General features: G+C 68.0%; 94 protein-coding genes, 2 rRNA genes, 1 other RNA gene and 1 riboswitch (1 of these 98 cut by a window edge). Of the genes, 39 read left to right on the forward strand and 58 right to left on the reverse strand.

The window, feature by feature from the left end; all coding sequences use genetic code 11:
• Nucleotides 1-68: 68 nt before the first annotated feature.
• The 5 genes from QLQ15_RS00780 (at nt 69) to QLQ15_RS00800 (ending at nt 4914) form a co-directional block, all read left to right on the forward strand.
• Nucleotides 69-908, forward strand: a complete 840-nt coding sequence (locus QLQ15_RS00780) for a CheR family methyltransferase (RefSeq protein WP_283210965.1) — start codon at nt 69-71, stop codon at nt 906-908.
• On the forward strand, nt 905-1507 hold the full coding sequence (gene cheD / locus QLQ15_RS00785) for a chemoreceptor glutamine deamidase CheD (protein WP_283210966.1): 603 nt from the start codon (nt 905-907) through the stop codon (nt 1505-1507). The genes QLQ15_RS00780 and cheD overlap by 4 nt, the downstream gene beginning before the upstream one ends.
• Nucleotides 1507-2574: a protein-glutamate methylesterase/protein-glutamine glutaminase gene (locus QLQ15_RS00790; protein ID WP_283210967.1), complete on the forward strand. Its 1068-nt coding sequence runs from the start codon at nt 1507-1509 to the stop codon at nt 2572-2574. Before cheD ends, QLQ15_RS00790 begins: the two co-directional genes overlap by 1 nt.
• A 179-nt stretch (nt 2575-2753) precedes the next feature.
• On the forward strand, nt 2754-3926 hold the full coding sequence (locus QLQ15_RS00795) for a methyl-accepting chemotaxis protein (protein ID WP_283213896.1): 1173 nt from the start codon (nt 2754-2756) through the stop codon (nt 3924-3926).
• Between the two features lie 91 nt (nt 3927-4017).
• Entirely contained in the window at nt 4018-4914 is an 897-nt protein-coding gene (locus QLQ15_RS00800; protein ID WP_283210968.1) for a sensor histidine kinase, read from the forward strand.
• A 120-nt stretch (nt 4915-5034) separates the two neighbouring features.
• On the opposite strand, the gene QLQ15_RS00805 is transcribed toward QLQ15_RS00800, so the two are convergent.
• From QLQ15_RS00805 to QLQ15_RS00820, 4 genes are all read right to left on the reverse strand, one after another.
• Complete coding sequence (locus tag QLQ15_RS00805; RefSeq protein ID WP_283210969.1) at nt 5035-5943, reverse strand: TrmH family RNA methyltransferase; 909 nt, start codon at nt 5941-5943, stop codon at nt 5035-5037.
• A complete protein-coding gene (locus QLQ15_RS00810; protein ID WP_283210970.1) occupies nt 5933-6502 on the reverse strand; it encodes a GNAT family N-acetyltransferase in 570 nt (189 codons plus the stop codon). The genes QLQ15_RS00805 and QLQ15_RS00810 overlap by 11 nt, the downstream gene beginning before the upstream one ends.
• A 103-nt stretch (nt 6503-6605) precedes the next feature.
• Entirely contained in the window at nt 6606-9731 is a 3126-nt protein-coding gene (locus tag QLQ15_RS00815; RefSeq protein ID WP_283210971.1) for an efflux RND transporter permease subunit, read from the reverse strand.
• A gap of 4 nt (nt 9732-9735) precedes the next feature.
• Entirely contained in the window at nt 9736-10851 is a 1116-nt protein-coding gene (locus QLQ15_RS00820) for an efflux RND transporter periplasmic adaptor subunit (RefSeq protein WP_283210972.1), read from the reverse strand.
• Nucleotides 10852-11126: 275 nt separating this feature from the next.
• Between QLQ15_RS00820 and cysK the strand changes: the two genes are divergently transcribed.
• Genes cysK through QLQ15_RS00835 form a run of 3 tightly spaced genes read left to right on the forward strand, consistent with a single transcriptional unit; the run spans nt 11127 to nt 13015 of the window.
• A complete protein-coding gene (gene cysK, locus QLQ15_RS00825) occupies nt 11127-12083 on the forward strand; it encodes a cysteine synthase A (protein ID WP_283210973.1) in 957 nt (318 codons plus the stop codon).
• Between the two features lie 28 nt (nt 12084-12111).
• On the forward strand, nt 12112-12630 hold the full coding sequence (locus QLQ15_RS00830) for an O-acetyl-ADP-ribose deacetylase (RefSeq protein WP_283210974.1): 519 nt from the start codon (nt 12112-12114) through the stop codon (nt 12628-12630).
• A 58-nt stretch (nt 12631-12688) separates the two neighbouring features.
• Nucleotides 12689-13015 (forward strand): hypothetical protein, encoded by a 327-nt coding sequence (locus QLQ15_RS00835; RefSeq protein WP_283210975.1) that lies wholly within the window; start codon nt 12689-12691, stop codon nt 13013-13015.
• 564 nt (nt 13016-13579) lie between these two features.
• On the opposite strand, the gene QLQ15_RS00840 is transcribed toward QLQ15_RS00835, so the two are convergent.
• The 13 genes from QLQ15_RS00840 to QLQ15_RS00900 all read right to left on the reverse strand — a co-directional run bounded on the left by QLQ15_RS00840 (nt 13580) and on the right by QLQ15_RS00900 (nt 28338).
• Entirely contained in the window at nt 13580-14176 is a 597-nt protein-coding gene (locus QLQ15_RS00840; RefSeq protein ID WP_283210976.1) for a cytochrome c3 family protein, read from the reverse strand.
• A complete protein-coding gene (locus QLQ15_RS00845) occupies nt 14176-14796 on the reverse strand; it encodes a nitrate reductase cytochrome c-type subunit (RefSeq protein WP_283210977.1) in 621 nt (206 codons plus the stop codon). Before QLQ15_RS00845 ends, QLQ15_RS00840 begins: the two co-directional genes overlap by 1 nt.
• 10 nt (nt 14797-14806) lie before the next feature.
• Entirely contained in the window at nt 14807-17299 is a 2493-nt protein-coding gene (napA, locus tag QLQ15_RS00850; protein ID WP_283210978.1) for a periplasmic nitrate reductase subunit alpha, read from the reverse strand.
• Entirely contained in the window at nt 17296-17598 is a 303-nt protein-coding gene (locus QLQ15_RS00855) for a chaperone NapD (protein ID WP_283210979.1), read from the reverse strand. Before QLQ15_RS00855 ends, napA begins: the two co-directional genes overlap by 4 nt.
• Nucleotides 17595-18098, reverse strand: coding sequence for a ferredoxin-type protein NapF (gene napF / locus QLQ15_RS00860; protein ID WP_283210980.1), 504 nt, complete (start codon nt 18096-18098; stop codon nt 17595-17597). The genes QLQ15_RS00855 and napF overlap by 4 nt, the downstream gene beginning before the upstream one ends.
• A 3-nt stretch (nt 18099-18101) precedes the next feature.
• On the reverse strand, nt 18102-18263 hold the full coding sequence (gene napE / locus QLQ15_RS00865; RefSeq protein WP_283210981.1) for a periplasmic nitrate reductase, NapE protein: 162 nt from the start codon (nt 18261-18263) through the stop codon (nt 18102-18104).
• A gap of 306 nt (nt 18264-18569) precedes the next feature.
• Nucleotides 18570-19580: a class I fructose-bisphosphate aldolase gene (locus tag QLQ15_RS00870; protein ID WP_283210982.1), complete on the reverse strand. Its 1011-nt coding sequence runs from the start codon at nt 19578-19580 to the stop codon at nt 18570-18572.
• Between the two features lie 138 nt (nt 19581-19718).
• The gene (locus QLQ15_RS00875) at nt 19719-20228 is read right to left on the reverse strand and encodes a hypothetical protein (protein ID WP_283210983.1); all 510 of its coding nucleotides are present in this window, start codon (nt 20226-20228) and stop codon (nt 19719-19721) included.
• Nucleotides 20229-20299: 71 nt separating this feature from the next.
• Nucleotides 20300-21763: a pyruvate kinase gene (gene pyk / locus QLQ15_RS00880; RefSeq protein ID WP_283210984.1), complete on the reverse strand. Its 1464-nt coding sequence runs from the start codon at nt 21761-21763 to the stop codon at nt 20300-20302.
• 197 nt (nt 21764-21960) lie between these two features.
• Nucleotides 21961-24222 carry a tetratricopeptide repeat protein gene (locus QLQ15_RS00885; RefSeq protein WP_283210985.1) on the reverse strand — a complete coding sequence of 754 codons (2262 nt, stop codon included), beginning with the start codon at nt 24220-24222 and terminating at the stop codon, nt 21961-21963.
• Nucleotides 24219-26255: a DUF3857 domain-containing transglutaminase family protein gene (locus QLQ15_RS00890; protein WP_283210986.1), complete on the reverse strand. Its 2037-nt coding sequence runs from the start codon at nt 26253-26255 to the stop codon at nt 24219-24221. The genes QLQ15_RS00885 and QLQ15_RS00890 overlap by 4 nt, the downstream gene beginning before the upstream one ends.
• Before the next feature lie 93 nt (nt 26256-26348).
• Nucleotides 26349-26987, reverse strand: coding sequence for an HAD hydrolase-like protein (locus QLQ15_RS00895; protein ID WP_283210987.1), 639 nt, complete (start codon nt 26985-26987; stop codon nt 26349-26351).
• Between the two features lie 175 nt (nt 26988-27162).
• The gene (locus QLQ15_RS00900; RefSeq protein ID WP_283210988.1) at nt 27163-28338 is read right to left on the reverse strand and encodes a phosphoglycerate kinase; all 1176 of its coding nucleotides are present in this window, start codon (nt 28336-28338) and stop codon (nt 27163-27165) included.
• 197 nt (nt 28339-28535) lie between these two features.
• Nucleotides 28536-28753: riboswitch (cobalamin riboswitch) on the forward strand.
• Between the two features lie 298 nt (nt 28754-29051).
• Between QLQ15_RS00900 and QLQ15_RS00905 the strand changes: the two genes are divergently transcribed.
• Nucleotides 29052-31415, forward strand: coding sequence for a ribonucleoside-diphosphate reductase subunit alpha (locus tag QLQ15_RS00905; RefSeq protein ID WP_283213897.1), 2364 nt, complete (start codon nt 29052-29054; stop codon nt 31413-31415).
• Nucleotides 31416-31560: 145 nt separating this feature from the next.
• On the forward strand, nt 31561-32571 hold the full coding sequence (locus QLQ15_RS00910; RefSeq protein ID WP_283210989.1) for a ribonucleotide-diphosphate reductase subunit beta: 1011 nt from the start codon (nt 31561-31563) through the stop codon (nt 32569-32571).
• A 45-nt stretch (nt 32572-32616) separates the two neighbouring features.
• Here the strand turns inward: QLQ15_RS00910 and QLQ15_RS00915 are convergent, their stop codons facing one another.
• From QLQ15_RS00915 to gap, 4 genes are all read right to left on the reverse strand, one after another.
• Nucleotides 32617-33966: a DUF3999 domain-containing protein gene (locus tag QLQ15_RS00915; protein ID WP_283210990.1), complete on the reverse strand. Its 1350-nt coding sequence runs from the start codon at nt 33964-33966 to the stop codon at nt 32617-32619.
• Nucleotides 33963-36692, reverse strand: a complete 2730-nt coding sequence (locus QLQ15_RS00920; protein WP_283210991.1) for a DUF2339 domain-containing protein — start codon at nt 36690-36692, stop codon at nt 33963-33965. The genes QLQ15_RS00915 and QLQ15_RS00920 overlap by 4 nt, the downstream gene beginning before the upstream one ends.
• A 157-nt stretch (nt 36693-36849) precedes the next feature.
• Complete coding sequence (locus QLQ15_RS00925; RefSeq protein WP_283210992.1) at nt 36850-37269, reverse strand: group III truncated hemoglobin; 420 nt, start codon at nt 37267-37269, stop codon at nt 36850-36852.
• A gap of 123 nt (nt 37270-37392) precedes the next feature.
• Complete coding sequence (gap, locus tag QLQ15_RS00930; protein WP_283210993.1) at nt 37393-38394, reverse strand: type I glyceraldehyde-3-phosphate dehydrogenase; 1002 nt, start codon at nt 38392-38394, stop codon at nt 37393-37395.
• Between the two features lie 183 nt (nt 38395-38577).
• Here gap and QLQ15_RS00935 point away from each other — a divergent pair, with 183 nt between their 5' ends.
• Nucleotides 38578-39201: an OmpW/AlkL family protein gene (locus tag QLQ15_RS00935; protein WP_283210994.1), complete on the forward strand. Its 624-nt coding sequence runs from the start codon at nt 38578-38580 to the stop codon at nt 39199-39201.
• Between the two features lie 71 nt (nt 39202-39272).
• Nucleotides 39273-40073 (forward strand): S1/P1 nuclease, encoded by an 801-nt coding sequence (locus tag QLQ15_RS00940; RefSeq protein ID WP_283210995.1) that lies wholly within the window; start codon nt 39273-39275, stop codon nt 40071-40073.
• Here the strand turns inward: QLQ15_RS00940 and QLQ15_RS00945 are convergent, their stop codons facing one another.
• Nucleotides 40074-40619, reverse strand: a complete 546-nt coding sequence (locus tag QLQ15_RS00945; RefSeq protein ID WP_283210996.1) for a protein tyrosine phosphatase family protein — start codon at nt 40617-40619, stop codon at nt 40074-40076. It abuts the gene before it with no gap.
• A complete protein-coding gene (locus tag QLQ15_RS00950) occupies nt 40616-40903 on the reverse strand; it encodes an ArsR/SmtB family transcription factor (RefSeq protein ID WP_283210997.1) in 288 nt (95 codons plus the stop codon). The genes QLQ15_RS00945 and QLQ15_RS00950 overlap by 4 nt, the downstream gene beginning before the upstream one ends.
• 148 nt (nt 40904-41051) lie before the next feature.
• Here QLQ15_RS00950 and QLQ15_RS00955 point away from each other — a divergent pair, with 148 nt between their 5' ends.
• The 8 genes from QLQ15_RS00955 to QLQ15_RS00990 are packed head-to-tail and all read left to right on the forward strand — an operon-like array spanning nt 41052 to nt 47302.
• A complete protein-coding gene (locus tag QLQ15_RS00955; RefSeq protein WP_283210998.1) occupies nt 41052-41918 on the forward strand; it encodes an MBL fold metallo-hydrolase in 867 nt (288 codons plus the stop codon).
• Between the two features lie 5 nt (nt 41919-41923).
• Complete coding sequence (locus QLQ15_RS00960; RefSeq protein ID WP_283210999.1) at nt 41924-42349, forward strand: YeeE/YedE family protein; 426 nt, start codon at nt 41924-41926, stop codon at nt 42347-42349.
• Nucleotides 42346-42765, forward strand: a complete 420-nt coding sequence (locus tag QLQ15_RS00965; protein WP_283211000.1) for a YeeE/YedE family protein — start codon at nt 42346-42348, stop codon at nt 42763-42765. The genes QLQ15_RS00960 and QLQ15_RS00965 overlap by 4 nt, the downstream gene beginning before the upstream one ends.
• Nucleotides 42762-43217: a hypothetical protein gene (locus QLQ15_RS00970; RefSeq protein ID WP_283211001.1), complete on the forward strand. Its 456-nt coding sequence runs from the start codon at nt 42762-42764 to the stop codon at nt 43215-43217. Before QLQ15_RS00965 ends, QLQ15_RS00970 begins: the two co-directional genes overlap by 4 nt.
• Nucleotides 43214-43999, forward strand: coding sequence for a molybdate ABC transporter substrate-binding protein (modA, locus tag QLQ15_RS00975; RefSeq protein ID WP_283211002.1), 786 nt, complete (start codon nt 43214-43216; stop codon nt 43997-43999). Before QLQ15_RS00970 ends, modA begins: the two co-directional genes overlap by 4 nt.
• 4 nt (nt 44000-44003) lie before the next feature.
• Nucleotides 44004-44696, forward strand: coding sequence for a molybdate ABC transporter permease subunit (gene modB / locus QLQ15_RS00980; RefSeq protein WP_283211003.1), 693 nt, complete (start codon nt 44004-44006; stop codon nt 44694-44696).
• Nucleotides 44693-45340, forward strand: a complete 648-nt coding sequence (locus QLQ15_RS00985; protein WP_283211004.1) for an ATP-binding cassette domain-containing protein — start codon at nt 44693-44695, stop codon at nt 45338-45340. Before modB ends, QLQ15_RS00985 begins: the two co-directional genes overlap by 4 nt.
• A 24-nt stretch (nt 45341-45364) precedes the next feature.
• A complete protein-coding gene (locus tag QLQ15_RS00990; RefSeq protein WP_283211005.1) occupies nt 45365-47302 on the forward strand; it encodes an acetyl-CoA hydrolase/transferase C-terminal domain-containing protein in 1938 nt (645 codons plus the stop codon).
• On the opposite strand, the gene QLQ15_RS00995 is transcribed toward QLQ15_RS00990, so the two are convergent.
• The 15 genes from QLQ15_RS00995 to QLQ15_RS01065 all read right to left on the reverse strand — a co-directional run bounded on the left by QLQ15_RS00995 (nt 47274) and on the right by QLQ15_RS01065 (nt 65438).
• A complete protein-coding gene (locus tag QLQ15_RS00995; protein ID WP_283211006.1) occupies nt 47274-47996 on the reverse strand; it encodes a GAP family protein in 723 nt (240 codons plus the stop codon). The genes QLQ15_RS00990 and QLQ15_RS00995 overlap by 29 nt on opposite strands.
• A gap of 103 nt (nt 47997-48099) precedes the next feature.
• On the reverse strand, nt 48100-50085 hold the full coding sequence (gene tkt / locus QLQ15_RS01000; RefSeq protein ID WP_283211007.1) for a transketolase: 1986 nt from the start codon (nt 50083-50085) through the stop codon (nt 48100-48102).
• Nucleotides 50086-50302: 217 nt separating this feature from the next.
• Nucleotides 50303-51619, reverse strand: a complete 1317-nt coding sequence (locus QLQ15_RS01005; protein WP_283211008.1) for a dicarboxylate/amino acid:cation symporter — start codon at nt 51617-51619, stop codon at nt 50303-50305.
• A 166-nt stretch (nt 51620-51785) separates the two neighbouring features.
• Nucleotides 51786-53141: a dicarboxylate/amino acid:cation symporter gene (locus tag QLQ15_RS01010; protein WP_283211009.1), complete on the reverse strand. Its 1356-nt coding sequence runs from the start codon at nt 53139-53141 to the stop codon at nt 51786-51788.
• 50 nt (nt 53142-53191) lie between these two features.
• The gene (locus tag QLQ15_RS01015) at nt 53192-54892 is read right to left on the reverse strand and encodes a BatD family protein (RefSeq protein ID WP_283211010.1); all 1701 of its coding nucleotides are present in this window, start codon (nt 54890-54892) and stop codon (nt 53192-53194) included.
• 5 nt (nt 54893-54897) lie between these two features.
• Nucleotides 54898-56610, reverse strand: coding sequence for a VWA domain-containing protein (locus QLQ15_RS01020; protein ID WP_283211011.1), 1713 nt, complete (start codon nt 56608-56610; stop codon nt 54898-54900).
• Nucleotides 56607-57617: a vWA domain-containing protein gene (locus tag QLQ15_RS01025; RefSeq protein ID WP_283213898.1), complete on the reverse strand. Its 1011-nt coding sequence runs from the start codon at nt 57615-57617 to the stop codon at nt 56607-56609. The genes QLQ15_RS01020 and QLQ15_RS01025 overlap by 4 nt, the downstream gene beginning before the upstream one ends.
• A gap of 8 nt (nt 57618-57625) precedes the next feature.
• On the reverse strand, nt 57626-58120 hold the full coding sequence (locus tag QLQ15_RS01030; protein WP_283211012.1) for a DUF4381 domain-containing protein: 495 nt from the start codon (nt 58118-58120) through the stop codon (nt 57626-57628).
• A complete protein-coding gene (locus QLQ15_RS01035) occupies nt 58120-59067 on the reverse strand; it encodes a DUF58 domain-containing protein (protein WP_283211013.1) in 948 nt (315 codons plus the stop codon). The genes QLQ15_RS01030 and QLQ15_RS01035 overlap by 1 nt, the downstream gene beginning before the upstream one ends.
• 34 nt (nt 59068-59101) lie before the next feature.
• On the reverse strand, nt 59102-60094 hold the full coding sequence (locus tag QLQ15_RS01040; RefSeq protein WP_283211014.1) for an AAA family ATPase: 993 nt from the start codon (nt 60092-60094) through the stop codon (nt 59102-59104).
• Nucleotides 60095-60410: 316 nt separating this feature from the next.
• Nucleotides 60411-62351, reverse strand: a complete 1941-nt coding sequence (locus QLQ15_RS01045; protein WP_283211015.1) for a type IV pilus secretin PilQ — start codon at nt 62349-62351, stop codon at nt 60411-60413.
• Between the two features lie 19 nt (nt 62352-62370).
• Entirely contained in the window at nt 62371-62922 is a 552-nt protein-coding gene (locus QLQ15_RS01050; protein ID WP_283211016.1) for a pilus assembly protein PilP, read from the reverse strand.
• 1 nt (nt 62923) lies between these two features.
• Nucleotides 62924-63592, reverse strand: coding sequence for a type IV pilus inner membrane component PilO (locus tag QLQ15_RS01055; RefSeq protein WP_283211017.1), 669 nt, complete (start codon nt 63590-63592; stop codon nt 62924-62926).
• Nucleotides 63589-64380: a PilN domain-containing protein gene (locus QLQ15_RS01060; RefSeq protein WP_283211018.1), complete on the reverse strand. Its 792-nt coding sequence runs from the start codon at nt 64378-64380 to the stop codon at nt 63589-63591. Before QLQ15_RS01060 ends, QLQ15_RS01055 begins: the two co-directional genes overlap by 4 nt.
• Nucleotides 64380-65438: a pilus assembly protein PilM gene (locus tag QLQ15_RS01065; RefSeq protein ID WP_283211019.1), complete on the reverse strand. Its 1059-nt coding sequence runs from the start codon at nt 65436-65438 to the stop codon at nt 64380-64382. The genes QLQ15_RS01060 and QLQ15_RS01065 overlap by 1 nt, the downstream gene beginning before the upstream one ends.
• 245 nt (nt 65439-65683) lie before the next feature.
• Here QLQ15_RS01065 and QLQ15_RS01070 point away from each other — a divergent pair, with 245 nt between their 5' ends.
• Complete coding sequence (locus QLQ15_RS01070) at nt 65684-68173, forward strand: penicillin-binding protein 1A (protein ID WP_283211020.1); 2490 nt, start codon at nt 65684-65686, stop codon at nt 68171-68173.
• A gap of 216 nt (nt 68174-68389) precedes the next feature.
• Nucleotides 68390-69055, forward strand: coding sequence for a hypothetical protein (locus tag QLQ15_RS01075; RefSeq protein ID WP_283211021.1), 666 nt, complete (start codon nt 68390-68392; stop codon nt 69053-69055).
• A 7-nt stretch (nt 69056-69062) separates the two neighbouring features.
• Here the strand turns inward: QLQ15_RS01075 and QLQ15_RS01080 are convergent, their stop codons facing one another.
• The 11 genes from QLQ15_RS01080 to QLQ15_RS01130 form a co-directional block, all read right to left on the reverse strand.
• Nucleotides 69063-69662 (reverse strand): hypothetical protein, encoded by a 600-nt coding sequence (locus QLQ15_RS01080; RefSeq protein WP_283211022.1) that lies wholly within the window; start codon nt 69660-69662, stop codon nt 69063-69065.
• A gap of 5 nt (nt 69663-69667) precedes the next feature.
• On the reverse strand, nt 69668-70972 hold the full coding sequence (locus QLQ15_RS01085) for a citrate synthase (protein WP_283211023.1): 1305 nt from the start codon (nt 70970-70972) through the stop codon (nt 69668-69670).
• A gap of 401 nt (nt 70973-71373) precedes the next feature.
• Nucleotides 71374-71619 carry a type B 50S ribosomal protein L31 gene (locus QLQ15_RS01090; RefSeq protein ID WP_283213899.1) on the reverse strand — a complete coding sequence of 82 codons (246 nt, stop codon included), beginning with the start codon at nt 71617-71619 and terminating at the stop codon, nt 71374-71376.
• A gap of 81 nt (nt 71620-71700) precedes the next feature.
• Nucleotides 71701-72633: a nucleoside hydrolase gene (locus tag QLQ15_RS01095; protein ID WP_283211024.1), complete on the reverse strand. Its 933-nt coding sequence runs from the start codon at nt 72631-72633 to the stop codon at nt 71701-71703.
• Between the two features lie 7 nt (nt 72634-72640).
• On the reverse strand, nt 72641-73396 hold the full coding sequence (locus QLQ15_RS01100) for a copper homeostasis protein CutC (RefSeq protein WP_283211025.1): 756 nt from the start codon (nt 73394-73396) through the stop codon (nt 72641-72643).
• Nucleotides 73393-74400 (reverse strand): glycosylasparaginase, encoded by a 1008-nt coding sequence (locus tag QLQ15_RS01105; protein WP_283211026.1) that lies wholly within the window; start codon nt 74398-74400, stop codon nt 73393-73395. The genes QLQ15_RS01100 and QLQ15_RS01105 overlap by 4 nt, the downstream gene beginning before the upstream one ends.
• 22 nt (nt 74401-74422) lie before the next feature.
• Entirely contained in the window at nt 74423-75442 is a 1020-nt protein-coding gene (locus QLQ15_RS01110) for a glucokinase (protein WP_283211027.1), read from the reverse strand.
• An 82-nt stretch (nt 75443-75524) separates the two neighbouring features.
• The gene (gene recG / locus QLQ15_RS01115; RefSeq protein ID WP_283211028.1) at nt 75525-77660 is read right to left on the reverse strand and encodes an ATP-dependent DNA helicase RecG; all 2136 of its coding nucleotides are present in this window, start codon (nt 77658-77660) and stop codon (nt 75525-75527) included.
• A gap of 81 nt (nt 77661-77741) precedes the next feature.
• Nucleotides 77742-80162 (reverse strand): TonB-dependent receptor, encoded by a 2421-nt coding sequence (locus QLQ15_RS01120; protein ID WP_283211029.1) that lies wholly within the window; start codon nt 80160-80162, stop codon nt 77742-77744.
• Between the two features lie 71 nt (nt 80163-80233).
• Nucleotides 80234-81394: an SO2930 family diheme c-type cytochrome gene (locus tag QLQ15_RS01125; protein WP_283211030.1), complete on the reverse strand. Its 1161-nt coding sequence runs from the start codon at nt 81392-81394 to the stop codon at nt 80234-80236.
• The gene (locus tag QLQ15_RS01130) at nt 81391-82644 is read right to left on the reverse strand and encodes a parallel beta-helix domain-containing protein (protein WP_283211031.1); all 1254 of its coding nucleotides are present in this window, start codon (nt 82642-82644) and stop codon (nt 81391-81393) included. Before QLQ15_RS01130 ends, QLQ15_RS01125 begins: the two co-directional genes overlap by 4 nt.
• A 173-nt stretch (nt 82645-82817) precedes the next feature.
• Between QLQ15_RS01130 and QLQ15_RS01135 the strand changes: the two genes are divergently transcribed.
• Nucleotides 82818-83867, forward strand: coding sequence for an AraC family transcriptional regulator (locus QLQ15_RS01135; protein WP_283211032.1), 1050 nt, complete (start codon nt 82818-82820; stop codon nt 83865-83867).
• Between the two features lie 40 nt (nt 83868-83907).
• Nucleotides 83908-84654: a hypothetical protein gene (locus QLQ15_RS01140; RefSeq protein ID WP_283211033.1), complete on the forward strand. Its 747-nt coding sequence runs from the start codon at nt 83908-83910 to the stop codon at nt 84652-84654.
• A gap of 86 nt (nt 84655-84740) precedes the next feature.
• Here the strand turns inward: QLQ15_RS01140 and QLQ15_RS01145 are convergent, their stop codons facing one another.
• The 5 genes from QLQ15_RS01145 to QLQ15_RS01165 all read right to left on the reverse strand — a co-directional run bounded on the left by QLQ15_RS01145 (nt 84741) and on the right by QLQ15_RS01165 (nt 89534).
• A complete protein-coding gene (locus QLQ15_RS01145; RefSeq protein ID WP_283211034.1) occupies nt 84741-85124 on the reverse strand; it encodes a RidA family protein in 384 nt (127 codons plus the stop codon).
• Between the two features lie 91 nt (nt 85125-85215).
• A complete protein-coding gene (locus QLQ15_RS01150; RefSeq protein WP_283211035.1) occupies nt 85216-87399 on the reverse strand; it encodes a RelA/SpoT family protein in 2184 nt (727 codons plus the stop codon).
• 191 nt (nt 87400-87590) lie between these two features.
• Nucleotides 87591-87890 carry a DNA-directed RNA polymerase subunit omega gene (rpoZ, locus tag QLQ15_RS01155; protein ID WP_283211036.1) on the reverse strand — a complete coding sequence of 100 codons (300 nt, stop codon included), beginning with the start codon at nt 87888-87890 and terminating at the stop codon, nt 87591-87593.
• Between the two features lie 154 nt (nt 87891-88044).
• Nucleotides 88045-88671, reverse strand: a complete 627-nt coding sequence (gene gmk / locus QLQ15_RS01160) for a guanylate kinase (protein WP_283211037.1) — start codon at nt 88669-88671, stop codon at nt 88045-88047.
• A 2-nt stretch (nt 88672-88673) separates the two neighbouring features.
• Nucleotides 88674-89534, reverse strand: coding sequence for a YicC/YloC family endoribonuclease (locus QLQ15_RS01165; RefSeq protein ID WP_283211038.1), 861 nt, complete (start codon nt 89532-89534; stop codon nt 88674-88676).
• Nucleotides 89535-89603: 69 nt separating this feature from the next.
• Here QLQ15_RS01165 and rph point away from each other — a divergent pair, with 69 nt between their 5' ends.
• The 8 genes from rph to pepQ all read left to right on the forward strand — a co-directional run bounded on the left by rph (nt 89604) and on the right by pepQ (nt 97103).
• Entirely contained in the window at nt 89604-90368 is a 765-nt protein-coding gene (gene rph / locus QLQ15_RS01170) for a ribonuclease PH (RefSeq protein ID WP_283211039.1), read from the forward strand.
• A 4-nt stretch (nt 90369-90372) separates the two neighbouring features.
• The gene (locus QLQ15_RS01175; protein WP_283211040.1) at nt 90373-90762 is read left to right on the forward strand and encodes a VOC family protein; all 390 of its coding nucleotides are present in this window, start codon (nt 90373-90375) and stop codon (nt 90760-90762) included.
• 8 nt (nt 90763-90770) lie between these two features.
• Complete coding sequence (gene rdgB / locus QLQ15_RS01180; RefSeq protein ID WP_283213900.1) at nt 90771-91367, forward strand: RdgB/HAM1 family non-canonical purine NTP pyrophosphatase; 597 nt, start codon at nt 90771-90773, stop codon at nt 91365-91367.
• Between the two features lie 5 nt (nt 91368-91372).
• Nucleotides 91373-91675: an antibiotic biosynthesis monooxygenase family protein gene (locus tag QLQ15_RS01185; RefSeq protein ID WP_283211041.1), complete on the forward strand. Its 303-nt coding sequence runs from the start codon at nt 91373-91375 to the stop codon at nt 91673-91675.
• A 20-nt stretch (nt 91676-91695) separates the two neighbouring features.
• Complete coding sequence (gene hemW / locus QLQ15_RS01190; protein ID WP_432277761.1) at nt 91696-92913, forward strand: radical SAM family heme chaperone HemW; 1218 nt, start codon at nt 91696-91698, stop codon at nt 92911-92913.
• Nucleotides 92914-93105: 192 nt separating this feature from the next.
• Complete coding sequence (locus QLQ15_RS01195; RefSeq protein ID WP_283211043.1) at nt 93106-95358, forward strand: DUF1631 domain-containing protein; 2253 nt, start codon at nt 93106-93108, stop codon at nt 95356-95358.
• Nucleotides 95355-95705, forward strand: coding sequence for a PilZ domain-containing protein (locus QLQ15_RS01200; protein WP_283211044.1), 351 nt, complete (start codon nt 95355-95357; stop codon nt 95703-95705). Before QLQ15_RS01195 ends, QLQ15_RS01200 begins: the two co-directional genes overlap by 4 nt.
• A 75-nt stretch (nt 95706-95780) precedes the next feature.
• Nucleotides 95781-97103, forward strand: coding sequence for a Xaa-Pro dipeptidase (gene pepQ / locus QLQ15_RS01205; protein WP_283211045.1), 1323 nt, complete (start codon nt 95781-95783; stop codon nt 97101-97103).
• 102 nt (nt 97104-97205) lie between these two features.
• Here pepQ and QLQ15_RS01210 read toward each other — a convergent pair whose 3' ends face one another.
• Complete coding sequence (locus tag QLQ15_RS01210) at nt 97206-98531, reverse strand: aminopeptidase P N-terminal domain-containing protein (RefSeq protein WP_283211046.1); 1326 nt, start codon at nt 98529-98531, stop codon at nt 97206-97208.
• A 137-nt stretch (nt 98532-98668) separates the two neighbouring features.
• Nucleotides 98669-99208 (reverse strand): UPF0149 family protein, encoded by a 540-nt coding sequence (locus QLQ15_RS01215; protein ID WP_283213901.1) that lies wholly within the window; start codon nt 99206-99208, stop codon nt 98669-98671.
• A gap of 129 nt (nt 99209-99337) precedes the next feature.
• Here QLQ15_RS01215 and QLQ15_RS01220 point away from each other — a divergent pair, with 129 nt between their 5' ends.
• From QLQ15_RS01220 to rpiA, 7 genes are all read left to right on the forward strand, one after another.
• Nucleotides 99338-103903, forward strand: a complete 4566-nt coding sequence (locus QLQ15_RS01220; protein ID WP_283211047.1) for an EAL domain-containing protein — start codon at nt 99338-99340, stop codon at nt 103901-103903.
• Nucleotides 103904-103980: 77 nt separating this feature from the next.
• Nucleotides 103981-104202, forward strand: coding sequence for a TIGR02449 family protein (locus QLQ15_RS01225; RefSeq protein WP_283211048.1), 222 nt, complete (start codon nt 103981-103983; stop codon nt 104200-104202).
• Nucleotides 104203-104209: 7 nt separating this feature from the next.
• Entirely contained in the window at nt 104210-104515 is a 306-nt protein-coding gene (locus tag QLQ15_RS01230) for a cell division protein ZapA (protein ID WP_283211049.1), read from the forward strand.
• Between the two features lie 135 nt (nt 104516-104650).
• Nucleotides 104651-104837: non-coding RNA, 6S RNA (gene ssrS / locus QLQ15_RS01235), on the forward strand.
• Between the two features lie 131 nt (nt 104838-104968).
• On the forward strand, nt 104969-105559 hold the full coding sequence (locus tag QLQ15_RS01240) for a 5-formyltetrahydrofolate cyclo-ligase (RefSeq protein ID WP_283211050.1): 591 nt from the start codon (nt 104969-104971) through the stop codon (nt 105557-105559).
• A complete protein-coding gene (locus tag QLQ15_RS01245; protein ID WP_283211051.1) occupies nt 105556-106026 on the forward strand; it encodes an EVE domain-containing protein in 471 nt (156 codons plus the stop codon). Before QLQ15_RS01240 ends, QLQ15_RS01245 begins: the two co-directional genes overlap by 4 nt.
• 40 nt (nt 106027-106066) lie before the next feature.
• Entirely contained in the window at nt 106067-106729 is a 663-nt protein-coding gene (gene rpiA, locus QLQ15_RS01250) for a ribose-5-phosphate isomerase RpiA (RefSeq protein WP_283211052.1), read from the forward strand.
• A 384-nt stretch (nt 106730-107113) separates the two neighbouring features.
• Here the strand turns inward: rpiA and rrf are convergent.
• Both rrf and QLQ15_RS01260 read right to left on the reverse strand, forming a co-directional pair.
• Nucleotides 107114-107228 (reverse strand): 5S ribosomal RNA (rrf, locus tag QLQ15_RS01255).
• A 108-nt stretch (nt 107229-107336) separates the two neighbouring features.
• Nucleotides 107337-107848: ribosomal RNA gene (locus tag QLQ15_RS01260) — 23S ribosomal RNA — on the reverse strand (it continues 2353 nt past the right edge of the window).

Here is a 107848-nt window from a genome sequence, read left to right on the forward strand (position 1 = left end):
TCCGCCCTCCGGGCACCTTCTCCCGCGGGGAGAAGGGATACCCCCTCTTGCCGGAACGAGCCTCTCCCATGCGTCCCCAGCGCAGCCAAGACGACCGCGAGTTCACCTTCGACGAACGCGACTTCCGCCGCGTCTGCCGGATGATCCGCGAGCATGCCGGCATCCACCTGCATCCCCACAAGCGCGACATGGTCTACAGCCGGTTGGCGCGGCGCGTGCGGGCACTGGGCATGGACGACTTCGGCGCGTACCTGGATTACGTCGAGGCCGAACCCGACGCCGAAGTGCAGAGCTTCGTCAACGCGCTCACCACCAACCTCACCTCGTTCTTCCGCGAATCGCACCACTTCGACGCGCTTCTCGCGCACCTGCGCGGCCGACCGAGCGCGACGATCTGGTGCAACGCCGCGTCCACGGGTGAAGAGCCGTACACACTGGCCATCACCGCGTGCGAGGCCTACGGCACGATGACGCCGCCGGTGCGCATCCTGGCGACCGACATCGACACCAACGTGCTGCAGACCGCCGCGCGCGGCGTGTATCCGGTGGAACGCATCAACACGCTGTCGCTGCAGCGTCGGCGGCAGTTCTTCCAGCGCGGCAATGGCGACAACGACGGACTGTGCCGCGTGAAGCCCGAGCTGCGGGCGCTGATCGAGTTCCGCCCGCTCAACCTGCTGGCCGACAGCTACGGCCTGCGTGGCGGCTTCGACGCGGTGTTCTGCCGCAACGTGATGATCTATTTCGACAAGGCCACGCAGTACCAGGTGCTGCAGCGCGTCGCGCCGCTGATCGCCAGCGACGGCCTTCTCTTCGCCGGACACTCGGAAAGCTTCGGTCACGCCCATGACCTGATCACTCCCTGCGGCCGAACCATTTATCGCCCCGCCGCCGGACTTCGCCGATGACCGCCCTTTCTCCCGCCGCCCGCGTCCCGGTCGAACCCGGCAGCTACTACGACCCGGTCCTGCAGACCGAGGCGATCAAGCTGCTGCCGGCCGACTACCGCGTCACCGACAAGCCGGTCGCGCTGGTCACGCTGCTGGGTTCGTGCGTGGCCGCATGCCTGTACGACCCCATGCTGGCGGTGGGCGGCATGAACCACTTCATGCTGCCCGGTGGCGACGCGGACTCGGTGTCCTCGCGTTATGGCGCGCACGCGATGGAACTGCTGATCAACGACCTGCTCAAGCGCGGTGCGCGACGCGCACGGCTGCAGGCCAAGGTGTTCGGCGGCGGCAACGTGCTCAGCGGGTTCTACAGCGACCCGATCGGAACGCGCAACGCCGGCTTCGTGCTGGAGTACCTGACCGCCGAGCGCATCCCCGTGATCGCGCAGGACCTGGGCGACATCCACCCGCGCAAGGTCTGCTTCTTCGCGCAGACCGGGCGAACGCTGGTCAAGCGCCTGCCGTCGGCGCGCAACGACGTGATCGTCGACGCCGAGCGCGCCTACTACGGCCGCCTGGCACGCGAGCCGGCCAGCGGCAGCGTGGAACTGTTCTGATGAACGCACGGCGCAATTGCACCAAGGTGCCCATCAAGGTGCTCGTGGTCGACGACTCGGCACTGGTCCGGCAGTTGATGACGCAGCTGCTGGAGGAAGATCCCGGGATCGAGGTGGTCGGCGCCGCCGCCGATCCGTACATCGCACGCGAGAAGATCAAGCAACTCAATCCCGACGTGCTGACGCTGGACGTCGAGATGCCACGCATGGACGGGCTGACCTTCCTGCGCAACCTGATGCGCCTGCGCCCGATGCCGGTGGTGATGGTCTCCACGCTCACCGAGCGCGGTGCGCAGGTCACGCTGGACGCGCTGTCGCTGGGTGCGGTGGACTTCATCGCCAAGCCCAAGCTGGACGTCGCGCGCGGCCTGACCGAGTACGCCGGGTTGCTGATCGAGAAGGTCAAGCAGGCCGCGAAGGCGCGCGTGGTCGCGCCCGCGCCGGAACGCAACGGCGAGGTGGCCGCGCACGCGCCGGCCGTGGCCTACCGCACCACGCACCGTCTGCTGGCCATCGGCGCGTCCACCGGCGGCACCGAAGCCATCCGCGAAGTGCTGACACAGATGCCGGCCGATGCACCGGCGACGGTCATCGCGCAACACATCCCGGGCGCGTTCAGCGCGCCATTCGCCGAACGCCTCAACCGGCACAGCCGCATGACCGTGCTGCACGTGGAGCGCGACCAGGAACTGCTGCCGGGCCACGCCTACGTGGCCCCTGGCGGCCGCCACCTGCGCGTGTTCCGCAGCGGCGCACGCTGGCACTGCCGCCTGGGCGACGACGATCCCGTGCGCCGCCATCGCCCCAGCGTGGACGCGCTGTTCGAATCGGTGGCCGAGCACGTCGGCGGCAACGCCAGCGCGGCGCTGCTGACCGGCATGGGCGACGACGGTGCGCGCGGCCTGCTCGCGTTGCGCAAGGCCGGCGCCGCCACCCTGGTCCAGGACGAAGCGAGCAGCGTCGTCTGGGGCATGCCGGGCGCGGCAGTCGCTCTGGGCGCTGCGCAGGAAACCGTGCCGCTGGCACATGTCGCACAACGCCTGCTGGCGGGCACCGCACACGACTGAAGCATTCCCATTCACGCCGCAGGAACTCCGGACGCGTCACGCGTACGGATCCGCGCGTCGCGAAAAACGCGAGCGACATCACACGCGTTCACGACAACCCGTTTTTTTCCTGCATTTCCGCACTAAAGCAGCCGCCGCGACGGCCGTTATCAAGGTTGCCCCATTCGGTGAGATCGATGATGGATTCCCGTGTACTGATTCGCCTTGCAGCGCCCGTGGCGCTGACTACCCTCCTGATCGCCGCCGAAGCGGCAGGCTGGCCCGATGCCGTGCGATGGGGCGCACTGGTGGCCATGACGCTGGCGTGGCTGGGCTTCGCCTGGACCATGCAGCGCCCCAGCCACAACGACGCGGCGATGCTGCGCGAGCAGACCCGCCTGCTGGACGACCTGCGCACCTTCGTCAATTCCGAAGTGCAGGGATCGCGCGGCGAGATCGACCGCACCCGTACCCTCATCCGCGAGTCGGTCGCCAAGCTCGGCGTGAGCTTCGAAGCGGTCAACCGCAAGTCGCGCGAACAGAGCGAAGTGGTGACGCGCCTGATCGACCGCACCGATGGCGACCACGGTGGCGTCGACGTCTCGCGCTTCGCGCTGCAGGCCAGCCAACAGATGGAGCAGCTGGTCGAGGCGCTGGAAGCCGTCAGCGGCCAGAGCACCAACACGGTGACCCACATCGACGCGATGGCCGAGCACCTGGACGGCATCTTCGCGCTGCTGGAAGACGTGAAGTCCATCGCCGACCAGACCAACCTGCTGGCGCTCAACGCAGCGATCGAAGCGGCGCGTGCCGGCGAGGCGGGCCGCGGCTTCGCGGTCGTCGCCGACGAAGTGCGCAACCTGTCCGAGCGCTCGACCGCATTCAACGAGCAGATCCGCAAGCTTGCGCACAGCTCCAAGGATTCCATCGCCCGCGTCCGCGACACGGTCAGCACGATGGCGTCGCGCGACATGGACCGCTCCCGCGGTGCGCGCGTCGAAGCCGCCGCGATGCTGGAGCGCGTGGACGGCATCAACCGCGGCCTGGGCAATGGCATGCGCGAGATCGCCGACTGCGGCCGCGCGATCGACGGCTCCGTCGCCGAAGCGGTGCGTTCGCTGCAGTTCGAGGACATCGCCACCCAGGCCCTGGGCGCGGCGAACACGCACCTGGAACGCCTGAGCGCCATCAACCGCGAGGCCACCACCCTGCACCAGCTGCTGCACCGCGCCGATCGCGCCGACGCCGAGGTCCGCCAGGCCCTGAGCCAGCTCGGCCACCGCATCGCGCAGATGCGCAGCGAGTGGGAGCGCCCGCCGCACAAGGCAGTGATGCAGCAGTCGATGGATGCTGGTAGCGTCGAGCTCTTCTGAACCACACCGCGACGGGATGAACACGATCCCTCCATCGCCTCCGATGGGGCCTTCCGGGCCCCTGCCGGACCCCGCCCACGGGCGCGCAGGCTTGCGCGCCCGTTTGCGTGGGCGCAGCGGTTTCCTGCTGTGCGTTGCGATGGCCGCGCTGGCCATGGCCTGGATGGTACTGGTGGCACCGGGCCTGGCGCTGGAACTGCGCCGCTGGTTCGGCGATGCCGCGCACTGGATCGCCAATGCGCTGTCGCTGCCCATCGTCGCGGTGATGCTGTTCCTGATGCTGCGCCGCACCTGCTCGGATGCGCGCGAGGAGGAGCTCGCCATGCACCTGCAGCGCCAACAGCAGGACCTGCACGCGCTGGCCGGTCATCTCATCGAGGTGCAGGAGAAGGAGCGCCGTACCCTCTCGCGCGAACTGCACGACGACATCGGCCAGGCCATCTCGGCCATCAAGATGTCCGCCACTTCACTGGACGGCGAGGACGATGCGGGACGGCGGGAGATCGTGGAGGAGATCGTCGGCATCTCCGACCAGACCATCGCCAAGCTGCGCGACATCTCCATCCTGCTGCGTCCGCCGCAACTGGATGCGCTGGGCCTGGTCGCGGCCCTGCGCTGGCAGTGCGAACGCCTGTTCCGCGGCGGTCAGCCCGCGCTGGAACTGGACCTCGCACCGCTGCCGGAACGCCCCGATCCTGCGGTCGAGCTGGCGACATTCCGAATCGCGCAGGAAGCGCTCACCAATGTGCTGCGCCATTCGGGCGCCAGCCACGTCACCGTGATGCTGGCGCCGCGCGGCGACCAACTGCTGCTCACGGTCATCGACGACGGCCGGGGCTTCGATCCGGCGAGGTCCAGCGGCCTGGGGCTGATCACCATGCGCGAGCGCGCGCAGCAGATCGGCGGCACGTTCGACATCGAAACCGTGCCCGGTGCGGGCACGTGCGTGCGCGCGTGTTTGCCGTTGCGGGCACCGACCGCCCCCTAGCGCGCCAATCGCACATGCTTGCGGCGGGTCACACGATCCGCCGAGCGTGATGCACGCAGTGTTGGGTCCCCGCCGTTGCGGGGATGACATCTTCTCGCGGGGGCCCGTATTCCTTCCGCTTCAGCGCTTCGCGCGCCATGCCGACAACAACACCGCGGCCGCGGAAGCCACGTTGAGACTTTCCACCGCACCGGTGCCGGGAATGGACAGGCGCAGGTCACAGGCCTGGGCGAGTTCGCGGTCCATGCCCTCGCCTTCGGCGCCGAGCACATAGATCGTCCGCTGCGGCACGGCGGCCGTGAACAGGTCGCTGCCGCCCTTCACCACGGTCGCGGCGAGCGTGAATCCGGCGCTGCGCAGCTGCGCGATGGCGTTGTCGCTGCGCCCCAGGCGCACCAGCGGCACGGCCTCGGCACCGCCTTCGGCCACGCGCGCGGCCGCACCGGACAGCGCCAGCGTGGAATGCTTGGGCAACAGGATCGCCGACACGCCGAAATGCGCGGCCGAGCGCAGGATCGCGCCGAAGTTGTGCGGGTTGCCCACGCCGTCCAGCCAGATCGCGCATTGCGGCCCGGCCGGAAGATCGCGCAGCCAGGTGGATACCGACTCGGGCTCTTCGCGCAACACATCGGCCACGACGCCCTCGTGGTGGCTGCTGGCGGCCAGCTTGTGGAGGTCCAGTTCGTCGACCACGCGATAGCCGACGCGATTGGCCACGCACCATTTCAGCAGCGGCTGCAGCGCGGGAATGCGCGCCTCGGCCAGGTAGAGCTTGCGGATCGCCTGCGGGCGGCGATGGAACACGGCGTTGACGGCATTCAGGCCATACAGCCGCAGTTCCGCGCTGCGGCGCTCGCGCAACGCGTGCGCGGCCTCGTCGTGCTCGTCTTCGGCGTGCACATGCTGGACGCTCGCGGTGCGCTCGGCGAATCGTTCCTTGCGGCCGCGAACCTCGGCGCGACCCCAGGGCTGCGCATCGCCGGGCGGACGCGGGCCGCGCGGCGGACGGTTGGGCGGGTCATGACGCATCGGACAGGCTCCTTCTCACTTTGGCGAACAGACGCAGATCGCGCGGTTCGCCGGACTTCACGACGGCGCAGCGGAGCACGCCTTCTTCTTGAAAACCGTTCTTCAGCAGCACGCGGGCGGAGGCTTCGTTGAAATCCAGCACCGTCGCCTGCAGGCGGAACAGCGCGCGCTCGGCCATCAGCCACGGCACGTACCGCGCCACGACGCGCGTCATCAGGCCACGGCCCCATAGCGCCTGGCCCAGCCAGTAGCCCATTTCCGCCGAGTGCACGCGCTCGTCCTCGCCCGGACGCGCACCGATGCCGCCGCACGCCTCGCCATCCACCTCGATGGCGAATACCGGATCGCGCAGGTCGACGATCTCGCCCGCCAGGAAGCGTTCGCCGGACTCGCGTGTGTACGGATGCGGGAAGCGATCGCTCAGGCCACGCACGACGCGCGCATCGTTGGCGTGGCGCACGAGCGAATCCAGATCGTCCGGACGCCACGACCGCAGCACGAAGCCGTCGCCGCCAAGGCGGACGTCGGTGGATTCGCGGGCGGGAAGATGAACGGCCATGCGCACAAGGGTACCCGTGCAGAGCATGTGAAGTCCGAATGCGGCGTTCAGGTGGCCCCGCCGCGGAGCGCCCGCCCCTTCCCGGAGCGGGCGCGATGTGGGTTTACGCGTGTCCGCCCACCGACGGCGTTTCCGCCTCCAGCTTTTCCAGCTCCTGCGTGACCGCTTCGGGCGAACGCGTGTACTTGGCCAGCAGCACGTAGAACGCCGGCACGACGAACAGCGAGAGCAGCGTGGAGAACGACACGCCGAAGATCACCACGATGCCGATGGTCGCGCGGCTGGCCGAACCCGGGCCGCCGGCCAGCACCAGCGGGATCGCACCCACCACGGTGGCGATGGAGGTCATCAGGATCGGGCGCAGGCGAACCGTCGATGCCTCGACGATGGCCTGGTGGATGCTGCGGCCTTCATCGCGCAGCTGGTTGGCGAACTCCACGATCAGGATGCCGTTCTTCGCGGCCAGGCCCACCAGCATCACGATGCCGATCTGACTGAACAGATTGAGCGTACCGCCGGTGAGGGCCAGGCCGATCAGCGCGCCGAGCACGCCCAGCGGCACCGTCAGCATGATCACGAACGGGTGGATGAAGCTTTCGAACTGCGCGGCGAGCACCAGGTACACCACCAGCAGCGCCAGCGTGAAGGTCATCAGCACCGCACCGCCGGCCTTCATGTATTCGCGCGACTCGCCCTTCCAGTCGATCTGCGCGTGCTCCGGCAGCTCCGTGCGCACCGCCTCGTCCAGCCACTTGATCGCATCGCCCAGGCGGTAACCCGGCGCGATGCCGGCGCTGATGGTGATGGCGCGCAGGCGGTTGAAGCGGTTGAGGCTGCCGGGTTCGGCGAGTTCGCGCAGTGTCACCAGATTGGACAACGGCACCAGCGCCCCGTCGCGCGCGCGCACCTGGATCGCGGCCAGGTCGGCCGGCGAAGCGCGCAGTTCACGGTCGGACTGCACGATGACGTCGTATTCCTCGCCGTTCTGCACGAACGTCGTGACGCGGCGGCTGCCCATCATGGTTTCCAGCGCGTGGCCGATGTCGGTCACCGGCACGCCCAGGTCGGCGGCGCGCTGGCGGTCGATCTCCACGCGCATCTGCGGCCGCGTTTCCTTGTAGTCCGAATCGACCGAGAAGAAGCCCGGGTTCTGCTCCATCTTCGCGATGAGCTTGTCGCGCCACTGCGCCAGCTCCGCGTATTCCGGGCCGCCCAGCACGATGTTGATCGGCTGGCCGCGCGTGCGCACCAGGCCGCCACTGACCTGCGGCATCGCGCGCACGCCGGGCAGGCTGCCCAGTTCGGCACGCAGGTCGTCGGCCACCTGCGCGGTGCTCACGTCGCGATCCTTCCAGTCCTGCAGGAACACGGCGATGCGGCCGGTGTGCATTTCCTCGCTTGCGCCGAAACCGCCCGGCACGCGCGGGTTGTAGCGCTGGATCACCTGGCCCTTGCCGGTATGCGAGGCAACGATCTTCTCGACCTGCTGCACCTGGTTGACGGTGTAGTCAAAACCGGCGCCTTCCGGGCCCTGGATGGTGATCTGGAACGAGCCGCGGTCTTCCGGCGGCGCCAGCTCCGACGGCACCACCTTGAACAGCACGAAGCTCAGCGCGATGGCGGCGAGCATCAGCGCACCGAACCACCACGGGTGTTCGACGCTGGTATCGAGGAAGCGCTTGTAGCGCTTGCCCAGCGCGTCCAGGCGTGCGTTCACCCAGCGGTTGACGACGTTGGACTTCTCCTCGCTGTGCGGGCGCACCAGCTTGGAGGACATCATCGGCGTCAGCGTCAGCGCGACGAAGGCGGAGATCGCCACCGCACCGGCAAGCGCAACGGACAACTCGCGGAACAGACGGCCGGTGTTGCCTTCCATGAAGCCCACCGGCAGGAACACGGCCACCAGCACCGCGGTGGTCGCGATCACCGCGAAGGCGACCTGCTTGGTGCCGCGCTTGGCCGCGACCAGGCGCGGCTCGCCCAGGTCGGTACGGCGCTGGATGTTCTCCAGCACGACGATGGCGTCGTCCACCACCAGGCCGATGCACAGCACCAGCGCCAGCAGCGTGAGCAGGTTGATCGAGAAGCCGAACAGGTACAGCGGGATGAAGGCGGCGATAAGGCACACCGGCACCGTCACGGCAGGGATCAGCGCGGCGCGGAAGCTGCCCAGGAACAGCCAGATCACGATCAGCACCAGCACGATCGCTTCGATCAGCGTGTGGTACACGCGCTCCACCGCCGATTCGATGAACACGGTGGTGTCGAAGGCGACGAAGATCTTGGTGCCTTCCGGCAGCGTCTTCTGCACCTTCTCGGCTTCTTCACGAACGGCGCGCGCCACGTCCAGGCTGTTGGCGGTGGACGTCTTGACGATGCCCAGGCCGATGTTGGGCTCACCGTTACTGCGGTAGTAGGCACGGCGTTCGGCCGAAGCCAGCTCGATCCTCGACACGTCACCCAGGCGCACGACGTAACCGTCGGGCCCCTTGCCCAGCGGGATCTGCGCGAAATCCTCCGGCTTCTGGTAGCTGCGTGCCACGCGCAGGGTGAAATCGCGCGCGTTGGATTCGATGCGGCCGGCCGGAAGTTCGACGTTCTCGCGGCTCAGCGCCGCCTCGACTTCGTTGACGGTGATGCCGCGCGCGGCCAGCGCATCGCGGTCCAGCCAGATGCGCATCGCGTAGCGCTGCTGGCCGCCGATGCGCACCTGCGCCACGCCGTCCACCGACGACAGGCGGTCGACGACATAGCGTTCGGCGTAGTCGGACAGCTGCAGCGTGTCCATGCGCGTGGAACTCATGTTGAGCCACACGATCGGGTCCGCGTCGGCTTCAACCTTTTCCACCTGCGGCGGGTCGGCTTCTTCCGGCAGACGGTTGGTGACGCGGCTGACCGCATCGCGCACGTCGTTGGCCGCGGCCTCGATCTCGCGCGACAGGGTGAACTCGATGCTGATCGACGCGCGTCCGTTGACGCTGCGCGATTCGATGGTCTCGATACCCTCGATGCCCGCCAGCGCGTCTTCCAGGATCTGGGTGATGCGCGTCTCCACCACGGCCGCGGAAGCGCCCGGGTAGTTCACGTCGACCGACACGATCGGCGGGTCGATCGCTGGCAGTTCGCGCAGCGTGAGGCGCGAGAACGCCATCACGCCCAGCACGATGATGAGCAGGCTCATCACCGTGGCGAACACGGGGCGGCGGATGGAGAGATCGGAAAGGTTCATCGCATCAACCCTGCTTGGGCTCGGCGTCCACCTTCGCCGCCGCCGGCCGGTCGCCGGCTGCGTCGACGATGCGGCTGCCCACGCGCAGCTTGCCGGTGCCGTCCACCACGATGCGGTCGTTCTCGTTCAGGCCCTGCGTGATTTCCGCCAGCCCGTCGCGACGGCCACCGACCTTCACGTCCACGCGCTCGACCGACTGGTCCGGCTTGACGCGGTACACGAACGAATCCGTGCCGACCTGCACGATGGAGATTTCCGGCACCAGCAGCGCAAGGCGCTGCGGACGCGACAGCGTCACCTGCATCAGCATGCCGGGACGCAGCAGGCGTTCGGGGTTGGCGAAGTCGCCGCGCACCACGACCGAACGCGTGGCTTCGTCGATGCGCGCATCCACGGTGCTCACCTGGCCCTCGAACGTGCGGCCCGGATACGCGGTGCTGGTACCGGCGACCTTCTGGCCGACGCCGAGCGTGGCGAGCATCGCTTCGGGCACCGGGAAATCGACGTACACGCGCGCGGTGTCGTCCAGCGTGGCGATGGCCGTGCCCGGCGTCACCAGCGCACCCGGACTGACCTGGCGGATGCCCAGCACGCCGCCGAACGGCGCGCGGATCACGCGGTCGCCGATGTCGGCGCGCATCTGCGCGACGCGCGCGCGTGCGGCGTCGCGGATCGCCATCTGCGTGTCCAGCGACGAACGCGCGATGAGCTGCTGGTCGGCGAGTTCCTGCTGGCGCTTGTACAGCCGCTCGGCTTCGTTGGCGGTGGCCTGCGCCTGTTCGAACGCGGCCTGCTGCTGGCGGCCGGTCAGCGTGATCAGCGGTGCACCGGCCTTGACGACGTCGCCGCTGTCGAAATGCACGTCCTGCACGGTCTCGCTGACCTTCGCGGTGACCGTGATCGATTCGCGCGCCTTGACATTGCCCAGCGCGAGCACGGTGTCGCTCCACGGCTGCATGCGCACCTGCTGCGTGGTCACCGGGATGGGTCGATCGCCGCCGCCGCGCTGCTCCGCGCCGTTGCTGCCACATGCGGTAACGGCGAGGACGAGGACCAGCGAGGTGGTGGCGCGGAACGCGGCCCAGGCCACGCTGGTCCTGGATCTGGAACTGAATTGCATGCGGCTCTCTACAGTGGACGGCGGCTGCCCAAACTTGCCGATTCTAGCGGTGGAGTACCAACGCCTGCGTGGGCCATTGGTTGACAGCTCATTGCGCACACCGGCGGCCGAGGGGGCCCGGATGGCCGCTCCGGTGCCCGGAAAACGTGACTTGAATCCCGACTGTGGCACTCTCCGGTGACGGTCTCGTGCATGCCCGCGACCGCCGCCGCGCCCTTCGCAACGGCCCGGCCGACCTCCTGCCCCGGCCCCACCCTTCGCCCAGGAGTTTCCCCATGATTCACGAGAGCATCCTCGACACCATCGGCCGCACCCCAGTGGTGCGGCTGCACCGCCTCGGCCCGTCCCACGTGACGCTGTACGCCAAGGTCGAAGCCTTCAATCCCGGCGGCTCGGTCAAGGACCGGTTGGCCCTGGCCATCGTCCTGGACGCCGAGGAACGCGGCCTGCTGAAGCCGGGAGACACGGTGGTGGAAGCCACCTCCGGAAACACCGGCGTGGCCCTGGCGATGGTCTGCGCCGCGCGCGGTTACAAGTTCGTGGCGGTGATGAGCGATTCGTTCTCGATGGAGCGCCGCAAGCTGATGCGCGCCTACGGGGCCAAGCTGATCCTCACGCCCGCTGCCGAACGCGGCAGCGGCATGGTCCGTCGCGCCGAGGCGCTGGCCAAGCAACACGGCTGGTTCCTGGCCCGCCAGTTCACCAACCCGGCCAACCCGGCCTATCACCGGCAGACCACGGCGGCCGAGATCCTGCGCGACTTCGCCGGGCGCCGGCTCGATCACTTCGTGACCGGCTGGGGCACCGGCGGCACCCTGACCGGCGTGGGCGAAGTGTTGAAGGTGGCGCGCCCGGACGTGCGCGTGACCACGTGCGAACCCGCGGGCGCGGCGTTGCTGTCGGGCAAGGAATGGCAGCCGCACAAGATCCAGGGCTGGACGCCGGACTTCGTGCCGGAAGTGCTCAATCGCGACGTGGCCGACGCCATCCTGCCCATCGACGACGTGCTGGCGCGCGACACCGCACGGCGGCTGGCGACGGAGGAAGGCATCTTCGTCGGCATCTCCGCCGGCGCCACAGCCGCGGCGGCGCTGGAAGTCGCGCGCAATGCCGAGGAAGGCGCGGTCATCCTGACCATGCTGCCCGACACCGGCGAGCGTTACCTCAGCACGTTCCTCTTCGAGGGCGTGAACGAGGGGTCCGACGACGAGTGGCTGGCCGGCCTGTCCTGACCGGCGACTTCACGCACGGACAATCCGCATGCGTATCGAGGTGTTCGAAGGCGACATCACCGCGCTCGACGTGGACGCCATCGTCAACGCCGCCAATCCGGCACTGGCCGGCGGTGGCGGCGTCGATGGGGCGATCCACCGCGCCGCCGGTCCCGGGCTGTCGGAGGAATGCAGCGTCATCGCGATGGTGAGTCCGCACGTGCGCTGCCCCACCGGCGAAGCGCGGATCACGGGCGGCCATCGACTGAAGGCGCGGCACATCATCCACACCGTCGGGCCGGTCTGGCACGGCGGCCGCGACGGCGAGCCGGAGCGGTTGGCCGAGTGTTACCGCAACAGCCTTCGACTCGCCGTCGACCATGGCGTTGCGTCGATCGCGTTTCCGGCGATCAGCTGCGGGGTGTACGGCTATCCACCGGAAAAGGCGGTATCGACGGCCGTGGCCGAAGTGCGCGCGTGGGGGGATGTCCACGACGCTCCGGCGCAGGTGATATTCGCGTGTTTCGGAGAGTCGATGGCGGCACTGTACCGACAGGCCCTGCGTTGACCGTACGCGAACGGCCCCACTGCAAGACTGCGTGCTCCCCGCCTGCTGGAGCCTTCGCATGAAGCCAACATCCCTCTCCGTTTCCCTGCTGGCCGCGATGCTCGTTGCGGCGCCGGCGGCGAACGCCGCGATTCCGCTGCTCAACGCCGAATGCCCCGGCGGATTGTCCGTGCACGCCGACGAAGGCGGACCGGTCTATGTCAACGGCAAGGAAGCCAAGCTCAAGCGGTTCAACGACAACTACTTCGAGGCCAAGGACGCCAAGACCGGCGTGACGGTTTCCATCTCGCGTACGCCGGACGGGAGCACGTCGGTGTCGTATACGGGACCGGGGAAGAAGAACGGGGTGTGCGAGGTGAAGGACGATACGGTCGGGAAGGATTGACGTTGTGTTTTGGCCCCTCTCCCACCGGGAGAGGGTTGGGGGCCGGGGCATGGGATGCGTTGCGGATCGATGCTTGCTTCAGCGTGCAGGCAACGGCGACAACGACGTCCACGGATCCCCTTCGCGGGGATGACGGCCGGAAGCAGAACTGCCTGCTTAGCCCCTCTCCCGCCGGGAGAGGGGTTGGGGTGAGGGCCGGGGCATGCGACGCGTTGCAGATCGTCGATGCCTGCTTCGGCGTGCAAAGCGACGGCAACAACAACGCCCACGGATCTCCGCCTTCGCGGGGATGGCGGTCGCGGCATTGCCGCGCGCGAAGCACTGACTTCATTGGCGTTGCCGTTGCCATCCCTGGCGTCACGCGACGGGCTTCGGGTCGCCCGGCCCGGCCATCCATGGCCGGGCGTTCGGCAGGCCACGCGGCAGTGCCGCGCGAGGCACCGACTTCGTAGGCGTTGCTGTCGCCATCCCTGGCGTCACGCGACGGGCTTCGGGTCGCCCGGCCCGGCCATCCATGGCCGGGCGTTCGGCAGGCCACGCGGCAGTGCCGCGTAGCGGCCTGCCTCACCCCTGCGGCACTCCCGCCATGTCGGGGAGCTGGTGCGCGATGCCCTTGTGGCAGTCGATGCAGGTCTTCTCGCGCGTGTGCAGCCAACGCTTGTGGATCTGTGCGGCGCGCGAACTCTGGCGGGTGAGGTCCATCGACTGGTAGTCGTGGCAGTTGCGGCATTCCAGCGAATCGTTGGCCTTCAGACGCGCCCATTCGTGCATCGCCAGTTCCAGCCGCTTGTCGATGAACTTCTCGCGCGTGTTCACCGTGCCGAAGATCTTGCCCCACACTTCCTTCGACGCCTGCATCTTGCGCGCGATCTTGTCGGTCCACTGGTGCGGCACATGGCAATCAGGGCACGTCGCGCGCACGCCGGAACGGTTGCTGTAGTGGATCGTCTGCTTCAACTCCTGGAACACGTTGTCGTGCATCTCATGGCAGCTGGTGCAGAACTTCTCCGTGTTGGTCGCTTCCAGCGCGGTGTTGAAACCGCCCCAGAACAGGATGCCCGCGACGAAGCCGGCGGCGACAAGAAAGCCCAGGCTGTAGTGCACGCTCGGCCTGCGCAGCGTGCGCCAGTAGGGTTCGAGCCACTCCCACAGGCGGCGCATCACTGCACTTTCCCCGAGGCTTCGGCGGTGGCAGTGCCGGCTTCGGCAGCCGCCATGACTTCGTCGATGGTCTGGAAGTGGTTGCCCACCAGCAAACGCGCGTCGGTCTGCACCACGTGGCACTGGTTACAGAAGTAGCGGCGCGGCGAGATCGCGGCCAGGAACTGGTCGTCACGGTCCATGTAGTGCGTGACGCTCACCGGCGGCGCCTGGAACTTCTCGGCATTGGCGCGCGCGTGGCAGAGCATGCAGCGGTTGCTGTTCTTGTCGACCTGATACCCATCGATGGCGTGCGGAATCGTCGGCGGCTGCATCGGGTACGCGCGTTCGCGCCGGCGATCGGCGTTCTCCACGCGTGCCAGCGGCATCGGTGCGGCCTCCTGGTCGACGGGAATGCCGCGACGCAGCGCGTCGATCTGCTGCATGTCGGTCCGACCGAGCGCGGAGCCTGCCGCGGGCGCGTGTGCGGCCTGCGTCGCAGCGCGCGCCGCCCGTTCCTCGTCATGGCGTGCGGTGGTGCGTCCGGCCAGCCAGCCGGCCACGAACACCAGCACGATCACCGCCAGAACGAGTCCCCCGGCGAACCACAGCAGGCGATTGCGCGTGAATGCGTTGCTCATGGCGAGGCTCCTATGCGCTCAGGACCTTGACCGCGCACTTCTTGTAATCGGTCTGTTTGGAGATCGGATCGGTCGCATCCAGCGTGACCTTGTTGATCAGCTGTCCGGCGTCGAACCACGGCACGAACACCACGCCCGGCGGCATGCGGTTGCGTCCGCGCGTCTCCACGCGCGTGCGCATCTCGCCGCGCCGCGAAATCACGCGCACATCATCGCCACGCTTGAGGCCGCGCGCTCGCGCATCGTCCGGGTTCATGAAGATCATCGCCGTGGGGAAGCTGCGGAACAGCTCCGGCACCCGCATCGTCATCGAGCCCGAATGCCAGTGTTCCAGCACGCGGCCGGTCACCAGCCACAGGTCGAACTCCTTGTCCGGCGATTCCGCGGGCGGCTCGTAAGGCAGCGCCCAGATCACCGCGCGTCCGTCCGGATTTCCGTAGAACTGGAAGCCGGTACCGGGCTTCACGTAGGGATCGGAACCCTCGCGGTAACGCCAGCGCGTCTCGCGTCCGTTGACCACCGGCCAGCGCAGGCCGCGCGCGCGGTGGTAGTCGTCGAACGGCGCCAGGTCGTGGCCGTGTCCGCGACCGAACACCGCGTACTCCTCGAACAGGCCCTTCTGCACGTAGAAGTTGAAGTGGGTGGATTCGTCGTTGGCGTAGCCGGGCTCGATGTCCGACACCGGGAAGCGGTCGACGTTGCCGTTGCGGTACAGCACGTCGAACAGCGTCTTGCCCTTGAACTGCGGGTTGGCCGCCAGGATCTCCGCCGGCCAGCATTCGTCGGTGGTGAAGCGCTTGGAGAATTCCATCAGCTGCCACAGGTCCGATCGCGCCTGCGCCGGCGCGTTCACCAGCTGATGCCAGAACTGCGTGCGTCGCTCGGCGTTGCCGTACGCGCCTTCCTTCTCCACCCACATCGCCGTGGGCAGGATCAGGTCCGCGGCCTGCGCGGTGACGGTGGGATACGCATCGGAGACGACGATGAAGTTCTTCGGATTGCGATAGCCCGGCCAGGTCTCCTCGTAGAGATTGGCCGCCGCCTGCATGTTGTTGTTGACCTGCACCCAGTAGGCGTTGAGCTTGCCGTCCTTGAGCATGCGGTTCTGCTCGACGGCGTGGTAACCGGGCTTGGCCTTGATGATGCCGTGCGGGATCTTCCAGATCTCCTCGGCGTGCTTGCGGTGCTCGGGATTGGCCACCAGCATGTCGGCCGGCAGGCGGTGGCTGAAGGTACCCACCTCGCGCGCGGTGCCACACGCCGACGGCTGGCCCGTCAGCGAGAACGGGCTGTTGCCGGGTGTGGAGATCTTCCCCGTCAGCAGGTGGATGTTGTAGATCATGTTGTTGCACCACACGCCGCGCGTGTGCTGGTTGAAGCCCATCGTCCAGGTGGACATCACCTTGACCTTCGGGTCGGCGTACAACTCGGCCAGCTTCTCCAGCCAGCCGCGCTCCACGCCGGTCATCTCCACGGTCTTTTCGAGCGTGTACGGTGCGACGAACGCGGCGAAGTCGTCGAAGCTGATCACCTCACCGCCGCCCGGGTCCTTGGCGTTCTTCGCCTTCACCTCCAGCGGATTGTCCGGGCGCAGGCCGTAGCCGATGTCCTGGTTTCCGCGCTTGAAACTGGTGTGCTTGTCGACGAAATCGCGGTTGACCTTGCCGCTCTTGATGATGTGGTTGGCGATGTAGTTGAGCATCACAAGGTCGGTGTGCGGCTTGAACACGATCGGGATGTCGGCCAGCTCGAAGCTGCGATGCTCGAACGTCGACAACACCGCCACCTTCACGTGCGGATGCGACAGGCGCCGGTCGGTGATGCGCGTCCACAGGATGGGATGCATCTCGGCCATGTTGGAGCCCCACAGCACGAACGCATCGGCGGCCTCGATGTCGTCGTAGACGCCCATGGGCTCGTCCATGCCGAAGGTGCGCATGAAGCCCATCACGGCCGATGCCATGCAATGGCGCGCATTCGGATCGATGTGGTTGCTGCGGAACCCGGCCTTCATCAGCTTGTTGGCCGCGTAGCCCTCGAAGATCGTCCACTGTCCGGAGCCGAACATGCCGATGCCGTCGCCACCCTTTTCCTTGAGCACGCGCTTGAACTGCTCGGTCATCACGTCGAAGGCTTCGTCCCAGCTCACCGGAGTGAAGTCGCCGTCCTTGGCGTACACGCCGTTCTTCTTGCGCAACAGCGGTGTCGTCAGGCGGTCGTCGCCGTACATGATCTTCGACAGGAAATAGCCCTTGACGCAGTTGATGCCACGGTTGACCTCGGCATGCACGTCGCCGTGCGTGGCAACGACGCGACCGTTCTTCACCGCCACGTTGACGCCACAGCCGGTGCCGCAGAAGCGGCACGGCGCCTTGTCCCACTTCAGCGCGGTCAGGTCGCCCTCGGTGATGATGTTGGCCGCATCGCCCGGCATCGACATGCCGGCCGCCGCCGCCGCCGTGGCGACGGCAGTGTTGCGGATGAACTCGCGACGGGTGGTCATGGCGAGGCTCCTGTGTCGGAAACGGTCGGAAGCGGTGCGTCGAGCGCTTCGCGCGGCTCGGCGTGGTGGTAGACAAGGGCGACGTTGAGCACGCCAGGCAGCGCGCGAAGTGTGTCGATGCGATCGAGCACGGCGTACTGGTCGGTGCACTCGCACAGCACCACGCTGCGGAACTCGCCGGACAGCGCCAGCTCCAGGTCGGGCGACTGGTCGATGTGAGCAGCCAGCGCGCCGGCCGCTTCCGCGCGGTGCTGGACCACGAAGCTGGCGATGTGCACTTCATCGGCGACGGAATTCATGCGGGCTCCGTGGCGTGCGCCTTCAGGGAAATGGCATCGACCGGACACAGGCCCACGCAGGCGCCACAGCCGGTGCAGCGCGCGGCATCGATCGACGGCACAGGCACGCGCGAGGTCAACGGAAACGCGATGGCATGTTCGGGGCAGCCGTCGCGACAGCTCGAACACACCACGCCCCGGCGCGGCAGGCAGGTGTCGCCGGCAACGGCGATGGTGTCGAAGGCATCGGTCACGCGTGTCCGGTCGAGCGCGCGCGGCGCGCAGGCGTCCACGCAATCACCGCAGAAGGTGCATTCGCCCAGATGCGGATCGAACACCGCGTATCCACCCGCTCCGCGCACGAGCACGCGCTCGGGGCAGCGCTCCACACAGGCGCCACAGGCGGTGCAGGCATCGAGGAAGGCGGATTCGTCCAGCGCCCACGGCGGGCGCAGCGGCGGCGTGGCCGCACGGCGCCCGAGCAACAGCGCACGACGGGATGGATCGGGCGCGGCGGACACGGCTCAGTGACCCGTCGGTGGACCGGCGAACATCTGCCAGATCCAGACCAGGAAGCCATACCCGGCCACGATCATGACCGTCAGCAGTGGAAACACCACCGCCGTCAGAAGCAGGAACGCGACGCGTTCCCGACGTTTTGCGGAAAGCTCGTGTGGCGATTCCATGGACTGCTCCACAGCTGCACGAGGACCGGGCGTACGCTGGCGATAGTACGCCGTCTACCGCGACGACGCGACGTGAAGACCATTCAGTCGCTTCACGGCGGCTTGTCCGGGCAGAGGGGATAGTGCGCGCAAGGGAATCCCATGCGTTGCGCCACCGTGCTTCTGTTGTCGTGCGACCCGATGCCGTGAAGGTGACGGTCTCGCCTTCGTCGGTGATCGCGGGCACGCCCGTATGCGGTGCCCGCATACGCACAGAAAAGAAAAGCCGGCGCGGGGCCGGCTTTTCTTCGTACGGTGCAACGTGGCTTACGCAGCCTGCTTCCACTGGCCCAGTGCGGCCAGGCCGTTGTCGCGGGCGCGCTCGTACACGGTCTGCTGGGCCTTGGCGAAGTTGTTCACCAGATCCTGCGACCACAGCTTCAGCGCGGCGGCCTGCATGGCGCGGCCGTAGGAGAACGACAGCGGCCACGGGTTCGGGCCCATCTGGTTCATCGCGTTGAGGTGCGCCGTGGCGGCCTCGTCCGACTGGCCACCCGACAGGAACACGATGCCCGGCAGCGTGGCCGGCACGGTCGACTTCAGGCACTGCAGCGTGGACGCGGCGACGTCCTCGTAAGACACATCTTCGCCGCTGGTGGTGCCCGGCACGACCATCGAGGCCTTCAGGATGGTGCCTTCCAGCAGCACGTTGTGCTCGTACAACGACGCGAACAGCGAACGCAGCGTGACTTCGGTGACTTCAAAGCAGGTCTCGATGTCGTGGCTGCCGTCCATGATCACTTCCGGCTCGACCATCGGCACCAGGCCCTGTTCCTGGCACAGCGCGGCATAACGGGCCAGCGCGTGGGTGTTGGCGTCGATGCAGGTGCCCGACGGGATGTCGTCGCCGATGTTGATCACAGCGCGCCACTTGGCGAAGCGGGCGCCGAGCTTGTAGTACTCCTCCAGGCGCGCGCGCAGACCGTCCAGGCCTTCGGTCACCACCTCGCCCGGGAAACCGGCCAGGTTGTGCGTGCCCTTGTCGACCTTGATGCCCGGAATCATGCCGTTGTCGCTCATGTACTTGGCGAACGGCACGCCATCGCTGGTGGACTGGCGGATGGTCTCGTCAAACAGGATGGCGCCGGAGATGTAGTCGCTCAGCTTCGGCGTGGTGAGCAGCAGCTCGCGGTAGCGGCGACGGTTTTCTTCGGTGTTCTCGATGCCGACGCCGGCGAAACGCTTGGCGCAGGTCGCGCCCGACTCGTCGATGGCGATGATGCCCTTGCCGGGGGCCACCATGGCCAGGGCGGTTTCGGCAAGCTGTTCGATGCTCATGGGTCGTCCTGCGGGAGCGGTGGGAAGCCTCGCATTATAGCCGCTGCGGTCCGGCTACGGCCGGTCTACGCAACCTGAAATCAACAACTTGCAGACCACACACCCCGAAATTCAATACCAGTTGGGATGTATGCGGTTTCACTCCGTTGGCCGGACCGCCGCCTGCTCGACGCCGTAGCGCATGCGGTGGATCCATCGCGACAGGCCCTGGCCGCGCAGGACCAGCACCGCGCCGAGGATCAGTTGCACACCGATGGACGCGATATCCGCCCACGTGTCGGGGATCGAATCGAGTTCTGGGCCGAATCGCAGCAGGATCATCCAGCGTGTGAACCGGTAGACGGAGAAGACCACGCCTTCGAAGAAGAGCCAGGCGCCAATGGCCGAAAGCAGGATGCCGAGCCAGGTTGTCGGCGCCAGGTCGCTCTCGAACGTCATGTCCTGCGGACGCACCAGAGCCAGCTTGGCCAGCTTGTCGGCGAACAGCCACAGCGCAGTGATGGCGAGTATCCCGAGAGCGGCCGCGGCAAGGAACCACCCCGGCCCGAAGCCAGTTTGCGGTTCCATGCTCCGATACCCGACGACCGAGCCCGGCAGCGCGATCGCGACTTTCGCCAGCGACCACACCGCAATCGCGCGGATGATCATGCACAACAGGCTGTACGCATTCGTCCTTGTCATCCGCGCCTCCCCAGGCGTCGTGGTCCGTGCGACGAAGCTTACAGTTCTCCCAGCCCCTCGGCAGTGCCGCCCTCGCCCACCTGCAGCAGGCGCAGCGTATTGGTGGCGCCCAGCTGCTCCATGTGGTCGCCGCTGGTGAACATCACGCGGTCGCCGACGCTCAGCAGGTCCTGGCCGAACAGCTCCTTCACCGCCTTGCGAGCGGCATCGCGCGAGGTCAGGCCGCGGCTGTCGAAGTTGTAGGCCACCACGTCGCGCATCAGGCCCATGCGGCGACGCGCGCCGTCGTGGCGCGACAGCGCATAGATCGGCACCTGCGAACGGAAACGTGACAGGAAGCGCGCGGTGCCGCCCGACTCGGTCATGGCGATGATGCCGCGCACGCCGATGTGCTCGGACAGGAACATCGCCGCCATGGCGATGGCCTGGTCGGCGCGTTCGAGGTTGCGCGGCGCGGCTTCGAAATCGGTGTCGTGGTTGAACTGGCGTTCGGCACCCAGGCAGATGCGCGCCATCGCTTCCACCGCGCGGACCGGATAACGGCCGGCCGCGGATTCCTGCGAGAGCATCACCGCGTCGGTGCCGTCGATGACGGCGTTGGCCACGTCCAGCACTTCCGCGCGTGTCGGGATCGGGCTGTCGACCATCGACTGCAGCATCTGCGTGGCGGTAATGACGACCTTGTTGCGCTCCAGCGCCTCGCGGATGATCTTCTTCTGCAGGCCCGGCAGTTCGGCATCGCCGATCTCCACGCCCAGGTCGCCGCGCGCCACCATCACCACGTCGCTGGCGTCGACGATCTCCGAGAGATTCTCGATCGCCTCGGCGCGTTCCACCTTCGCCACCAGCGCGGCATCGCTGCCGTTCTCGCGGGCGATGCGGCGCGCTTCGTTCATGTCGGCGGCATTGCGGCAGAACGACACGGCGATGAAGTCCGCGCCCAGTTCCGCAGCGACCTTGATCAGTTCCTTGTCGCGCTCGGTCAGCGCGCCCAGCGAGAGACCGCCGCCGAGCTTGTTCAGGCCCTTGCGATCCGACAGCGCGCCGTCGTTGAGCACGGTGGTGATGATGCGTTCGCCGTCCACAGCGCCCACGCGCAGCTGCAGCAGGCCGTCGTCGAGCAGCAGCACATCGCCCGGACGCACGTCATTGGGCAGGCCGAGGTAGCTCACGCCAACCTCGCGCAGGTTGCCCGGGGGCGCATCGATGCTGGCGACGAGGTCGAAGCGGTCGCCGGTCTTGAGCAGCACGCGGCCTTCGGCGAACCGCTCGATGCGGATCTTCGGGCCGGGCAGGTCGGCCAGGATGCCGACCTCCACGCCGACACGCTGCGCGGCCTCGCGCACCGCTTCGGCGCGCGCGACCTGCGAGGACGGATCGCCGTGGGAGAAGTTGAGCCGGACGACATCGACGCCGGCGGTGAGCAGTGCATCCAGTACGCCCGGCGGATCGGTGGCCGGGCCGAGGGTGGCGAGAATCTTGGTGCGGCGTCTGGTCGTCATGTGATGCGAAGTCCAAAGAACCCGCCGACGCTAGCACAGCTGCCTGTCATTTCGGATTGAACGCATCCGCAAGCCCGCCATACCGCGGCGCATCGCACGAAGTGGTCTGAAATCACCCGCCCGAAAGCAGACCATTGCCTGTCCCGAGGCCACGCACGCGGGCGCAAGGACGCCGCGCGTGCGCGAACGTCGCGTGATCAGGGCACTGCCGCTTCGTCCTCCGGACTGACGTAGACGCGTCCGGACCGGTAAAGCGCCAGCCGGTCGCGGAAGCCGTCCGCCATGGCCTTGAAGCGCGCGCCATCCGCGCGTGCGAGCACATCCAGGCGCTCCACGGCCTTCGCTTGCAGGTCGGCCGCCTGCTGGTAACGCCCCACGGCCGCGTGGCAGGCGGCCAGTGTGTCCTGCTCCGGCAGGTCGAGCCCGGCGGGGTCGCCCATCTTCTCGGCCGCGGCCATGCCACGCGCGGCGTCGCGTGCATCCGGATAGGGCGAGGTGCACCACGCCCAGGCCAGCTCGTTGTACGCCCCGTCGTGGCCGGCCTCGATGCTCTGGTTCCACAACGCTATGGCCCTGGCGCGCGCCTCGGGCGTGCGCTTGCCGTGGTACAGCCAACTGCCATACGCGATGTAGGCGCGCTCTTCCTTGGCGTCCAGGGCGCGCTGGATCCACTGCTGCCCCCTGGCCTCATCGACCTTGCCGAAGTCGCCGCGGAAATAGCCCATCGCGAGCTGGGTCTGCGACAGCGCATCGCCGCGCTCCGCGTCGCCCAGCAGCCACTTCTGCGCCTGCGCCGGATTCTTTGCCATGCCCACGCCATCCACGGCCAGGGCCGCCAGTTCACGACGCGCGCGCGCGGAATCGTGGTAGTTCGCGAGCACCTCATAGAGGCCCACGGCATCCTTGGGTGTGCCGATGTCGGGCTTGTCCAGCAGGTACATGCCCGCCAGGTCGAAGGCCGCCTCGATGTCGGCGATCTGCGTCGCCGCAAAGAGCCAGGTGGCCGCCGAGGTCCAACGGCCGGCCCTGCGATCGTTTGACGACACGTGCCGCATCGCCCAGGGCTCTCCGCCGTGCGCGGATTCGAGGATGAGCCGCTCGCCACGCGCAGGATCGCGATCCGCTGCATCGCCATTGAGCAGGTCGTAGCCCAGCAGCGCTTGCGCGCGTGGCGCGCCCGCCGCGGCCGCCTTCTCGAGCCAGCGGCGGCGCTCGTCAGCCTGCTGACGCTGCCCGAAGTACTGCGCCAGCACCGAGAAACCAGCACCGTTCCCATTCTCGGCAGGGTCCGCGAGGAAGGCGATGTCCGAGGCCGACAGTTCCGCCTTCCGGTCGTCCACCTTGCGATACAGCGCCAGGCGGCGGGGCACTCGGCTGCCGCGCTCCTGCATGCGATCCAGACGCGTCTGCAGTGCGGCCGGATACGGCCCGTCGTCCAGCAGATCCCAGGTCATCGCGTAGTGCCCGGCTGCCCCTGGCCACCACTGGTCGGCGCGATCGAGGAGCTTCATCGCGGCCACTTCGTCACGCTCCAGCCCGATGCCGCGCGCGTACGCGAGTGCGAGGAGCACGGTGGGGATCGCCTCCTCCTTCTCCGCGCCTGACAACAGCGGCTCCACCAGATCGTCCGCGCAACCCTTGAAGGGCGATTTGTCACAGACGAGCAGCCAGGCCGACAGCGACACGACGCCGCCCTGTTGCGCCGCGGGCTTGAACGCCGCCACCTTCGCGCGCGGGTCAGCCGCCTCGTGTGCTTTGCGTGCGGCCATCAGGTCGACATCGGACGTGTCGCCCGCCTCCGCCCACGACTTCACCATGGTGATGGAGTAGGAGTGGCGCAGGGCGACGTTGCCGAAGACTTCGTTGTCGCGGTCGAGCGTGTAGATCGTATCGATGGCATCGAACGCGTAGTGGCGCTCGGTCTTCGTTTCCGGATCCCAGGCCGCGGCCACGAACGGCAGATAACGCCTGGGCCACAGCTCGGTGTAATAGAAATAGCTGGTCTGCAGACCGCTGGTCACCAGCAGTGCGACCGCGTCGGCCGGGGCCAGGATGCGGATCGGGTGGCTGACGGCCGGATCGCCCGATGATTCCAGAGCGTGGCGCGACAGCGCGGCCAGCGCCGCGAGTTCGCGGTCGGCGCCCGCATCGTCGCCCAATGCCTGCGCGCACAGGAACGCGACACGCCGGATCGCGATGCTGATCGGCGCATCCTGCACGGCCGTTGCCAGCGCGCCCTGCTGGCTCGCGCACCGCTGCGCATCGACCTTGATGGCGTCGTACCCTACCTCGTCGAGCACGTTGAAGGCGTCGAATCCTTTCTTCAGGTCGCCCTTCGCCAGGAACTGCTGCCAGGCCTTGTCCGCATCGAACTTCGGCGGCGCGGCCGCGAAGGCCGGGGTACCGAACAGCAGCGCGGCGAATGCGATCGTTAGCCGGCGGTGGAAACGTGCGCTCATGGCGTGGAGCCCTCGTCGATGACCCCACGCAGCAGCGCCTTCAGCCGCGCTTCGCGGTCATCGCGCTGCAGCTGCGTGGGAACCTGGAACCTCAGCTTGGCCGACAGGCTGTCGCGCACCTTGCGCATCTGCTGCACGTGCGCACTCACCTGCTCGGCGGTGAGTTCCGGCTGCAGCACCTTCATGTCGTAGACCACGTCCACCCTGGCGCCGTCGACCCGTACGCCGCGCCGGTAGTCGAAGCCGGGCGAGGCGAACCGTTCGTCCTCGTTGCCGAACACCGGTCGCCACTGTGGCGGCAGTGCGACCTGGATCCGGTGCGAATACTGCTTCGGTTCGCCCAGGTACAGCGGTCCGGTGCGTTCGACCGTTGTCGGCAGGCTGGTCGCGCGCGACAGGCTTTCCGCCATGACCTCCAGCGCCCGCCCCCCGCCCTCGCTCTCGAAGGGCGCAAGCAGGCGGTAGCTCTCGAGCATGGTCAGGCGATTGCTGTCCAGGTCATCCTGCACCCTCGGCGGCTGCTGCACCTCGACCTCGCCGAAACGCTGGCGGTAGAAGTCGGCGTAGCGGCGCGCGACGTCTTCCAGGCGCTCCCGAGCCATCATGCGGCGCGAGTAGTTCGCGCTGTCGCCTTCGTACAGCGTGCGCACTTCCAGCAACGCCGCGCGACCGTCGGCAGCGGGGCGATAGAGCTCCTCCACCGTCACGCTGTTGTGGGCATTGCGCGGCCGCGCGATCGGCTGCAGCGCGGTGATGCCGGCCGCGATGGGCAAGGCATGGCCGTAGGCGCTCTGGTCGCTTTCGGACGGATTGCCGCCTTCGGAGGTCAGCGTCGGGTCCACCCATACCGTCGCGTTGTCCACGCTCGCGCGAACGATCACGTGATCGAACAGCGAGGCCGCCGGCAGGTACTGTGCGACGGCCTGACCGCGATCCGCCGACACGAGCGCCGGCTCGGCACGGATGCCCATGCGTGCCAGCACCGTCGATAGCAGATAGGCCTTGTCCTTGCAGTCGCCGTAGCGTCGCGTCCAGGTTTCCGCCGGCGGCGTCGGACGGTGCGTGTTGTCGCCCATCTCCACGCCGAAGTAGCGTACCTGCTCCTGCACGGCGCGCAGCGCCGCCTTGAGCCGTTGCTCGTCGCTGCCGAGCTTGTGCCAGCGCGCGATCTGCGCCTCCAGGTCCGGCGGCAGCGCATCGACCTTCGGGTACAGCGGCAGCGCCCACGCCACCACGTCCGCCCAGCTGCGCCTGGCAGCTGCCTGCACGTGCGGATACGACCGGTACCAGCGCGGGTAGTCGCTCTCGTCGACATAGGCCGGCACGGCGTGGACCCGTGCAGTCGCCTCGACGCGGTCGGCGAAGGAGCGCACCTGCGGTTGCGGGGCCTTGCCCTCGCTGTGCACCGCCACGTCGGTGCCCGCATCGAAGATCGAACGGAAACGCATGTCCAGGGTCGGACTGCGCCAGCCCATTGGCATCGCCGTTGCGGTGTTGCCGGCGAGTACCGGATTGGTGCCGGTGATCGTGTAGCTGACCCTCACCACGTCGTCCACGCGCACGTCGTCGAGCACGATCAGTGCGGTGACCTGTCCGTCGGCGAGGTCCTGCTCGAAGTCGGTCTCGCGGCGCGCCAGCGAAATCCGCTCGGGCGCCAGCCGCGACAGCCAGCGACCACCGCGGCGCAACTCCACGCGATGGATCTTCAACTGCTGGTATTCCGGATTGAAGGAGATCTGGTATCGACCGGCCTCGCCCAGCAGCGTCGCGGACTTGGGCTCGAAGACGTAGTCGACGTAGTACGCGTCCTGGCCGCGGCGGTTGTCGATCTGGAGGTCGTACAGCCAGAAGCGCCACGGCGCGTCGCTGGCACCGGGCGCGGCCGGATCCCATTGCGCGGCGATCTCGGTGCGCTCGACGAAGGCCGGTTCGCCCCCTACCGAAAAACGATACTCGCCGCGCACGTGCTGCGTATCGGCGGCCCACGCTCCACCAGCCAGCGCGAGCGCCAGCAACCCCCACCAAACCCGCATGCGGATCCCCTCGTTGTCCCGCCGCCGATACTAAGGATTCAGGGAGCGCGACCACAACCGGCGGGGAGTGCCTCCGCGCCCGCCGGCGCCGCGTCAGGCCGCCAGCAGCGCGGCCAGTTCGCGCGGCGACGACGCCAGGTGCAACGCGCCGGCCTCGCGCAGTTCGGTTTCGCCGCCGAAGCCCCAGAGCACGCCGACGTTGCGCATGCCGTGGTGACGCGCGCCTTCGATGTCCATGCGGCGATCGCCGATCATCCAGCACGCGTCCGCCACCAGGTCGAAGCGTCGCAGCGCCTCGGCGATGAGCTGGTCCTTGTGGCTGATGCGTCCGTCCAGCGTGGCGCCGATCACGTCCACGAAGCAGTGGCCGAACGGGAGGTGGTCGACGATCTTGCGCGCGTGCGGCTCGTTCTTCGCGGTGACCACCGCCAGCCGATGCCCGGCGGCGTGCAGCGATTCGATGGTCTCGCCGATTCCGGCGTAGACCTCGTGTTCCGCCCAGCCGTGCGTCTCGAAGCGATCGCGGTAGTGCAGCACCGCTTCCTCCACGCGCGCATCGTCGTTGAGCAGCGGACCGAAGCTGGTGCGCAGCGCGGGGCCGATCCAGCGGCGCAGTTCCTCCTGCGGCGGCACGGGCAGGCCCATCTGCACCAGGGCATGTTCGACACAACGCGTGATGCCGACCGCCGAATCGATCAGCGTGCCGTCCATGTCGAAGAAGAGCGTGGTCATGCGTGTGTTTCCTCAGTGCCTGATCTTCCTTCTCCCCTCGCGGGAGAAGGTGGCGCGAAGCGCCGGAAGAGGGGGCGCCGCGCAGCGGCGTTCGGCGGCCCTGCCCCTCTCCCTGGCCGCCTTTGGCGGCCTGTCCCTCTCCCGCAAGGGGAGAGGGGGAACAGCGTGACGATCGTTACGCCGCCCGCGCCTTCAGCGCCGCCACCGCCGGCAGTTCCTTGCCTTCCAGGAATTCCAGGAACGCGCCGCCGCCGGTGGAGATGTAGGACACGTCGCGCTCGATGCCGTACTTGTCGACCGCTGCCAGCGTGTCGCCGCCACCGGCGATGGAGAACGCGCGGCTCGCGGCGATCGCGCGCGCCAGCGTTTCCGTGCCCTTGCCGAACGCGTCGAATTCGAACACGCCGACCGGGCCGTTCCACACCACGGTGCCGGCGGCCTTGATCAGCTCCGCATAGCGCGCGGCGGTCTGCGGGCCGATGTCGAGGATCATGTCGTCCGCGCCGACGGCATCGACGGCCTTGACCGTGGCCGGTGCATCGGCGGCGAAGGCCGGTGCGACGACCACGTCCGTCGGAACGGGGATGTCCGCGCCGCGCCCTTTCGCGTCGGCCATGATCTTCTTCGCCGTATCGATCAGGTCGTTCTCGACCAGCGACTTGCCCACGCCATGCCCCATCGCGGCGATGAAGGTGTTGGCGATGCCGCCGCCGACGATCAGCTGGTCGACCTTGCTCACCAGCGACGACAGCAGCTCCAGCTTCGTCGACACCTTCGAGCCGGCGACGATGGCCAGCAGCGGGCGTGCCGGGTTGTCCAGCGCCTTGCCCAGCGCGTCGAGTTCGGCCATCAACAGCGGGCCGCCAGCGGCAACCTTCGCGAAACGGATGGCGCCGTGCGTGGAGGCCTGCGCGCGGTGCGCGGTGCCGAAGGCATCCATGACGTACACGTCGCACAGCGCGGCGTACTTCTTCGACAGGGCCTCATCGTCCTTGCCCTCGCCGACGTTCATGCGGCAGTTCTCCAGCAGGACCAGCTGACCGGGCTTCACGTCGACGCCATCGACCCAGTCCTTCACCAGCGGCACCTCGATGCCGAGCAGTTCCGACAGACGCTTCGCCACGGGCGCGAGCGAATCCTCCTGCGTCCAGGTGCCTTCCTTCGGACGACCCAGGTGCGAGGTGACCATCACCGCCGCGCCCTTCTCCAGCGCCAGCTTCATGGTCGGCAGGGCCGCGGTGATGCGCTGTTCGGAGGTGATGCGGCCATCGTCGATGGGCACGTTGAGATCTTCGCGGATCAACACGCGCTTGCCTTGGAGATCGAGATCGGACATGCGGACGATGGACATGGATGCTTCCTCTGCTGGCCCTTCGGCGGAAGGGTCGGTGGGGTGATCGGGAGGTGTGGCGACCGGTCCTGCTGCGGTGTCACCGGCGGTCGCCGAGACGGCCATTGTCCTCCGCGCATCCCGCCCGGGCAAATCGCGCCCACATTCCGGATCTGCGGTTATCCACAACATTTTGCGTTGACTGATGCGCGCACCCCCACTATGTTGTGCCCGTCGGTGCCGACTCCTCGCGGGTCGGATTAAAAGGGAAGCCGGTACGGACGAAGGTCCAACTCCGGCGCTGCCCCGCAGCGGTATGGGAAACGAAGGTGGTCATGGCACTGGGCGCACAGCCTGGGAAGCGGCCACCGGTAGGCGACGCGATCCAACGCGTCTCGTCCCGAGCCCGAAGACCTGCCGACAGCCGCGCGTTGCACACCGCGCGGTGACCGGCCACGGAGTCTTCGGAGGGAAGACGGTCGGTGTCGCAGGCGATGGCACTGCCGTCGCCACGCCGTCTCGGTCTGCGCGACACCCCGTTTCCATGCTGATGACTCCCGCGCCCGCGTCGTCCTTCGAGGGAGAGGACGGCCAGCCGTGCGCCCACGCACCGGAGTCCTGCCATGAATGCCATCACCGAAGCGTCCGCCGTCGCGGCGCCCGTCGCCGCACCGAACCGCGACGCGGAACCGTCGCCCGGCTTCGCGCTGACGCCGCCCGCCGCCAACCTCACCATGACGGTGACCAAGCGCAGCGGCCGCCGCGAACCGGTGGACCTGAACAAGATCGTGCGCGCGGTGACGCGCAACGGCGAAGGCCTGTTCGCGGTCGATCCCATGCGCGTGGCCACGCGCACCATCTCCGGCCTGTACGACGGCGCGAGCACGCGCGAGCTGGATGAGCTGTCCATCCGCACCGCCGCCCTGCTCACCGCCGAGGAACCCGAATACGGTCGCCTTGCAGCGCGCCTGCTGGCCGGCGTGATCGAGAAGGAAGTGGCGGGCATCGAGATCCATGCGTTCTCGCAGTCGGTGCAGCGCGGCCACGAACTGGGCCTGATCAACGACCGCCTGCTGACGTTTGTGCAGGCCAACGCGCGCAAGCTCAACGATGCGATCGACGCCTCGCTCAACCTGCGTTTCGACTACTTCGGCCTGCGCACGCTGTACGACCGCTACCTGCTGCGCCACCCGACCGCGCGCACCGTGATCGAGACCCCGCAACAGTTCTTCCTGCGCATCGCCTGTGCGCTGAGCGAGGACGTGGGCGAGGCGCTCGCGCTGTACCGGCGCATGGCGCAGCTGGACTACATTCCGTCCTCGCCGACGCTGTTCAACTCCGGCACCACGCACGAGCAGCTGTCGAGCTGCTTCCTGCTCGACTCGCCCGAGGATTCGCTGGAGAGCATCTACAAGCGCTACATGGACGTGGCCAAGCTGAGCAAGTTCAGCGGCGGCATCGGCCTGTCGTACACGCGCATCCGCTCGCGCGGCTCGCTGATCCGTTCCACCAACGGCCTGAGCAACGGCATCGTGCCGTGGCTGAAGACGCTGGATGCGTCCGTCGCGGCGGTCAACCAGGGCGGCAAGCGCAAGGGCGCGGCCTGCGTGTACCTGGAGCCGTGGCATGCGGACGTCGAGGAATTCCTCGAACTGCGCGACAACACCGGCGACGAAGCGCGCCGCACGCACAACCTCAACCTGGCCAACTGGATCCCCGACGAGTTCATGCGCCGCGTCGAGGCCGACGGCGAGTGGTCGCTGTTCGACCCGGCGAAAGTGCCGCAGCTGACCGACCTGTGGGGCGAGGCGTTCGAGCGCGCGTACCACGCCGCCGAAGCCGCAGGCCTTGCCGTGAAGAAGGTCAAGGCGCGCGACCTCTACGCGCGGATGATGCGCACGCTGGCACAGACCGGCAACGGCTGGATGAACTTCAAGGACAAGTCCAACCGCGCCTGCAACCAGACCCTGCGCGATGGCAACGTCGTGCACCTGTCGAACCTGTGCACGGAAATCCTGGAGGTCACGTCGCAGGACGAGACCGCAGTGTGCAACCTGGGCTCGATCAATCTTTCGCACCACGTCGAACTGTTCGAGGAAGGCACCGTCCACGGCGAGTCCGGACGCTTCGATTTCGACAAGCTCGCCGACACCGTGCGACTGGCGGTGCGTCAGCTCGACCGCGTGATCGATCTCAACTTCTATCCGATCGAAACCGCACGTCGCGCCAACCTCAAGTGGCGCCCGGTCGGCCTGGGCGTGATGGGCCTGCAGGACGTGTTCTTCAAGCTGCGCCTGCCGTTCGATTCCGACGCTGCGCGGGCGTTGTCGAAGCGGATCGCCGAAGCGGTGTATTTCCATGCGTTGTCGGCATCGAACGAGCTGGCGATGGAGCGCGGACGGCACCCCTCGTTCGCCGACACGCGCGCCGCGCAGGGCGAACTGCAGTTCGAAGCCTGGGGCGTGGCGCCGGAAGATGCCGAACGCTGGGACGGCTTGCGGGCACGCATCGCCGAGCACGGCCTGCGCAACTCTCTGCTCATCGCCATCGCGCCGACGGCGACCATCGCCTCCATCGCCGGCTGCTACGAATGCATCGAGCCGCAGGTGTCGAACCTGTTCAAGCGCGAGACGCTGTCGGGCGACTTCCTGGTCGTCAACAAGTACCTCGTCGAGGAACTCAAGGCACTGGGCCTGTGGACGCCGGAGCTGCGCGACCGCATCAAGATGGCGGAAGGGTCCATCCAGGGCATCGAGGCGATTCCCGAATCGCTGCGCGCCGTGTACCGCACCGCGTGGGAACTGCCGATGCGCTCGCTGATCGACATGGCCGCCGAGCGCGGCGCGTTCATCGACCAGAGCCAGTCGCTCAACCTGTTCATCGAAAGCCCGAACATCGGCCAGCTCTCGTCGATGTACATGTACGCGTGGAAGAAGGGCCTGAAGACCACGTATTACCTGCGCTCGCGCCCGGCCACGAAGATCGCCAAGGCCACGGTGAGCGGCGCGACCGCGCAGGCACCGAAGCCCGAGTACACGCCGACGGAAGCCGTTGCGTGCTCGCTGGAGAACCCCGAGGCCTGCGAGGCCTGCCAGTAACCCCGTTGCTCCCTCTTCCCTCGCGGAAGGGGGACAGGCGCAAAGCGCCAGGGTGAGGGGCGGTTCTCCCTCCCCTGAAGCCCTCCTCTCCTGGCGCTGCGCGCCTCCTCTCCCGGAAGGGAGAGGGCCATCCGAAGGATCCGACATGACCCCGCCCCGCCTGCTCGACCCAGGCTTCGACCTCACCCTGCGGCCGATGCGCTATCCGCAGTTCTACGAGATGTACCGCGACGCCATCCGCAACACGTGGACCGTCGAAGAGGTCGACTTCTCGCTCGACGTCAACGACCTCAAGCACAAGCTCGGGCCGGCGGAGCGCCACCTGATCGAACGCCTGGTCGCGTTCTTCGCCACCGGCGACAGCATCGTCGCCAACAATCTGGTGCTGAATCTGTACCAGCACATCAACGCGCCCGAGGCGCGCATGTACCTGTCGCGCCAGCTGTACGAGGAAGCGCTGCACGTGCAGTTCTACCTCACCCTGCTGGACACCTACCTGCCCGACCCGGTCGCGCGGGCGAAGGCGTTCGACGCGGTGGAGAACATCCCGTCGATCCGCGCCAAGGCGGAGTTCTGCTTCAAGTGGATCGATTCCATCCAGGGGCTGTCGCGCATCGAAACCACCGCGCAGCGCCGCCAGTTCCTGCTCAACCTGATCTGCTTCGCCTGCTGCATCGAAGGCCTGTTCTTCTTCGCCGCGTTCGCCTACGTGTACTACCTGCGCTCGCGCGGGCTGCTGCACGGGCTGGCCTCGGGCACCAACTGGGTGTTCCGCGACGAGAGCTGCCACATGGCGTTCGCCTTCGAAGTCATCCACACGGCGCGCAGCGAGGAGCCCGAGCTGTTCGATGACGAACTGAAGGCGCAGGTCGTGCGCATGCTCGAGGAAGCGGTGGAGTGCGAGATGCAGTTCGCGCAGGACGTGCTGTCGGGCGGCGTCGCGGGATTGTCGCCGAAGGACATGCGCCAGTACCTGCAGTACTGCGCGGACCAGCGACTGACCCAGTTGGGAATGCCGAAGCATTTCGGCGCCACCAACCCGTTCGCCTTCATGGACCTGCAGGACGTGCAGGAAGTGACCAACTTCTTCGAGCGTCGTGTGTCGGCCTACCAGGTGGGCGTGGAAGGCGAAGTGGCGTTCGACGCGGCGTTCTGACGTGCCATTGCCGCGCCGCGCCGTACGCGGCGCGGCACGAGGACCTCACGCGGCGGGACGGCGCAGCAGGCTCAGCGCGAAGCCGGCCACCACCACAGCGCCCAGCACCAGCACGCCCCACAGCAACCAGGTCTTCCAGTCGCGCGGCGTCGGTGCGGGCGTGAGCGCAACCTGGCCGGCGCGCTCGACGGAAGCGCCCAGCGTCGCGATCGCCGGCTGCCACAGCGCGCCGCGCTGTGCGCGCATGGCCTCGATCATGCCCACCAGTTCCGCGTCGGTGCGGCTGGTGCGCGCACTGCCCGCGACCAGCGCGAACGGCCCTGCACCCTGCGCGACGAACACCAGCGCTTCCGGGCGATAGCCCAGGCGCAACTGCGGCGCGTCGGCGTGGTTCGCGCTGCCCAGGGGCGTCAAACGCCACAGGCGCTCGCGATGAACGCCATACAGCGGTTGCGGCGGCGATGCATCGCTGCTTCCTTCCTGCTCGAGTCGGAACGCCATCCACGACGCGGCGGCATCGCGCCACGGTGCGGAGGCATCGTCGCGCACCTGCAAACGCCACTGCCCCGTGCTGTTCCCCGGTAGCGCGACATCGGCCTGCGCCATCGGAAAGCGGCCGTCCAGTTCGAATTCGTAATGCACCGAGGCGTCGGCATCCTGCACGCGCTTTCCGCGAAGCACGCGCCACTGCCACTGCGGTGTTGCCGCGGTCGCCTGCAGTTCGGCGACGACGCCACTCACCTGCAGCGCCTTCGCGTTCGCATCCAGTGGCGCCACGCGCAGATAGCGCGCCTTCGTTCCGTCGATGTCGATGCGATCGCGCAGGATGCGCTGGCCGGCGTTGGAGAGTTCGACCAGGTGCGCACCGTCTGCCACGGTGCGCCAGTCGCGCAGGTCGTCCGAAGCACTGACGCGAACGGGAAGGTCGAATGCCGCCTGCCCGCTGGCCCAGCGCACGCGCAGCGCCTGGATCGGCACCGTCACGTTGCTGGCATCCAGCAGGAAGCCGTTACCCGCCACGGAACCACCGCCGCCGGTACGCCATTCCACACGACGCAGGCTGCCGTCGGTGGCGATCTCGCTGATCGAGGCGATGTTGCGCCCGTCGCGATCGCCGGATGGCAGCGGGAACCAGGGGAGCTCGAGGAACGTCGCGGCCTGCGGGCCGGGCGTGTCGGGTCCGAACAGCGCGGCCGGCACCGGATTGCCCTGTGCGTCGACGACGTCCACGTCGGCCAGCGCGCGCGAGCGCGCCTGCCGGTACACGGCCTCGTCCAGTTCGACGCGATACGCACCGGCGTTGACCGCGCCCAGCTGCAGCGGCCATTGCCGCGCGTATTCGCCACCGGCGTGGGCGGCGAGCGGAAACATCACGAGCAGCAGCAGTGTTCTCATGCAGGTTCGCCTTCCACGGCAGGTTCGTCGGACTCGTCGCGACGCGGCGGCACCGGCGCAAGGTAGCCCACCACGGTGCACAGCAGTCCATAGGCAATGAACGACGCGATGCCGAGCACGTTGCCCAGATTGCTGCGATCCACCAGCAGCAGCTTGGCCAGCACCACGCCCATCAGCACCGCACCGGCGAGCCACAGGCCGCGTTGGCCGCGACGCGAGCCCAGCACCCAGCCCAGCACGCCCAGGACGCTCCACGTCACGCTCAGGCTGGTTTGTGCCAGGCCGGTGGACAACAGGTGGCCGTCCCACGGCACCTGGCCCCAGTGATGCACGGTGCGCAACACGCTGGCCGTCAGCAGCGCGAAACCGGCCAGCGCGATGCCGAGCGAGCGCTTGCGTTCCAGGCCTTCGGGTGCGTGTTGCGACCACAACCAGCAGGCCAGCAGCACCAGCACCGCCAGTTGCGCCAGCTCCAGCGGATTCAACAGCGGAATCCACGGCAACGGCGCGCCGCCATCGGCCATGAAGAGCGCCCCGACCCAACCCGCTGCGAGCACGCCGAACGCGGTGAACAGCAATGCCGGGCGGAAGCCATCGAAGCGCTCTCCCAGTGGCATCGACAACCACGGCCACCGGAACAGCCCCAGCGCCGCAAGCGCGCACCACGGCAACGCAAGGCCAAGCATGCGCCAGCCTCCGGCCAGGTCGAAATACACACCCAGCCACTGCAGCAGCAACGACAATGCCAGTGGCCACACGAGCAGCCATGCGAACTGTGCGTATCCAGCGAGCGAGTGCTCGCTGCGGCGCAGGCACACCAGGCTGCGCACGCCCAGCACCGCATACACGAGCCACGTCCAGGCGGCGCGACCGCCGAAGGGCTGCCCATGAGCGCTGTCCAGCATCAACGCGATCGGACCGGCCGCGACCAGCGCGGCCAGCGTCGTCGCCGCCAGCGCGGTCGCGGGGCGGCGGCGCTGCACTTCGGCTGCCAGCCATCCGGTCACGGCGATGACCACGAACAGCACGTCGACGCGGTACTGCGGATCGACGAAGCGCCCGATCTCGTGGACCGCATTGCCCATCCACCACGCCAGACCCCAGAGGTAGAACGGCAGCGCCACGGCAGACGAGTCCTCCGAACTGCGGCGGAAATTCCACGCGCTGGCGAAACCGGCCAGTGCGATCAGCAACGCGCTCATGAACACCGCGTTGGCGATGGCGATGTCGTCAGCGGCATCCGTACCGTTGAAGAAGGCCACCGCCGCCAGCACCTGCAGCAACGCGCCACTGAACTGCGGGAAGCGGCGGTTCTGGCGCAGGCCCAGCCACACCAGTGCGGCGCCTTCGAGCGCGAACACGCTGGCCGTCGCCCGCGCCGACAGCGCCAGCGGGACTGCGAGGGTCGCGAAGCCCAGGGCCAGCAGCGCATAGTGCGGCGACAGTGCAGCGAAGCTCTCGCGCCGGCGCAGTGCCCAGGCCATCACGGCGTAGATCGCTGCCAGTCCCAGCGCGTTGAACGCGAGCGGCAGGCGATCGCCCGCCAGCAATCCGGCCTGCAGCGAGAACGCCACCAGCGGCGTGCCGAACACCAGGCAACCTTCGACGATGCCGCGACGGCTGATGGGCTGGTGCCGCGCCTGCAGCAATGGAATGACCAGGTACAGCGCGAAGAACAGCAACAGGAAGGGTTCGGTGGTGTCGAACTTCTCGGGGCGGTAGTCGAACACGCCCCACAGCGTGCCGATGCCGAAGGTGAAGGCGAAGCCCAGCAGGTTCAGGATGCGCCACGACTTCCACCACGCCACGCCCGCGATGGCGACGTTGAGCACGGCGTAATACGAGAACAGCGCGACATGGTTGCCGCTGCCCGTGGACAGCCAGATCGGTGCGAGGAAGCCGGCCAGCAGCGCGAAGACGGCCAATGCCTTCGCATCCTGCAACACCGCCAGCATGCCCGCGCCGGCGATCAGCAACACGCTCAACGCGAAGGCGGGCCCGGCCTCGAGCAGTCCGTACTGTTTGAACGCGGCGAACACGGTCAACAGCAGCACGCCGATGGCGCCGCCCTGCAGGCTGAGTGCGAAGCTGCGATGGCTTTCGCGCTTGCGCCAGGCGAAGACCAGTGCGGCCAGTGCGGCACCGGCGATGCCGGCAAGCCGCAGCTCGATCGGCATGCGCATCCAGCCCTGGTCGCTGGCGTACTTCAGCAGTGACGCGACGCCGGCGAACAGCACCAGTACGCCGATCTTCACCGGCACGTTGCCGGTCATGAACCAGCGCTTCACCGCGCGCAGGCCCAGCGTGATGGGGTCGGGTCGCGCGGGCGCTGCCGGCCTGCGCGGTTCCGGAATGCGTGGCGTGGAGGCCGGATACTGACGGTGATCGAACCAGGGCTCCCGGTCGGACGTCGTCGTCGATGGCTCGGGCGGTCGCGTGACCGGCGGGAGTGGCGGCGGTACGTCGCGCACGACCTGCGGCGGCGTGGCAGGCATGCGCACGGGTGCGGGCGCCTGCGAAGGCTGCGCCGTTTGCGGAGGCATGGGCCGCTCGCGCGGTGCGAGGGTTTCTTCGCGCAGCGATGGCGCTGCGTTGTGCAAGGCGTCGAGCTGATCTTCGAGTGCGGCGACCCGCGCCTTCAACCCGCTCAGCGACACCAGCGCAACGATCAGCAGGATCGGCACCAGCAGTACCGCCAGCGCCACCAGCACAAATAGCCCTTCCATGCGGTTTCCCCTCGCCGGGTCGCCGCCGGTTGGCGGTCCATCATCCCGGCTCCCTCCGGACCGCAGCCTCGACGAAACACCCGCGCTTTGCAATATCGGACGTCTTGGACAAATCGACGCCAGACATTGGACGCAGGACTGCGCCGGTTCCGCGGTGTCAGACGGTCGGCAGGCCGAGCGGTCGCGTTCCCGTCTTGTCCATCAGGCCCAGGCCGTAGCGCAGGCTGTAGCCGATCCGGTCGGCGTAGCCGCACACGCGCTCGACGTGTTCGGCGGGCAGCACCTCGCGCGCGGTCTCGCGCCACAGCGCCAGCCAACGGTCGAAGTGTTCGGCACGGATCGGATGCGGCCGATGCGCCGACATCGGATTGCCCCGATAACTACGCGTGCCCAGCGCAACCGAGGACCAGAACTCCGTGAGCATGCGTTTGTGCTCGGGCCAGTCATCGATGGCCGCGTTGAACACGGGGCCAAGCTCCGGCTCCACGCGCACCTTCTCGTAGAAGCGGTCGACCAGGGTCGCCAGGTGCGCCTGGGTGAGCGTGTCGTCCGAAGGGGTGTCGTGCGTGTCGTTCATGGTGCAGGAATGCGGCCGCAAGCCATCAAAAGCAAGGGCCGGTGATGTGCCGGCGAGGCGACTCTCAAAAGCAGAGGGCCGGCGATACGCCGGCCCTTGCTGGATCACACGGTGCGTCGCAGGTTACTTCGCGACGACCTTGACCATTTCGAGGCACTTGTTGGAGTAGCCCCACTCGTTGTCGTACCAGCTGACCAGCTTCACGAACGTGCCGTCGAGCGCGATGCCGGCTTCGGCGTCGAAGATCGAGGTACGCGCGTCGCCGCGGAAATCGGTCGCCACGACCTTGTCTTCGGTGTAGCCCAGGATGCCCTTCAGCGCGCCTTCCGACTGCGCCTTCATCTCCGCGCAGATCTCGGCGTAGGTGGCGGACTTCTCGAGTTCGACGGTCAGGTCGACGACCGACACGTCGGACGTCGGCACGCGGAACGACATGCCGGTGAGCTTCTTGTTGAGTTCCGGAATCACCACGCCCACGGCCTTCGCGGCACCGGTGCTGGACGGAATGATGTTCTCCAGGATGCCGCGGCCGCCGCGCCAGTCCTTGTTGGACGGGCCATCGACGGTCTTCTGCGTGGCGGTGGCGGCGTGCACCGTGGTCATCAGGCCGCGCTTGATGCCCCACTTGTCGTTCAGCACCTTGGCCAGCGGCGCCAGGCAGTTGGTGGTGCACGAGGCGTTGGAGATGATCGCCTCGCCGTTGTACTTGGCGTGGTTCACGCCGTACACGAACATCGGCGTGTCGTCCTTCGACGGCGCCGACTGGATGACCTTCTTCGCGCCCGCGTCGAGGTGCTTCTGGCAGGTTTCCTTGGTCAGGAACAGGCCGGTGGATTCGATGACGACGTCGGCGCCGACTTCGTCCCACTTCAGGTTGGCCGGATCACGTTCCTGCGTCAGGCGGATCTTCTTGCCGTTGATGATCAGCGTGTTGCCTTCGACCTTCACATCGCCCTTGAAGCGGCCGTGGACCGAGTCGTAGCTCAGCATGTAAGCCAGGTAGTCCGGCTCCAGAAGGTCGTTGATGGCGACGATCTCGATCTCGCCAGCGAAGTTCTGCACGGCCGAACGCAGCACGTTGCGCCCGATGCGGCCGAAGCCGTTGATACCAACCTTGATGGTCATGACTTGCAAGCTCCTGCGGCCGCGCCCGGCGCGGCGGGTGGACGGGAAGAACCCGGGGGAGCGCCATTCTATCAGGGGCCGGCGGCCACACCTCACCACGCTGGCCGACGTGAATTGACCATGATCAAGGCAACGGCATGTCGCGACGCCGAGACTGAAGCCCTTCCCAACAGAGGCTTCACCATGCAAAAGACCCTGCTGACCGGCGCCCTCGCGCTTGCCCTGGGCGCCGTTGCCGCGCCCGCCTTCGCCCAGTCCGCCGGCGACTGGACGCTGGGCGTGGGCATCCATTCGGTCGACCCCAAGTCCGACAACGGCAAGCTGGCCGACGGCGCGCTGAAGGTGGACGTCGACTCCGACGTCAAGCCGACCCTCACCTTCGAGTACTTCGTGCGCGACAACCTGGGCGTCGAAGTGATCGCCGCGTGGCCGTTCGAGCACGACATCGCCATCGATGGCCTGGGCACCGTGGGCAGCACCAAGCAGCTGCCGCCGACCGTGTCGCTGCAGTACCACTTCAACAGCAAGGGCAAGGTCTCGCCGTTCATCGGCGCGGGCGTCAACTACACCGCGTTCTTCAGCGAAGACACCCGCGGTGCGCTGGAAGGCACCAGGCTGAAGCTGGACGATTCCTGGGGCCTGGCTGCCCACGCCGGCATCGATTTCGCCGTCAGCGACAAGAGCGCCATCCGCGTCGACGCACGCTGGATCGACATCGACACCGACGTCTCGCTGGAAGGCGTGGACCTGGGTACCGTCAACATCGACCCGATCGTGTACGGCGCCGCCTACGTCATGAAGTTCTGAGCCGTCCCGGCCGTGCGAACGGGCACGGCCGGACATTCTGGGGACGGGTCGTGTCGGCTAGCATTGCCGGCATGACCCGTTTCCTTTGCGCCCTGCTGATCGCCCTCCTCGTCCTGCCCGCGGACGCCCTGGCCTGGGGCCGCCTCGGCCACCGTCTGGTCGCCGCACTGGCCTGGGATGACCTCACGCCCACCGCGCGTGCACAGATCGCCAAACTGCTGGAAGGCGAAGCCGATCCGACGCTTCCCGGCATCGCCAGCTGGGCCGACGAACTGCGCGAGCACGACCCGGACCTGGGCAAGCGCACCAGCAAGTGGCACTACGTGAACATCGCCGAGGACGACTGCCACTACGAGCAGGTCAAGCACTGCGCCAACGGCGACTGCGTGGTCGAGGCGATCCGTACGCAGACCGCGATACTCGCCGACAAGACCCGCACCAAGGCCGAACGCCTGCAGGCGCTGAAGTTCGTCGTGCACTTCATCGGCGACGTGCACCAGCCGCTGCATGCCGGTTACGCACACGACAAGGGCGGCAACGACGTGCAGGTGAACCTGGACGGCCGCGGCACCAACCTGCACTCGCTGTGGGACAGCGGCATGATCAACGCCGCCGGACTCGAGGAAGCGCAGTGGCTGCAACGCCTGCGTGCGATGCCGCTGGCCGTGGCGATGGCGCGCGATCCGCTGCCGCCGGCGTCGGTGGCATGGGCCGAGGATTCGTGCCGCATCGCAGTGCGCCCCGGCCTGTATCCGCCGAAGGCCGTGATCGGCGACGACTACGTGCAGACGTGGCGCCCGATCGCCGAGATCCAGCTGCGCCGCGGCGGCGCACAGCTCGCCGCCACGCTCAACGCCGCGCTGGCGCGCTGATCACTTCGCCGGCGGCAGGCCCAGCAGTTCGCGCACGCGCGGCTCGGCGCCGGTAAGACCGGCGTCCTTGCCGAACTGCAATGCGTCGTCCGCGTCCGCGCCGTTGCGCGCGGCGTCCAGGGCAAGCAGCGCGCCGACGCGATTGCCCGACGCGCAATGCACCAGCACCGAGCCCTTCGCCTGCGCGATGGCCTGGGACAGCGCGTGCGCATTCGCCGGGGTGAGGTCGGCCGCACCGGCGATCGGAATCGACACGTACGCCATGCCGGCCGCCGCCACTTCGCCGGCTTCATCGCGCCCGGCCATTTCCGCTTCGGGACGAAGGTTGATGACGGTGCCCACGCCCTGCGCGGCCAGCGCGGTCCACGCCGCAGCATCGGGCTGCCCGCCGGTGAGCAGGTGTTCGCGCGGCTGGCGCAGGTTCGGGAGGGTGTCGTGCGTGGACATGGGAACGTTCGATGGCGCCGGCGGCGCGGCGGACAGTGAAGGAACGAAGGACGCCAGCGCGAGCGTCGTCGCCAAGGCGATGGAAGCAGCGTGCTTCATGAGTCGTCTCCGCAATAGATCGCATGCAGCGTGGCCATGACCGCTTGCGCGGGCCCCGGCACCAGCGAATAGAACACCTGCTGGCCTTCGCGCCGCGTCTGCACCAGGCCGGCTTCGCGAAGCACGCCCAGGTGCTGGGACAACGCCGACTGCGACAGTGCGATGCGCGACAGCAGCGCGCCCACACCGAGCTCGCCTTCCACGAGGTGGCACAGCACCAGCAGGCGCTGTTCGTTGCCCAGGCTGCGCAACAGCGCGGCGGCCTCGCCGGCATGCTGCTGCATGCGGGCCAGGTCGGGGGCGGATTTGAGCGGGCGGCTGGAAGGGGGCAAGGTGTCCGGGCGGATCCGGTCCGGGATGGGTCGCCGCCATTTTATTCGACATTTCTAAATTAGCAATGCCTAATATAGACGACCGTTTGCGGAGGCTGCGATGCACCCCGACGTCCATCCCTTCTTCCACGCCGACAGCAACACGTGGAGCTACGTCGTGCGCGACCCGGCCGGCGACGCCGCGGCTGTCGTCGACCCCGTACTCGATTTCGACGCAAAGTCGGCGCGCACATCCACGCATTCGGCCCAGGCGCTGCTCGACTTCGTGCGCGAACGCGGCCTGCGCGTGGAGTGGATCATCGAAACCCACGCACACGCCGACCACCTCAGCGCCGGGCATTGGCTGAAGTCGCACTGGCCGCAGGCCATGCTGGCCATCGGCGAGGGCATCCGCGACGTGCAGAAGGCGTTCGTGCCGATCTTCAACCTGGGCGAGCACTTCCCCACCGACGGCTCGCAGTTCGACCGCCTCTTCGCCGATGGAGACGCCTTTCGCGTCGGTGCATTGGACGCGCACGTCATCGCCGTCCCCGGACATACCAGCGACAGCTGCGCGTATGTCATCGGCGATGCACTGTTCACCGGCGACTCGCTGTTCATGCCCGACGGCGGCACCGCGCGCTGCGATTTCCCGGGCGGAAGCGCACGCGTGCTGTTCCGTTCGATCCATCGGCTGTTCGCACTGCTGCCCGACGACACCCGCGTGTTCGTCTGCCACGACTACGGTCCGAACGGGCGCCCGATGGCCTGCGAAACCACGCTGGGCGCGCAGAAGCGCGACAACATCCACGTGCACGAGGGCGTGGGCGAGGACGAGTACGTCGCGTTGCGCGAAGCGCGCGATGCGACCCTCGCGATGCCCGCGCTGATGCTGCCGGCGGTGCAGACCAACATCCGCGCCGGCGCACTGCCTCCACCCGAGGACAACGGCGTGCGCTATCTCAAGATCCCCGTCGACAGGCTCTGACCGCCATGCCCACTGCTTTCACTCCTCTGTCCGCGCTGATCGGCGGCGCGCTGATCGGCCTGGGCGCCGCGTGGCTGCTGGCCACGATCGGCCGCATCGCCGGCGTCAGCGGCATCGTCAACCGCGCCATCGATGCACGCGAGGAGCGCGGCTGGCGATGGGCGTTCCTGCTCGCGATGATCGCGGCCGCGGGCCTGTGGTTCGCGTTCACCGGTGCGCAGGCACGCACGGGATTCCCGTGGATCGCGCTTGTCGCCGCGGGCCTGCTGGTGGGTGCGGGCACGCGCGTGGGCAACGGCTGCACCAGCGGACACGGCATCTGCGGTCTGGCACGCCTGTCGCGCCGTTCGCTGTGGGCGGTGCTGGTGTTCGTGGGTGTCGCGATGCTGACCGTGTACACGGTGCGCCACGTGTTCGGAGGTCTCGCATGAACCGCATCGTCCAAGGCGCCATCGCCGGCACGCTGTTCGGTTTCGGACTGGCGATCTCGGGCATGACCAACCCGGACAAGGTGCTGAACTTCCTGGATGTCGCCGGCACCTGGGACCCATCACTCGCGCTGGTGATGGGTGCCGCGCTCGCGGTGTCCGTGCCGGGGTTTGCGTTACTGCGACGGCGCGGGTGCACGCTGGACGGCGGTGCCCTGCCCTCACCGCCCTCGAGCGCGGTGGACCGCAGATTGCTGCTGGGCAGCGCGTTGTTCGGCGTAGGTTGGGGACTGGCGGGATATTGCCCGGGCCCGGCCATCGCCAGTCTCGCGCATGGGCTGTCCGAAGCGGTTGTGCTGGTCGCCGCGATGCTGGCAGGCTCGCAACTGGTTCGCTTCATCGACAAGGATCGCCCGTGAGTCCTCACGCACCTGCGCTGCTGCTTCTGCTGGCTTTCGTCACGCCCGCGGCGGCGACCGACGTACCGCTCGATCCGGCCCTGATCGCGACGCTACCCACGGTGCGCGCGGGCGGAAGCGTGCACGGCAAGGCGCTGGATTGCGAAGGCGTCACGCTCGCCTCGCTGCTGCAGGCGGCGAAGGCGATGCCGACCGAACCGCTGCGCGGTGCGCAACTGGCGAGCGCGGTGCTCGTCACCGCGCGCGATGGTTACCGCGTGGTGTTCTCACTGGCGGAGCTGGACCCTTCACTGGGTGCACGCAACGTCGTGCTGACCAACCGCTGCAATGGCGCGCCGCTGGAGGCGGAGGATGGTCCATGGCGCCTCATCGTCTCCGGCGAGTCGCGGCCGGCACGCTGGCTCCGCCAGATAGAATCGATCCATGTCGTCGACGTGAAGGACGCCCCATGAACCGTTTCCGTCGCACCCTGCTGCTGGCCGCTTCGTTCGCGTTCGCCCACCTTGCCGTCGCCGCACCGCCCGCGACGTCGGACGAACCGGTCACCGTGTTCGCCGCGGCGAGCATGAAGGAGTCGCTCGACGAAGTCGCGGCCGCCTACCAGGCCAAGACTGGGCAGAGCGTGCGCGTGTCCTACGCGGCCAGCTCCGCGCTGGCGCGCCAGATCGAACAGGGCGCACCGGCCGATCTGTTCGTCTCCGCCGACCTGGACTGGATGGACTACCTGCAGGAGCGCCACCTGCTCGACGACGCCACGCGCCGCAATCTGCTCGGAAACACGCTGGTGCTGATCGCACCGTCGACCAGCAAGGCCCACAGCGTCGCGCTGAAGCCCGGTGTCGATCTGTTGCCGCTGCTTGGCGACGGACGCATCGCACTCGCACTGACCGCCAGCGTGCCCGCCGGCAAGTACGCGAAGGCAGCGTTCACCTCACTCGGTGTGTGGCCGTCGCTGGAGCCGCGCGTGGCCGAGGCCGAGAACGTGCGCGCCGCGCTGATGCTGGTCGCGCGTGGCGAGTCGCCACTGGGCGTGGTGTACGGCAGCGATGCGAAGGCCGAGCCGCGCGTGCGCGTGCTGGCGACGTTCCCCGCCAGCTCGCACCCACCGATCGTCTATCCGGTCGCCCGCCTGAAGGGCAGCCGGCATCCGCAGGCCGATGCGTTCCTTCGCTGGTTGCAGAGCCCGCAGGCCGACGCGATCTTCCGCCATCGCGGTTTCATGCTGGCCGACTGATCGCATGCCGGAATTCAGCGCGGCCGAAATCACCGCGATCCTGCTGAGCCTGAAGGTGGCCTCGGTGGCCGTGCTGTGCAGCCTGCCGTTCGGCATCGCACTGGGCTGGCTGATGGCGCGCGCCTCGTTCCCCGGCAAGCTGCTGCTCGACACGTTGCTGGTGATGCCGCTGGTGCTCCCGCCGGTCGTCACCGGCTACGTGCTGCTGGTGTTGCTCGGCACACAGGGAGCCATCGGTGCGTTCCTGCACGAGCATCTGGGCTTCACCTTCGCGTTCCGCTGGACGGGCGCTGCGCTGGCTAGCGCGATCATGGGTTTCCCGCTGATGGTGCGTGCGATCCGTCTGTCGATCGAAAGCGTCGACCGCCGGCTGGAACACGCCGCCGCCACGCTGGGCGCGAATCCGTGGCGCGTCTTCTACAGCATGACGCTGCCGCTGGCCTGGCCGGGCGTCATCGCCGGTGCGGTGCTCGCCTTCGCCAAGGCGCTGGGCGAGTTCGGCGCCACCATCACCTTCGTATCGAACATTCCGGGCGAAACGCAGACGCTATCGTCGGCCATCTACGGGCTGATGCAGGTGCCCGGCGGCGAAGCAGGCATCTGGCGGCTCACGGCGGTGGCGGTGGCGATCTCGTTCGCCGCGGTGCTCGCCTCGGAATGGCTGGTGCAACGCCAGCGCCGCGGGAGCGAAACATGAGCGGCGATCGTGCCGCGCCGGTCTTCTCCATCGACATCGCGCTGCGTCGCGGCAGCTTCGAGCGCGCCGTGCACATCGAAAGCAGCGCGCGCGTGATCGCGCTGGTGGGCGAATCCGGTGCGGGCAAGACCTCGATCCTGCAGGCCATCGCCGGCCTGGTGCGCCCGCAGCGCGGGCACATCGAGATCGGTGGCCAGCGCCTGTTCGACGCCGCACGCGGCATCGACGTGCCTGCGCACCGGCGCCGCATCGGCTACGTGTTCCAGGACGCGCGACTGTTCCCCCACCTGGACGTGCGCCGCAACCTGCTCTACGGCTACCGCGGCATCGCCCGCGAGCAACCGCGCTTCGCGTTGCCGGCCATCGTCGACCTGCTGGGCATCGGTGCATTGCTGGACCGGCGCACCGCCGGCCTGTCGGGCGGCGAGCTGCAGCGCGTCGCGCTGGGCCGCGCGCTGATGTCGCAACCGCGCATCCTCCTGCTGGACGAGCCGCTGTCCATGCTCGACATGAACCGTCGCGAGGACCTGCTCCCGTACCTGCAGCGCGTGCGCGACGAGATCGCGCTGCCGATGATCTACGTCAGCCACTACCCGGACGAAGTCCGCCGCATCGCCGCCTACGACGTCCATGCCATCGGCTGAGCCGCGAACGCATATGCTTGCGCCATGACCGACCGCCCCGCTCCCGTCCTGCTCGATTCCGTCGACGCCGCCGTCGACCTGCTCCTTTCGCGCCTGCGCGGCCCACTGCGCATCGGCGCACCGCTGGGGCTGGGCAAGCCGCACCGGCTGCTCAATGCGCTGTATGCGCGCGCCGAGGCCGACGCATCGCGCCCCCTGCACCTGTACACCGCGCTGTCGCTCGATCCGCCCGGCGGTGGCAAGGGTCTGGAAGCGCGTTTCGTCAAACCCTTCGTGCAACGTCATTTCGGCGACGACTTCCCGCGCCTGGCGTACGTCCAAGCGCTCAAGCGCAATGCACTGCCGGCGCACATCGAGATCGAGGAGTTCTACCTGCAGTCCGGCGCGATGCTGGGCTCGGCGCCGGTGCAGCGCCGCTATGCCAGCCTGAACTACACGCATGTGGCGCGCGCACTGGCCGATCGCGGGCTCAATGCCATCGTGCAGCGCGTCGCACGCTCACCGGACGGACGTCGACTGTCGTTGTCGTGCAACACCGACCTCACCTTCGACACCGTCGATGCCGTCACCGCGCGCGGCCTGCCGCGACCGCTGCTCATCGCCGAGGTGGATCCGGAGCTGCCGTGGCTCGAAGGCAGCGCCTGTGTCGATTCGGACTGGTTCGACGCGATCGTGACGCCGCCGGGTCCGCACCCGAAGCTGTTCGGCCTTCCACGCCAGCCGGTGAACGATGTCGACTACGCCATCGGCTTCCACGCCAGCACGCTCGTCCTGGACGGCGGCACGTTGCAGATCGGCATCGGTGCGCTGGCCGACGCGCTCTGCCACGCACTGGTGCTGCGCCACACCGACAATGCCGGCTATCGCGCGGTGCTGCGCGCGCTCGGCGTGCCGACCGCCGAGGACCCCGCGCTGGGGCCCTTCGCGCAGGGTCTGTTCGGCTCCAGCGAAATGATCAACGAAGGCTTCCGCCGACTGGTGGAAACCGGCGTGATCCGTCGCCGCGTGGTCGACGATGCCGCCGCGATGCGCCGCATCAACGCCGGCGCCGCCAGTGCGCACGATCTGGCGCTGCTGGAGCAGCAGGGGCAGTTCCTGCATGGCGCGTTCTACCTGGGATCGCCGGACTTCTACGAGTGGCTGCGCAACCTCGCGCCCGACGTACGCCGTGCCATCGGCATGAAGCGCGTGGGCGAGGTCAACGACCTTCTCGGCGATGACGAAGGCCTGCAGCGCCTGCAACGTCGCGACGCGCGCTTCTTCAACACCTGCATGATGGCCACCGCACTGGGCGCGGCGGTGTCGGACGCACTGGAAGACGGGCGCGTGGTGTCTGGCGTGGGCGGGCAATACAACTTCGTGGCGATGTCGCACGCGTTGCCCGATGCACGCTCCGCACTGATGCTGCGTGCCAGCCGCGAGTCCGGCGGAGTGGTCACCTCCAACCTGGTATGGAACTACGGCCATGCCACCATCCCGCGCCACCTGCGCGATGTGTACATCAGCGAGTACGGCATCGCCGACATCCACGGCCGCGCCGACGAAGACTGCGTGATTGCGATGGCGGGCATCGCCGATGCCCGCTTCCAGCAGGGCCTGCTGGACAGTGCCAAGCGCAATGGCAAGCTGCGCGCGGACTTCTCGCTTCCGGCACGCGCGGCGCGCAACACGCCCGAAGTGCTGAGCAAGGCGCTCGCGCCGTTCCATCGCAATGGCGCACTGCCCGACTACCCGCTCGGCAGCGACTTCACGCCGGTGGAGCAGCGTCTGGTGAAGGCATTGGGATGGCTGAAGGCGAACACCGGCACGCGTGGCGGCAAGCTGCGTACCGTGCTGCAGGCGCTGGGGTCGCATCCGCTCGATGCCGAGGCATTGCAGCGCATGGAGCTGGCATCGCCGCGTGGCATCGGCGAACGCCTGGAAGCGCGGCTGCTCAGCCTTGCGCTGTCGCAGACGAAGTAGCCGCAGGCAACGCCTGCTCCGCCTGCGCACGCTGCCCGAGGTAGCGCGACACCGCATCGCCGGTGAGCGCGAAGCCGGCGATCGCGATCACCCACAGCCCCGCTTCGCGCGCGCCAGCCTGCAGACGCACGCGCCAGTGCACGAAGCGTCCCTGCAGATGGCGGCCGAACGCGGCGTTCAGCGCCACCAGTAGCAGCGGCGGCGCGATGAAGATCAGGTTGTAGATCAACAACAGGGGCAGCCACTGCGATGCCGGCACGGCAGCGGAGGTCATCAGGGCGATCGCCGCGAAGTACGGCAGCGCCGTGGTCAGCTCGACCACGGTGATGGTCATGCCGAGCAGCATCATGCCGAGCAGCCCACCCACCCGGGGTTCGCGCTGGTGGTCGTCGGCCGCGACCTTCGGCTTGGGCGCGAACACGCCGTATGCAAGCAGCGATAGGCCGATGGCGAGCTGCAGCGCCAACACCACCGGATGATCGAGCGAATCGCCGAAGCGCCTTACCACCGCGCCGGCACCGAGCATCAAAGCGATGCCCAGCGACAGATAGGCGACAAGGATGCCGGTGATGTACGACAGCAGGCGCGGCGTGGCGCCGGGTCGCGCCAGCCACCACAGCACGACGACGAGCGCCGACGGATTGATGCTGTCGACCACGGCCAGGCCGAGGACGGGAATGGCGATGCTGTTCATGGCGCAGGCAGTGTAGAGGCTGGCCGCGCATCGCGCCGGCGCCACCCCGAAACGCACGAAGCGGCCGAGGCCGCTTCGTGCAATCGCCAGCAGGGAGCGTGGATCAGAGCGACTTCGCCGCCTCGACCACCTTCTCCACCGTGAAGCCGAAGTGCGGGAACAGCTTCTCGGCCGGCGCGGATGCGCCGAAGTCGTCGATGCCGATCACCGCGCCGTCCAGGCCCACGTACTTGCGCCAGAAATCGGTGATGCCGGCCTCGATGGCCACTCGCTTGCGGCAGGCCTTGGGCAGCACGGATTCGCGGTACTTCGCGTCCTGGCGGTCGAACACGTCGGTCGAGGGCATCGACACCACGCGCACCTTGTCGCCCAGCTGCTCGGCCGCCTGCGTGGCCAGCCCCACTTCCGAACCGGTCGCGATCAGGATGATCTCCGGCGCGCCGACCGAATCCTTCAGCACGTAGCCGCCGCGCTCGATGTCGGCGACCTGCTGCGCGCTGCGCGGCTGGTGGGCGAGGTTCTGGCGCGAGAACACCAGGCAGCTGGGACCGTCGTAGCGCACGATGGCGGCCTTCCAGCACACCGCCGATTCCACCGCGTCGCACGGGCGCCACACGTCGTTGTGCGGGATGTAGCGCAGCGAAGCCAGGTGCTCGATCGGCTGGTGCGTCGGGCCGTCCTCGCCCAGGCCGATGGAGTCGTGCGTGTAGACGTGGATGGCGTGCGCGCCCATCAGTGCGCTCATGCGCACGGCGTTGCGCGCGTAGTCGCTGAACACCAGGAACGTCGCGTCGTACGGGATGAAGCACTCGTGCAGGCCCAGGCCGTTGCTGATCGCGCTCATGCCGAACTCGCGCACGCCGTAGTGCACGTAGTTGGCGTTGGGATCATCGGTGGCCACGGACTTGCTGCCCTTCCACAGGGTCAGGTTGGAATGCGCCAGGTCGGCCGAACCGCCGATCAGTTCCGGCAGCAGCGGCGCGAAGGTCTCGATGGCGTTCTGCGAGGCCTTGCGCGAAGCGATCGTCGGGCCTTCGGCCTGCAGCTTTGCGATGTAGGCATCGGCGGCCTCGACGAAACCGGCCGGCAGTTCACCGCGCGAACGGCGGTTGAGTTCGGCGGCCAGTTCCGGGTGCTGCTTGGCATAGGCGTCGAACAGGCGGTTCCATTCCTTCTCCTGCGCCTGGTGGTCGCGCTTGCGCCAACCGTCGTAGATGGCCTGCGGGATCTCGAACGGCGCCGACTCCCAGCCCAGCGCCTGGCGCGTGGCAGCCACTTCGTCCTTGCCCAGCGGCGCGCCGTGCGAGGATTCCTTGCCTGCCTTGGCCGGCGAACCGAAACCGATGGTGGTGCGGCAGCAGATCAGCGTCGGCTTGTCGGTGGACTTCAGCGCGGTCTCGATGGCGGTCTTGATCTCGACCGCGTCATGGCCGTTGACGCCACGGATCACGTTCCAGCCGTAGGCCTCGAAACGCTTGGGCGTGTCGTCGGTGAACCAGCCGTCGGTGTTGCCGTCGATGGAGATCTTGTTGTCGTCCCAGAACGCGACCAGCTTGTGCAGGCCCCAGGTGCCGGCCAGCGAAGCGGCTTCGTGCGAGATGCCTTCCATCAGGCAGCCGTCGCCCATGAACACCCAGGTGCGGCTGTCGACGACAGCGAACTCCGGCTTGTTGAAGCGCTGCGCCAGCAGCTTCTCGGCCAGCGCCATGCCGACCGAGTTGGCGAAGCCCTGGCCGAGCGGACCGGTGGTGGTCTCGATGCCAGGGGTCATGAAGTTTTCCGGATGGCCCGGCGTCTTCGAGTTGAGCTGGCGGAAGTTCTTCAGCTCCTCGATCGGCAGGTCGTAGCCGGCCAGGTGCAGCAGCGCGTACTGCAGCATCGAGCCGTGGCCGTTGGAGAGCACGAAGCGGTCGCGGTTGAACCAGTCCGGATTGGACGGGTTGTGGCGCAGGTAATCGTTCCAGAGCACTTCGGCGATGTCGGCCATGCCCATCGGCATGCCCGGGTGACCGGAGTTGGCGGCCTGCACCGCGTCGATGGCGAGGAATCGGATGGCGTTGGCGAGGTCGCGGCGGCTGGGCGTCGTCATGGCGTCGAGGGCGGTCTTCGGCTGCGGGGAGGGGGCGCGCGGACGACGGGCATGTGCCGGGCCGGGCGGACGCCCATTGTCCCACCGCGGGCGCGGGATGTCGCCCCGCTTCCAGCCCCTCTCCGTGCGGGCGAGGGATTGAGTGAGGGTCGGGGCATTCAGTCCAACGATGCGACCGGTGCCGGGGTTGGCGTCCTCGCCATGCGCCGCCGAGGGATCAGTCCGATTCCCCTTCCGGCGCCGGCACGTCCTTCTCGCCCTTCGACACCACCGTGGCGAGCATCAGATCGCCGGTGACGTTGAGCGTGGTGCGGCACATGTCGAGGAAGCGGTCCACGCCCAGGATCAGGCCGATACCCTCGGGCGGCACGCCGACCATGCCGCAGATCAGCGCCACCACCGGCAGCGAACCGGCCGGCACGCCCGCGGTGCCGATGCCGCCCAGGATGCAGACGAACATCACCGTGACCTGCTGCGTCAGCGTGAGATCGACGCCGAAGAACTGCGCGAGGAACAGCACCGTCACGCCTTCGAACAAGGCGGTGCCGTTCTGGTTGGCGGTGGCGCCCACCGTCAGCACGAAGCGCGAGACACGGTTGGGCAGACCGAGCTTCTCGTCGGCCACGCGCAGCGCGGTGGGCAGTGTGGCGTTGGACGAGGCCGTGGAGAACGCCATCACCATCGCCTCCTGCACGCCCTTGAAGAACTTGCGGGGCGAGTACCCGGCGGCGAGCTTCAGCACCAGCGAATAGACCACGAACAGGTGGAGCGCCAGCGCCAGCACCACCACGCCCACGTAGGCCCCGAGGCTGCGCAGCAACTCCCAGCCGAACAGCGCGGCGAGGTTGAACATGAAGCAGAACACCGCATACGGCGCCAGGCGGATGACCAGCCCGATCAGCGTCATCGACACATCGAAAAGCCCTTCGATGCCGCGCATCAGGACTTCCGTGCCACGCGTGCGGGTGAGCACCAGGCCGATGCCGAGCATCAGCGCGAAGAACATGACCGCCAGGATGGTGTTCTCGGCCGCGGCCTTGACCACGTTGTCGGGGACGATGGTGAGCAGCATGTCCAGGCCGCGCGGCTGGCTGCGCGTACTGCTGACGATGGCGCTGGCGCGCTCGGAACCCTCAGTAAGCAGTTGCTGCGCGCGCGCCGGGTCGACGCCCGCGCCAGGCTGCAGCCAGTTCACCAGCACCAGGCCGAGCACCACCGCGATGCCGGACACGACCACGGTGTAGGCCAGCGTGCGCCAGCCGATGCGGCCCAGTGCGCGCACATCGCCCATTTCCGCCACGCCCATCACCAGCGCAGAGAACAGCAGCGGGATCACCAGCATGAAGATCAGGCGCAGGAACAACGTGCCCAGGGGCTGGGTCACGTAGGTGGTGAACGTTTTCACCCAGCCCGCATCGGCGCCCGCGCCGTAATGGACGACCAGCCCCAGGACGAGACCGGCCATGAAGCCGATCGCCATCTTCCAGTGCAGGGGCATGCCGGCCTTGCCGGTGCCGTGGTTCGTCTGCGCCATCGTGGCACTCCGCGTACGGAATCCCCGCTGATGATGCAGGACGCAGCGTAGAGAGGGTCTTCATGCGCGCGTGCAGTACGCGCGCGCCACCGTTTTTTCCTGGCGATGGTGATGCAATGCCGTCCCGCGCCGCGTGCGCGGGAACGGCAATGCCGGCGCAGCGCGCTTAGGCGGCGCCCTCGGTCGCCTGCTCGCCTTCCAGCACCACGGCGGCTTCGGCTTCCTCCACCTCGCCCGTGCGATGCGAGACCACCACCGCGGTGGCCAGGTCGCCGGTTACGTTGAGCGCGGTGCGGCACATGTCGAGGAAGCGGTCGACGCCGAGGATGATGCCCACGCCTTCGGCCGGAATGCCGAGCACGGCGCAGATCATCGCGATCACCGGCAGCGAGCCCGCAGGGACGCCGGCCGTGCCGATACCGCCGAGCAGGCACAGACCCAGCACCATCACCTGGTGCGCCAGGGTCAGCTCCACGCCGAAGGCCTGCGCCAGGAACAGCACCGTGATGCCTTCGAACAGCGCCGTGCCGTGGTGGTTGGCCGAGGCGCCCACCGTGAGCACGAAGCGCGAGACCTTGCGCGGCAGCTTCAGGTTCTGCTCGGCCACGCGCAGCGTGACCGGCAGCGTGCCGGTGGACGATGCGGTGGCGAAGGCGGTCAGCAGCGCCTCCTGGCTGCCGCGGAAGAACGCGCGCGGGCTCATGCCGCCGGCGAACTTCACCCACAGCGGCAGCACGATGAACATGTGCACGCCGATGGCCAGCACCACGGTCAGCGCGAACTTGCCCAGCACCAGCAACAGTTCCCAGCCGAACTGCGCGCACAGCGCGAACATCAGGCACGCCACCGCGTACGGCGCGAGCTTGATGATCATGCCGATCAGGCGCATGCAGATCTCGAACAGGCCCTGCACCGCGTTCTTGAACGCCTGCGTGTGCGGGCTGGGCGTCATCACCAGGCCGATGCCGAGCATCAGCGCGAAGAACATCACGCCGAGCTTCTGCTTGTCGTCGACGGCGGCGGCCAGCACGTTCTTCGGGACGATGCCCAGCAGCATCTTCATGAAGTCCAGCTGCTGGCCGGTGGCGGCGATCTCGCCGGCCTTCTGCGCGCCCTGCGCCATGGCCTGGTCGAGCATCCCGCGGTCCAGACCGTGACCCGGGCCGATCAGGTTGACCATCAGCAGGCCGATGGCGACCGCGATCAGGGTGACCACCGCGGTGTAGATCAGCGTGCGCCAGCCCAGCCGGCCGAGGCTGGCGACGTCACCCAGTTCGGCCACGCCCAGCACCAGCGCCGAGAACATCAGCGGCAGCACCAGCATGAAGAGCAGCGCCAGGAACAACTGGCCCACCGGCTGCGCCACGTAGGTGACCGCGCCGAGCACGACGGGCGACCCCGGCGCGACGAAGTGGGCGAACAGGCCCAGCACCGCGCCTGCGATGAAACCGAGCATCACCTTGATGTGGAGGGGCATTCCCTTCGCGGGCATCCTGGCTTCGGGCAGGCTGACGTGGCTCATGCGGTTCTCTCGGCAAAATCAGCCGGCGAGATTACACCAGCCCCAGCGGTTCAGCCTTCCCGGCCCGACCGTGCGCCGGGGTACAGCGGCGGCACGGGCGGTGCGTCCGCCGGGGTGGACTGCCGCCAGCGCGGCCCCTTGGCGAAGGCATGGCGCAGCAACTCGCGCGCGGACACCCCGTCACCACCGCCCCAGCGGGCGCGCTGAAGGGCATCGATGGCCTCGCGCTGGCGCGGATCGTCCAGGCGCGCGCGCAGGGCATCCAGGTCGTGCACGGGCGGGCGCGCCATCGCGCACAGCGCGTCGGCCACGTCGCCGAAGTCGCCCCGGTCGATCAGGCGCTTCAGGTCCGGGTTCGAGGACGGATGCGCCTCGTCACGCGCGGGCCTGGGAGCCGCTGCGGTACGCGCATCGCCGCGGTGCAGCCCCCACACCAGCGTGAACAACCACAGCGCGGCGAACAGCAGCGCGGCGAGGATCCAGATGCGGTTGGCGCCGCCGAAATCGCCCAACGACTGCCCGGGTTGCGCGTTGCCGACGATGGCCGGCGACGCGGACGGACGCACCGCCTGGCCCGGACCCGCTGGGGGTGCGCCGGGGGCCGCGGGCCGCACGGTCCACGACAGCGGGGGCAGATCGGCGGTGCGCGCGCCACCGGCACGCACGTCCCACCAGCTCATGCGCACGCCATCCAGCCGCACCCCACCATCGCGCGAAGGCACCAGCGAGAAGCGCCGCGTGAGCTTCACGCGCGGGCGACCGTCGGTGAAACGCTCATCGGCCTGCACCGGTTCGGCGAACACCTGCACGCCGTCGATCGTCGGCAGTTGCAGCTCCGGCATCTGCGCCGCGGTCGCGCCGTCGGCGACCGCTTCGATCACCACGGTGGAAGCCGCACCCACGCGCAGCTCCTGCGGGGTGGACTGATACCGCAACTGCAGGCTCTGCAGGGGCAGCCACGGCTGCGGCGCGTTCGCCGGCACCGGCTGCACCTGCAGCACGCGCGGAGCAGCGTTGGCTTCCAGCGCCCCGCCGTTGTTGCCCAGCAGGTCATCGAAGAATCCGCCCGCGCCGCGTCCCTCGAAATGCGCAGGCGGAATGGTGAGCGGCCCACTGCGTTCGGGCACCAGCAGATAGCGGCGTTCGACCACGTTGTAACGGCGTCCGCCGACGTCACGCTGGTACTGCGCATCGTCGCCGACGCGCTGCATCGATGCGCCGTCGGGCGCGGCCTGGTCGAGCTGGCCGGAAATCAGGGGCGTGGCCGAATACAGCCGCACCACCCAACCCACGGATTGCTGCACGTAGGGGTCGGGATCGTCGGGCTCGCTTTCGATGAACACTTCTTCGCCCGCACGCGAGGCCGACGGCGCGGCCGAGGGCGCGACGGTCAGCGTGATCGGTTGCGTCTGCAGGCTGCCCACGTACAGCGCCGGCACGGTCAGCACGCCGTCGCGCCGCGGCCGCAGCGCCACCGCGTACAGCGTGCGCATCGTGCTGCGGCCGCCGCTCATCACGAACTCGCGCCGGCTGGTGTGGCCGCTGAGGAAGAAGTCGGTGAGCAGCGGCGCGTAGTCGGGTTCCGCGTTGGAGGCCGAGGTCGTCTCGATGTTGAGCGTCACCGTCTCGCCGGCAGCGATGCGGTCGCGGTCGAGCCAGGTGCGAACCTGCGCCGTGGCGTCCAGGCATACGAAAGCCAGCAGCAGGACCGCGATCCGCGCCCAGGCGTGATGCAGCACAGGTGTCTTCATCGACTTCATTCGTTGTTCCCGCCCTGCGACTGGCGGCGTTCGTGTTCGATACGGAACTTCTCGCGCAGCAGGCCGCCCGGGTCGTCCGGCACGCGACGCAACCAGGCCTCGTTGGCCAGGCGCTGCTCGCGTTGTTCGGGTGTCTCGCGTGCGAGGGCCTGTTCGCGGCGCGCCTGCTCGGGCGATTTCTGCTGCTGTTCCAGCGCGCGCTGCATGCGTTCGCGCTGCGCCGCGTCGGCATCGCGCTGCGCGTTGGAATCCGACGGCTTCGGCGGCGCCTGCGATGGGCTCTCGTGCGGCTTTGCCTGCGACGGCGCCTTCGACGTCTGTTGCTGTTGCGAAGGTGCGTCCTGCGGCTGCTTCGACGCGTTGGAATCCTTCGGCGACTTCGACTGCCCTCCGCCTCCGTCACCCGACGGCGGCTTGCGCTTCATCGCTGCCTGCACCGTGGCCTTGTTGGCGATGGCGTCGGGCATGCCGGGCTGGCGCTTGAGCGCCTCGTCGTACGCGTCGATCGCCTGCGGGTACTGTCCGGCCTTGGCAAGTGCATTGCCGCGGTTGTAATGCGCATCGGCACTGTCGAGCGACTGGTACCGCTGTGTCGCGCCGGCGAAGTCGCCGCGACGGTAGGCCTCGTGGCCTTCTTCCATGCGCGCGTGCTCGGCCTGGTCGACGCGCTGCCACCAGTCGGCGGCATGTGCCTGCGGCCATGCGATGCACAACACCACCACGGCCAGGGCGGCACGGCGGCGGAACGCGAGCAGCGACAACAGCATCAGCGGCGGCAGCAGCCAGTAACCGTCGTCCTGCCACGTGTGGCCACGCGCATCGCGCACCTGCCGGGCGTCGTCGGAAGCGGACGCCGGATCGAGCACGCCGAGCGCGCGCAGGTCGGCATCGCCGGCATCGATGGACGCGTAGTCGCCACCGCCCGCGGATGCCAGCCGCCGCAACGACGCTTCATCCAGTCGCGCCTGGGCGAAACTGCCATCCGCGCGACGGTACGTGGCACCCGCTTCCGCGCCCAGTCCGAGCACGTTGATGCGGTAGCCCTGACGGTTCGCGGCCGCGGCAGCATCGCGCGCGGCGGCATCGGCGTGGTCGGTCATCAGCAGGATCACGCCTCGATCGAAACCGGATTGCCGCAACAATTTCTCCGAGGCCTCGATGGCGCGATCGACGCGCTGTCCGTCCACCGGCATCACGTCCGGCGCCAGCGCATCCAGGAACAGCGCAACGTTGGCCGCGTCCTCGGTGAGGGGAGCCACCGTGAACGCGTCGTCGGCGAACGCCAGCAGCGCGACCTGCCCGCCCATGCGTTCGCGCAGCAGCGTGCTGGTCTTCGCACGCGCCTGCGCCAGTCGCGACGGTGGAAGGTCCGCCGCAAGCGCCGCGCTGGACAGATCGATGGCGATCACCAGCGGCGTGCGCGTCTGCCACAGCGGCTGTTCCACCTGCCGCCAGCTCGGGCCGGCCAGCGCGACCACCGCCAACACGTATGCCAGCGCCGCAACCGCCCACGCGGCGCGCACCCGCGCATCGCCGCGCTCCACCAGCAGATGCGGTAGCAGGTGCGGATCGACCGTGTCGCGCCACACGCTGGCACGACGCCTGCGCACGCGCCACCACATCGCCAGCAACGGCAACGCGAGCAGCGCCCACAGCCAGTGCGGCCTGAGCAGGTGGAAGGCGGACAGGTCGAATGCGCCCAGGTTCATGCGCGCCTCCGCCGGGGCCAGGCGAACGCCAGCAACGCGCAGGCGAACGCACCGGCGAGCGGCCATACGTAGCGTTCGATGCGCGGACGCACGGCCTGTCCCGGCTGTTCGACCGGCTCGAGGCGGTCGATCTCGGCGTAGATGCCCACCAGCTGCGACGTGTCGCGCGCCCGGAAGAAGCGGCCGCCGGTGCTGCGCGCGATGTCGCGCAGCGTGGCCTCATCGATTTCATCGCCCGCACCGGGCATCGGCACGTTGAGGCCGAAAAGCGACAGCGAACCTTCCCCGCCGAAGGCGATGGTGTGGATGCGCACGCCTTCGGCCTTGGCGATCTCGGCGGCCTTCTTCGGTTCGAGCAGGCCTGCGGTGTTGACGCCGTCGGTGAGCAGCACCAGCACCCGCTGTTCGGCCGGCTGCGCGCGAAGGCGTTTGACGGCCAGCGCGATGGTGTCGCCGATGGCCGTTTCCTGTCCGGCCAGACCGATCACGCTGTCTTCCAGTTGCTGCCGTACCGAGGCGAGGTCCTGCGTCAGCGGCGTGAGCGCGTAAGCGCGTCGTCCGAACACGATCAGACCGACGCGATCTCCGCCGCGCCGATCGAGGAAATCCGCGAGCACCGCCTTGGCGGCCGTCAGGCGATCCACCGTGCGGCCACCCAGGTCCATGTCGGGTTCGCGCATGCTGCCGGAGAGGTCGAGCGCGAGCATCAGGTCGCGTCCCACCTGCGGCGGTTGCACGGCATCGCCGAGTTGTTGCGGACGTGCCGCGGCGACGACGAGCAACAGCCAGCCCAGCCACGCGAGCCAGTTCACGCCGCCTCCGAACGCGGTGCGCCCACCGGCCCTGGCGATGCGGTCCAGGCGATCCCCGAACGGCGCGCGCAGCGCAGCCGACGCCGTCTGTCGCACCGGCGGCAATGCCCAGCGCGCGAGCAGGGGCAGCGGCAGCGCAAGCAGCATCCACGGCCACGCAAAGCCGTCGCGCAGGGACAGCAGCGGCGCCAGCATCGAGTCGATCACCAGGCCCCCATCCATTTCAGGAAGCGCTCGCGCGCGAGGCGACGCAGCGCGTCCACCTGAGCGCCATCGACCTCACGGCGGTACGCGCCATCCAGCAGCAGTCGACCGGCCCCTTCGGAGAACGGGCGCGACACCGGCACCACACGCTTGCGCTTGCTTCGTCCGGCAACGCGCGGTGCGTCATCAAGGAACGTCAGCCAGTCCTCACCTTCAAGCCGGTCGGCGAGCGGGTCCTGCCGTCGACTGGCGCGGCGCAGCAACTCGGACATGGCCGCGACCTGCGCCGTGGGCGTCCCGGCGGCATCGAGCTGGCGATCGAACCACTGTGCGATGCGGCGCTTGCGACGGCTTTCGCGCGCGCGCCACGCGACCGTGATCACCAGCGCGGCGATCACCAGCGCCGCCACGAGCCACCAGCCCGGTGCGGGCGGCCACCACGACGGCGCGGGGGGCATGTGGATGTCGCGCAGGACGAGAGCGTCGGTGTTCATCACGCCACCAGCGGCGGGTTGCGCCCGAGCAGCGGCAGCCACGACTCGCTCGCGGCGTCGGTGGACAGCGGCTGTGCCCGCACGCCGCGCGCGGGCAGCTGCGCCAGGGCCAGCTCCACCGGGCGTGCGAATTCATTGCGCCACGCCTGCCGCTGCGTGGCGACCGAGAGATCCACATCGACGCGGTGCGCGTCCGCCTGGAACGGCAGTGCTGCCCGCGGCGGTGAACTCTCCAGCGGATCGGTCAGCAACAGCACGATTACTTCGTGATGGTGCGCCAGCGCCGTCCAGCGCTGGATCGGAATCATGGCGACGCTGCCGGGGTCGGCCAGTACGACCAGGCGCGAGCCGGGACGCAGCAGTCGTTGCGCGTGATCCAGTGCGATGCCCAGGCCGGCGTCTTCCTCCGGCGGCCTCGCATACCAGCGAACCAGCGCATCGAGTACGCGCAGCGCGCCACGTGCGCCCGAGGCCGGGGCGATGGGCGCTTCCCGCGCGCTGCCGCGAAGGGCGGCGATGCGGTCGCCATCGCGCACGGCGGCCCACGCGGCGATCGCGCCAGCTCGCGCGGCCTGGACCGATTTGAAACGCACGCGGGTGCCGAAGTACATCGCCGGCGCAGTGTCGGCGACGATCAGACTCAGCCGTTCGCGTTCTGCCTGGAACAGCTTCGTGTGGGCGCGTCCCGTGCGCGCGGTGAGCCGCCAGTCGATGTGGCGCGCGTCGTCGCCGGCCACGTATTCGCGCGATTCTGCGTACTCCATGCCGCGTCCGCGCAACGGCGACAGCGCGTGACCACTGACGCCATGGCGCCCACGGCGTGCCTGTCCGCGCGCGAGCACCACGGCACGCAGCGCCAGCAGTTCCTCCAGCGAAGGCGTGACGCCGTCGCCCCGGATGCCGTGGGAGCCGGGTGTTCCAGCAGGAATGGGTGGCGGCGTGGACATGCGGAACCAGCGCGTGGGCGGAGGCGACGGTGCCTTACGGCAGCGGCACGCGCTGCAGGAGTTCGGCGACGAGCCGTTCGCCATCCCAGCCTTCGGCCGTCGCCTCATAGCTGGGCAGGATGCGGTGGCGCAGGACGTCCGGCGCTACCGCGCGCACGTCGTCGGGCGTGACGAAGTCGCGGCCCGCCAGCCAGGCGTGCGCGCGGGCGCAACGTTCCAGCGCGATCGAACCGCGCGGGCTCGCGCCCCAGGCGATGCGCCGCGCCAGCGTGGCGTCGTAGCGTGCGGCGTCGCGCGAGGCGAGCACCAGTTCGATCAGATAGCGTTCCACCGCCGGCGCCACGTGCAGCGAGAGAACCGCCTGGCGCGCGGCGAATACATCCTCCATGGGCAGGCGTGCCACCGGCGGCGGCGCGTCGCGCATCTCCTGTCGCGCGCGTTCGCGCGCCAGACGCAGGATTTCCGCCTCGGCGGCGGCCTGCGGGTAGCCGATGCGCACGTACATGAGGAAGCGGTCGAGCTGTGCTTCGGGCAGCGGGAAGGTGCCCTCCTGCTCGATCGGGTTCTGCGTGGCCATCGCCAGGAACAGCTTCGGCAGCGCGTAGGTGGCACGGCCGACCGTGACCTGGCGCTCGCCCATCGCTTCGAGCAACGCCGACTGGACCTTGGCGGGCGCGCGGTTGATCTCGTCGGCCAGCAGGATGGGATGGAAGATCGGACCCGCCTGGAATTCGAAGCGCCCTTCCTGCGGGCGCCAGACCTCGGTGCCGGTGAGGTCGGCCGGAAGCAGGTCAGGGGTGAACTGGACGCGCGCGAAGTCGGCCTCCAGCCGCCCTGCCAGGGCACGGATCGCGCTCGTCTTGGCCAGACCGGGCGCGCCCTCGACCAGCAGATGGCCATCGGCAAGCAGGGCGATCAGCAGGCGGTCGATCAGCGCCGCCTGGCCGACGATCTCGGCCGAGAGCGCCTCACGCAGGCCGCGGAAGGCGTCGTGCAGGCGGGAGAGGTCGTCGCTGCGGGAATCCATGTCGGTCTCGATGGGGGATCGGGTGCAGTTTGACCGAACTGGGCGCCGCAGGTTCAACGCCTTCGTCACCCATTCAGCGGGCCGAAACGGACCACCCCGGAAACGCAAAGAGGGCCCGAAGGCCCTCTCTGGAGTCCGCGCGGACGCGGATTCATTGCGCTTCTACAGGTCACGCGGGAGTGCCGCGTGGCACCGGATTCTGTAGCGATGTCGCAGCCATCCATGGCGCGGCGCTACTGGCTCCGGAGCGCCCGGCCCGACCATCCATGGCCGGTCGTTCGGCAGGCCACGCGGCAGTGCCGCGTAGCGGCCTGCCTCACCCCCGCTGTTCGACCTTCATCACCTTCGGGGTGATCATGATCAGCAGCTCGGCCTTGTCCTTGTTGCGGCCCTTCTTCTTGAACAGGTTGCCCAGGAAGGGGATGTCGCCCAGGAACGGCACCTTCTGGACGTCGCTGCGGTCGCGGAACTCGTACACGCCGCCGACCACGACCGTCTGGCCGTCCTCGACCAGCACCGCGGTGTTGACCTCGCGCTTGGCGATGGTCGGCACCTGGCCGATGGAGGTGTCGACGAAACCTTCGACCTCGTCCTTCTTGACGTTCATGTTCAGGAACACGCGGCCGTCGTGGGTGATGGTCGGGGTGACCTTCAGCTCCAGCAGCACGTCCTTGAACTGCACGTTCGGGATCGGAATCGTGGTGCTGCCCTGCGACGGCGAGATCGTCACGTAGCCCACTTCCTGGCCCTGGCGGATGACCGCCTCGCGCTGGTTGCTGGTGACGATGCGCGGGTTGGAGATCACTTCGCCGCGACCCTCTTCCTGCATCGCCGACAGCTCGATGTCGAGCGCGTAGCCGGCGTTGAGGATCTGCAGCGCCATCGAGCCGGCCGGGTTGACCACCGGCAGGTTGCTCATCGCGCCCTTGGTCAGCTCGTAGGTGGCGTTGCCGGCGGCAGCGGCCTCGACGAACGAACCGCGGGTCGCGTCGTTGTTCTCGATGGTGTCGTTGAAGAAGTACTTGCCGTCCTTCTGGCCGGCGATGCCGAAGCGCGCACCCAGTTCACGGGCGAAGGTGTCCTGGGCGATCACGACGCGGCCCTCGATCAGCACCTGGTCGACCGGACGGTCGATCACGTGGATCAGTTCCTTCATCTGCGTGACCTTCTTCGGAATGTCACTGATCATCAGGGTGTTGGTGCGCTCGTCGGCGACCAGGCGGCCGCGCGGCGAGAGGAAGCCGCCGTCGAGGTTGCTCGAGCCGCCACCGCCGCCACCACCGCCGATGCCCTTGGCCTCGGTCAGCGCCTTATAGATCTGCGCGGCGTTGTGGTAGTTGATCTGCACGTACTCGGTGGCCAGGTCGACGCGGTTGTCGAGCGCGATGCGCGCGTCTTCCTTGTCCTGTTCGTACTTGGCGATCTCGGCCTGCGGGGCGACCCACACGACGTTGCCGCTGCGGCGCTTGTCCAGGCCCTTGGCCTGCAGGACGATGTCCAGCGCCTGGTCCCACGGCACGTTCATCAGGCGCAGGGTGACGTTGCCCGAGATGGTGTCGGCGGCCACGATGTTCAGGCCCGACTCTTCGGCGATCAGCTGCAGGACGGTGCGCACCGGCACGTCCTGGAAGTTGAAGGTCACCGGGCGGCCGCTATAGCCGCGCGAGCCGGCAGCCGCCGGCTTGCCCGTCGTGGACTGGCCCACCGCGCGACCGTTCGCCGCGCCGGTGCGCGGGATGATCTCGACGATGTACTCGCGACCGGTCTGGTAGGCCATCGATTCGAAGTTGCCGGTGGTGTCGAGCACCAGCTGCGTGCCCGCACCGGCCGTGCGTGCGTCGATGCGCTGCACCGGCGTGGCGAAATCGACCACGTTCAGCATCTTGCGCAGGTTGTCGGGCAACTTGGCGTTGCCGACGTTGACCACCACGCTGGAGCCCTGGTTGCGCAGGTCCGGAGAGGCGCCATCGCCGCTGAACTTCACGACCAGGCGGCCGGAGCCGTCACTGCCGCGCTTGAAGTCGATGTTGGAGACCTCGACGGCCCCCGGCAGCTGCTTGGCCGGATCGGCGTTCGGCGTCGGCGCGACGGCAGTCGGCGCGACGGCCGGTGCAGGCGCGGCCGCATGCACGGCGCTGATGGCGGCAAGCGCACCGACCACCAGGCCCACGGACCCGCTGCGCAGCAGCAGGGGGCGACGGTTCGCTTGCGTTCGGATGGTGGCCGGCTTGAGGCAACCCGGTTCAAAAACGGTCATCGTGCTATCCCCCAGAATCCTATTGATCTTCCAACGCGACCGTGGCCGGACGTTCCAGCCATCCACCCGCGCCATCCGGCACCAGTTCCACCAGCTCGATGCGATCTTCGAACACCGCAGTGACGCGGCCATCGCTCTGCCCCAAGTAATTCCCCGGCTGCACGCGGTAGGTCACCTTGTCCGGTGCCATCACCAGTGCAATAACCTTGTCGCCACCGCCCAGCGTGCCGACCATGTCGAGGCTGTCGAGCGGGAACTGCTCCAGCGTCTGCTTGCGGCGTGCGGCGTCCGGTCTCGGACCGTTGCCACCGCCTTCGTCGGTGAATGCCGTGCTGAACGGATCGCGCATCGCGTACGCGTTGTATTCGAACGTCTCGAACTGCTGCATCACCGGCAGCGGATCCAGCGGCGGCGCGGGCCGCGCCTTCACTTCGGCGATCCACTTCTCGAGGTTCGGCGCCTCGCCGGGCGTGCTGGTCACGCCGCGCGAGCAGCCGACCAACCCGAGCGCCAGCGCGATCGCCGCCAGGGCCCGCAGGCGGGCGCCGTCACGGATGGAGATTGCGCGCATCTCAGGTACCCCCCTTCTTGCCGGCCGTGCTGGCCGCTTCCTGCTTGGCGACTTCGTCCTCGTCCAGGTAGCGGTAGGTCTTGACCGTACCGGCCAGCTCGAGCGGGCTGTTGGGCGTGATGCCCTGGCCGTCCTTCGCGCGCGGCTTCAGCGAGATGTCGTGCATGGTCATGATGACCACGCGCGGCAGCGAGGCCACACCGCTGACGAACCCACCGAACTGGTGGTAGCTGCCGATCATGCGCAGCGCGATCGGCTTCTCGGCGTAGAACTCCTTCGGCTGCTCCGGACCCGGCTGGAACAGTTCGTTGGTGATGCCGGTGGCCAGCGCGGTCTGCGAGATGTCGACGATCAGGTCGGGCATCTCGGTCTTGCTCGGCAGCTGGCGCAGCATCTGCTGCAGCTGCTGCTCCATCTGGGCGAGCTGCTGCTTGAGCGGTTCCAGGTTCGCGGCCTTGCCCTGTTCCTTCTCGAACTCGGTGCGCAGTTCCGATTCACGGGACTCCAGGCCTTCCAGCTCGGTGCGCTTGTCGCTGATGAGGAAATACCAGGCGGCCAGCACGATCACGAGCGAGACGAGCGTGCAGAAGACGATCTTCGCCTGCTGCGGCCACAAGCCGATGTTGTTGAAGTCCAGTTCGTTGAGCTTGATCTGCTTCTTCTTGCTCATGACGCCGCTCCCTTGGCCGGCGTGGCATTCGGCGCCGTCGGCGCGGTGGCATCAGTGGCGGCCGGCGCACCCGGAGCCGCTGCCGGCTGCGTGGCGGCGCCTTCCGGCGTGGTACCCGGAGCCGGCGTCGCGGCACCCGCTGCCGGGGCAGCACCCGCGGTGGCGGCGGCGCCGGTGGACTGGGCGATCTGCGCGGCAGGCGTCGGAGCGTCCGGCACGCCGTCGCCGTCCTCGTCCTTCGGCGCGTTCGGGTTGGCCAGCTTGACCTGCAGCTTGAACTGGTACGGCAGGCCCTTGTCCGCGCCCTTGGCCTCGATGATCGACAGGTCAGGGCTGGTCATCCAGCCCGAGCCTTCGAGGTTGCGCATGTAGGTACTGACGCGTGCGTTGGACTGCGCGCGGCCTTCCAGAGTGAGCGTCTCGTTGTCCTGCTTGATCGAGGTCAGCACCGCGCCGTCGGGGATCGTGCGCACCAGCGAATCGAACAGGTGCACCATCTGCGAGCGATTGGCCTGCAGCTTCTCGATCACTTCCTTGCGGGCCAGCAGCTTGGCTTTCTTCGCCTCAAGCAGCTTGATCTCTTCGTTCTTGGCCTTGACCTCGTCGATCTGCTGCTGGACGTACGCGTTGCGTTCGTTCTGCCCGTCGATCTGGCCGCTGTAGTAGCTGGCGATGATGAACGACAGGATCACCGCGCCAAGCGCGAAGCAGCCGAACATCACGGCGAATTCCTTCTGCCGTTGCTTGCGGCGCTCTTCGCGCCACGGGAGGAGGTTGATGCGTGCCATCAGTCGAAGCTCCTCAGGGCGAGGCCGCAGGCGATCATCAGCGCCGGCGCGTCCTGGGCCAGTGCATGCGCCTGCACGCGCGGCCCAAGGGTCATGTGGGCGAGCGGGTTGGCGATGGTGGTCGGCACGCCGAGCTGCTCCTCGACCATCTCGGCGATGCCGGCGATGGAGGCGCAACCGCCGGCGAGGACGATCTGGTCGACGCGGTTGTGCTCGCTGCCGGCGTAGAAGAACTGCAGCAGACGGCTGATCTGCTGGACCATCGCCTCCTTGAAGGGCTCCAGCACCTCGGCTTCGTAGCTTTCCGGCAGACCGCCCTGGCGCTTGGCCAGACCGGCTTCCTCGTAGCTCAGTCCGTAGCGGCGCATCACCTCGTCGGTGAGCTGCTTGCCGCCGAAGACCTGCTCGCGTGCGTACAGGCTGCGGCCCTGGCGCAGGACGTTGAGGGTGGTCATGGTGGCGCCCGAGTCGACCAGGGCGACCAGGCCGTCGCGCGGACCGCCCAGCTGGTCGGCGACCAGCGCGAAGGCGTTCTCCAGCGCGAAGGCTTCCACGTCCATCACCTTCGGGGTGAGGCCGCCGATCTCCAGCGCCGAAGCGCGGACCTCGACGTTCTCCGAACGCGACGCGGCCAGCAGCACCTGCAGCGTGTCCGGGCTGCCGGGCATCGGACCCAGCACTTCGAAGTCGTGGCTGACTTCTTCGATGGGGTACGGCACGTAGTTGACCGCTTCAAGTTCGACCTGCGATTCCAGGTCGTCCTCATCGAGGTCGGCCGGCATCGGGATGACCTTGGTGATCACCGAAGAGCCGGCCACGGCCGCGGCCGCATGCTTGATGCGCGTGCCCGAACGCGCGACTGCGCGCCGGATGGCCTCGCCCACCGCCTCGACCTCGACGATGTTCTTCTCGACGACGGCATTGGGCGGCAGCGGCTCGACCGCGTAATGCTCGACGCGGTAGCGGTTGCCGGCCCGGGAGAGCTGCAACAGCTTTACGGCAGTCGAACTGATGTCCACGCCGACGAGTGCCGGCTGGCTTTTTGTGACGATCCCCACGGTATTCTCCCCTTGTCACAGGCGCTTACGTGCGCTTCGTGTGACCCCGCTTTAAATAACCAAGTTTGCACAGACTGGCAACCGTTTCGTGCGGAATTGCCTTACTGCGTCACTTTCCACCCTCTTACGGCGTGCCTTGACCCACGTCCCGGGACCCGGGCCGCGCGGTCTGGATGGCTTAAAAATCCCCGTCCCCTGCTCCTCTATACTCCACGCCCACTACACCCGCAATCGGAATCTGCTTGATGCCCCGTATACGCCGCCTGCTGCGCTGGGCGCTGTTCGCGCTTGCCGGCCTGGCCCTGCTTGGCGCCATCGCCCTGGGCACCCTGTACTACCTGGTGGCTCCCAAACTCCCCGACGTGGAGACCCTGCGGACCGTCGAGATGCAGGAGCCGATGTACGTCTACGCCAAGGACGGGCGCCTCATGGCGCTGTTCGGCGAGACCCGTCGCTACCCGGTCTCCATCCAGGACGTGCCCGAACGCCTCAAGCAGGCCTTCCTGGCGATCGAGGACGCGCGCTTCTACAAGCACCATGGCGTCGACTTCAAGGGCGTGGCACGCGCGGTTTGGCTCATCGCCACCACCGATGCAAAGCGCGTGCCGGGCGGCTCGACGATCACGCAGCAGGTCGCGCGCCAGTTCTTCCTCAGCAACGAGTACAGCTACACGCGCAAGCTGGCCGAGATGCTGACGGCGATGCGCATGGAGCGCGAGCTGAGCAAGGACGAGATCTTCGAGCTCTACCTCAACAAGAGCTTCTTCGGCAATCGCGCCTATGGCGTGGCGGCCGCGGCGGAATTCTATTACGGCAAGAAGCTCAACGAGCTGGCGCTGGACGAGATGGCGTCGCTGGCCGGCATTCCGAAGTTCCCGTCCAGCGGCAACCCGCTGAGCAATCCGGAACGCGCCAAGTACCGCCGCGACTACATCCTCGATCGCATGGTCGAGCTGCGCTTCATCACCGCCGCCGAAGCCGCGCAGGCCAAGGCCGTGCCGATGCATGCGACGCCGCATGAGCGTCCGGTCGAGGTGTATGCCCCGTACGTGGCCGAAATGGTGCGCCAGGAGATGGTCGCCCGCTTCGGCAATGAAGCCCTGACCCAGGGCTACCACGTCACCACCACCATCGACCCGGTGCTGCAGGCCGCGGCCGACAAGGCGGTCCGCGACGGCCTGGGCGTGTACGACCGCCGCCACGGCTGGCACGGCGCCGAACAGCATTTCGACCTGGCCGCCGACGAGGATGCCACCACCGCGCGTGCGCGCCTGCGCAACATCGTGCCGCAGGCGACCCTGCAGCCGGCGCTGGTGCTGGGCGTGGAAGGCGGCGACGCGCGCGTGGCGCTGGCCGACGGCACCGAAGTCCGCCTGACCGCCGATCGCGGCTTCGCCGGGCGCTCGCCCGGCAGCCTGGTGAAGCGCGGCGACGTGGTGCGTGTCAGCCCGGTCGAGGCGCCGGCGCCCAAGCCCGGCCAGCCGGCGGACCCGGTGGTCTACCGCCTGGACCAGATCCCGCAGGCGCAGGCCGCGCTGGTGTCGCTTGAGCCGTCCAACGGTGCGCTGCGTGCGCTTTCCGGTGGCTTCAGCTTCGCGGGCGCCAAGTTCAACCGCGCCACCCAGGCACGTCGCCAGCCGGGCTCGAGCTTCAAGCCGTTCGTGTACTCGGCGGCGTTCGAGCGCGGCTTCAACCCGGCGTCCGTCGTGCTGGACGCACCGGTCGTATTCAAGGATCGCCGCGGCCATATCTGGCGTCCGCAGAACGACACCGGCAATTTCGCCGGCCCGATGCGCCTGCGCGAGGCGATGGTGCAGTCGCGCAACCTGGTTTCGGTGCGCCTGCTCGACGCCATCGGCGTGGACTACGCACGCAAGTACATCAGCCACTTCGGCTTCGACGAAGCCGAACTCCCGCCCAACCTCTCGATGTCGCTGGGCACCGCCTCGCTGACGCCGATGTCGGTGGCGCGCGGCTTCGCCACGTTCGCCAACGGCGGTTTCCGCATCACGCCCTGGTACATCGATGAAGTGAAGGACCGCGAGGGCGCGGTGGTGTTCAAGGAGAAGCCCGCGGTCGCCTGCCCGCAGTGCGAGAACCCGGGCGGCGTGGGCCGCGTCGTGCAGCAGACGGCCGTCGTGGACGGCTTCAACCTCGGCCCGACCGCCGCGCCGGCGCAGCCCGCGCAGACCGAAGCGCCGAAGGACGAGCCGAAGAAGCCGGAGATCGACACGCGCAACATGGTGCTGGCACCGCGCGCGATCGACAGCCGCATCGCCTACCAGATCGTCTCGATGCTGCGCGACGTGGTGAAGCGCGGCACGGGCACGCCGGCGAAGGTGCTCGAGCGCGACGATATCGGCGGCAAGACCGGTTCGACCAATGACCACCGCGACGCCTGGTTCTCGGGCCTGGGCGGCCCGTACGTGACCACGGTCTGGGTCGGCCGCGACAACTACAAGTCGCTGGGCTACCGCGAGTACGGCGGCAAGGCCGCACTGCCGATCTGGATCGACTACATGCGAGTGGCGCTGAAGGACCAGCCGCTGGCCACCAACGACGTGCCCGAGGGCATGGTGAAGGTGTCGGTCTCGGCCAGTGGCGCGCTGATCCCGGGCGAAGGCGGCGGCATCGTCGAATGGGTCAAGGCCGAAGATCTGGACAAGATGCAGAACTACGTCGACTACGGCCCGGAAGAAGCCGCGCCGACCGAGGAAGAGTTCGACATTTTCTGATCGCGCATGGACACGTGACCGAACGGAACGCCGGGCCCTGCCCGGCGTTTCTTTGTTCGTGCGGACGGTTGGCGTTCATGCTGGACGCCACCTGTCGACACCTCGCACACGCCGCGCACGGTAACGTCCCGGCGCGATAAAACATGTTAGCGTTCGCCTGCCGGTGCCCCGGTCGCGGCGAACCAGCGCCGTGTCGTGCCAGCCGCGGAGGTGACCATGTCGCACGCCCGACAGCACGCTCATCAGCATGCGCAGACGCGCACCCGTGAGCGCCGCCACCGCCTCGCACACGAAGCCGCGCGCCTCATGGCGGAAAGCGGCATCCGCGATTACCACCAGGCCAAGCTCAAGGCCGCCGAACGCCTGGGCATCTTCGACGATGCATCGCTGCCGCGGAATCGGGAAATCGAGGACGCGCTGCGCGAATACCAGCGTCTGTTCCAGCGCGAGAACGTGCCCGCACTGCGACAACGTCGCGAGGCAGCATTGCGCGCGATGGAGTTCTTCCATGCGTTCCAGCCGCGACTGGTCGGGCCGGTGCTCGACGGCACCGCGGACACGCGCAGCCCGGTATCGCTGCAGCTGTTCCACGACGATCCCGACGCTGCACCGCGCTTCCTCGAACAGCATCGCATCCCGGTCGAATCGCGCAGTCGCCGCCTGCGCCTGGACCGCGAACGCATGGCCGACTTCCCGGTGTGGGTGTTCAGCGCGGAAGAGCTGTCGTTCGACCTTACGGTGCTTCCGCTGGACCTGTTGCGCCAGGCGCCGTTGTCGAGCGTCGATGAGAAGCCGATGAAGCGTGCGGGCATCGCGCAGGTGCGGCAACTGCTGGCCGACGAGGAAATCCTGGGTTACGAACGCGGCAGCGAAACGGACTGACGCAGAATCACGCCGCCGTGCGCTGCTGCGCGACACGACGCGCATCGAAGCCGAAAACGTTGAGTTCGATCACCACGAACGCGGTGAGCCAGAGCAGTGCGTCCCAGCTGTCCAGCCAGGCGGCGTGAGGATCCTGTTCGCCGAATCCCATGACCGTCCAGGTCAGCAGGAAGCCGATCAACGCCAGGTACAGCCCGGCGGCCATGAAGCGGCGAACGCGATGCAGGCGCACGGCGGACGCGGGCAATCGCACTTCCAGTTCGAGCAGCGCGATCACGCCCAGCCAGACCGTCTCGTTGGCGAAATCCAGCCACACGCGTTCCAGCGCGTAACCGACCACCGCGACCACGACGGCCACTGCCGCCAGCAGGCGCACGCCATGCAGCACGGGCAGCCAGCGCGCGGGCAACCGCCAGCCGCCGGTTTCCCATTCGAACAGCAACAGCAGGACCAGCCACGCCGCTGTGTCGATGAGCTCGGTGAGCCGCCCGTACAGCGCGTACAGGACGACATCCATCGCCAGCAGGGCGTAGATCAGCCATTTGAAAACGACGAAGCCGCGGCGGTGCCGCGGCTTCGGGGCGTCGTCGGCGCGAACGCCGGACACGTTGCTCAGCGCTTGCCGAATTCGACGTAATCGCGCTGCGGAGAACCGATGTAGATCTGGCGCGGACGGCCGATCTTGTTCTCCGGATCGTTCTGCTGCTCCAGCCAGTGTGCGACCCAGCCCGCGGTGCGGGCGATGGCGAACATGACGGTGAACATCTCCACCGGAATGCCCAGCGCCTTGTAGATGATGCCGGAGTAGAAATCGACGTTCGGGTAGAGCTTGCGCTGCACGAAGTACTCGTCCTTCAGCGCGGCCTCTTCCAGCTTCATCGCCACTTCCAGCAGCGGATCGTTGACGCCCAGCTCGCCCAGCACCTTGTGGGTCATCTCGCGGATGATCTTGGCGCGCGGGTCGAAGTTCTTGTAGACGCGGTGGCCGAAGCCCATCAGGCGGAAGCCCGATTCCTTGTCCTTCGCCTTGGCGACGGCGGAACCGACGTTCTCCGGACGGCCGATCTCTTCCAGCATCTTGAGCACGGCTTCGTTCGCACCGCCATGCGCCGGCCCCCACAACGCGGCGACGCCGGCGGCGACGCTCACGTACGGGTTGGCACCGGTGGAACCGACCAGGCGCACGGTCGAGGTCGACGCGTTCTGCTCGTGATCGGCGTGCAGGATGAAGAGCAGGTCCATCGCCTTGGCGGCGACCGGGCTGAGCTCCAGCGGCTCGCTCGGCACTTCCTTCAGCATGTGCAGGAAGCGCGTGGTGTATTCGAGGTTGTTGCGCGGGTAGCGGATCGGCCAGCCGATGGAATAGCGGTAGCACGCGGCGGCGATCGTCGGCACCTTGGCGATCAGGCGGATCGCGGCCAGGCGGCGCTGTTCCGGATCTTCGAGGTCGAGATCGTTGTGGTAGAAGCTCGCCAGCGAACCGAGCATGCCGGTCAGCATCGCCATCGGATGGGCGTCGTGGCGGAAACCGTACAGGAAGGTGCGGAAGGCCTCGTGCATCATCGTGTGATGCGTGACCTCGTGCTCGAACTTGTCGAACTCGCCCTTGCTGGGCAGTTCGCCGTTCATGAGCAGGTAGGCGACCTCGAGGAAGCTCGAGTGCTGCGCCAGCTGCTCGATCGGGTAACCGCGGTACAGCAGCACGCCGGCATCGCCATCGATGTAGGTCACGGCCGACTTGCAGCTGGCGGTCGCCGTGAAGCCATTGTCGTAGGTGAAAGCGCCGGTTTCCTTCGGCAGCTTGGCGATGTCGATGCACGGCTGGCCGAGCACCGGATGGTGGACCGGCAGGGTCACGGTCTTGTCGCCGGCGGTCAGGGTGACCTGGTCGAAACCGGGTTTGGTCGAATCGGACACGAAAGCACTCCTCAAGTCTGCATGCCGCCACAGACGCGGCACGGAGCGGGGACGGGGGTCACGGTGCAGACGGCACCGCGATCCATGAATTATCGCACAACGTCCCCGAGCACTGACTCGGACTTTGGTGGGATAGGCAGTGCCGCGCGGCCTGCCGAACGCCCTGCCCACGGACGGCGGGGCCGGCACTTCGGAGACGGGCGCACGCCGCCAAGGGCGGCATCCCAAGGGAGCGCGATGCTCGCGTGATCGACCTGGCGAAGACCCGCCTTCATCACGAACACGCAAACGACGACGGCCACCTTCCGGCAGCCGTCGTGGATACAGTGATCACACCCTGCCTCGGCGAACCGGAACGGGTGCAGTGGGTCAGGGCCGCGCCATCAGCGCAGCACCGGACCTCACTTCTGCGCGTAGCGCTTGCGGAACTTGTCGACGCGACCGCTGGTATCCATGATCTTGTGCTTGCCCGTATAGAACGGGTGCGACGCCGAGCTGATGTCGACCTTGATCAGGGGGTACTCGTTGCCGTCTTCCCACTTGATCGTCTCCTTGCTGCCAAGGGTCGAACGGGTGAGGAACTGGAAGTCAGTGGTGACGTCCTGGAAAACGACTTCGCGGTAGTCGGGATGGATGCCGGCCTTCATGGCACTCACCAAATCATTCGGGGAAAGCGCGGCAGTATAGCGGCCGACCCCAGCCCTGTGCAAGCCCGGGCCACGCCTGACTCAGCGGGCCGCCAGGGCCCGCTGGATCAGGCCTTCGAAACGGGCCTGGTCGTAGCGCAACAGGATCCGGAACCGGTCCGGGCGACCGCTTTCACGCCGCCAGTCGACCACGGTCATGCCGCGGGCCGGGCCATGTCCCAGTTCCACTTCCAGCGGCCGTGTTTCTTCCTCGACCACGCCTTCGGGTTCCAGTGCGAACGCCATGCCCAGCGCGTCGGCGGCGAACCAGTGATCGCCGCGGCGATCGGCGGACCATTCGCGGGTCTTCTTCGAGATGCGATCGTAGAAACGGGCGCGCTCGGAATCGGCCGCAAGCCATTCGAGCACGCGCTCGTGCAGCAGGCCGTGCGCGATGGTGGCCTCCCAGTCCGCCAGCTCGACCTGCGGGAAGGCTTCGAACACGATGTGCGCCGCTTCCGGATCGAAGTAGACGTTGAATTCCGCGGCGGGCGTGATGTTGCCGTGCGCGGTGACCGCACCGCCCATCACCACGAAGCGCGCAACGCGCTGCGGCAGCGTCGGATCCAGCTTGAGCGCCAGCGCGACGTTGGTCAGCGGCCCCAACGCGACCAGCAACAGCTTGCCGGCGTGCTCGTGCGAGAGCCGCAGGATGGCCTGCGCCGCATGTTCGGTTTCGACCTGGCGCGACGGCGTGCCGTAATCGATGTCGCCGAAGCCGTTCTCGCCGTGCACGTAGCCGGCGTCCGGCGCCGGGTGCAGCAGCGGGCCGGGGCAGCCGGCGAACACGGGCACGTCGACGCCCGCGACTTCGCACAACTTCAGCGCATTGCGCACGGTGTGACCCAGGCCCACGTTGCCGGCGGCAATGGTCAGCCCGACCACGCGGTGGCGCGTGTCGTTGAAGGCCATGAGCAGTGCGAGCGCGTCGTCCACGCCCGGGTCGGTGTCGATCAGCAGGGGGATGGTATCCATCGACCGATTATGCCGGCCCCACGTGACGGAATTCGAGCGCTTCGCGCAGCGCGCGCACGATCGAGGCATCGCTTTCCAGGCGATCGCCGTCCAGCCCCGGCAGGTCGTGGCGATGGCGCATGCGCGAGACACGCACCGCCTTCGCCGACGCATGCACTTCGCGCACCCCGCTGCGCTGCACGAACGGCGCCACGTTGTCCGGCGTGATGCCTGCCCCCGCCATGATGCCAATGCGCCCCTGCGCGCGCTGCGCCAGCGCGGCGAGCCGGTCGACACCCTCGGGCGCGCTCGCTCGCCCACCGGAGGTGAGCACACGTTCGCAGCCCAGCGCGATCACCGCCTCCAGCGCGTCGTCGAGGTCGTGCGCCACATCGAACGCGCGATGAAAGGTCACCCCCAACGGGCCCGCGGCTTCGATGAGCTCGCGGCAGGTGGTGAGATCGACTGCGCCGTCGGCATCCAGCGCACCGATCACCACGCCGTCGCACCCCAGCCGCGCGCACATGGCGATGTCGCGCAGCATCGTTTCGCGCTCCAGCGTGTCGTAGAGGAAATCGCCCGCGCGAGGACGGATCAGCACGTACAGCGGAATGCGCAGGCGTTCGCGCGCCATCGCCAGCGTGCCGTACGAAGGCGTGCAGCCGCCCTCGCCCAGGTTCTCGCACAACTCGACGCGATCGGCGCCGCCCTCCTGTGACGCCAGCGCGGAGGCGAGCGAATTGGCCGCGATCTCCAGCGTCACGCGGACGTTCGCGGCGATCATGTCTGTTCGGTCTGGTACACCGAGGCCGAGTCGTGCAGGCGATCATGCGGACCCGGCGAGCCATCCTGCATCGCATAGACGAAGCCGCGATGCAGCGCGAAGGCGCCGACTTCACCGGCCTTGTTCATCGCCAGGAAGCACACCTGCAGCGTCTTGCTGGCCTCGGGCCGCTTGCGCACGACGCGGTCGATGGCTTCGCGGCAGGCATCGGCCGGCGAGCGCCCCTGCCGCATCAGTTCGACCACCAGGAAGCTGGCCGCGTTGCGCACCATTTCCTCGCCGACGCCCGACGCGGTGGCCGCACCCACCTCGTTATCCACGTACAGGCCCGCACCGACGATGGGACTGTCGCCGACGCGGCCGTGCAGTTTCCACGCCATGCCGCTCGTGGTGCATGCACCGGCGAGCCGGCCGTTCGCATCGATCGCGAGGATGCCCAGCGTGTCGTGGTTGGTCTTGTCGCCCGGCCGGGCCTGGCGCTCAGCGTTGATCTGCGGCGCGTACCGCGAGGTCTTGAGCCACTCGCGCCACGCCTGGCGCGCCTGGTCGGTGAGCAGTGGTGTCTTCTCGAAGCCCTGCGCCACGGCGAACTGCTGCGCGCCGGCGCCCACCAGCATCACGTGCGGGGTCTTCTCCATCACCGCGCGCGCCACCGAAACCGGATGCGCGATGTCCTCCAGCGCGGCCACCGCACCGCAACGTCCGTCGCCGTCCATGATGCTGGCATCGAGCGTCAGCACGCCGTCGCGGTCCGGGTTGCCGCAGCGACCCACCGTCGGATTGCACAGGTCCGACTCTGCCCAGCGGGCGCCGGCCTCGACCGCGTCGAGCGCGCTGCCGCCACTGCCGAGCACCTTCCACGCCGCGCGGTTCGCGCCCACGCCGAAGTCCCAGGTCGACACCACGCGCGCGCCGTTCGACGCCGAAGCGGCTCGCAGACGCGGTACGGCCGCAGCTCCCGCCGCGAGCAGCGAGGCCTGCAGGAATCGACGTCGATCGGTCATGCGTTGCGCCCCTTGAGGTGCGTCAGTAGCCGGAATGGCGCTCGTAGTACCACGCCGCCGCGCCAACCAGCCCCAGCTGGCCGTGGTCCACCAGCCACACCGGCACGCGGGCGAGCACTTCGCCCAGCACGCCCTTGTTGGTGAAACGGGCGGCGAAATCGCTCTGCAGCAGGAACGGGCGGATCTGCGCGGGAATGCCTCCAGCCAGGTAGACCGCATCGGCACCGAAGGTGAGCGCGAGGTCGCCCGCCAGACTGCCGAGCAGCGCGCAGAACAGGCCCAGCGCTTCTCGCGCCTGTGCGTCGCTGGTCGACTGAGCGGCGGCGGCGATGGCCTCGGGCGTATCGAACACGGGCGCGGCGCCGTCGAGATCGCACAACGCCTGATACGTGTTGACCAGCCCGGGCCCCGACAGCACGCGCTCGTTGTCCACATGCGGCCAACGCCGGAGCAGGCGTTCCATCAACGCAAGCTCGCGCGGCGTACCAACCGCGAGCGATGCGTGCCCGGCCTCGCTGGCCAGCACGCGTCGCGATGCGCCCTGCTGCAGCGTGCGCGGCAGGCACAGCGATGCGCCGAAGCCGGTGCCGGGACCGAGCACCAGCGCCGGACCCTCGCCGGCCTGCAGCGGGCCGCATACGCGCGTCATCGCACCGACGTCGATGTAGGGCATCGCGCAGGCGACCGCTTCGAAATCGTTGAGCAGCGCCAGATAGGCGATGCCCGCTTCGCGCCGCGTGCTTTCCACCGAAACGGCCCACGGCAGGTTGGCGTTGATCAGCGTGTCGCCTTCCAGGCGCCCGGCGATGGCCACGACCGCATGCGTGCGGTCGGCGTCGAAGGCGGCGGCGAAGTCGTCGAGGATGGCCGCCAGACTGGCGTACTCGGCGCAGGCATAGCGGCGATAGTCGAGGACATCCACCTTGCCTCCCGGACGCACCTGGACCAGGCCCAGGCGCGCATGCGTGCCGCCCACGTCGGCGGCGATGAACGGCGGCGAGCCGTGCCGGACGGGAGGGCTTTCGATCGGGGCGGAGATCACGGGGGATGGTGTGGACAGCGACGGCGGGCGTCCATGATGCCCAATTCCGGCGGGCGCCTGCAGCCCGGCGTCGCAGAACGGCTCACGCGGCGGCGAAGCGCACGGCCCCGCCAACCCAGCGCGCGACCACCCGCTCGGCCAGCTCGGGGGCCTGCCCCAGCAGCTGTTCGCCCAGCGCCTGCACCTGCGGCAGCAGGTCCGCATCGCGCCCCAGGTCGGCCACGCGGAACTGCGCCAGGCCGGTCTGGCGGGTGCCCAGCAGCTCGCCCGGCCCGCGCAGCTCCAGGTCCTTCTCGGCGATCACGAAGCCGTCGTTGGTCTCGCGCATGGTTTCCAGGCGCTGGCGCGCCATCTGCGACAGCGGCGTCTGGTAGAGCAGCACGCAGCTGGACGCCGCGCTGCCGCGCCCGACGCGCCCGCGCAACTGGTGCAGCTGGGCCAGGCCCAGGCGCTCGGCGTTCTCGATGATCATCAGCGACGCGTTGGGCACGTCCACGCCGACTTCGATCACCGTCGTCGCCACCAGCAGGCCGATCTCGCCCTGCTTGAACGCGCGCATCGTGGACTGCTTGTCGGAGGCCTTCATGCGCCCGTGCACCAGCCCGACGCGCAACTCCGGCAACCGCTTGCACAGGTCCTCGAACGTGGACTGCGCCGCCTGCGCGACGACTTCGTCGCTGTCGTCGATCAGCGTGCATACCCAGTACGCCTGTCGCCCTTCCGCGCAGGCCTTGCGGATGCGCTCGACCAGCTCCGGGCGACGTTCCGCACTCAACGCAACCGTCTGCACCGGCGTGCGTCCGGGCGGCAGTTCGTCGATGGCGGACACATCCAGATCTGCGTAGGCGGCCATCGCCAGCGTGCGCGGAATGGGCGTGGCGGTCATCACCAGCTGATGCGGGACAATGGCATCACCATTCCCGCTTCCGCCGGTGCCCTTGTCGCGCAGCGCCAGGCGCTGGTGCACGCCGAAGCGGTGCTGTTCGTCGACGATGGCCAGCGCGAGATCGCGGAACGCCACGCCTTCCTGCATCAGCGCGTGCGTGCCGACGACCACCTGCGCTTCGCCTGAGGCCACCTCCTCCAGCACCTTCGCGCGCGCCTTGCCGGTGACCTTGCCCGCCAGCCAGGCCACGCGCACGCCCAGTGGCTCCAGCCAGCCACGCAGGTTGTTGAGGTGCTGTTCGGCCAGCAGTTCGGTCGGCGCCATCAACGCGGCCTGCTTTCCGGCTTCGACCGCCAGCATCGCCGCCATGGCCGCGACCACGGTCTTGCCGCTGCCCACATCGCCCTGGACGAGCCGCAGCATGGGATGCGGCTTGGCCAGGTCGACGCGGATCTGTTCGAACACACGCTGCTGCGCGCCGGTCAGCGCGAACGGCAGACGCTCGCGCAGGCGTTCGGCCAGAACCATCCCTTCGAGCACGGGCGCCGCATGCGCCTGTTGCGCGATGCGCTGACGGCGCAGGCTGAGGTGATGCGCGAGCAGTTCTTCCAGCGCCAGCCGGCGCTGCGCGGGATGGCGTCCGGCCAGCAACGCGGCGACGTCGGCGTCCTGGGCTGGCCGGTGCACGGTCAGCAACGCCTCGCGCAATGAGGGCAGCTCGCCGCCACCGGGCAGGCGGAACGCGGCGCGCAGATCGCGCGGAAGCAGCTCGAGCGCTTCCTCGTCGGGCAGCCGGTCCAGGGCCTGGCCGATCAGGCGTCGCAGCGAAGCCGGGCCCAGGCCTTCGATCGCCGGGTACACCGGATCCAGCGACGATCCCAGCGACGCATCGTCGGCATCGCCGATGACGCGGTAGCTGGGGTGCACGATCTCCAACCCGTGCTGACCGGGCCGCGGCGTACCGTAACAGCGCACGCGCGTGCCCACCTGGAACTGCGCGACCTGCGCGGCGCGGAAGTGGAAGAAACGCAGCACCAGCGTGCCGTGCGAATCGTCGCCGATGGCCACGCGCAGCATCGGTCGGTAACGGAAGCCGCGTTCGACCGCCTCCACGCGGCCTTCCACCTGCGCGGCCACGCCGGGCTGGAGGAGGCCCACGGGCGTGATCGCCGTGCGGTCCTCGTATTGCCGGGGCAGTTGCAGCCACAGGTCCTGCAGCGTCGCCAGGCCGCGCGCCGCCAGCTTCTCGGCCACGCGCGGGCCGACCCCGTGCAGGCTGCTGATCGGTTGCTGCTGGAGATCGACGGATGCCCCGCCCTTGCGAATCGGCATCGCGCAAGGATGACGCGAAAGGACGCAAACAAAAACCCCGGCACGTTCGTGCCGGGGTCGGGAGTCCGACGCAACGATCCGTCAGAAGTTGGCGCTGAGCTCCACGCCGTAGGTGCGCGGCTGGGTCATGCGCGCGCCGACGGTGCCGAGCACGGTCATGCCGTAGGTACCGAAGGTGTTCACGTACTGGTTGTCGAGCAGGTTGTTGCCGTACACCGCAACGCCCCAGTGACCGGCCGCCGACGTCCAGCCGATGCGTGCATCGAGCAGTTCCTGCGCCTCGCCCGCTTCCACCTGGCCGAAGCGGCCGCAACCCAGCACGGACACCGACTCATCGTTCGAGCGGCATCCGCCGACGTAGGCGTAGCGCATCGCCGCGCGGACGTCGCCGGCATCGGCCATGCGCCACACGTAGTTGACGCCGCCCGCGAACGACCACTCCGGCGCACCGGTCGGCTGGCCGCCCAGATCCACGCCCTGCGGGTTGACGTACTTCTTGTACGTCGAATCCAGGTACTCGGCGTTGAAGTCGAAGCCCAGGCCGTCGGTGGCCTGCCAGCGCACGTCGAAGTCCACGCCCCAGGCTTCCTGGTCGGAGGTGTTGACCACGAAACGCGGGATCTCCGTGGTCATGTCCAGGGTGACGGCCTGGCGGTTGTCGTAGGCGTAATAGAACACCGAGGCGTTGTAGGCCAGGCGGTACTCGGGCAGCGAATGCTTGAAGCCCGACTCGAAGTTCCACACGTCCTCGTTCTCGAACTCGCTGCCGATCTGCAGCGCGTTGAAGCCGCCGGCCTTGTAGCCCTTGGCCAGCGAGGCGAAGCCCATCAGGTCATCGGTGAAGTGATAGTCCACGACGAAGCGCGGGCTCCAGTCGTCCCACGACTTCTTGGCGCGGTTGAGCACGCCCTTGTTCATCACGGCCGGCGGATCGATGAAGGCCACGTCGAACACCAGCGACTCCAGCGGCACGCCGATCGCGTCGAGGAAGCCGATCCGATCCAGCAACGCCAGCTGCGCGTCCAGCTCCGGCGCGCTGCGCAGGTCGTTGAACCAGGTGAAGTCCTTCTCGTCGCGCGTGTAACGCAGGCCGAAGGTCAGGTTCAACTTGTCGTTGACGTGCCAGATGGCATCGCCGAACGCGGCGTAGGCCTTGGTGTCCAGCGTGTTGACGAACTTCTCGTTCCACGGAAGGCCGGTGAGGTCCACCGGGATGTCGAACATGTTGGCCACCGCGGTGAGCGGACCGAACAGGCCACCGGGTGCGAGGCCAAGGTTGTTGGCGATGGTGTCGACCGAATCGGTGAGCGCGTTGACCTCACTGGTCTGGTCGGCCTCTTCCTGGAAATAGCTGGCGCCGGCGACCCAGTCGACGCGGTCGGTCGAACCGGTGAACTTGAACTCCTGGTAGAAGTTCGTGTTGCTCTCGGTGTTGGTGGAATCGACGTACAGGTAGCTGCGGTTGGTGCCGTCTTCCTCGACGCGGTTGAGCGAGTCGTAGTCGTGCCACGCAGTGGTGGACGTCAGGCTGCCCCAGCCGAAGTTGTGGTCGACGATGAGCGTGGCGCCGTCGAAGGTGCGCCATTCGGCGTCGGGCGCGTCGGTCATGTACGGCTGGCTGAGCGGATCCAGGAACGAATCCGGATCGGCCGGCGCGGTCGGCAGCGCCGGCAGCGCGGGCACCGGCACCACGCCGACGGTGGCCTGTCCGCGCTGATCCAGGTTCTCGTGGTCCCAGGCGATGTAGGCGCGCGTGTTGTCGCCGAAGCGCGTCTGGAACGCGGCACGCGTGGCCCAGTTGTCCTGGGGCGCCAGGTCTTCGCCGGTCACGGCATCGCGCACCCAGCCGTCGCTGGTGTTGAAGATGCCGTTGAAGCGGAAGGCCGAGTCGTCGCTCACCGCGACGTTGGCCATGCCTTCGAAGTAGGTCTTGTTGTCGTTGCCCAGGCGCAGCTTGCCGCGCGCGGCGTTGCCGCTGGCGTCGGGGCGGTTGGTGATGATCGAGATCGCGCCGGCGGCCGTGTTGCGACCGAACAGCGTGCCCTGCGGCCCCTTCAGCACTTCGATGCGCTGCACGTCGGTGAAGGGCAGCAGCACGCCACCGCCGCGACCGGCATACACGCCGTCCACGTAGACGCCGACGGCCGGATCGGTACCGATGCCGAAGTCGTCGGTCGCGATGCCGCGCAGCTGGAAGCTGGGCTGCGTGGGCTGCAGGCTGTTGATCTGCAGACCGGGAACGAAGCTGTCGATGTCGCCCAGGTTTTCGGCGGCGACGTCGTCGAGCAGTTGCTCGGTGACCACCTGCAGCGCGATCGGAACGTCCTGCAGTTCCTGCTCGCGGCTCTGCGCGGTGACGGTGATGGTGTCCAGCTGGACGGCGGTCTGCGCACCCGTGGCCGGCGTCTGTTGCGCCATGGCCAGCGGCATGGCCGCGGTGAATGCGAGACCGGACAGTGCGCGGCCCAGACTGATGGCGAGCCTGCTCTTGCGTGGCGACATCGGAACTCCCCTCCCAATGGCATTTCTTGTTGTGTTTGGAACCGCGCGGCCCCTGCCCGCGCGGTGCATGCTTACTTTGCGGCGACGCTCTCCTGCGCCGCGACCGCTTCGCTGCTGCAGCTTCCCAGCCACGCGGCGATCCAGTCGCGGATCAGGCTCACGCCTTCCTCATGCACGGTGCTGCGCCCCAGCTCGGGCATCATCGCGCCCGGGTCGAGGCTGTTCATGCGGTACACCAGGATCGAATCCTGAGGGCGTCCCGGCACGATGTCGAACATGTGATCACCCGTGCCCTGCCCCGCCGCCACCGGCGGCTTGCACAGCCCCAGGCGACGCGCGTCATCGGTGCCGGCATCGAGCCACAGGCCCGAGGTATCCGCCGGACCGACCTTGTTATGGCAATGGCCACAGTTGATGTCGAGGTACGCACGCGCGCGATCCTCGACCGAAGCGCTGGCATCGTCGAAGCGCGCGTTGTAGGGCACGTTGTCCTTCGGCAAGCCTTCCAGTCGTCCCAGTGCGACCATCCGCACAAGCTGGTTCTCGCCCGGATGCCACGGATTCTCGCGGTTGAGATGACGCGCCTTCGGTCCGATCGGATGCAGTTCGCGCGTGGTGTTGTTGGTGCCATGGCAGCCGGCGCACTGGTTCTCGTCGGGCACCATGTACGCGAACGACTGCTTCGCGCTGCCGTCCGGCTTCTGCAGCGTGAGCGGGATGGTCTCGCCGGCGCGCGCCAGCGTGGCCTCGGTCTGTTCGGCATTCCACACGTAAGGCAGCGCGACCCAACCGCTTTCGCGTCGCACCAGCAGGCGCGTCTCGATCAGGCGCACCTTCGTCAGGTCCAGGCCGTCCAGCGTCTCGCCCGCGCTCTCGGCCACGCGCACGACGGCGTCGCCGGCGCGCGGGTAGTAGAACGTCTTGCTGATGATGGTGCCCACCGGGAAATCGAGGGCTTCGGTCGCGTCGTACTTCGCCGGCTTGCCCTTCGGCATCCAGATCGTGCGCAGCTTGTGCGCGTAATCGCTGAACAGCGTGGTGTTGAGTGCATACGGCTCCACCTCGTGGTTGAGGTGGAGCCGCTTGCCGTCGGATTCGACGACATGCCAGTCGCTCAGCTTCTCCGGCTGGCCCTGTGCGTGGAACTGCACCGGAGCCTTGCTCCGCATGCAGCCCACCAGGGACATCGCGGCCAGTGCCAGGGCCGCGCCGATCACGAACGAACGCTTCATGCCGCCGGAGCCGCCTTCGCTGCGGTCGCGGCGCTGTCGCCGGGCAACGTCACCACCGGCAGCGGCGCCAGCGTGCAGCGCACCTGGTCGGTGACCACGCTCGGGTTCTTGTACTTGTTCGGGCCGTCGGCGTTGAGCGTCTGTGCCTCGCCGTTGTCGACGCACACCTGCGGGCCGCCATCGCGTTGCGCGTTGACGTAGCCGTCCCACAGCACGTCGGGCAGGCGGCCGCTGAGGCCGAACATCGCCACCTTCAATGCCTTCAGGTCCAGGCCATCGGGCTTGTCGCCACCGCCCTTGAAACGGTTGCCGTGGATGGCGATCTCCTCCGGGTACGGATCGAACGCCTTGGAGACGCCGCGCTCGTTCATGTAGCCGGTCGAGAAATAGCTGGAAACGATGACGTTGGCCGTCTGGTTGTCGGCGATGTCGTTGTCGAAGATCTCGACCTGGTCGTTGGAGTTGATCACCACGCCCGATCCGGCCGGCACGCTCGCCACCGCCGCGCCCTTGGCGGCGAAGTTGTCGGTGTTGTTGGCGATCACCTTGTTGCGGTAAACGCGCGTGGTGTGGCCCGGTTGCGGCAGGTTGGGCATGTTGAACACGAGGATGCCGCCGGTGTTTTCGGTAGCGGTGTTCTCGTAGACGTCGGCGCCGATGGTGTTCTCGATCTCGATGCCGGCCACGTTGCGCTCGGCGCGGTTGCGGCGCACGACCACGTTCTTCGACTGGCCCACGTAGATGCCGGCATCCGATGCGCCGATCGCCACCGAATCCTCGATCAGCACGTTGGTGGTCTGCACCGGGTAGATGCCGTAGGCGCCGTTGGTGGTCTTCGGGCCGCCGGTCCATTCCACGCGCACGCCGCGGATGGTGATGTTCTCGCCCTCGTTGATCTTCAGGCCGTCGCCCTTGGTGTCCTCGATGGCCAGGTTCTCCAGCGTGAAGTCGCCGGCATTGACCAGCAGGCCTTCGGCACCGGCCTTCTGATCCTTGAAGCTGAGGATGGTCTTGTCCGGACCGGCGCCGCGGATCGTCACGCCGTTCACCCGCAGGCTCAGGCTGCGATCGAACGCATAGCGCCCGGCGGGAATCTCGATGACATCGCCCGGCTTGGCGTCGAGCAGTCGCCCGATCAGCACTTTCTGGTAATCGGTGTTGGCCGCCGGCGCAGGTGCCTGCTGTTGCTGGCAACCGGCCAGCATGGCCAGGCCCGTGGCGATCGCCGTGCCGAGAATGATCCGCTTCATCCGTCCGTCCTGTCGTGCGCGGCCTGGCCGCGATATTCACCGGACGGCGGCCATGCCGCAGTGCGACACGCCGGCCCCCCGGCCCCTCCCGAAGTCTGTGACCTTCGGGCTGCACGGGTGGAGGGCAAAGCCGGCATACTCAGGGGGGCAAACCGGACAAGCTACCCCAGCGTATGTCAGCCTACGACCACGACGACCCCCGACTGAGCCTGGCCACCATCAAGAGCAGCATCGTCGCTGGCTTGATTGCGATGGCACGCGAGCACGCGGTGGGCTGCGACAACTGGTTCTCCGGCCTGCGCCTGGGCCCGGCAGAGTTCGACGGCGAGATGCCGGTGTATCTGTCGTACCGTCAGACCTGCCAGATCATCCGCCGCGCGATGCGCGATCTGCCCGTGCGCGGCGTGGGGCTGGTCCTGGGCGAGAACCAGAACATCGGTCATTTCGGCCTGCTTGGCCTGGCGATGCTGACCGCGCCGCATTTCGCGCAGGCACTGCAGCTGGGCATCCGTTACGCACCGATCACCGGCGCGATGATGGAAATGGAACTGGACGAATACGACGACGGTGCGATGGGCGTGGTCGCACGCATGCGCAGCGCCGATGCGGAGCTGGAACCGTTCCTGTGCGAGGAGCTGTTCGCCAGTTCGCTGATGTTGTGCCGCGGACTGCTGGGCCCGGGATTCACGCCGCGCGTGCTGGAACTGGCCTACCCCGCGCCGGACTACAGCGACGACTACGCACGGATGTTCGGCTGCGAGGTGCGTTTCGAGGCGCCGCGCAACCGCGTTGTGATCGACGCACGCTGGCTGCGCACCGCGATGCCCGCGGGCAATGCGGCCAGCGCACAGCAGATCATCGCGCTGTGCGAGGACCAGATGCCCGCGGGCCAGCCGCGCAGCGAAATAGTGGCCGTGGTCGAACGCCTGCTGCGACTGCGCCTGGCCGACAACCCCCGCTTGGTCGACGTCGCTTCGGAACTTCACCTCACCGAACGGACGCTGCGTCGCCAGCTGCAGGGTGCCAGCACCAGCTTCAGCGAACTGCACGACCGCGTCCGCAGCGAATCGGCACGCGCAATGCTGGCCGATTCGCGCATGAGCATCGCGCACGTCGGTGCCGCGGTGGGCTTCCGGGACGCACGCGAATTCCGCCGCGCGTTCAAGCGTTGGACGGGCGTGGCGCCGCGGGAGATGCGCTCGGCCGAGAAGGCGGACGCGTGAGCGGGGCGCAGCGGAAGGCGGGTCACCGGGGGCAAACGGGATGAAACTGCAACAGCCGCAGTATCGGGTGGACGAAGTGGATAAGGAGCGCAGGCGGCTGGAACGCGACGGTTGGCCGCGCCTTCAGATGTCCTTGATCGTGATGGTGACGGGCGCGGTGGGATTCCTGTCGTCCTTCGTGCTGTTGCACGCGGGCATCGAGTCGATGCTGCTGCGCTACCCGCTGACGGTGACGATTGCCTATGGCGCGTTTCTGGCGCAAATGTGGCTGTGGATGCGCTGGAGGGACGATTCACCTATCGACTTGGCGCAAGCGATCGATGCACCGGAGACGCACAGCACGGGCAGCGACGGCTGGGCCGGCAGTGGCGGCGGATCCGGCGGCGGCGGCGGTTCGGCGTCGTGGCTGCCAGCGGGCAGCGACCCGGCTTCCTCAGGTATGTCCGCCGATGGATCCGTGCTGGACGTCGTCGACGCTGATGCGGACTTGCCGTTGATCGCGGTGCTGGCTCTGTCCGCGGTCGCCCTCGTCTGCGTGTTCGCCACGAGCTGGATCATCTGGACGGCACCTTCACTGATGGCCGAGCTGGTCGTCGACGCTGCAATCGCCGGCGGCCTGTATCGACGCATACGCGGCCTGCAATCGCAGGGCTGGTGGTGGCTGTGCGTGCGCCACACCTTCTGGCCGTTCACTGGCGTGCTGACATTCTTCGCGGCACTCGGCGGGCTCGCTTGGCACTTCACGCCGGAGGCCAGCACGCTCATGGAGGCCTTGCGGGCCCTCTGAGGCACGTGCTCAGCACCGCTGCGAACGCCAGTCCATGAACCTCCCGGGTGCGGCTTTCGGCTAACCCGGGAGGCGGGTCGGCCAGGTCAGTCCAGCACCATCACCGCATCGACTTCGAAGCCCGCGCCGCGCGGCAGGCCCGAGACTTCGACGGTCGAACGTGCCGGGTACGGCGCCTTGAAGAACTCGCCCATCACCGCGTTGACGGCGGCGAAATTGTCCAGGTCGGTGAGGTAGAGGCCCAGTCGCACGATGTCCGACAGCGAACCGCCCGCGGCTTCGCACACCGCCTTGAGGTTCTCGAACGAACGACGCGCCTGTGCGCCGATGTCGCCTTCGACCAGCAGGCCGGTGCTGGGATCCAGCGGAATCTGGCCGGACAGGTAGACAGTGTCGCCGGCGCGCACGGCCTGCGAGTACGGGCCGATCGCGGCCGGTGCCTTGTCGGTCTGGATGATGTGGCGGGACATGGAGGAAGGACTCGCAGGTGGGGAACTGGGGCTGGAGATTACCCCGGATGCCTCGCCACGCGCATGGGCCACGCGGCCCGTTGCGCCACACTCACATCCGCTGCACGCCCAGCACGACATTGAGCCGCCGCACGCGGCGCATCACGTCGGCCAGATGGCGCCGGTCGCTCACTTCGATGGCGAAACGCATCACCGCGATGTTGGCGTCGCGGTCCAGGTACTCCACCCGGTCGATGTTGGATTCCGCTTCGGCGATGGCGGCGGCCACCTGCGCGAGCGAGCCCGGCCGGTTGTCCACCTCGATGCGCAGCGCCGCGGCGAAGTCGCCGGTGACCTGACGGTCCCAGCCGATCGGGACCCAGCGGTCCGGCGACTTGCGGTAGTCGGCGACGTTCGGGCAATCGAGCCGGTGCACCACGATGCCCCTGCCCGCGGTGTGGTAGCCCATGATCTCGTCGCCGGGAATCGGCAGACAGCAGTTGGCGAAACTGATCACGCCGCGTTCGGAGCCGGTGATCAGGATCTTGTCCTGCGACATCGGCAGTTGTTCGGCCACCGGGTCGCGCAGCGGCTTGCCCGGCGCTTCGCGCGCCAGCGCCAGCGCCACCTGCTGCGGCATGCGGTTGCCCAGTGCGATGTCGGCCAGCAGGGCTTCCAGACGCGGGTAACGGAACTCGCTGAGGTAGGCATCCATGCGCACCGTCGGCACGCGGTCCAGCGAGATGCCCAGCGCTTCCAGCGCGCGGTCGAGCATGCGATGGCCCAGCTGCACGGCGTCCTCGTGCTCGAGCTGCTTGAGCTGCTGGCGGATCGACGTACGCGCCTTGCCCGACACGACGAATTCCAGCCATTGCGGCTTCGGCGAGGACGACTTGGCGGTGATGATCTCCACGCGCTGACCGCTGGCCAGCTTGGTGCGCAGCGGTACCAGCTTGCCATCCACGCGCGCGGCCACCGCCTTGTTGCCGACATCGGTGTGCACGGCATAGGCGAAGTCGAGCGCGGTGGAATTGCGCGGCAGCGACATGATGTCGCCCTTCGGCGTGAACAGGTAGACCTCGTCCGGGAACAGGTCGACCTTCACGTTTTCGAGGAATTCCAGCGACGAACCGGTGGCGCGCTGGGATTCGACGAGGTTGGCGATCCAGCTGTGCGCGCGGCTCTGCGCGCTGTTGGGACCATCGCCGCCGTGCTTGTAGGACCAGTGCGCCGCGATGCCGCGCTCGGCGATCAGGTCCATTTCCTCGGTGCGGATCTGCACCTCGATGGGCGATCCATACGGGCCGAACAGCACCGTGTGCAGCGACTGGTAACCGTTGGCCTTGGGAATGGCGATGAAATCGCGGAAGCGCGAATCCAGTGGCTTGTACGAGGCGTGCACGACGCCCAGCGCGTGATAGCAGTCCGGCACGGATCGCACGACGACGCGAAACCCGAACACGTCCATCACCTGCGCGAAGGTTTTGTGCTCGGCGCGCATCTTGGTGTAGATGCTCCACGGCGACTTCACGCGGCTCACCAGCCGGTGCGCGAGCTTCTCTTTCGCCAGTCGCTGCGCCAGCTGCGCTTCGATCTGCACCAGCGATTCGCGCCGCACCACCGGCTGCGTGCGCAGGCGTTTCTCGATCACCGCGTGACGCCACGGATGCAGCGCGCGGAAGCCCAGGTCCTGCAGCTCCGCCTTGATCAGGTTCATGCCCAGGCGCTGCGCGATGGGCGCGTAGATCTCCAGCGTCTCGCGTGCGATGCGATGGCGCGCTTCCATGCTCTGCGCACCCAGCGTGCGCATGTTGTGCAAGCGGTCGGCCAGCTTGATGAGGATGACGCGCAGGTCGCGCGACATCGCCAGCAGCATCTTGCGGAAACTCTCCGCGGCCGCTTCCTGGCGGTCGCGGAACTGGATCTTGTCCAGCTTGGTGACGCCGTCGACCAGTTCCGCCACGGTCTGCCCGAACTCGCTGACCAGGCCGTCGTAGGTGAGCGGCGTGTCCTCGATGGTGTCGTGAAGGATCGCCGCGATCAGCGTTTCCACGTCCAGGCCCTGGTCGGCCAGGACCTTGGCCACCGCGACCGGATGGGTGATGTACGGCTCGCCGGACTTGCGCGTCTGCCCGGCGTGCGCCGCCGCGCCCACCGCCCATGCACGGCGCAGCTGGTGGCGCTGTTCTTCGGGCAGGTAGTCGGCGGACTGCTCCAGTTCACGCACGTAATCCGGCACGTCGACGTCGTCGGCGACGTGTGACGGATGCAGGCTGAGCGCGGATTCTGGGGCCATGGAGGGAATCTACGCGCGCCGCAGCGCGCTGCGCAACGAAATGCGGGTTCAAGCTGAATATGGCGGCGATTCTTTCCCGGAAAACCCCTCGGGCGCGGCCACAACGCGACATCGGTCCGGAAAAACGAACGGCCCCGCCGAAGCGGGGCCGTGCGGGCTCCAGCGCGCCGCCTCAGCGGCGCGGGTGCGTATCAGTCGTCGCCCTTGGACAGGTCGTCGTCGGCCACCACTTCGGCCGCGGCCCATTCCAGCGCCTCGCGCTCCTTGCGCTCGCGCTCGGACTTCTCGACGGCGTCGATGTAGTCCGTGTCGATGCGGCGCGCGGCGATCTCACGCAGCGCCAGCACGGTCGGCTTGTCGTTGGCCTCGCTGTTGTCCAGCTGCGGTTCCACGCCGTTGGACAGCTGGCGCGCGCGCTTGGCGGCCATCATGACGAGTTCGAAGCGGTTGTTGACCACTTCCAGGCAATCTTCAACGGTGATGCGGGCCATGGGGCTCCTGGCGGCCGGCGGGCCGTCCATACAGGCTTTAAGGGACCGCAGAGTGTATCCGCGGGCCGCCCCGCAGGCAAGCACCGCCTTGAGAATCAGCCAGTTACGGCACCCGGGCGGTCAAAAACCCGCCCGTGAGGCCGGCATGCGGGCTTCAGGTGCCCGGATCGTCCGCCAGCAGGGTCGTGATCAGCCGGGAATGCCGGGCCACCTGCTGGTCCTTGCGGACGCGGCTGGCGAGGAAGATCGCGCACATCTCGTCCACGGCGGTGTCGAAGTGCTCGTTGACGATGACGAAGTCGAATTCGCCGTAGTGGGACATCTCCTCGCGGGCGGCATCCAGGCGTTGCGCGATGACCGCCTCGGAGTCCTGCCCCCGGCTGCGCATGCGCTGCTCCAGCGCCTGGCGCGAGGGCGGGAGGATGAACACGCTCACCGCGTCGGGCACCTTCGCACGCACCTGCCGCGCGCCCTGCCAGTCGATTTCCAGCAGGACGTCCTTGCCTGCCGCCAACTGCGGCTCGACCGACTGTCGCGCCGATCCCTTCCAGTCGCCATGCACCAGCGCGTGCTCGAAGAAGTCGCCCGCGGCGACCATGTCCTCGAACGCCTGCTTGCTGACGAAGTGGTAATGCTCGGCGTGGCGTTCGCCCGGTCGCGGCTGGCGCGAGGTGAACGAGATCGACAGGCAGATGTTCGGATCACGCGCCAGCACGGCGTTGACGATGCTGGACTTTCCAGCGCCCGACGGCGCAGCGACGATGAAGAGGGTTCCGCGCATGGTCATTCGATGTTCTGGATCTGTTCGCGGACCTGGTCGATCAGCACCTTCAGCTCCACCGCCGCGGCCGAGCTGCGCGCATCGACGGACTTGGACCCCAGGGTGTTGGCCTCGCGGTTGAATTCCTGCAGCAGGAAGTCGAGGCGACGGCCGACGGCTTCCTTCAGCTTGAGCACGCGGCGCGCTTCGGCGACATGGGAATCAAGGCGATCCAGCTCCTCGTCCACGTCCAGCTTCTGCAACCACAGCACCAGTTCCTGCTCGAGCCGGCCGCTGTCGAGCGGCTGGGCCAGGTCGGCCACGCGCGCCTCCAGCTTGGTGCGCTGGCCCGCACGGATCAGCGGCATGAACGTACGCACTTCGGCGGCCAGCGTCGCGATGCCGTCGATGCGCTCGGTGATGACCGCGGCGAGCTTGGCGCCTTCGCGCTCGCGCGCGCGGACGAACTCGTCCAGCACTTCGTCCAGCAGCTCCAGCGCCTGCGCGTGCAGCGCGGCGGGATCGTTCGCCTGTGCCTGCAGCACACCGGGGAACTGCAGCAGGTCGGTCAGATCGGTGTGCAGACGCGGAAAGCGCGAATCCAGGTCCAGCGCCAGCTCGCTCAGTTCACGCAGGCGGGTGGGATTGAGCTGCAGCGCGCTCTCGCCTTCCGGTGCGCGCAGGCGCACGGTCAGGTCGACCTTGCCGCGCGCGACGCGTCCGGAGACGCGCTCGCGCAGGGCCGGTTCGAGCGCGCGCAGCTCGTCCGGCAGGCGCACGCCCAGCTCGAGGAACCGGTGGTTCACCGAGCGCAGCTCGCAACCCAGCGTGCCCCACGGAGTGGTGCGTTCGCCGCCGGCGAAGGCGGTCATGCTGCGGATCATCTGGCGTGTACCCAAGGCCAACAGGGAGCGAATGGTAAACTCGCGCGCCCTCCAAACGGTAATTCGGTCATGTCCGGCACGCCTGTCGCCCCTTCCGCCGGCCTCCCGGCCACCGTTACCCGCCCCAGCGGCCGCGCACCGTCCCAGATGCGCGAGGTCCGCATCGAACGCGGCTTCACCCGCCACGCCGAAGGCTCGGTGCTGGTGTGCTTCGGCGAGACGCGCGTGCTGTGCACCGCGAGCGTCGAGAACAAGGCGCCTGCGTTCCTGCGCGGCAAGGGCGAAGGCTGGGTCACTGCCGAGTACGGCATGCTGCCGCGCGCCACGCACTCGCGCTCCGACCGTGAAGCCGCACGCGGCAAGCAGGGTGGCCGCACGCTGGAAATCCAGCGACTGATCGGTCGTTCACTGCGTGCGTGCGTCGACCGCAAGCTGCTCGGCGAGCGCACCATCACGCTGGACTGCGATGTGCTGCAGGCCGATGGCGGCACGCGCACGGCCGCCATCACCGGCGCCTACGTGGCGATGGTCGATGCGGTGCGCTGGTTGCTGGCGCGTCGCGAGATCACGCGCGATCCCATCTTCGGTGCCGTGGCCGCCGTGTCGGTGGGCATCTACCGCGGCGTGCCGGTGCTGGACCTGGACTACGCCGAGGACAGCGACTGCGACACCGACATGAACGTCGTGATGAACGACGGTGGCGGTTTCATCGAGTTGCAGGGTACGGCCGAAGGCCACGCGTTCCGTCGCGACGAACTGAACGCGCTGACGTCGCTGGCCGAAGCCGGCATCGCCGAACTGGTCGCCAGGCAGCGCGAAGCGCTCGCGCTCTGACGCCATGTCGCGGTTCATCGCCAACATCACCCTCGTCGTGGGCGACTACGACGAGGCGATCGCGTTCTACACGCGCGCGCTGGGCTTCGACCTGCTGGAAGACACCGACCTGGGCGGCGGCAAGCGCTGGGTGCGCGTGGCCCCGCGGGGCGCGCAGACGGCACTACTGCTGGCGCAGGCCGATGGCGACGCACAGCGCGCGAGCATCGGCCACCAGACCGGTGGGCGCGTGGGTTTCTTCCTGCACACCGATGATTTCGTTCGCGACCATGCCTCGATGCAGGCGCACGGCGTGCGCTTCCTGGAGGCGCCGCGTCATGAGCCTTACGGCATCGTCGCGGTGTTCGAAGACCTGTACGGCAATCGCTGGGACCTGCTGGAGCCCAAGGCATGACGCGAACGATGAAGTGGGTCATTGCCAGCAGCAACGCCGGCAAGCTGCGTGAGTTCCGCGAGCTTCTGGGCGGTAGCGGTATCGAGTTCGTCACGCAGGGCGAGATGGGCGTGGGCGACGCGGACGAAACCGGCCTGACGTTCGTCGAGAACGCACTGCTCAAGGCACGCAAGGCCGCGCGCGAGACCGGCATGCCCGCGCTGGGCGACGATTCGGGCCTGTGCGTGGACGCACTGGGCGGCGCGCCGGGCCTGTACTCGGCGCGCTACGCCGGCGAGCACGGCAACGCACAAGCCAACATCGACAAGCTGCTGCATGCGCTGCGCGACGTCCCCGATGCACAGCGCACGGCGCACTTCTATGCGGTGATCGTGCTGGTGCGCCACGCCGAGGATCCGCAGCCGCTGATCGCCGAGGGCATCTGGAACGGACGCGTGCTGCACGAACGCCGTGGCGACGGCGGGTTCGGTTACGACCCGGTGTTTCTGGACCCGGAACAGGGCCTCTCGGCGGCACAGCTGGATCCCGAACTGAAGAACCGCATCAGTCATCGCGGCCTGGCATTGGCGGCGTTGCGGCAGAAGCTGCTGGACGCGGTGCGGTAATCACCGTGTTCGTGACCGTCTGGGAATACGAAGTGCGTCCCGGCGCCGAGGCGGCGTTCGAGGCCCTGTACGGTGCGTCCGGCCCCTGGGCCCGTCTGTTCGCCGAATACCCCGGTTACCTGCGCACCGAGCTGCTGCGTGACGCGCGCACCGGGCGTTACCTCACACTCGACCACTGGCGCAGCGCACAGGACTACACTGCCTTCCACGGACAGCTTCCACCGCGCTATTCCGAGCTCGATGCGCAAGGCGATGCCCTGACGCTGGCCGAACGCCATGTCGGCGAATTCGACGTCACCGATACCTGACGTCCCTTCCGTTCCACCGAATGCATCCTGTGTCCCTTACCACTCCGCCCCTGTCGCTCTACGTCCACCTGCCCTGGTGCGTGCGCAAGTGCCCGTACTGCGATTTCAATTCGCACGAAGGCCGTGGCGCGCTGCCGTTCGATGCATACGTGGATGCCTTGCTGGCGGACCTGGACTTCGACCTGCCGCTGGCATGGGGCCGCACCATCCACTCGGTGTTCTTCGGCGGGGGCACGCCCAGCCTGTTTCCGCCGGAGTTCATCGACCGCTTCCTGCAGGGCGCCAGCAGCCGGCTGCGCTTTGCGCCCGGCTGCGAGATCACGCTGGAAACCAACCCCGGCACGGCCGAGCACGGCCGCTTCGAGCTCTACCGCGCTGCCGGTGTGAACCGCCTGAGCTTCGGCATCCAGAGCTTCGACGACGATTGCCTCAAGCGACTGGGGCGCATCCACGACAGCGGTGAGGCCGAGGCGGCGGTGAAGCTGGCGCAGGATGCCGGCTTCGACAATTTCAACCTCGACCTGATGTACGCCCTGCCCGGCCAGACCCTGGCGATGGCAGAACGCGACCTCGAGCGCGCCTTCGCGCTGCAACCGGCGCACATCAGCCATTACCAGCTGACGCTGGAACCCAACACGGTGTTCGCCGCGCGACCGCCGCGCGACATTCCCGACGACGACGCCAGCTGGGACATCCAGGAGCACTGCCAGGCCATGCTGGCGCAGGCCGGCTACGGTCAGTACGAGGTCAGCGCCTACGCGCGCGCCGGGCGCCAGTGCCTGCACAACCTCAACTACTGGCAGTTCGGCGACTATCTGGGCATCGGCGCCGGCGCACACGGCAAGATCACGCTCGGCGCCGAGCAGACGATCCTGCGCCGCTGGAAGGTCAAGCATCCCACCCAGTACCTCGCCCGTGCCGGTCATGCCGAGGCCATCGGTGGCGACGACCGCATCGACCCGGCACGCCGCCCGTTCGAATACATGCTCAACACCCTGCGTCTGGTCGACGGGTTCTCACTGACTGCCTTCGAGGCACGCACCGGACTGGACCGCCAGACCATCGCGATGCAACTGGCACAGGCCGTCTCGGCGGGTTGGCTGGCCATCGACGGGGACCGTGTGCGGCCCACCGAACTGGGCCGTCGTTTCACCAACGACGTGATCGAACTGTTCCTCGACGACAGCGCATCCCATGCTGCGGGTGCACACGAAGTGGCCGGTTACACCATCGTCTGAGTTCCGCAGCGCGCGGAATGTCCACAGGACAGACGACACGTCATTGCCATCGCAAACACTGACTGGCCGCTGTGAAGGCCTTGCACCGTTTCATGGAGTGGTCGCCCTCCCTGGGGACCGCTGGAGCGACATGGGCTGGCGGGCACGGTTGGGTCCATGCATGATCGTCGCTATTGAGACGGTGATCCCAGAATGTCCGCAACCTTCGAACCCCTCGGCAGTTCGATCCCTCGTCCTACCCTGGCGTCCGCGGCATTGCCCCGGCGCGTGCGGCGCGTGCTCGAACACCTCTACGCCCTGGTGTCCGACGAAATGTCGCGGCAGCTGGAACACATGCTCGGCGAATTCGAGCAGCAGTTGTTCAAGCACGCAGACCAGGCGCGCAATGCCGCCGCGCAGGCCACTCACCTGGAGACCCTGCGCACGACCCGGCTCAACCGGACCGATCTGGTGCCTCGCTTCCTGGCACTGGTCGAAAGCGAACTGACCACCATCCGCGACCCGTCGCATGTGGTCGAAACAACCGACGGGTTGCCGGCCTTCCAGGACATGCGCCTGGTGGACCATGGCGAGATCGACGAGGCCAACCTGCTGCGCAGCATCGCCGCGCGGCAGGAATCGCGGGCGAACCTGCCGCTGTTGCTGCTCGGTCAACGCTTCGGCGTGCTCGCCGGCGCACCGGCGTTCGACGCCGAGCGCCTGCCGGTCGGCCCCTACGCGTTGGGCCGCATCCTGTCCGAAGCCGCGCATGCGCTGCAGATCAGCCCGGAGGGGCGCCTGCACCTGTACAAGGTGTACGACCAGCACGTCATGTCGGGTTATGCGCAGCTGGTGGAGACGATGAACTCCCTGCTCGCGCGCGAGAACGTGCTGCCGGGCCTGTCCTTCGTTCCCATCCGCAGCCGCACCGGCGGTCAGCGCGATGAACCGGTGCCGCGCCGCAGCGAGCCGGTCGATCCGGACGCCGCGCGGCAGCGGCCGACCACCGCCTGGCCCGGCCAGTCCGACGCGGGCAACGCCGGCCCGGCATTGGACGAGGAAGCCTTCGGCCTGCTGCAGCAACTGCTGTCCGCGCGCCGCGACCTCATGGGCAAGCTGCGCCCCGGCGGCAACAACGACAACACCCCGCGGCCGACGCTGACACGCGACGAACTCACCAACGCGCTGTCGACGCTGCAGTCGCTGCCACTGCACAAGACGCCGCCGCGCAACCTGACCGACGTCCGCCAGACGCTGCTCGCGCAGGCGCGTCAGCAGCGCGGCGAAGCCACGTTCCTTTCGCGCGAGGACAGCGACGCGTTCGAACTGCTCGAACTGTTCTACAACGAGATCGGCCGCGAGCTTCGCACCGATGCGGCCGTCTCGAACCTGCTCAGCCGCCTGCAGGTGCCGCTGGTACGGCTGGCGCTGGAGGACCGCGGCTTCTTCGTCCGCAACGAACACCCGGCGCGCCAGCTGCTCAACGCCGTCGCCGAGGCCGGCGCACACTGGGTGCCGAAGGACGAAAGCGACCCGCACCTCAACGAACAACTCCGCCGCGCCGTCGACCACGTGGTCGACAACTACGACGGCGACGCAGGCGTGTTCGAGTCGGCCAACCGCCAGCTGCAGGATCACCTGCGCGGGATGGCGCGCAAGGCCGAAGTTGCCGAGCGCCGTCATGTCGAGGCCGCGCGCGGCAAGGAAAAGCTGGTGATGGCCAAGCGCCAGGCCGGCGAAGCGATCGAGAACATCGTGCAGGGCCAGAAGCTGCCGAAGTTCGTCCACACGCTGCTCAGCCAGGCCTGGACCGACGTGCTCACCCTCACGCTGCTGCGCAGCGGCGAGGACTCGGAGGAATGGCAACGCCAGCTGGAGGCCACACAGGCGATCGTGGCGGCGAATGCGGCAGGCCAGCGCGGGCAGGTGTCCAACGCCATGGGCGAGGACATCGAGGCGGCGCTGACGCAGGTCGGCTACCACGTCGAGGACGCCGGCGCGATCACGCGCCAACTGGTCACCGGCACCGCCGCCAACGACGATGCCGCCTCGCGCACGGAACTGGCCCTCAAGCTGAAGGCGCGCACGCGCCTGGGCAGCGAAGAGGAAACGGCCGCACCGGAACAACCGCCGCGCAATCCGCAGGAACAGGAATGCTGGCGCCACCTGCGTACGCTGCCGTTCGGCACGTGGTTCGAATTCGACATCGGCGAGACCACCGAAGTCGTGCGCCGTCGACTGTCCTGGTTCAGCCCCGTCACCGACAACGCGCTGTTCGTGAACCAGCGCGGGCAACGCGTGGCCGAGCAGTCGCTGGACAGCCTGGCACGGCAGATGTCGGCCGGCCACGCCCGCATCGTCACCGTCGAGAAGAGCCGCCTGGTCGACCGCGCCTGGAGCGCGGTGATGGGCGCGCTGGGTCATCTCGTCGGCAACAACACGCCGTCCCCCGAGGTCCACGCATGATGGAAGAGTTCCGCCGTGCCCGCCGCCGCGCCGTCCAGGAACCCGTGCAGGTGGTCGACACCATGACCGACACGGTGATCGGCCAACTCAGCAACCTCTCCGAAACCGGCATGCTGCTGATCGCCACCGCACCGCTGGTGGAGGACGGCCTGTACCAGCTGCGCTTCAACCTGCGCGGCTCGCCGCACCAGAGCTCGCCGATCGAGGTGGGCGCGCACCTGCTCTGGCAGGACAAGACCAGCACGCCCGGGCAGACCTGGACGGGCTTCCGGTTCATCACCATGCTCGAGAGCGAGCTGCAGCAGCTGCGGAACTGGCTGGACTCCAGCCACAGCCGGGCCATGTGAGCAGGGCCGGTCGCGCACAGGATCGTACGGTCCTTTGCGGCAAAATAGGGCTTCTTCGCCCCACCCTGCATACGCATGAGCACTGTCGCCGAGCTGTACACGCACCACCTCGCAACGCTGCAACACCGCACTGAACAGGCCCTGGCCCGTGGCGGCTTCGACCACCTCGTCGTGCCCAGCGGCACTTCGCACTACCAGGTGTTCGACGATCGCGACTATCCCTATGCGGTGAACCCGCAGTTCAAAGCCTGGCTGCCGCTGACGCGCGCACCCGGCAGCTGGCTGGTGGTCACGCCGGGCCAGAAGCCCAAGCTGGTCTTCCTGCAGCCGTTCGACTACTGGCACGTGGTGCCGTCCGCGCCCAGCGGCTACTGGGTGGAGCACTTCGACATCGTCGTGATCCGCAAGCCGGAAGAAGCGCTTCAGCACTTGCCGTCGGACGTTGCCCGCTGCGCGGTCCTGGGCGAAGCGCAGAGCGCGGTCGGCGCATTCGTGCCGAACAATCCGCCGGCGGTGGTGAATTATCTGGAATACCACCGCGCCTACAAGACGCCATACGAAGTCGAGATGATGCGCGAGGCCACGCGCCGCGGCGTGCGCGCGCACCATGCGGCCGAGCGCGCGTTCCGCGCCGGGGCCAGCGAGTTCGGCATCCACCTGGTGTACTGCCAGGCGGCCGGCCAGGATGCCAACGACCTTCCGTACAGCAACATCATCGCGCTCAACGAACACAGCGCGGTGCTGCACTACACCGACCGCGACCTCGTCGCGCCGACCTCCGCGCGCAGCTTCCTCATCGACGCTGGCGCGGCGCACAACGGCTACGCCTGCGACATCACCCGCTCCTACGCGCACGATGCCGGCAGCGAGTTCCAGGCGATGATCGACGCCGTCGACGCCGCGCAGCTGAAGATGTGCGACCAGGTGCGCGCCGGTACGGACTACAAGCAGATCCACATCGATGCGCACATCGCGCTGGCGGGCATCCTCAAGGACTTCGGCGTGATCAATGTCTCGCCCGAAGCCGCGCTGGCCACCGGTGTGAGCAGCGCGTTCTTCCCGCACGGCATCGGCCATGGCATCGGTCTGCAGGTGCACGACGTCGCCGGCTTCGCCGCGTCCGACGAAGGCGGCACGATCGCCAAGCCCGAAGGCCATCCGTACCTGCGCCTGACGCGCGTGCTGGAGCCGGGCATGGCGGTGACCATCGAACCGGGTCTGTACTTCATCGACATGCTGCTGGACGAAGTGAAGAAGAACGGCCACGCCGACAGCGTCGACTGGAAGCGCGTGGAAGCGTTCAAGCCCTTTGGTGGCATCCGCATCGAGGACGACGTGGTCTGCACCGAGGCGGCGCCGATCAACCTGACGCGCGACGGTTTCAGCCAGGCCGCCTGACGGCCCGCCCCGCGACCCGGCACCGCCGGGTCGCGGTGGCCCGTTTCCGCTCGGCGACGCAGCTCCTTCGGACGAGTGCCAAGGGGCGATGCGCGTCCGCGCTCAGCGCTGCGCCATCAGCGCTTCGATCTCGTCCGCGCTGCGCGCGAGTTTGTCGGTCAGCACTTCGCACCCGTCCTTGGTGATCAGCACGTCGTCCTCGGTGCGGATGCCGATGCCGCGCCACTTCGCGTCCACGCTGGTGTCGTCGGGCGAGACGTACAGGCCCGGCTCGATGGTGAACACCATGCCCGGCTCGAGCAGGCGCGATTCGCCGTCGAGCCGGTATTCGCCGACGTCATGCACGTCCAGCCCAAGCCAGTGCCCGGTCTTGTGCCGATAGAAGCGCTTGTACGTGCCGTCGGCGAGGTTCTTCTCCAGCCGCCCCTTCAGAAGGCCCAGGCGCAACAGGCCTTCGGTCAGCGTCTCCACCGCGGCAACGTGGCCAACCTCGTAGGGGATGCCGGCGCGCGCCTGTTCCAGCGCCGCGGCCTGGGCGTCGCCGACAAGGTCGTGCAATGCGCGCTGCTCTTTCGTGAAGCGCCCGTTGACCGGGAAGGTACGCGTGATGTCCGCCGCGTAGCCGCGGTATTCGGCGCCGGCGTCGATCAGCACCAGATCGCCGTCCTTCGCCTGCGCGGCGTTGGCGCGGTAGTGCAACACGCACGCGTTCACGCCGGCACCGACGATGCTGCTGTACGCGGGATCGGCCTGGTGCGCGCGGAACACGCGCTCCACCTCGGCCTGCAGTTCGTACTCGTGGATGCCGGCGCGCGCGGCACGCATCGCGGTTTCGTGCGCGAGTACGGTGATGTCGGCAGCGCGCTGCATCAGGCGCAGTTCGTCGCGGTCCTTGAACAGGCGCAACTCGTCCAGCAGATGGCCCAGTTCCAGGAATTCGTGCGGCGGCTGCGCACCCTGGCGCGCCATCGCGCGCACACGGTTGAGCCAGCCGATCAGCTTGAGGTCGAACTCCTGGTCGCGGCCGAAGTGGTAGTAGACGCGCGAGCGCCCTTCCAGCAGGCCCGGCAGGATGTCGTCGAGATCGGTGATGGGGTACGCATCGTCCAGACCGAACGCATCGACCGCGCCTTCCGGGCCAAAACGCGGGCCATCCCAGCCTTCACGTTCGGGATCGCGCTCGCGGCAGAACAGGATCACTTCGCCGTGCTTGCGACCCGGCACCAGCACCAGCACGGCCTCCGGCTCCGGAAAGCCGGTGAGGTAGAGCAGGTCCGAATCCTGACGGTACGGGTAATGCGTGTCGCGACTGCGAATGCGCTCCAGCGCCGCGGGCAATACGAGGATCGCGTCATCGCCGGCCATGCGCATCAGTTGCCGACGACGGCGGGTGTAGGCCTTGGCGGGAATGGTGAGCGGCTTGTGCATCGGCTGTCTTCGTTCGTCATTCCCGCGAACGCGGAACTCCGGTAACCCGTGATGCGGCCCCGAACGCCGGAAGTCGTTGCCCCGCGGTCGCGGGGATGAGACTTCGACGGCGCCTTCCGCCCACTCGAACCCTGCGGTCAGTTCAGTTTCTGGCGATGCTGTGCGGCGAGTACGCAATCGCCGTGCAGCAGCAGCACGGCGACACGCACGAATTCCTCGATCTCGACCAGCGCCTCTTCGTCTTCCTCGTCGCCATCACTCTGTGCCTGGGCGGCGGCAAGCTTGGCCAGATCGCCGAGCGCCTCGCTGCCTTCCTCGGACAGCGACGGACGCGAGCCGGCGGACAGGCCGAAACCGCCGAGGAAACCACGGCACCACTCGAACAGCGCGCCGCTGCGTTCGGCGAGGCTGGCGTCGGACTCGGGCAGCAGCAGCGAGAAGTCGAAACTGCGGTCGGACAGTTGCGCCGCGCTCGCCAGCCGCAGTTCGTCCAGCGGGCTGCCCGGCGCGGGCGTTGGCAGCGCATCGTCGGCCAGCACCTTGGCTGGCCATTCGCGCACCGACGGGCCACCGCCGGCGAGCCAGCCGCACAGGGCGCCATGCAGTTCGAAGGGGGTCGCGGCGAGTGCCAGTTGGCGGCTCTCGGCGTCGATCACGGACAGGTCGGGCAGTTCGATTTCGGACACGTTGCCTGGGCCGGGGCATGAAAAACGGGGGGATGGTCCCCAGTGTAACAACCCGCGGGTTGTTGCCGGCGCGAACGCCTGCCTACACTGAGCGCTGCCGCGCCCCAGCCATGGATGTCCGTGCGTCCGCACCCATACTTCGCGTTATCCATCGCCCGGGTCGCCGGCCCGGTCCTCGCCGTGGTGCTGGCCATGGCCGCCCCGGCATCGGCCGCGACACGGGACTTCTACTTCTCTTCGCTGGGCAGCGAGCGCGGGCTCACCCAGAACACCGTCACCGCCCTGGCGCAGGACAGCGAAGGCTACGTCTGGGTGGCCACGCAGGGCGGCCTGCACCGCTACGACGGCCAGCGCTACCTGCCCTACCGCAACAACCCGCGCGACCCCGGCAGCCTGCCGGACAGCAACGTCACCGCGATCGCCCTGGAAGGCGGCCGCGCGCTCTGGGTCGGCACCTATTCCGAATACCTCAGCCGACTGGACCTGGGCACGGGCCAGATCCGCCGCTTCACCGCCTCCGGGCCGAGCCACCCGCACCGGCAGGTGATGGCGGTGCTGCCGTGGAAGGGTCGCGTATGGGTAGGCACCGTGGCGGGTCTGGAGCGCCTGGACCCGGACACCGGAAAGCGCGAGACGGTGCTGCCGCTGGAAAGCCAGATGATGGGCGCCGCAAACCGGCAGAGCCTGCTCGCCACGCGCGAGGGCACCGCCTGGTACGGCGGCCCGGTCGGCCTGTACCGGCTGGACGCGCAGGGCGCGCCGGAACGGATCGGTTCGGGCGAGGCGGTCACCGCGCTGTTCGAGGACCACGCCCGCCAGCTGTGGGTGGGTCGCGAGGACGGCCTGTTCCGTCTGCACAGCAATGGCCGCGAACTCGTGCGCGTGTGGCCGCGCGAGACCGGCGGCGGGGGCATGATGGTGCGCGCGATCGCGCAGGCACCGGATCGGCAACTGTGGTTCTCGGTGTACGGCTACGGGCTGCGCCGGCTCGACCCGGCGACCGGTCGCGTGGAACAGGTGCGCGAAGAACCCAGCATCGACGCGAGCCTGCCCGACGATTCCATCAACGCATTGATGGTCGACCGCGGCGGCATGCTGTGGGTGGGTGGGCAGTTCCGCGGCATCGCCGTCACCGATCCGCGCGGCACGCGCTTCCGCTATGTCTTCAATCTGGAACACCGCCGCAACGACAGCCCGGCCTCGGCCGACAGCGTCCGCACCGTCACGCAGGCACACGACGGCGCCCTCTGGCTGGGCACCGACAACGCGCGCCTGCTGCGCTACGAGCTGGACAACGACCGCTTCGAAGACCTCAGCGGGCTGCTGGGCGACGGCGCCTCGCCGCCGCACGTGACCGGCTTCGCGCCGGCGGACGGGGACGACCTCTGGGTCGCGACCGATGTCGGCCTGTATCGGCTGGATCCGCAGGCGCGGCATGCGCAGGCGCTGTCGCCACCCGGCCTCGGGCGTACACCGCTGCGCACGCTGGCGGTGGGACGCGACGGAACGTTGTGGATCGGCAGCCATGGTTTCGGTGTGTACCGCTATCGACCCGACAGCGGGCAGATCACGCATTACCCGTATCGCGAGAACGACCCGAGCGGGCTGAGCTATCCGGTCGTGCATGCCATCGTCGAGGACCGGCACGGCCATGTGTGGTTCGGCACCGGCGACGGGCTGGACATGCTCGATCCCGCCACGGGTCGGCTGCAGCACTTCCGGCACGACAGCCGCAATCCCGACAGTCTGTCCGGCAACCGCGTGCGTGCACTGCATGTCGCCCATGACGGTTCACTGTGGGTCGGCACGCATGCGGGCCTGAGCCGCATCGTGGAGGAGCGCGGCGGTCGCATCCGCTTCGCCCATCCGCTGACCGGTTCGCTGGGCGGCAGCCAGGTACCGGTGGTGTTCTCCATCGCCGAAGGCCCTGCGGGGCAGCTGTGGCTCAGCACGCAGGCCGGCATCATCGCCTACGACATCCACCAGCAACGCACCCGCAGCTATGGCCTGGCCGACGGCCTGCAGGACCTGGAATTCCATGGCGGCTCGGTCGCGCAGCTGGACGACGGGCGCATTACGTTCGGCGGCGTGCGCGGGCTGAATCTGTTCGATCCGCGACGCATGCAGGAATCGGGGTACACGGCACCACTGCGTCTGCTCGGTGCGTGGGTGGGCAACCAGGCCACCGCCGACCCACGCGCGCTGTGGCAGCCCACGCGACTGGATCTGGACGAGGGTGCGGGCCTGCTGCGCCTGCGCATCGGTGCGCTCGATTTCGCGCCGTCCGCCGGCCTGCGCTACCGATACCGCATGGATGGGTTCGACAAGGACTGGATCGACAACGGCAGCCAGCACGACCTCACCTACACGCGCCTGCCGTACGGCAATTACACCTTCCAGGCACAGGCAACGGGGCGCGACGGTTCGTGGAATCCGCAGACGCTCGAGATCCCGGTGCGTGTGGCGCCGCCGGTGTGGCGCCATCCGCTGGTGATCGCCGCGGGTGTGACCACCCTGCTGGCACTGGTCGGCGTGCTTGCGTGGCGCCGCCTGCAGGACCGTCGGCGTGAGCGTGGCTACTTCGCACAGATCCGCGAACGCGACGAACGACTCAAGCTGGCGCTGTGGGCCTCGGGCGAACAGTTCTGGGACTACGACCTGCAGCGCCGCGTGCTGCGTCGCACGCGTGCCGACGACCAGGCCGGCCTGACGCCCGAACTGGGCGTGCAGACGCTGGTCGACGCCAACTTCCAGATCCATCCCGAGGACCTGCCGCTGGCGCTGGCCAAGCTCAAGCGCCACCTGCGCGGAGACGCCGCGCTGTATCTGTCCGAACACCGCGTGCGCGACACCGACGGTCGCTGGGTCTGGATGCGCGCGCGCGGTCGCGTGGTCGAACGTGGACCCGACGGGCGTGCGCTGCGCGTGGCGGGTACCGCGCGCGACATCACCGCCAACCGCAGCGCCGAGCGCGACCGCCGCATCGCCGGCCAGGTGCTCAACAGCATGATCGAGGCGGTGGCGGTGTTCGACCAGGAGTTCCGCTTCGTCTCGGTCAACCCCGCCTTCACCCGCATCACCGGTTACACCGATGCGGAAGTGATCGGCCGTCCCACGCGCCTGCTCGACAGCGACCAGCACGACCCGGCGTTCTACCAGCACGTGCGCGGCGAACTGCGCCGCAACGGTCGCTGGTCCGGCGAGATCTGGCAGCAGCGCAAGAATGGCGATGAGTTCCTGTGCTGGTTCCAGGGCAGCGAGGTGCTCGACGCCGGCGGCCAGCACGGCCACTACGTGGCGGTCCTGAGCGATATCACCGACCAGAAGCGTGCCGAGCAGGAACTGCGTTACCTGGCCAATTACGACACGCTGACCAGCCTGCCCAATCGCGCACTGCTGTCGGAGCGCCTGTCGCGCGCCATCGTGCGCGCGCGTCGCCAGAACAGCCGCATCGCGATGCTGTTCCTGGACCTGGACCGCTTCAAGGACATCAACGACTCGCTCGGCCACGCGGCCGGCGACCGCATCCTGCGCGCGGCAGCGATCCGCCTGCAGCATGCGGTGGGAGCGCAGCACACCGTTGCGCGCCTTGGCGGTGATGAGTTCACCGTGCTGCTGGAGAACCTGGAGCACGTCGAGCAGGCGGAACAGGTCGCGCGCGACGTGCTGCTGGCGTTCGAAGCACCGCTCGATCTGGACCAGCGCCACGACGTGGTGATCTCGCCCTCGATCGGCATCAGCCTGTATCCCGACCATGCGCTGGTACCGACCGACCTGCTCAAGCACGCCGATACCGCGATGTACCAGGCCAAGGCCGCTGGACGTCGCACGTTCATGCGTTACACCGAAGCGATGGATGTGGAGATCCGCGGCCGCGCGACCATTTCCGCCGCGCTGCGCGGCGTGCTGGACCGCAACGAGCTGCGCCTGGTGTTCCAGCCCAAGCTGTCGCTGGACCAGTCGCGCATCACCGGCGTGGAAGCGCTGCTGCGCTGGACCAGCCCGGAACTGGGCGACATCTCGCCGGCGCAGTTCATTCCGCTGGCCGAAGAGAGCGGCCTGATCCTCGACATCGGCGAGTGGGCGCTGCGCGAAGCGTGCAGCGTGCTCAAGCGCTGGCGCCTCAACGGCCTGGACCAGCTGACGATGGCGGTGAACGTCTCTTCGTTGCAGCTGCTGCGCGGCAACCTGCCCAAGCAGGTGGCGCGTGCACTGGTCGAGAGCGGCGTCCCTCCGGAGATGCTGCAGCTGGAGCTGACCGAAAGCGTGATCATGGCCAACGCCGGGCAGACCTCGGCGACGCTGGACGCCCTGCGCGCGCTGGGCGTGGGCCTGGCCATCGACGACTTCGGCACGGGGTATTCGTCGTTGGCCTACCTCAAACGCCTGCCGATCAACACGCTGAAGATCGACAAGGAGTTCATCGGTGACCTCACCCGCGACGCGGACGATGAGGCCATCACCACCACGGTGATCGCGATGGCCCATTCGCTGGGCCTGACGGTCATCGCAGAAGGCGTGGAAACCGAGGCGCAGATGCAGTTCCTGCGCGGACGCGGCTGCGATGAAATCCAGGGCTACTGGCTCTCGCGCCCGCTCGAGGCGCCCAGCTGCCTGTCCTTCATCCGCGCCTGGGCACCCCACACGGTGCCGGTCGGTGGTGGGACGGTCGGCACGATGCCCTGAGGAAGCCGGTTCCGTCCCGGACCGGCCCAGCCCGCGGCCTGCTTGACCCGACACGGGGCCCTGCTATCGTGCCCGCCATGGAACAGGCCCATCTCCTTGCCCAACTGCAGTCGCTGGTCGACCGTGTCGAGCAGTTGGCCGAGCGTTCGCGCCGGCTCAGCGAGGAGAACCGCAGCCTTCGCCAGCAACAGGAACAGCTGATGGGCGAACGTTCCTCGCTGCTGGCAAAGAACGAACAGGCACGCACCCGCGTCGAGGCGATGATCGCCCGACTGAAATCGCTGGAACAGCACACGTGAGCATGCAATGAGCAGCACCAGCGAAGTGGTGAGCATCCGTGTGCTCGATCGCGAATACACCGTGGGTTGCGAGCCGGGCGAGCGCGACAGCCTGCTGACCGCGGCGAAGCTGCTCGACAGCAAGATGCGCGAGATCCGCGGCAACAACCGGATGGCGGCGCTCGATCGTGTCGCGGTGCTTGCGGCGCTGAATCTTGCGCACGACCTGCAGCAGTCGCGCGACGAGCATGCTTCGCGCGATCGCGAACTCTCGCGCACGCTGACCGATCTGCACCGCCGTCTCGACGATCTGTTCGACACGCCTGCGCGCTGAGCGAAACGCCCGGAAGCGCGCGTATCGTGCGCGCTTCCAAAGCCGGATCGCGATGCGGTGCTGTGCTGAATCGTGCCAATGTCTGTGCCGACGAGCGGGGAGCGCATATGCGGACGTCGCGCTATACTCCGTCTTCGTCCTCTGCTGTACGCGACAGCGTGCGCAAACATTCGCCTTGTCCCTTATTGACGACCACGGGGGCGCGGCGGAGGCCCGGAGTGCAAGTCCGCCTTGTAGCGGGAAGCCCGAAGGCATCCAAGCGTTCCCACTTGAACCTCGGGTTCAAGGTCGTTTCGCAAGCATCGCCATCGGCGGAGGACTTCTCATTCACACGGCCGCGGCCATCAGGCCGGGCCCAGATTCGGGCGCGGATTCGCGCCCGAATTTTTTTGCTCCGCACGATGAACCCGCCCATCGGCCGGCTCCGCCGCCGCTCAACAGGATTCGCGTCGCATGACGGCTGACCGCACGGCATTGCGCCGTGAACTTCGCGACCGCCGCCGCGCCCTGCCGGCCGCACGACGCATCGAGGCCGCCGACCGGTTGGCGGCGCATCTGCTGGCGCTGCCGTTCGCGCCGCAGGAAGGCTACGTCGCCGGCTACTGGGCTAGCGACGGTGAGATCGCACTCCATGCCTGGCAACTGCGCCTGCCGCGGGAATGCATCTATTGCCTGCCCGTCCTGCATGACGACGGCCGTCTGCGTTTCGGCCCCTGGCGTCCGGGCGATCCGCTGGTAAGCAATCGTCACGGCATTCCCGAGCCCGATCTCGCGCCGGTATCGCTGCTCGAGCCCGAACAGATGGGACTCGTGGTCGCGCCGCTGGTGGGCTTCGATGAACGCGGGCACCGCCTCGGCATGGGAGGCGGCTGGTACGATCGCAGCTTCGCATTCCGCCAACGTCAGGTCGCTCCGCCCTGGCTGGTCGGCGCGGCGTTCGATGCGCAACGCGTCGATCTGCTCGATCGGGCCGACTGGGACGTGGCGTTGGACGCGGTCTGCACCGAAACGATCACGCTCGACTGCAGCAGGACAACCGCATGAGCGCCCGCCGCCGCTACTGGCTGATGAAGACCGAGCCGGACACCTTCTCGATCGACGATCTGGAGCGCGTCCGCACCGAGCCCTGGAATGGCGTGCGCAACTACCAGGCACGCAACTTCATGCGCGACGGCATGCAGGTCGGCGACGGCGTGCTGTTCTATCACTCCAATACGGACGTGCCCGGCATCGTCGGCACCGCCACGGTGGCCAGCAAGGCATACCCGGACGAATCGCAGTTCGATGCGAAGTCCGACTATTTCGATCCCAAGAGCACGCGCGAGGAGCCACGCTGGTTCCTGGTGGACGTGGCCTTCGACCGCAAGCTTTCGCGCACTATCCCGCTCGACGAGATCAAGCAGCATGCCGGGAAGCTGGGCGAGGATTTCGCCCTGGTCCGACGCGGCAACCGCCTTTCCGTGCTGCCGGTGTCAGCCGCGCAATGGAAGTACCTGCTGTCGCTCGAGTGAGCGCGCCCCCCATTTCCCCATACCGGAAGTCCGAAGTCCCATGAGTGAAGCCAAGCGCCTGGCCGCCGAGAAGGCCATCGAGTACGTGGAAGACGGCATGATCGTCGGCGTCGGCACGGGATCCACCGTCGCCTACTTCATTGACGCACTGGCGCGGATCCAGGACCGCATCAAGGGCGCTGTCTCCAGCTCAGATCAGAGCACCGAGCGCCTGCGCAAGCACGGCATCGAAGTGCTGGACCTGAACGCTACGGGCCCGCTGTCGCTGTATGTCGATGGCGCGGACGAATGCGATCCGCACAAGCGGCTGATCAAGGGCGGCGGTGCGGCGCTCACGCGCGAGAAGATCATCGCCGAGGCCAGCCAGACGTTCGTGTGTGTGGTGGATCCGAGCAAGCGCGTGGACGTGCTGGGCCGTTTCCCGCTCCCGGTCGAGGTCATCCCGATGGCACGCAGCCTCGTCGCGCGCGAGATCCAGGCGATGACACGCGCCCAACCGGTATGGCGCCAGACTGCGGATGGCGCGGGTGTCGTCACCGACAACGGCAATGTGATCCTGGACATCCACGGCCTTTCCATCGTCGATCCGGTCGGCTTGGAGCAGGCGATCAACCAGATTCCCGGAGTGGTGTCGGTGGGCCTGTTCGCCCGCCGAGCGGCGGACGTGGTGATCGTGGGCGGGGAGCCGCCGCTGGTTCTGTGATGTCCGACGAGCCGCGCCGCGCGCGGCCTCGTTTGCTGCCTGACCGTTGGAGTCATGGACACCGGCTCGATGCGCTGGCACCTCCGGTAGATTGCGTGTGCGTCACTTGCGATGGGAACGGCGGACGCGCAAGCCCGGACGGAGCTCGCCGTCATCAGAGCGATTCGATCGTCCGCAGCCAGCCCCCTGGGCACATCAATAGCGCGCACTAGCCACAGCGCGGCGTCGGAGAGACGCTTGCACGGGAATCTCGAAAAGTACCGTCCCACGGCGCGGCACACGACGGCGGCCCCACTGGATTGGCGCGTCGGGCGAACATCAAAGCGCTTTGTGAAGCGCAAAAAGAAGAAGGCCCGTCCTTGCGGACGGGCCTTCGGTGTAAATGTCCAGCGATGACCTACTCTTGCATGGCTTAAGCCACACTACCATCGGCGCGGGTGCGTTTCACTTCCGAGTTCGGAAAGGGATCGGGTGGGACCACACCGCTATGGTCACTGGACAAGGGGGTGAAGCGGCGCTTGGAGCGCCAGCTTGCATGGGTTGGAAAAGTAGCGAATGAGGCGAATGTCGTCGACGTATCGTCGAGACCAAGGCCACTTGAGGTTATATGGTCAAGCCACACGGATCATTAGTACAGGTTAGCTCAATGCATTGCTGCACTTACACACCCTGCCTATCAACCACCTGGTCTTGATGGTTCCTTTAGGGGAGTCAAGCTCCCGGGAGATCTCATCTTGAGGCGCGCTTCCCGCTTAGATGCTTTCAGCGGTTATCGCTTCCGAACATAGCTACCCGGCAGTGCCACTGGCGTGACAACCGGAACACCAGAGGTTCGTCCACTCCGGTCCTCTCGTACTAGGAGCAGCCCCTCTCAAATCTCCAACGCCCACGACAGATAGGGACCGAACTGTCTCACGACGTTCTGAACCCAGCTCGCGTACCACTTTAAATGGCGAACAGCCATACCCTTGGGACCGACTACAGCCCCAGGATGTGATGAGCCGACATCGAGGTGCCAAACACCGCCGTCGATATGAACTCTTGGGCGGTATCAGCCTGTTATCCCCGGAGTACCTTTTATCCGTTGAGCGATGGCCCTTCCATACAGAACCACCGGAT

This window comes from Lysobacter stagni (assembly GCF_030053425.1).
Classification (GTDB): Bacteria; Pseudomonadota; Gammaproteobacteria; order Xanthomonadales; family Xanthomonadaceae; genus Lysobacter_J; species Lysobacter_J stagni.

What these genes read in the sequence shown, in the direction of transcription:
- QLQ15_RS00780 (WP_283210965.1), top strand. Translation starts at nt 69, where the DNA reads ATGCGTCCCCAGCGCAGCCAAGACGACCGCGAGTTCACCTTCGACGAA.
- cheD (WP_283210966.1), top strand. Translation starts at nt 905, where the DNA reads ATGACCGCCCTTTCTCCCGCCGCCCGCGTCCCGGTCGAACCCGGCAGC.
- QLQ15_RS00790 (WP_283210967.1), top strand. Translation starts at nt 1,507, where the DNA reads ATGAACGCACGGCGCAATTGCACCAAGGTGCCCATCAAGGTGCTCGTG.
- QLQ15_RS00795 (WP_283213896.1), top strand. Translation starts at nt 2,754, where the DNA reads ATGGATTCCCGTGTACTGATTCGCCTTGCAGCGCCCGTGGCGCTGACT.
- QLQ15_RS00805 (WP_283210969.1), bottom strand. Translation starts at nt 5,943, where the DNA reads ATGCGTCATGACCCGCCCAACCGTCCGCCGCGCGGCCCGCGTCCGCCC.
- QLQ15_RS00810 (WP_283210970.1), bottom strand. Translation starts at nt 6,502, where the DNA reads ATGGCCGTTCATCTTCCCGCCCGCGAATCCACCGACGTCCGCCTTGGC.
- QLQ15_RS00815 (WP_283210971.1), bottom strand. Translation starts at nt 9,731, where the DNA reads ATGAACCTTTCCGATCTCTCCATCCGCCGCCCCGTGTTCGCCACGGTG.
- QLQ15_RS00820 (WP_283210972.1), bottom strand. Translation starts at nt 10,851, where the DNA reads ATGCAATTCAGTTCCAGATCCAGGACCAGCGTGGCCTGGGCCGCGTTC.
- cysK (WP_283210973.1), top strand. Translation starts at nt 11,127, where the DNA reads ATGATTCACGAGAGCATCCTCGACACCATCGGCCGCACCCCAGTGGTG.
- QLQ15_RS00830 (WP_283210974.1), top strand. Translation starts at nt 12,112, where the DNA reads ATGCGTATCGAGGTGTTCGAAGGCGACATCACCGCGCTCGACGTGGAC.
- QLQ15_RS00835 (WP_283210975.1), top strand. Translation starts at nt 12,689, where the DNA reads ATGAAGCCAACATCCCTCTCCGTTTCCCTGCTGGCCGCGATGCTCGTT.
- QLQ15_RS00840 (WP_283210976.1), bottom strand. Translation starts at nt 14,176, where the DNA reads ATGCGCCGCCTGTGGGAGTGGCTCGAACCCTACTGGCGCACGCTGCGC.
- QLQ15_RS00845 (WP_283210977.1), bottom strand. Translation starts at nt 14,796, where the DNA reads ATGAGCAACGCATTCACGCGCAATCGCCTGCTGTGGTTCGCCGGGGGA.
- napA (WP_283210978.1), bottom strand. Translation starts at nt 17,299, where the DNA reads ATGACCACCCGTCGCGAGTTCATCCGCAACACTGCCGTCGCCACGGCG.
- QLQ15_RS00855 (WP_283210979.1), bottom strand. Translation starts at nt 17,598, where the DNA reads ATGAATTCCGTCGCCGATGAAGTGCACATCGCCAGCTTCGTGGTCCAG.
- napE (WP_283210981.1), bottom strand. Translation starts at nt 18,263, where the DNA reads ATGGAATCGCCACACGAGCTTTCCGCAAAACGTCGGGAACGCGTCGCG.
- QLQ15_RS00870 (WP_283210982.1), bottom strand. Translation starts at nt 19,580, where the DNA reads ATGAGCATCGAACAGCTTGCCGAAACCGCCCTGGCCATGGTGGCCCCC.
- QLQ15_RS00875 (WP_283210983.1), bottom strand. Translation starts at nt 20,228, where the DNA reads ATGATCATCCGCGCGATTGCGGTGTGGTCGCTGGCGAAAGTCGCGATC.
- pyk (WP_283210984.1), bottom strand. Translation starts at nt 21,763, where the DNA reads ATGACGACCAGACGCCGCACCAAGATTCTCGCCACCCTCGGCCCGGCC.
- QLQ15_RS00885 (WP_283210985.1), bottom strand. Translation starts at nt 24,222, where the DNA reads ATGAGCGCACGTTTCCACCGCCGGCTAACGATCGCATTCGCCGCGCTG.
- QLQ15_RS00890 (WP_283210986.1), bottom strand. Translation starts at nt 26,255, where the DNA reads ATGCGGGTTTGGTGGGGGTTGCTGGCGCTCGCGCTGGCTGGTGGAGCG.
- QLQ15_RS00895 (WP_283210987.1), bottom strand. Translation starts at nt 26,987, where the DNA reads ATGACCACGCTCTTCTTCGACATGGACGGCACGCTGATCGATTCGGCG.
- QLQ15_RS00900 (WP_283210988.1), bottom strand. Translation starts at nt 28,338, where the DNA reads ATGTCCATCGTCCGCATGTCCGATCTCGATCTCCAAGGCAAGCGCGTG.
- QLQ15_RS00905 (WP_283213897.1), top strand. Translation starts at nt 29,052, where the DNA reads ATGACGGTGACCAAGCGCAGCGGCCGCCGCGAACCGGTGGACCTGAAC.
- QLQ15_RS00910 (WP_283210989.1), top strand. Translation starts at nt 31,561, where the DNA reads ATGACCCCGCCCCGCCTGCTCGACCCAGGCTTCGACCTCACCCTGCGG.
- QLQ15_RS00915 (WP_283210990.1), bottom strand. Translation starts at nt 33,966, where the DNA reads ATGAGAACACTGCTGCTGCTCGTGATGTTTCCGCTCGCCGCCCACGCC.
- QLQ15_RS00920 (WP_283210991.1), bottom strand. Translation starts at nt 36,692, where the DNA reads ATGGAAGGGCTATTTGTGCTGGTGGCGCTGGCGGTACTGCTGGTGCCG.
- QLQ15_RS00925 (WP_283210992.1), bottom strand. Translation starts at nt 37,269, where the DNA reads ATGAACGACACGCACGACACCCCTTCGGACGACACGCTCACCCAGGCG.
- gap (WP_283210993.1), bottom strand. Translation starts at nt 38,394, where the DNA reads ATGACCATCAAGGTTGGTATCAACGGCTTCGGCCGCATCGGGCGCAAC.
- QLQ15_RS00935 (WP_283210994.1), top strand. Translation starts at nt 38,578, where the DNA reads ATGCAAAAGACCCTGCTGACCGGCGCCCTCGCGCTTGCCCTGGGCGCC.
- QLQ15_RS00940 (WP_283210995.1), top strand. Translation starts at nt 39,273, where the DNA reads ATGACCCGTTTCCTTTGCGCCCTGCTGATCGCCCTCCTCGTCCTGCCC.
- QLQ15_RS00945 (WP_283210996.1), bottom strand. Translation starts at nt 40,619, where the DNA reads ATGAAGCACGCTGCTTCCATCGCCTTGGCGACGACGCTCGCGCTGGCG.
- QLQ15_RS00950 (WP_283210997.1), bottom strand. Translation starts at nt 40,903, where the DNA reads ATGCAGCAGCATGCCGGCGAGGCCGCCGCGCTGTTGCGCAGCCTGGGC.
- QLQ15_RS00955 (WP_283210998.1), top strand. Translation starts at nt 41,052, where the DNA reads ATGCACCCCGACGTCCATCCCTTCTTCCACGCCGACAGCAACACGTGG.
- QLQ15_RS00960 (WP_283210999.1), top strand. Translation starts at nt 41,924, where the DNA reads ATGCCCACTGCTTTCACTCCTCTGTCCGCGCTGATCGGCGGCGCGCTG.
- QLQ15_RS00965 (WP_283211000.1), top strand. Translation starts at nt 42,346, where the DNA reads ATGAACCGCATCGTCCAAGGCGCCATCGCCGGCACGCTGTTCGGTTTC.
- modA (WP_283211002.1), top strand. Translation starts at nt 43,214, where the DNA reads ATGAACCGTTTCCGTCGCACCCTGCTGCTGGCCGCTTCGTTCGCGTTC.
- modB (WP_283211003.1), top strand. Translation starts at nt 44,004, where the DNA reads ATGCCGGAATTCAGCGCGGCCGAAATCACCGCGATCCTGCTGAGCCTG.
- QLQ15_RS00985 (WP_283211004.1), top strand. Translation starts at nt 44,693, where the DNA reads ATGAGCGGCGATCGTGCCGCGCCGGTCTTCTCCATCGACATCGCGCTG.
- QLQ15_RS00990 (WP_283211005.1), top strand. Translation starts at nt 45,365, where the DNA reads ATGACCGACCGCCCCGCTCCCGTCCTGCTCGATTCCGTCGACGCCGCC.
- QLQ15_RS00995 (WP_283211006.1), bottom strand. Translation starts at nt 47,996, where the DNA reads ATGAACAGCATCGCCATTCCCGTCCTCGGCCTGGCCGTGGTCGACAGC.
- tkt (WP_283211007.1), bottom strand. Translation starts at nt 50,085, where the DNA reads ATGACGACGCCCAGCCGCCGCGACCTCGCCAACGCCATCCGATTCCTC.
- QLQ15_RS01005 (WP_283211008.1), bottom strand. Translation starts at nt 51,619, where the DNA reads ATGGCGCAGACGAACCACGGCACCGGCAAGGCCGGCATGCCCCTGCAC.
- QLQ15_RS01010 (WP_283211009.1), bottom strand. Translation starts at nt 53,141, where the DNA reads ATGAGCCACGTCAGCCTGCCCGAAGCCAGGATGCCCGCGAAGGGAATG.
- QLQ15_RS01015 (WP_283211010.1), bottom strand. Translation starts at nt 54,892, where the DNA reads ATGAAGACACCTGTGCTGCATCACGCCTGGGCGCGGATCGCGGTCCTG.
- QLQ15_RS01020 (WP_283211011.1), bottom strand. Translation starts at nt 56,610, where the DNA reads ATGAACCTGGGCGCATTCGACCTGTCCGCCTTCCACCTGCTCAGGCCG.
- QLQ15_RS01025 (WP_283213898.1), bottom strand. Translation starts at nt 57,617, where the DNA reads ATGCTGGCGCCGCTGCTGTCCCTGCGCGACGGCTTTGCGTGGCCGTGG.
- QLQ15_RS01030 (WP_283211012.1), bottom strand. Translation starts at nt 58,120, where the DNA reads ATGAACACCGACGCTCTCGTCCTGCGCGACATCCACATGCCCCCCGCG.
- QLQ15_RS01035 (WP_283211013.1), bottom strand. Translation starts at nt 59,067, where the DNA reads ATGTCCACGCCGCCACCCATTCCTGCTGGAACACCCGGCTCCCACGGC.
- QLQ15_RS01040 (WP_283211014.1), bottom strand. Translation starts at nt 60,094, where the DNA reads ATGGATTCCCGCAGCGACGACCTCTCCCGCCTGCACGACGCCTTCCGC.
- QLQ15_RS01045 (WP_283211015.1), bottom strand. Translation starts at nt 62,351, where the DNA reads ATGACCGTTTTTGAACCGGGTTGCCTCAAGCCGGCCACCATCCGAACG.
- QLQ15_RS01050 (WP_283211016.1), bottom strand. Translation starts at nt 62,922, where the DNA reads ATGCGCGCAATCTCCATCCGTGACGGCGCCCGCCTGCGGGCCCTGGCG.
- QLQ15_RS01055 (WP_283211017.1), bottom strand. Translation starts at nt 63,592, where the DNA reads ATGAGCAAGAAGAAGCAGATCAAGCTCAACGAACTGGACTTCAACAAC.
- QLQ15_RS01060 (WP_283211018.1), bottom strand. Translation starts at nt 64,380, where the DNA reads ATGGCACGCATCAACCTCCTCCCGTGGCGCGAAGAGCGCCGCAAGCAA.
- QLQ15_RS01070 (WP_283211020.1), top strand. Translation starts at nt 65,684, where the DNA reads ATGCCCCGTATACGCCGCCTGCTGCGCTGGGCGCTGTTCGCGCTTGCC.
- QLQ15_RS01075 (WP_283211021.1), top strand. Translation starts at nt 68,390, where the DNA reads ATGTCGCACGCCCGACAGCACGCTCATCAGCATGCGCAGACGCGCACC.
- QLQ15_RS01090 (WP_283213899.1), bottom strand. Translation starts at nt 71,619, where the DNA reads ATGAAGGCCGGCATCCATCCCGACTACCGCGAAGTCGTTTTCCAGGAC.
- QLQ15_RS01095 (WP_283211024.1), bottom strand. Translation starts at nt 72,633, where the DNA reads ATGGATACCATCCCCCTGCTGATCGACACCGACCCGGGCGTGGACGAC.
- QLQ15_RS01100 (WP_283211025.1), bottom strand. Translation starts at nt 73,396, where the DNA reads ATGATCGCCGCGAACGTCCGCGTGACGCTGGAGATCGCGGCCAATTCG.
- QLQ15_RS01105 (WP_283211026.1), bottom strand. Translation starts at nt 74,400, where the DNA reads ATGACCGATCGACGTCGATTCCTGCAGGCCTCGCTGCTCGCGGCGGGA.
- recG (WP_283211028.1), bottom strand. Translation starts at nt 77,660, where the DNA reads ATGCCGATTCGCAAGGGCGGGGCATCCGTCGATCTCCAGCAGCAACCG.
- QLQ15_RS01120 (WP_283211029.1), bottom strand. Translation starts at nt 80,162, where the DNA reads ATGTCGCCACGCAAGAGCAGGCTCGCCATCAGTCTGGGCCGCGCACTG.
- QLQ15_RS01125 (WP_283211030.1), bottom strand. Translation starts at nt 81,394, where the DNA reads ATGAAGCGTTCGTTCGTGATCGGCGCGGCCCTGGCACTGGCCGCGATG.
- QLQ15_RS01130 (WP_283211031.1), bottom strand. Translation starts at nt 82,644, where the DNA reads ATGAAGCGGATCATTCTCGGCACGGCGATCGCCACGGGCCTGGCCATG.
- QLQ15_RS01135 (WP_283211032.1), top strand. Translation starts at nt 82,818, where the DNA reads ATGTCAGCCTACGACCACGACGACCCCCGACTGAGCCTGGCCACCATC.
- QLQ15_RS01140 (WP_283211033.1), top strand. Translation starts at nt 83,908, where the DNA reads ATGAAACTGCAACAGCCGCAGTATCGGGTGGACGAAGTGGATAAGGAG.
- QLQ15_RS01145 (WP_283211034.1), bottom strand. Translation starts at nt 85,124, where the DNA reads ATGTCCCGCCACATCATCCAGACCGACAAGGCACCGGCCGCGATCGGC.
- QLQ15_RS01150 (WP_283211035.1), bottom strand. Translation starts at nt 87,399, where the DNA reads ATGGCCCCAGAATCCGCGCTCAGCCTGCATCCGTCACACGTCGCCGAC.
- rpoZ (WP_283211036.1), bottom strand. Translation starts at nt 87,890, where the DNA reads ATGGCCCGCATCACCGTTGAAGATTGCCTGGAAGTGGTCAACAACCGC.
- gmk (WP_283211037.1), bottom strand. Translation starts at nt 88,671, where the DNA reads ATGCGCGGAACCCTCTTCATCGTCGCTGCGCCGTCGGGCGCTGGAAAG.
- QLQ15_RS01165 (WP_283211038.1), bottom strand. Translation starts at nt 89,534, where the DNA reads ATGATCCGCAGCATGACCGCCTTCGCCGGCGGCGAACGCACCACTCCG.
- rph (WP_283211039.1), top strand. Translation starts at nt 89,604, where the DNA reads ATGTCCGGCACGCCTGTCGCCCCTTCCGCCGGCCTCCCGGCCACCGTT.
- QLQ15_RS01175 (WP_283211040.1), top strand. Translation starts at nt 90,373, where the DNA reads ATGTCGCGGTTCATCGCCAACATCACCCTCGTCGTGGGCGACTACGAC.
- rdgB (WP_283213900.1), top strand. Translation starts at nt 90,771, where the DNA reads ATGAAGTGGGTCATTGCCAGCAGCAACGCCGGCAAGCTGCGTGAGTTC.
- hemW (WP_432277761.1), top strand. Translation starts at nt 91,696, where the DNA reads ATGCATCCTGTGTCCCTTACCACTCCGCCCCTGTCGCTCTACGTCCAC.
- QLQ15_RS01195 (WP_283211043.1), top strand. Translation starts at nt 93,106, where the DNA reads ATGTCCGCAACCTTCGAACCCCTCGGCAGTTCGATCCCTCGTCCTACC.
- QLQ15_RS01200 (WP_283211044.1), top strand. Translation starts at nt 95,355, where the DNA reads ATGATGGAAGAGTTCCGCCGTGCCCGCCGCCGCGCCGTCCAGGAACCC.
- pepQ (WP_283211045.1), top strand. Translation starts at nt 95,781, where the DNA reads ATGAGCACTGTCGCCGAGCTGTACACGCACCACCTCGCAACGCTGCAA.
- QLQ15_RS01210 (WP_283211046.1), bottom strand. Translation starts at nt 98,531, where the DNA reads ATGCACAAGCCGCTCACCATTCCCGCCAAGGCCTACACCCGCCGTCGT.
- QLQ15_RS01225 (WP_283211048.1), top strand. Translation starts at nt 103,981, where the DNA reads ATGGAACAGGCCCATCTCCTTGCCCAACTGCAGTCGCTGGTCGACCGT.
- QLQ15_RS01230 (WP_283211049.1), top strand. Translation starts at nt 104,210, where the DNA reads ATGAGCAGCACCAGCGAAGTGGTGAGCATCCGTGTGCTCGATCGCGAA.
- QLQ15_RS01240 (WP_283211050.1), top strand. Translation starts at nt 104,969, where the DNA reads ATGACGGCTGACCGCACGGCATTGCGCCGTGAACTTCGCGACCGCCGC.
- QLQ15_RS01245 (WP_283211051.1), top strand. Translation starts at nt 105,556, where the DNA reads ATGAGCGCCCGCCGCCGCTACTGGCTGATGAAGACCGAGCCGGACACC.
- rpiA (WP_283211052.1), top strand. Translation starts at nt 106,067, where the DNA reads ATGAGTGAAGCCAAGCGCCTGGCCGCCGAGAAGGCCATCGAGTACGTG.